Origin of the sequence: Lichenifustis flavocetrariae (assembly GCF_026130545.1) — a bacterium.
In the GTDB taxonomy this organism is placed as follows: domain Bacteria; phylum Pseudomonadota; class Alphaproteobacteria; order Rhizobiales; family Beijerinckiaceae; genus Lichenihabitans; species Lichenihabitans flavocetrariae.
On the sequence record NZ_JAMOIM010000015.1, the window covers coordinates 1 to 115,343 of the forward strand.

Annotated in this window: 103 protein-coding genes (1 of these 103 running past the window's edge); 58 read left to right on the forward strand and 45 right to left on the reverse strand. The window is 64.6% G+C overall.

Translation table 11 applies throughout. From position 1 onward, the window contains the following. Window positions 1–593: 593 nt before the first annotated feature. From M8523_RS20220 to M8523_RS20235, 4 genes are all read left to right on the forward strand, one after another. On the forward strand, window positions 594–992 hold the full coding sequence (locus tag M8523_RS20220) for a hypothetical protein (protein ID WP_345894272.1): 399 nt from the start codon (window positions 594–596) through the stop codon (window positions 990–992). Window positions 993–1,141: 149 nt separating this feature from the next. Then, the gene (locus tag M8523_RS20225; protein WP_282586715.1) at window positions 1,142–1,702 is read left to right on the forward strand and encodes a TadE/TadG family type IV pilus assembly protein; all 561 of its coding nucleotides are present in this window, start codon (window positions 1,142–1,144) and stop codon (window positions 1,700–1,702) included. Window positions 1,703–1,748: 46 nt separating this feature from the next. Next, window positions 1,749–2,372, forward strand: coding sequence for a TadE/TadG family type IV pilus assembly protein (locus M8523_RS20230; protein WP_282586716.1), 624 nt, complete (start codon window positions 1,749–1,751; stop codon window positions 2,370–2,372). Window positions 2,373–2,449: 77 nt separating this feature from the next. Then, window positions 2,450–3,850 (forward strand): pilus assembly protein TadG-related protein, encoded by a 1,401-nt coding sequence (locus tag M8523_RS20235; RefSeq protein ID WP_282586717.1) that lies wholly within the window; start codon window positions 2,450–2,452, stop codon window positions 3,848–3,850. A 13-nt stretch (window positions 3,851–3,863) separates the two neighbouring features. On the opposite strand, the gene hrpB is transcribed toward M8523_RS20235, so the two are convergent. Continuing rightward, window positions 3,864–6,341, reverse strand: a complete 2,478-nt coding sequence (gene hrpB, locus M8523_RS20240) for an ATP-dependent helicase HrpB (protein ID WP_282586718.1) — start codon at window positions 6,339–6,341, stop codon at window positions 3,864–3,866. A 203-nt stretch (window positions 6,342–6,544) separates the two neighbouring features. Here hrpB and M8523_RS20245 point away from each other — a divergent pair, with 203 nt between their 5' ends. Continuing rightward, window positions 6,545–8,473: a potassium transporter Kup gene (locus M8523_RS20245; protein ID WP_282586719.1), complete on the forward strand. Its 1,929-nt coding sequence runs from the start codon at window positions 6,545–6,547 to the stop codon at window positions 8,471–8,473. 4 nt (window positions 8,474–8,477) lie between these two features. Further along, window positions 8,478–9,035 (forward strand): NADPH-dependent FMN reductase, encoded by a 558-nt coding sequence (locus M8523_RS20250; protein ID WP_282586720.1) that lies wholly within the window; start codon window positions 8,478–8,480, stop codon window positions 9,033–9,035. A 67-nt stretch (window positions 9,036–9,102) separates the two neighbouring features. Here the strand turns inward: M8523_RS20250 and M8523_RS20255 are convergent, their stop codons facing one another. The 3 genes from M8523_RS20255 to M8523_RS20265 all read right to left on the reverse strand — a co-directional run bounded on the left by M8523_RS20255 (window position 9,103) and on the right by M8523_RS20265 (window position 13,571). Next, window positions 9,103–10,413, reverse strand: a complete 1,311-nt coding sequence (locus M8523_RS20255) for a UDP-glucose dehydrogenase family protein (protein ID WP_282586721.1) — start codon at window positions 10,411–10,413, stop codon at window positions 9,103–9,105. A 59-nt stretch (window positions 10,414–10,472) separates the two neighbouring features. Next, window positions 10,473–12,761, reverse strand: coding sequence for an NADP-dependent malic enzyme (locus M8523_RS20260; protein WP_282586722.1), 2,289 nt, complete (start codon window positions 12,759–12,761; stop codon window positions 10,473–10,475). Between the two features lie 234 nt (window positions 12,762–12,995). Next, window positions 12,996–13,571 carry a hypothetical protein gene (locus tag M8523_RS20265; RefSeq protein WP_282586723.1) on the reverse strand — a complete coding sequence of 192 codons (576 nt, stop codon included), beginning with the start codon at window positions 13,569–13,571 and terminating at the stop codon, window positions 12,996–12,998. Window positions 13,572–13,890: 319 nt separating this feature from the next. Between M8523_RS20265 and M8523_RS20270 the strand changes: the two genes are divergently transcribed. Then, the gene (locus M8523_RS20270) at window positions 13,891–14,529 is read left to right on the forward strand and encodes a response regulator (RefSeq protein WP_282586724.1); all 639 of its coding nucleotides are present in this window, start codon (window positions 13,891–13,893) and stop codon (window positions 14,527–14,529) included. Here M8523_RS20270 and M8523_RS20275 read toward each other — a convergent pair. Continuing rightward, window positions 14,526–16,337 (reverse strand): ATP-binding response regulator, encoded by a 1,812-nt coding sequence (locus M8523_RS20275; RefSeq protein ID WP_282586725.1) that lies wholly within the window; start codon window positions 16,335–16,337, stop codon window positions 14,526–14,528. The two genes, M8523_RS20270 and M8523_RS20275, sit on opposite strands and share 4 nt — an antisense overlap. Window positions 16,338–16,647: 310 nt before the next feature. Between M8523_RS20275 and mutS the strand changes: the two genes are divergently transcribed. Next, window positions 16,648–19,401, forward strand: a complete 2,754-nt coding sequence (mutS, locus tag M8523_RS20280) for a DNA mismatch repair protein MutS (RefSeq protein ID WP_282586726.1) — start codon at window positions 16,648–16,650, stop codon at window positions 19,399–19,401. A gap of 12 nt (window positions 19,402–19,413) precedes the next feature. Here mutS and M8523_RS20285 read toward each other — a convergent pair whose 3' ends face one another. The 6 genes from M8523_RS20285 to M8523_RS20310 form a co-directional block, all read right to left on the reverse strand. Then, the gene (locus M8523_RS20285) at window positions 19,414–19,878 is read right to left on the reverse strand and encodes a molybdenum cofactor biosynthesis protein MoaE (protein ID WP_282586727.1); all 465 of its coding nucleotides are present in this window, start codon (window positions 19,876–19,878) and stop codon (window positions 19,414–19,416) included. A 1-nt stretch (window position 19,879) separates the two neighbouring features. Then, window positions 19,880–20,131: a molybdopterin converting factor subunit 1 gene (moaD, locus tag M8523_RS20290; RefSeq protein ID WP_282586728.1), complete on the reverse strand. Its 252-nt coding sequence runs from the start codon at window positions 20,129–20,131 to the stop codon at window positions 19,880–19,882. 4 nt (window positions 20,132–20,135) lie between these two features. Then, window positions 20,136–20,741: a CDP-diacylglycerol--glycerol-3-phosphate 3-phosphatidyltransferase gene (pgsA, locus tag M8523_RS20295; protein WP_428350950.1), complete on the reverse strand. Its 606-nt coding sequence runs from the start codon at window positions 20,739–20,741 to the stop codon at window positions 20,136–20,138. Window positions 20,742–20,780: 39 nt separating this feature from the next. Continuing rightward, window positions 20,781–22,868, reverse strand: coding sequence for an excinuclease ABC subunit UvrC (gene uvrC / locus M8523_RS20300; protein WP_282586729.1), 2,088 nt, complete (start codon window positions 22,866–22,868; stop codon window positions 20,781–20,783). A gap of 87 nt (window positions 22,869–22,955) precedes the next feature. Continuing rightward, window positions 22,956–25,346 (reverse strand): methyl-accepting chemotaxis protein, encoded by a 2,391-nt coding sequence (locus M8523_RS20305; RefSeq protein WP_282586730.1) that lies wholly within the window; start codon window positions 25,344–25,346, stop codon window positions 22,956–22,958. Window positions 25,347–25,436: 90 nt separating this feature from the next. Continuing rightward, the gene (locus tag M8523_RS20310) at window positions 25,437–26,207 is read right to left on the reverse strand and encodes a class I SAM-dependent methyltransferase (protein WP_282586731.1); all 771 of its coding nucleotides are present in this window, start codon (window positions 26,205–26,207) and stop codon (window positions 25,437–25,439) included. A gap of 86 nt (window positions 26,208–26,293) precedes the next feature. On the opposite strand from M8523_RS20310, the gene M8523_RS20315 reads away from it, so the two are divergent. Then, window positions 26,294–27,082: a helix-turn-helix transcriptional regulator gene (locus tag M8523_RS20315; RefSeq protein ID WP_282586732.1), complete on the forward strand. Its 789-nt coding sequence runs from the start codon at window positions 26,294–26,296 to the stop codon at window positions 27,080–27,082. A 15-nt stretch (window positions 27,083–27,097) separates the two neighbouring features. Here M8523_RS20315 and M8523_RS20320 read toward each other — a convergent pair whose 3' ends face one another. The 4 genes from M8523_RS20320 to M8523_RS20335 all read right to left on the reverse strand — a co-directional run bounded on the left by M8523_RS20320 (window position 27,098) and on the right by M8523_RS20335 (window position 31,720). After that, entirely contained in the window at window positions 27,098–28,006 is a 909-nt protein-coding gene (locus tag M8523_RS20320; RefSeq protein ID WP_282586733.1) for a metallophosphoesterase family protein, read from the reverse strand. 164 nt (window positions 28,007–28,170) lie between these two features. Then, window positions 28,171–28,806, reverse strand: coding sequence for a glutathione S-transferase family protein (locus M8523_RS20325; RefSeq protein ID WP_282586734.1), 636 nt, complete (start codon window positions 28,804–28,806; stop codon window positions 28,171–28,173). Window positions 28,807–29,015: 209 nt separating this feature from the next. Further along, a complete protein-coding gene (locus M8523_RS20330) occupies window positions 29,016–31,238 on the reverse strand; it encodes a xanthine dehydrogenase family protein molybdopterin-binding subunit (RefSeq protein ID WP_282586857.1) in 2,223 nt (740 codons plus the stop codon). Window positions 31,239–31,264: 26 nt separating this feature from the next. Then, on the reverse strand, window positions 31,265–31,720 hold the full coding sequence (locus M8523_RS20335; protein ID WP_282586735.1) for a (2Fe-2S)-binding protein: 456 nt from the start codon (window positions 31,718–31,720) through the stop codon (window positions 31,265–31,267). Between the two features lie 278 nt (window positions 31,721–31,998). Here M8523_RS20335 and gmd point away from each other — a divergent pair, with 278 nt between their 5' ends. The 5 genes from gmd to aqpZ all read left to right on the forward strand — a co-directional run bounded on the left by gmd (window position 31,999) and on the right by aqpZ (window position 35,792). Then, window positions 31,999–33,060, forward strand: a complete 1,062-nt coding sequence (gene gmd, locus M8523_RS20340; RefSeq protein ID WP_282586736.1) for a GDP-mannose 4,6-dehydratase — start codon at window positions 31,999–32,001, stop codon at window positions 33,058–33,060. A gap of 1 nt (window position 33,061) precedes the next feature. Next, window positions 33,062–34,000 carry a GDP-L-fucose synthase gene (gene fcl / locus M8523_RS20345; protein ID WP_282586737.1) on the forward strand — a complete coding sequence of 313 codons (939 nt, stop codon included), beginning with the start codon at window positions 33,062–33,064 and terminating at the stop codon, window positions 33,998–34,000. Between the two features lie 69 nt (window positions 34,001–34,069). Next, window positions 34,070–34,222 (forward strand): hypothetical protein, encoded by a 153-nt coding sequence (locus M8523_RS20350; protein WP_282586738.1) that lies wholly within the window; start codon window positions 34,070–34,072, stop codon window positions 34,220–34,222. Window positions 34,223–34,312: 90 nt separating this feature from the next. After that, on the forward strand, window positions 34,313–34,705 hold the full coding sequence (locus M8523_RS20355; RefSeq protein ID WP_282586739.1) for a hypothetical protein: 393 nt from the start codon (window positions 34,313–34,315) through the stop codon (window positions 34,703–34,705). Between the two features lie 346 nt (window positions 34,706–35,051). Next, window positions 35,052–35,792, forward strand: coding sequence for an aquaporin Z (aqpZ, locus tag M8523_RS20360; RefSeq protein ID WP_282586740.1), 741 nt, complete (start codon window positions 35,052–35,054; stop codon window positions 35,790–35,792). 76 nt (window positions 35,793–35,868) lie between these two features. Here aqpZ and M8523_RS20365 read toward each other — a convergent pair whose 3' ends face one another. The 3 genes from M8523_RS20365 to M8523_RS20375 all read right to left on the reverse strand — a co-directional run bounded on the left by M8523_RS20365 (window position 35,869) and on the right by M8523_RS20375 (window position 38,696). Further along, complete coding sequence (locus M8523_RS20365; RefSeq protein ID WP_282586741.1) at window positions 35,869–36,252, reverse strand: hypothetical protein; 384 nt, start codon at window positions 36,250–36,252, stop codon at window positions 35,869–35,871. Window positions 36,253–36,317: 65 nt separating this feature from the next. Continuing rightward, entirely contained in the window at window positions 36,318–37,850 is a 1,533-nt protein-coding gene (locus M8523_RS20370; RefSeq protein WP_282586742.1) for a helicase HerA domain-containing protein, read from the reverse strand. A gap of 156 nt (window positions 37,851–38,006) precedes the next feature. Next, entirely contained in the window at window positions 38,007–38,696 is a 690-nt protein-coding gene (locus M8523_RS20375) for a hypothetical protein (protein ID WP_282586743.1), read from the reverse strand. 304 nt (window positions 38,697–39,000) lie between these two features. On the opposite strand from M8523_RS20375, the gene M8523_RS20380 reads away from it, so the two are divergent. The 7 genes from M8523_RS20380 (at window position 39,001) to M8523_RS20410 (ending at window position 46,223) form a co-directional block, all read left to right on the forward strand. Continuing rightward, on the forward strand, window positions 39,001–39,309 hold the full coding sequence (locus tag M8523_RS20380; RefSeq protein ID WP_282586744.1) for a HigA family addiction module antitoxin: 309 nt from the start codon (window positions 39,001–39,003) through the stop codon (window positions 39,307–39,309). Window positions 39,310–39,469: 160 nt separating this feature from the next. Next, entirely contained in the window at window positions 39,470–40,639 is a 1,170-nt protein-coding gene (locus M8523_RS20385) for a glycoside hydrolase family 183 protein (RefSeq protein ID WP_282586745.1), read from the forward strand. Window positions 40,640–40,844: 205 nt separating this feature from the next. Continuing rightward, window positions 40,845–42,089: an MFS transporter gene (locus M8523_RS20390; RefSeq protein WP_282586746.1), complete on the forward strand. Its 1,245-nt coding sequence runs from the start codon at window positions 40,845–40,847 to the stop codon at window positions 42,087–42,089. 216 nt (window positions 42,090–42,305) lie between these two features. Beyond that, on the forward strand, window positions 42,306–42,467 hold the full coding sequence (locus M8523_RS20395) for a hypothetical protein (protein ID WP_282586747.1): 162 nt from the start codon (window positions 42,306–42,308) through the stop codon (window positions 42,465–42,467). Between the two features lie 107 nt (window positions 42,468–42,574). Further along, a complete protein-coding gene (asnB, locus tag M8523_RS20400; RefSeq protein WP_282586748.1) occupies window positions 42,575–44,350 on the forward strand; it encodes an asparagine synthase (glutamine-hydrolyzing) in 1,776 nt (591 codons plus the stop codon). Between the two features lie 541 nt (window positions 44,351–44,891). Further along, window positions 44,892–45,467, forward strand: a complete 576-nt coding sequence (locus M8523_RS20405) for a hypothetical protein (RefSeq protein ID WP_282586749.1) — start codon at window positions 44,892–44,894, stop codon at window positions 45,465–45,467. 69 nt (window positions 45,468–45,536) lie between these two features. Further along, window positions 45,537–46,223, forward strand: coding sequence for a S1 family serine peptidase (locus M8523_RS20410; RefSeq protein ID WP_282586750.1), 687 nt, complete (start codon window positions 45,537–45,539; stop codon window positions 46,221–46,223). Between the two features lie 193 nt (window positions 46,224–46,416). On the opposite strand, the gene M8523_RS20415 is transcribed toward M8523_RS20410, so the two are convergent. Then, a complete protein-coding gene (locus M8523_RS20415; RefSeq protein WP_282586858.1) occupies window positions 46,417–47,532 on the reverse strand; it encodes an NADH:flavin oxidoreductase in 1,116 nt (371 codons plus the stop codon). 97 nt (window positions 47,533–47,629) lie between these two features. Between M8523_RS20415 and M8523_RS20420 the strand changes: the two genes are divergently transcribed. Further along, window positions 47,630–47,995, forward strand: a complete 366-nt coding sequence (locus tag M8523_RS20420) for a winged helix-turn-helix transcriptional regulator (RefSeq protein WP_282586751.1) — start codon at window positions 47,630–47,632, stop codon at window positions 47,993–47,995. Window positions 47,996–48,383: 388 nt separating this feature from the next. On the opposite strand, the gene M8523_RS20425 is transcribed toward M8523_RS20420, so the two are convergent. Further along, window positions 48,384–49,223 (reverse strand): oxidoreductase, encoded by an 840-nt coding sequence (locus M8523_RS20425; RefSeq protein ID WP_282586752.1) that lies wholly within the window; start codon window positions 49,221–49,223, stop codon window positions 48,384–48,386. Window positions 49,224–49,269: 46 nt separating this feature from the next. On the opposite strand from M8523_RS20425, the gene M8523_RS20430 reads away from it, so the two are divergent. Next, entirely contained in the window at window positions 49,270–49,917 is a 648-nt protein-coding gene (locus tag M8523_RS20430; RefSeq protein ID WP_282586753.1) for a TetR/AcrR family transcriptional regulator, read from the forward strand. Between the two features lie 286 nt (window positions 49,918–50,203). Then, a complete protein-coding gene (locus tag M8523_RS20435; RefSeq protein ID WP_282586754.1) occupies window positions 50,204–51,220 on the forward strand; it encodes a phosphotransferase in 1,017 nt (338 codons plus the stop codon). A 55-nt stretch (window positions 51,221–51,275) separates the two neighbouring features. Here M8523_RS20435 and M8523_RS20440 read toward each other — a convergent pair whose 3' ends face one another. From M8523_RS20440 to M8523_RS20455, 4 genes are read right to left on the reverse strand one after another with little or no spacing between them, the layout of a single operon-like run. Beyond that, window positions 51,276–52,694 carry a DHA2 family efflux MFS transporter permease subunit gene (locus M8523_RS20440; protein ID WP_282586755.1) on the reverse strand — a complete coding sequence of 473 codons (1,419 nt, stop codon included), beginning with the start codon at window positions 52,692–52,694 and terminating at the stop codon, window positions 51,276–51,278. Next, window positions 52,691–53,008 carry a hypothetical protein gene (locus M8523_RS20445; RefSeq protein WP_282586756.1) on the reverse strand — a complete coding sequence of 106 codons (318 nt, stop codon included), beginning with the start codon at window positions 53,006–53,008 and terminating at the stop codon, window positions 52,691–52,693. Before M8523_RS20445 ends, M8523_RS20440 begins: the two co-directional genes overlap by 4 nt. 2 nt (window positions 53,009–53,010) lie before the next feature. After that, window positions 53,011–53,574, reverse strand: coding sequence for a cysteine hydrolase family protein (locus tag M8523_RS20450; protein WP_282586757.1), 564 nt, complete (start codon window positions 53,572–53,574; stop codon window positions 53,011–53,013). Window positions 53,575–53,587: 13 nt separating this feature from the next. Beyond that, window positions 53,588–54,037, reverse strand: a complete 450-nt coding sequence (locus M8523_RS20455) for a MarR family winged helix-turn-helix transcriptional regulator (RefSeq protein ID WP_282586758.1) — start codon at window positions 54,035–54,037, stop codon at window positions 53,588–53,590. 543 nt (window positions 54,038–54,580) lie between these two features. On the opposite strand from M8523_RS20455, the gene M8523_RS20460 reads away from it, so the two are divergent. The 17 genes from M8523_RS20460 (at window position 54,581) to M8523_RS20540 (ending at window position 75,360) form a co-directional block, all read left to right on the forward strand. Then, complete coding sequence (locus M8523_RS20460; RefSeq protein WP_282586759.1) at window positions 54,581–55,618, forward strand: 30S ribosomal protein S2; 1,038 nt, start codon at window positions 54,581–54,583, stop codon at window positions 55,616–55,618. Window positions 55,619–55,806: 188 nt separating this feature from the next. Beyond that, window positions 55,807–56,718, forward strand: coding sequence for a translation elongation factor Ts (tsf, locus tag M8523_RS20465; protein WP_282586760.1), 912 nt, complete (start codon window positions 55,807–55,809; stop codon window positions 56,716–56,718). Window positions 56,719–57,067: 349 nt separating this feature from the next. Then, window positions 57,068–58,639 carry an OpgD/OpgG family glucan biosynthesis protein gene (locus M8523_RS20470; protein ID WP_282586761.1) on the forward strand — a complete coding sequence of 524 codons (1,572 nt, stop codon included), beginning with the start codon at window positions 57,068–57,070 and terminating at the stop codon, window positions 58,637–58,639. A 28-nt stretch (window positions 58,640–58,667) separates the two neighbouring features. Next, window positions 58,668–59,183 (forward strand): GNAT family N-acetyltransferase, encoded by a 516-nt coding sequence (locus tag M8523_RS20475; protein ID WP_282586762.1) that lies wholly within the window; start codon window positions 58,668–58,670, stop codon window positions 59,181–59,183. Continuing rightward, complete coding sequence (locus tag M8523_RS20480; RefSeq protein WP_282586763.1) at window positions 59,180–60,646, forward strand: RimK family ATP-grasp domain-containing protein; 1,467 nt, start codon at window positions 59,180–59,182, stop codon at window positions 60,644–60,646. Before M8523_RS20475 ends, M8523_RS20480 begins: the two co-directional genes overlap by 4 nt. A gap of 240 nt (window positions 60,647–60,886) precedes the next feature. Next, complete coding sequence (gene pyrH, locus M8523_RS20485) at window positions 60,887–61,615, forward strand: UMP kinase (protein ID WP_282586764.1); 729 nt, start codon at window positions 60,887–60,889, stop codon at window positions 61,613–61,615. A gap of 145 nt (window positions 61,616–61,760) precedes the next feature. Next, the gene (gene frr / locus M8523_RS20490; RefSeq protein WP_282586765.1) at window positions 61,761–62,321 is read left to right on the forward strand and encodes a ribosome recycling factor; all 561 of its coding nucleotides are present in this window, start codon (window positions 61,761–61,763) and stop codon (window positions 62,319–62,321) included. 34 nt (window positions 62,322–62,355) lie between these two features. Further along, complete coding sequence (locus tag M8523_RS20495) at window positions 62,356–63,126, forward strand: isoprenyl transferase (protein WP_282586766.1); 771 nt, start codon at window positions 62,356–62,358, stop codon at window positions 63,124–63,126. Further along, on the forward strand, window positions 63,123–63,995 hold the full coding sequence (locus tag M8523_RS20500; protein WP_282586767.1) for a phosphatidate cytidylyltransferase: 873 nt from the start codon (window positions 63,123–63,125) through the stop codon (window positions 63,993–63,995). The genes M8523_RS20495 and M8523_RS20500 overlap by 4 nt, the downstream gene beginning before the upstream one ends. 24 nt (window positions 63,996–64,019) lie before the next feature. After that, window positions 64,020–65,231 (forward strand): 1-deoxy-D-xylulose-5-phosphate reductoisomerase, encoded by a 1,212-nt coding sequence (gene dxr, locus M8523_RS20505; RefSeq protein WP_282586768.1) that lies wholly within the window; start codon window positions 64,020–64,022, stop codon window positions 65,229–65,231. A 140-nt stretch (window positions 65,232–65,371) separates the two neighbouring features. Further along, window positions 65,372–66,499: an RIP metalloprotease RseP gene (rseP, locus tag M8523_RS20510; protein WP_282586769.1), complete on the forward strand. Its 1,128-nt coding sequence runs from the start codon at window positions 65,372–65,374 to the stop codon at window positions 66,497–66,499. A gap of 292 nt (window positions 66,500–66,791) precedes the next feature. Further along, window positions 66,792–69,164, forward strand: coding sequence for an outer membrane protein assembly factor BamA (bamA, locus tag M8523_RS20515; protein WP_282586770.1), 2,373 nt, complete (start codon window positions 66,792–66,794; stop codon window positions 69,162–69,164). 97 nt (window positions 69,165–69,261) lie between these two features. Beyond that, window positions 69,262–70,314, forward strand: a complete 1,053-nt coding sequence (gene lpxD, locus M8523_RS20520; protein ID WP_282586771.1) for a UDP-3-O-(3-hydroxymyristoyl)glucosamine N-acyltransferase — start codon at window positions 69,262–69,264, stop codon at window positions 70,312–70,314. 70 nt (window positions 70,315–70,384) lie between these two features. Further along, window positions 70,385–70,882 (forward strand): 3-hydroxyacyl-ACP dehydratase FabZ, encoded by a 498-nt coding sequence (gene fabZ, locus M8523_RS20525; RefSeq protein ID WP_282586859.1) that lies wholly within the window; start codon window positions 70,385–70,387, stop codon window positions 70,880–70,882. 61 nt (window positions 70,883–70,943) lie between these two features. Then, window positions 70,944–71,759: an acyl-ACP--UDP-N-acetylglucosamine O-acyltransferase gene (lpxA, locus tag M8523_RS20530; protein WP_282586860.1), complete on the forward strand. Its 816-nt coding sequence runs from the start codon at window positions 70,944–70,946 to the stop codon at window positions 71,757–71,759. Further along, on the forward strand, window positions 71,756–72,964 hold the full coding sequence (gene lpxB / locus M8523_RS20535) for a lipid-A-disaccharide synthase (protein ID WP_282586772.1): 1,209 nt from the start codon (window positions 71,756–71,758) through the stop codon (window positions 72,962–72,964). The genes lpxA and lpxB overlap by 4 nt, the downstream gene beginning before the upstream one ends. Window positions 72,965–73,155: 191 nt before the next feature. Beyond that, window positions 73,156–75,360: a GumC family protein gene (locus M8523_RS20540; RefSeq protein ID WP_282586773.1), complete on the forward strand. Its 2,205-nt coding sequence runs from the start codon at window positions 73,156–73,158 to the stop codon at window positions 75,358–75,360. Between the two features lie 9 nt (window positions 75,361–75,369). Here the strand turns inward: M8523_RS20540 and M8523_RS20545 are convergent, their stop codons facing one another. Continuing rightward, window positions 75,370–76,542 carry a GNAT family N-acetyltransferase gene (locus M8523_RS20545; protein WP_282586774.1) on the reverse strand — a complete coding sequence of 391 codons (1,173 nt, stop codon included), beginning with the start codon at window positions 76,540–76,542 and terminating at the stop codon, window positions 75,370–75,372. 99 nt (window positions 76,543–76,641) lie between these two features. Here M8523_RS20545 and M8523_RS20550 point away from each other — a divergent pair, with 99 nt between their 5' ends. Next, window positions 76,642–77,694, forward strand: a complete 1,053-nt coding sequence (locus M8523_RS20550; RefSeq protein WP_282586775.1) for a polysaccharide deacetylase family protein — start codon at window positions 76,642–76,644, stop codon at window positions 77,692–77,694. Here M8523_RS20550 and M8523_RS20555 read toward each other — a convergent pair whose 3' ends face one another. Continuing rightward, complete coding sequence (locus M8523_RS20555) at window positions 77,695–77,931, reverse strand: DUF2842 domain-containing protein (protein WP_282586776.1); 237 nt, start codon at window positions 77,929–77,931, stop codon at window positions 77,695–77,697. A 109-nt stretch (window positions 77,932–78,040) separates the two neighbouring features. On the opposite strand from M8523_RS20555, the gene M8523_RS20560 reads away from it, so the two are divergent. Then, window positions 78,041–79,111 (forward strand): COX15/CtaA family protein, encoded by a 1,071-nt coding sequence (locus M8523_RS20560; RefSeq protein WP_282586777.1) that lies wholly within the window; start codon window positions 78,041–78,043, stop codon window positions 79,109–79,111. 35 nt (window positions 79,112–79,146) lie between these two features. Here M8523_RS20560 and M8523_RS20565 read toward each other — a convergent pair whose 3' ends face one another. The 4 genes from M8523_RS20565 to M8523_RS20580 all read right to left on the reverse strand — a co-directional run bounded on the left by M8523_RS20565 (window position 79,147) and on the right by M8523_RS20580 (window position 81,940). Further along, the gene (locus tag M8523_RS20565) at window positions 79,147–79,551 is read right to left on the reverse strand and encodes a GFA family protein (RefSeq protein ID WP_282586778.1); all 405 of its coding nucleotides are present in this window, start codon (window positions 79,549–79,551) and stop codon (window positions 79,147–79,149) included. 59 nt (window positions 79,552–79,610) lie between these two features. Beyond that, entirely contained in the window at window positions 79,611–80,912 is a 1,302-nt protein-coding gene (locus M8523_RS20570) for an O-acetylhomoserine aminocarboxypropyltransferase (protein WP_282586779.1), read from the reverse strand. 151 nt (window positions 80,913–81,063) lie between these two features. Next, window positions 81,064–81,471: a hypothetical protein gene (locus tag M8523_RS20575; protein ID WP_282586780.1), complete on the reverse strand. Its 408-nt coding sequence runs from the start codon at window positions 81,469–81,471 to the stop codon at window positions 81,064–81,066. Between the two features lie 43 nt (window positions 81,472–81,514). Next, window positions 81,515–81,940 carry a CoA-binding protein gene (locus tag M8523_RS20580; protein WP_282586781.1) on the reverse strand — a complete coding sequence of 142 codons (426 nt, stop codon included), beginning with the start codon at window positions 81,938–81,940 and terminating at the stop codon, window positions 81,515–81,517. Between the two features lie 298 nt (window positions 81,941–82,238). On the opposite strand from M8523_RS20580, the gene rplM reads away from it, so the two are divergent. Then, window positions 82,239–82,709 carry a 50S ribosomal protein L13 gene (gene rplM, locus M8523_RS20585; protein WP_282586782.1) on the forward strand — a complete coding sequence of 157 codons (471 nt, stop codon included), beginning with the start codon at window positions 82,239–82,241 and terminating at the stop codon, window positions 82,707–82,709. A gap of 1 nt (window position 82,710) precedes the next feature. Next, window positions 82,711–83,190, forward strand: a complete 480-nt coding sequence (gene rpsI, locus M8523_RS20590; RefSeq protein ID WP_282586783.1) for a 30S ribosomal protein S9 — start codon at window positions 82,711–82,713, stop codon at window positions 83,188–83,190. 117 nt (window positions 83,191–83,307) lie between these two features. On the opposite strand, the gene M8523_RS20595 is transcribed toward rpsI, so the two are convergent. The 3 genes from M8523_RS20595 to M8523_RS20605 all read right to left on the reverse strand — a co-directional run bounded on the left by M8523_RS20595 (window position 83,308) and on the right by M8523_RS20605 (window position 87,128). Further along, entirely contained in the window at window positions 83,308–84,144 is an 837-nt protein-coding gene (locus M8523_RS20595) for a universal stress protein (RefSeq protein WP_282586784.1), read from the reverse strand. Between the two features lie 172 nt (window positions 84,145–84,316). Beyond that, a complete protein-coding gene (locus M8523_RS20600) occupies window positions 84,317–85,957 on the reverse strand; it encodes an ABC1 kinase family protein (protein WP_282586785.1) in 1,641 nt (546 codons plus the stop codon). Between the two features lie 61 nt (window positions 85,958–86,018). After that, complete coding sequence (locus tag M8523_RS20605; RefSeq protein ID WP_282586786.1) at window positions 86,019–87,128, reverse strand: calcium:cation antiporter; 1,110 nt, start codon at window positions 87,126–87,128, stop codon at window positions 86,019–86,021. Between the two features lie 150 nt (window positions 87,129–87,278). On the opposite strand from M8523_RS20605, the gene betC reads away from it, so the two are divergent. Further along, entirely contained in the window at window positions 87,279–88,799 is a 1,521-nt protein-coding gene (gene betC, locus M8523_RS20610; RefSeq protein WP_282586787.1) for a choline-sulfatase, read from the forward strand. A 76-nt stretch (window positions 88,800–88,875) separates the two neighbouring features. After that, window positions 88,876–89,091, forward strand: coding sequence for a porin (locus M8523_RS20615; RefSeq protein ID WP_282586788.1), 216 nt, complete (start codon window positions 88,876–88,878; stop codon window positions 89,089–89,091). Window positions 89,092–89,681: 590 nt separating this feature from the next. Here M8523_RS20615 and M8523_RS20620 read toward each other — a convergent pair. Both M8523_RS20620 and M8523_RS20625 read right to left on the reverse strand, forming a co-directional pair. Further along, window positions 89,682–90,569: an MBL fold metallo-hydrolase gene (locus M8523_RS20620; RefSeq protein ID WP_282586789.1), complete on the reverse strand. Its 888-nt coding sequence runs from the start codon at window positions 90,567–90,569 to the stop codon at window positions 89,682–89,684. A 27-nt stretch (window positions 90,570–90,596) separates the two neighbouring features. Continuing rightward, window positions 90,597–91,307: a DUF1194 domain-containing protein gene (locus M8523_RS20625; protein ID WP_282586790.1), complete on the reverse strand. Its 711-nt coding sequence runs from the start codon at window positions 91,305–91,307 to the stop codon at window positions 90,597–90,599. Between the two features lie 237 nt (window positions 91,308–91,544). On the opposite strand from M8523_RS20625, the gene M8523_RS20630 reads away from it, so the two are divergent. From M8523_RS20630 to M8523_RS20650, 5 genes are all read left to right on the forward strand, one after another. Further along, window positions 91,545–92,459 carry a hypothetical protein gene (locus M8523_RS20630; protein WP_282586791.1) on the forward strand — a complete coding sequence of 305 codons (915 nt, stop codon included), beginning with the start codon at window positions 91,545–91,547 and terminating at the stop codon, window positions 92,457–92,459. A 76-nt stretch (window positions 92,460–92,535) separates the two neighbouring features. Beyond that, complete coding sequence (locus tag M8523_RS20635; protein ID WP_282586792.1) at window positions 92,536–92,880, forward strand: hypothetical protein; 345 nt, start codon at window positions 92,536–92,538, stop codon at window positions 92,878–92,880. Between the two features lie 12 nt (window positions 92,881–92,892). Further along, window positions 92,893–93,933 carry an alpha/beta fold hydrolase gene (locus M8523_RS20640; RefSeq protein WP_282586793.1) on the forward strand — a complete coding sequence of 347 codons (1,041 nt, stop codon included), beginning with the start codon at window positions 92,893–92,895 and terminating at the stop codon, window positions 93,931–93,933. A gap of 158 nt (window positions 93,934–94,091) precedes the next feature. Beyond that, window positions 94,092–94,445: a CidA/LrgA family protein gene (locus tag M8523_RS20645; RefSeq protein WP_282586794.1), complete on the forward strand. Its 354-nt coding sequence runs from the start codon at window positions 94,092–94,094 to the stop codon at window positions 94,443–94,445. Next, complete coding sequence (locus M8523_RS20650) at window positions 94,442–95,161, forward strand: LrgB family protein (protein WP_282586795.1); 720 nt, start codon at window positions 94,442–94,444, stop codon at window positions 95,159–95,161. Before M8523_RS20645 ends, M8523_RS20650 begins: the two co-directional genes overlap by 4 nt. Before the next feature lie 145 nt (window positions 95,162–95,306). On the opposite strand, the gene M8523_RS20655 is transcribed toward M8523_RS20650, so the two are convergent. Continuing rightward, on the reverse strand, window positions 95,307–97,727 hold the full coding sequence (locus M8523_RS20655) for a response regulator (protein WP_282586796.1): 2,421 nt from the start codon (window positions 97,725–97,727) through the stop codon (window positions 95,307–95,309). A gap of 541 nt (window positions 97,728–98,268) precedes the next feature. Next, on the reverse strand, window positions 98,269–98,709 hold the full coding sequence (mntR, locus tag M8523_RS20660; protein ID WP_282586797.1) for a manganese-binding transcriptional regulator MntR: 441 nt from the start codon (window positions 98,707–98,709) through the stop codon (window positions 98,269–98,271). 203 nt (window positions 98,710–98,912) lie between these two features. On the opposite strand from mntR, the gene M8523_RS20665 reads away from it, so the two are divergent. Beyond that, complete coding sequence (locus tag M8523_RS20665; protein WP_282586798.1) at window positions 98,913–100,277, forward strand: Nramp family divalent metal transporter; 1,365 nt, start codon at window positions 98,913–98,915, stop codon at window positions 100,275–100,277. A 185-nt stretch (window positions 100,278–100,462) separates the two neighbouring features. On the opposite strand, the gene M8523_RS20670 is transcribed toward M8523_RS20665, so the two are convergent. The 3 genes from M8523_RS20670 to M8523_RS20680 form a co-directional block, all read right to left on the reverse strand. Beyond that, window positions 100,463–101,023: a fasciclin domain-containing protein gene (locus M8523_RS20670; RefSeq protein ID WP_282586799.1), complete on the reverse strand. Its 561-nt coding sequence runs from the start codon at window positions 101,021–101,023 to the stop codon at window positions 100,463–100,465. Between the two features lie 249 nt (window positions 101,024–101,272). Next, entirely contained in the window at window positions 101,273–102,022 is a 750-nt protein-coding gene (locus tag M8523_RS20675; RefSeq protein ID WP_282586800.1) for a S1 family peptidase, read from the reverse strand. A gap of 186 nt (window positions 102,023–102,208) precedes the next feature. Beyond that, window positions 102,209–104,488, reverse strand: coding sequence for an NADP-dependent malic enzyme (locus M8523_RS20680; RefSeq protein WP_282586801.1), 2,280 nt, complete (start codon window positions 104,486–104,488; stop codon window positions 102,209–102,211). 414 nt (window positions 104,489–104,902) lie between these two features. On the opposite strand from M8523_RS20680, the gene M8523_RS20685 reads away from it, so the two are divergent. Next, entirely contained in the window at window positions 104,903–105,328 is a 426-nt protein-coding gene (locus M8523_RS20685; RefSeq protein ID WP_282586802.1) for a Fur family transcriptional regulator, read from the forward strand. Between the two features lie 32 nt (window positions 105,329–105,360). Here the strand turns inward: M8523_RS20685 and M8523_RS20690 are convergent, their stop codons facing one another. Beyond that, window positions 105,361–105,999, reverse strand: a complete 639-nt coding sequence (locus M8523_RS20690; protein ID WP_282586803.1) for a hypothetical protein — start codon at window positions 105,997–105,999, stop codon at window positions 105,361–105,363. Window positions 106,000–106,118: 119 nt separating this feature from the next. Here M8523_RS20690 and M8523_RS20695 point away from each other — a divergent pair, with 119 nt between their 5' ends. Both M8523_RS20695 and M8523_RS20700 read left to right on the forward strand, forming a co-directional pair. Next, window positions 106,119–106,643, forward strand: a complete 525-nt coding sequence (locus tag M8523_RS20695) for a phospholipase A2 family protein (RefSeq protein WP_282586804.1) — start codon at window positions 106,119–106,121, stop codon at window positions 106,641–106,643. A gap of 220 nt (window positions 106,644–106,863) precedes the next feature. Beyond that, a complete protein-coding gene (locus M8523_RS20700; RefSeq protein ID WP_282586805.1) occupies window positions 106,864–108,393 on the forward strand; it encodes a sulfatase-like hydrolase/transferase in 1,530 nt (509 codons plus the stop codon). 17 nt (window positions 108,394–108,410) lie between these two features. On the opposite strand, the gene M8523_RS20705 is transcribed toward M8523_RS20700, so the two are convergent. The 3 genes from M8523_RS20705 to M8523_RS20715 form a co-directional block, all read right to left on the reverse strand. Continuing rightward, window positions 108,411–110,504 (reverse strand): protein-disulfide reductase DsbD family protein, encoded by a 2,094-nt coding sequence (locus M8523_RS20705; RefSeq protein WP_282586806.1) that lies wholly within the window; start codon window positions 110,502–110,504, stop codon window positions 108,411–108,413. A gap of 13 nt (window positions 110,505–110,517) precedes the next feature. Continuing rightward, a complete protein-coding gene (locus tag M8523_RS20710; protein WP_282586807.1) occupies window positions 110,518–111,210 on the reverse strand; it encodes a DUF1223 domain-containing protein in 693 nt (230 codons plus the stop codon). Between the two features lie 88 nt (window positions 111,211–111,298). After that, window positions 111,299–112,003, reverse strand: coding sequence for a glutathione S-transferase family protein (locus tag M8523_RS20715; RefSeq protein ID WP_282586808.1), 705 nt, complete (start codon window positions 112,001–112,003; stop codon window positions 111,299–111,301). Window positions 112,004–112,204: 201 nt separating this feature from the next. On the opposite strand from M8523_RS20715, the gene M8523_RS20720 reads away from it, so the two are divergent. Then, a complete protein-coding gene (locus tag M8523_RS20720; protein WP_282586809.1) occupies window positions 112,205–112,960 on the forward strand; it encodes an SDR family oxidoreductase in 756 nt (251 codons plus the stop codon). A 110-nt stretch (window positions 112,961–113,070) separates the two neighbouring features. On the opposite strand, the gene M8523_RS20725 is transcribed toward M8523_RS20720, so the two are convergent. Further along, window positions 113,071–114,006, reverse strand: coding sequence for a sensor domain-containing diguanylate cyclase (locus tag M8523_RS20725; RefSeq protein ID WP_282586810.1), 936 nt, complete (start codon window positions 114,004–114,006; stop codon window positions 113,071–113,073). Window positions 114,007–114,131: 125 nt separating this feature from the next. On the opposite strand from M8523_RS20725, the gene alr reads away from it, so the two are divergent. Then, window positions 114,132–115,343, forward strand: partial view of an alanine racemase gene (gene alr, locus M8523_RS20730; protein WP_282586811.1) — the 5' portion only. The gene runs 3 nt beyond the window's last position; 1,212 of the gene's 1,215 nt are visible here — the first part of the coding sequence; its start codon is at window positions 114,132–114,134; its stop codon lies beyond the right edge, outside the window.

Genomic DNA, 115,343 nt, shown 5'->3' on the forward strand with positions numbered 1-115,343 from the left:
CCCTTCCATGGCGACTGGAATTACACCATCCACCCCTCCTCAAACAGCAATCAGAGCAGTTAAATTCGGGCGAGCCCTTAGCGGCTGCACGGATCGGAACTCGACCGGGTCGATCCGACGAAAGCGACCGTCTCGAAGTGGCGTGGCGATGAGTCGCTCGACGGTGGAGGGAGCTGGCGTCGGACTGGCGTCCGACGCGGGCAGTGTTCGGGACTCGGGCTCGCCGTTCCCCGTCTCGGACGTTAGAACTCTCGCAAATATTCGGATCTGCGATCGTGAGGGTGGCGGCAATCCAGGCGGAGGTTAACCTTGCTTGAGGCACCGGCCCAGGATGTTCGGCCGAGGTCGTCATTTTCGTAGGCATCTACCGCCAATAAGCGCCGCGCCGGATCCGCACCTTCAAACTCGTGAACGATCCTCAGTTCGCAGCCAAGGTTCGCGACATCGTAGGGTCGGATGTCGATCCGCCGCCCATGCCCGGTGCTTGCGATTGACGACAGAAGCCAGATCCAAGCGCTCGGACTCATGCCGCGGGGTCGCCCAAGGAGGTGGCGCGCCGGCACCCTGACGCTGACTACAAGCACCACGGCACAATGACGCTGTTCGCGGCTCTCGACATGGTGGAAAGGGCTGTCGGCGCTTGCAGGCAGGCCATTGCCATCAGGAGTTTATCCTTCCTCAAGGCCGTCGAAAAAACCGTCCTGGCCGCCAGGGCCATGCACGTCAACCGCGATAATCACGCCGCACATAAGCACCCGAGCGTGATCGCTTGGCTCGCCCTCCACCCCTGCATCACCTTCCACTTCACCCTGACCAGCGCCTCCCGGCTCAACGCCGTCGAGGGCTTTTTCGCCATCCTAACGAAGCGGCGACCGCGACCCGGAAGCTACCTCGGAGTTGTCGAGCTGCAGGCCGCGTTTCACGCAAGTTTCTCCGCTGCGAACGGTCGGTCTTGCAAGCGTCACCGACCAACCTTGGGTCGGGTCTTCTAATTCTTCAAATGCTGCACTGATGGAACGCGTTGCAGGACTGACAAGCGGGACTAAAGCGGCTTCGGGAGATCAAACCGTTAGCCAGCAATATAAGCGTATTTTAACAGATATGCTTCAGTATGTCGCAGGTAAAAACTACCGAGAGCATCTTGTTCAAGAGATTTCATCAGGATCGGCATGGGGCGGCAGCGGTGGAGTTTGCGCTGCTTGGACTCGTCGCCCTGACCTTGATCCTAGAGACGATGCAGGTCGGCTTTTTCTTCTGCTGCTCAGTCTTCCTTGAGCGTGCCACCGACAAGGCGATGCGCGCGATCCAAATTGGCACGGTGTCCGCGCAAGGCATGAGCGCCGATCAGTTCCGCTTGAACGTGTTCTGCGCCGCCCTTCCGCTCGGGATGTCCTGCTCAAGGGTCATCTTGGACATCCGGACGGCCAATGTCGGAACGAGCCCCGCCGGGTACTATGCTTTCGTCAAATCCGATCGGTCCGGTCTCCAGCCGTTGCCGATGGACAACTCGAAGACAAGCTTCTGTCCAGGAGCGCCGAGCGTGCACGTCTTCCTTCAATCTTTCTACGCCATGCCTACGATCAGTCCGTTCTGGACGGCGCTCTCGTCTGTGTCATGGAACGGCGAGAACGTCCATTTCGTCGCGCAAACGTCCGTCTTCAAGAATGAACCATTCGAGCACAGCTATGCGGCGACCTGCTGAAGGCGCGCCTCCTCGGAGAGCAGGTTTTATAGTTGATCGAAGAGGCTTGTCCGCCGTCGAATTTGCATGCTTCGCCCCGGTGTTCATCCTGCTTCTTCTCGGAGGCGCCGATATGCTGCGGTATGTCATTGCCTGTGACCGCGTGGAGTCCATTGCAAATTCCATAAGCCTCATGTTGGCGCAGAATAGCTTGGGGACGATAAACTATCAGGATGTGCAATTCTATCACGATTCCGCCATGTTGACCTATCCTTCGCTCCTGTCCGAAGGCAATAGACGCAACGTCGATTGGGCTTCCACAATCTCTATCTCGATGGCAGCCGTCACCTTCACAACGGACCCGTCTTGCTCGAGCAATTGCACCTATTCGGCCAGCGCGGTCTGGTCTGGAGGCGATGCGCCGCGATCGTGCTCGATTGCGATGATGTCGGCGCCCGACAATGCTGCTCCATCTCCAACGACCCTGCCGGTCCATGTCTTCGCACCCGGAACGATTATTGTCGCCGACGTGGTCTACCAGATGAGACCACTGTTCCAGTCTCGATTTTTTGACGGCATCACGATCCGGCGATCCGCCTATGCGACGGCGCGGCTGACGCCAATGATCAAATATCAGATTGTTTCGGGTGACAACGGGATTGCTCAACCTTGCCTGGGATATACAACGTGACAGGCCGGCATTTGGTTAGATTTTACTGTGCCAGGTTCGGGGGGATAGACCGTAAGCCGCGTCCTGCCGGATCCGTCATGCTCGCCTCGCTCAAGCCGCTCATCAAAGGGTTCCTTGCCTTTCGCAATGATCTGAGCGGCAATATCGGCATGATTTTCGCTTTTGCGCTGCTGCCGGCGATCGGTTTGATCGGGCTCGCAGACGACTTTGCCACGGGCATCATGGCGAAGCGGAGGCTTGACGCGGCCGCCGACGCCGCTGTGCTCCACGCAGTTTCCAAATCCTCCAACCCGAACCTCGACCAAACGACCCAGGACGCCGGCCGAGCCAGCTTCGACGCGCAACTCGGCAACGCCTCCAACATTACCGTCGTCAGCGTCTCCCTCACCTCCGGCTACGTTGATGGGAACCTGCAGGTAACCCTGAAATACCGGGCCACCGTACCGACGAATTTCGGCTCGCTGTTTCAAGTCCCGACGCTTTTCCTATCGGGATCGGCCGTGGCTGTGGCGCCCATCCCGGCTTACGCCAACTTCTACTTGCTGCTCGACAATTCTCCCTCGATGGGGATCGGTGCCACGGTAGATGACATCACACAACTGCAATCGTTGACCGGCGGTTGCGCCTTCGCGTGTCACGAACACACGTCTAGCAGCGGACGGATCACCGGCGACAACACGAGCGACAACTACCATATCGCCAAGAACAACAACGTCGTGACGCGCATCGACGTTGAACGAATCGCGGCTCAACACCTGTTTGATTCCGCGACGGCAAATCAGCAGTACCCCAATCAATACAACGCGGCGATTTACACGTTCAGCGATGTCTTGCAAACGATCGCGACGCTTTCTTCCAATCTGAGCGATGTCGCCTCGCAGGCACAGAACATCGACCTCGCCTATTCGTACTTTGACCACCGGGACACCCAGACGTCCTACGACACCGCCTTCAGCTACATGTCGAACATCATCACGCAGAGCGGGAATGGGCTCACGAGCTCAAGCCCGATTTCCTACCTCTTCGTCGTCACGGATGGTGTGCAGGACGAGCCTGTGGGAACCGGCTCCGGCTCCAACAACAAGCCCGACAAGTGGGTTTCGCCGTCGACGCAAACTTCCCCTCCCGGTACTGCTTCGCCGAACCTTTCGAACACTCTGACTGGGAATTTCAATAGCAACAGCCACAGGCTGATCTCGACGTTTTCTTCGGGCTCATCTATTGCGCTGTCACAGTGCCAATCAATGAAAGCTCAAGGCATCAAGATTGCCATCTTGTATACGACATATCTTCCCATCAATAATGATAACACCTACAAATCTTACGTTGCTCCAATTTCCAGTAAAATTCCTACGGATCTCCAAGGCTGCGCTTCCCCTAACTTGTTCTTCACCGTCACCCCTTCGCAGGGCATCGATGATGCCATGAAGGCGATGTTCAAGGCCGCAACATCTGGCTTGCCTCGGCTGACACAGTAGATCTGAGGAGACGTTAAGTACCGCGCGGCTTCGTCCGTGTCGTGGGCAGCGCGGCGGCCGGGTCGTCCGGCCAGGGATGGCGGGGATAGCGGCCCTTCATGTCGGCCTTGACCGCTGCCCAGGAGCCCCGCCAGAAGCCCGGCAGGTCGCGCGTGATCTGGATTGGCCGACTGGCGGGCGAGAGAAGGTGCAGCACGAGGGGCACGCGGCCGCCCGCGAGAGCCGGATGGGTCGACAGCCCGAATAATTCCTGCACCCGCACAGCGATGCCCGGGCCGCCTTCGCCCCTGTAGTCCACGGCAAGGCGCGATCCGGTCGGGGCTTCGAAATGCGTCGGGGCCTCTTGGGCAAGGCGGCGACCCATATCGTAGGGCAGGAGGGATTTGATGGCCTGATCGAGCACCGAAGCATCGATCTCGGCGACCCTTGTCCTGCCAGCGAGATAGGGGGCCAGCCAGGTTTCGATCGATACGGCGAGGGTTGCATCGGACAAGTCCGGCCAGGGATCACCCTCGGCGCCACGCAGGAACGAGACCCGGTCCCGCCATTGCTGCAGGTCCTTGGTCCAGGGGAGGCGATCGAGACCGAGATCGGCCACGCCGCGCGCAAGCAGGCCCGTTGTCTCCGGACCCGCTTCGAGCGGGAGGATGCGCTCAGTCAGCACCAACGCCCTGAGCCGACGTTGTTCGCGGCGGGTGAGGCCAGCTCGCTCCTTGTCGAATCGCGTTTCGTCAATCCGTTCGATCGCGTCGCCCGCGACCGCCTCGATCTCTTCGAGCGTCAAAGGTGCAGCCAGCAGAATGCGGGTCGCCGCGGCGCGTCCGACGAGTTCCCCTACGGCCAGAAAGGGTTCCCGGGCGAGCCGGTCCGCCGCTTCGACCGACGCCGCACGACCGTTCACAAGAAGAAATGTGCCTGGCGCACCACGGGCCTTCGCGATCCGCTCGGGGAACGCGAGAGCCAGGAGGTGGCCGGCGCTCAGATCTTCGTGATCCCCACCGGTGCCATCCCCAAACCTTGCGGCGGCACGCGCCAGCGAGCGGGCGAGGATGCGCGCCGAATCGGCGCGGCCCGAGCGGTCTTGACGCCATCGCGTGAGCCGATCCTCCGCATCCGTGCCGGTGCCCCCGAGAGCGCGTTCGATCAGCAGTACGGCAACCTCGGCCCCGCGCTGCGCTACGCCGCGTCCGGCCGCGACCGTCACCATGCGGGCCAGCCGTGGCGGCAGGGCAAGGCTCGCAATGTCGCGCCCCATCGCGGTGGGGGCGCCCTCGACCGTGAGGGCGCCAAGATCCTGGAGCATGGTCCGGGCCGCCGTGACGGCGGGCGCGGGGGGTGGGTCCAGCCATCGCAGCTGCGCGGGCTCGCGAACGCCCCATACCACAAGATCGAGGAGAAGGCCGGACAGGTCGGCATCGAGGATTTCGGGGCGCGCGAAAGCCTGGAGGGCTCCGTTCCCGGCTTCCTCCCACAGCCGGTAACAGACGCCCGGCTCCGTGCGTCCCGCGCGACCGCGCCGCTGGTCGGCCGCGGCGCGCGACACGCGCACGGTTTCCAACCGCGTCAGGCCCATATCGGGTTCGAAGCGCGGCGCGCGCGTCAGTCCGCTGTCGACCACCACCCGGACGCCCTCGATCGTGAGCGACGTTTCGGCGATGGAGGTGGCCAGCACCACCTTGCGCCGGCCTGGGGACGCCGGTTGCACGGCGCGGTCCTGTGCGGCGCGATCCATGGCGCCGAACAGCGGTGCGATATCGATCGTGGATGCGACGCGCTCGGCCAGCAATCCTGCCGCCCTGGTGATTTCCCGCTGGCCCGGCAGAAAGGCGATGACCGAGCCTTCCTCCTCACGCAGGGCCCGCAGGACCGCGGCCACGACATCATTCATGATGTCGCGCGAGGGGTCGCGGCCAAGATAGCGCGTCGCCACCGGAAAGGCGCGCCCCTCGCTGACGAGAAGCGGCGCGTCGTCCAGGATGGCTGACACCCGGGCCCCATCGAGCGTTGCCGACATGACGAGGAGGCGCAGGTCGTCGCGCAAGGCCCCCTGCACGTCGAGCGCGAGCGCGAGGCCGAGGTCGGCGTCGAGCGAGCGCTCGTGATATTCGTCGAAGATGACTGCGGCGATGCCGTCGAGCGCGGGGTCGTCGAGGATCATGCGGGTGAAGACACCCTCGGTGACCACTTCAATGCGCGTTCGGGCCGATACCCGCGTGTCGAAACGCGCCCGCAAGCCGACGGTCTCGCCCACCTTTTCCCCAAGCGACGCGGCCATGCGCTCTGCCGCCGCCCTGGCGGCGAGGCGACGAGGCTCCAGAATGATCAGCCGGCCGCCGGCGGTCCAAGGCTCGCCCAGCAGCATGAGGGGGACCCGCGTCGTCTTGCCTGCGCCAGGGGGAGCCACCAGCACGACGCGTGATCCGTCGCGCAGGAGCTGGACGAGATCGTCGCGAACGGCCTCGATGGGCAAGGACACCGGGGTCTTGGTCATGCGCCTGGGTTTGGCGGCACGACCCCGCTTTGTCCAGCCGACGAGGTACGGAGATCGAGGGCGCAGAGCCGAGACACAGTGTCACGACGAAATTTTGGCGTCGCAGCATGATTTAATGCTGGGGCCTTCTCGTGCGGTGTCGGAACGGATATATCCCTTGCGCCCTGAGGACCCTTTCGCAAAGTGGGTCCGAGACGATTGGAATGACGCAGAACACCATGCGCGATACATCGGTCTCGCCCGCGACTGCTGAGGCGGGTCAGGAACAAGGCCATGGCGCCAAGACCGGCTTTTGGCCGATGGTCCTCGGCTCGATCGGTGTCGTGTATGGCGACATCGGCACAAGTCCTCTTTATGCGCTGAAAACAGCGTTGCATCACACGAGCGAGACCGCCGCCACGCCCCGCGAGGTGATCGGGGTCGTGTCGCTTCTGATCTACGCGCTCGTGTTCACGGTGACGGTCAAATATGTGATCTTCCTGATGCGGGCCGACAACAAGGGTGAGGGCGGCACGCTCTCCCTCATGGCGCTCGCGCAAGGGGTGCTGAAGCGGCGCGGCCGCGTCGTGTTCCTGCTTGGCGTCACTGGAGCCGCGCTGTTTTCCGGTGATGCGATCATCACGCCGGCGATCTCGGTCCTGTCCGCCGTCGAAGGGCTCGGCGTCGCCGAACAGGGGCTTATTCCCTACGTGCTCCCCATCACGGTGGTGATCCTGATCACGCTCTTCGCCGTGCAGCGGTCCGGCACCGCCAAGGTCGCCACGTTCTTCGGCCCTATCATGCTGGTCTTCTTCGCGCTGATCGGCGTCTTGGGGATCTGGCACATCGCCGATTCGCCGCAGGTGCTGTTGGCTTTCAACCCGCTGCGCGGCCTCGCCTTCCTGTTCGGCAGCGGTGGCTCCGGCTTCGTCACCCTCGGCCTGGTATTCCTGGCCGTCACGGGCGCCGAGGCGCTCTATGCCGACATGGGCCATTTCGGCCGCCGTCCGATCCAATTGGCTTGGCTGGTCTTCGTCCTGCCCGCACTCCTCCTGAACTATCTCGGGCAGGGAGCCCTGGTGCTGAAGGATCAGGCCGCCATCAAGGACCCCTTCTTCCTGATGGTGCCGGGCTGGGCTTTGATCCCCTTCGTGATCCTGTCCACCGCGGCGACCGTCATCGCGAGCCAGGCCGTGATCACCGGAGCCTTTTCGCTGATCCGGCAAGCGATTCAGCTTGGGCTACTGCCCCGCATGGAAATCCAGCACACGTCGGAGACGACGGAAGGGCAGATCTTCGTGCCACGGGCGAACCGATTGATGTTGATCGGCGTGTTGCTGCTCGTGTTCCTGTTCAAGTCGTCCGACGCGCTCGCCAATGCCTATGGCATCGCAGTGACCGGGACGATGGTCGTGACCACGCTGCTCGCCTTCTTCGTGGTGCGTTATCTCTGGCGTTGGCCGCTCATCACTTCGGTGCTGGTCATCGGCTTCTTCCTGGTCATCGACCTCGCGTTCCTGATCGCCAATCTCGTGAAGGTGCTCGATGGCGGTTGGGTGCCGCTCATTCTCGCGGTCGGCTCGATGTTGATCATGTGGACCTGGGTGCGCGGCACGGCGCTTCTGTCGCAGAAGACGCACCGGGACTCGATCTCGACGCGCGACCTCATCCGTATGCTGGGCAAAAGCAAGCCGACACGGGTTCCTGGCACGGCCATCTTCCTGACGAGCGACCCCGATGTCGCCCCCTCGGCCCTCATGCACAACCTGAAGCATAATAAAGTGCTGCATGAGCGCGTGCTGATCGTGTCCGTGCGCACCGAAGATCAGCCGCGCGTGGCCGCCGCGAACCGATTCCAGATCGAGAAGATCTCGGACGACTTCACGACCGTGATCCTCCACTACGGCTATATGGAACTGCCCCGCATGCCGGCGGCGCTGGCCAATCTGCGCAAGGCCGGGCTGAAGTTCGACATCATGACGACGTCTTTCTTCCTCGGTCGGCGTTCGCTGAAGCCCTCACCCAATTCCGGCATGCCACGCTGGCAGGATCTCCTGTTCATCGCTCTGTCGAAACAGGCCGCGACCGCGACGGACTTCTTCTCGATTCCGTCCGATCGGGTGGTGGAATTGGGTGCGCAGGTGTCCGTGTGAGGGGATGCCGGCGCGTCCCCTAAGTTTTCTCGGTCTGTCGGGCAGCCTACGCGGCGCCTCGACCAACACGGCGCTTCTCGAAGCGGCGCGGCTCCTCGCGCCGCCGGATCTTCGGGTCGACGTCTACAATGGCTTGGGCGATCTGCCGTTGTTCAATCCGGATCTGGATGAGCCCGGGCGACCCCCACCTGCGGCTGTCGCGGCTTTCCGTTCGGCCGTGGACACCTGCGATGGCCTGCTCGTCGCTTGCCCCGAATACGCCCATGGCGTGCCCGGCGCCTTCAAGAATGCGCTCGACTGGCTTGTCGGGGGGCCTGAATTTCCCGGCAAACCCATCGCCCTCTTCCATGCCACGACGCGCGGCACGCATGTCCGCGCCGCGTTGACCGAAATTCTAAGCACGATGTCGGGCCTTATCGTCCAAGGTGCGACGCTCGCGCTGCCGCTGCTCGGGCGACATGAGAGCCCTCAAACCATCGCAACCAACGCCGACCACGCGCGGGAGATTGGATCGGCGTTGCGGTTTTTCGCCTCGTGCGTGCGCTCAATCCCCGCACGCTAGCCAACGCAACATTCGCTTACCAGCGCTGTTATCGAGACGCTGGGATTGGTGTCTGCAATGCTGTCGCTCAGATCGTCCCTCGGCCGATGCCCGTATACGCGAAATCACGCCGCAGCAGGTCCTCGGGCCGATAGACGTTGCGCAGGTCAACTAGGACTTTCGCGCTCATGATCTCGCCGAGCCTGATGAAATCGAGGGCGCGGAACTCGTCCCATTCGGTCACCAGAACCAGGGCCGCGGCGCCCTCGGCGCAATCATAGGCGTCCTTGCAATAGATCACGGTTGGCATGAGGGGCTTGGCCATCGCCATGCTTTCGGGATCATAGGCCCGCACCGTCGCGCCCGCCTCTTCGAGCGCCGCCACGATGGCGAGCGAAGGCGCCTCCCGCATGTCGTCCGTATTGGGCTTGAAGGCGAGACCAAGCAGACCGATCGTCTTCCCCACTACCGAACCGCCGCAGGCCGTGATCACCCGCTCCGCCATCGCACTCTTGCGACGTTCGTTCACCGCCGCCACTGCCTCGACGATGCGCAGGGGTGACCCGGCATCCTGCGCAGTCTTCACCAGGGCGAGCGTGTCCTTCGGAAAGCAGGAGCCGCCATAGCCGGGGCCGGCATGAAGGAACTTGGTGCCGATGCGATTGTCGAGGCCGATGCCCCGGGCGACATCCTGCACATCGCCGCCCACCTTCTCGCAGAGATCGGCGATTTCGTTGATGAAGGTGATCTTGGTCGCCAGGAACGCATTCGCGGCGTATTTCGTCAGCTCCGACGTGCGACGGCTCGTGAACAAGATCGGCGATCTATTAAGGAAGAGTGGCCGATAGAGTTCCGACATGACGTCGCGGGCGCGTGCATTGTCGGTGCCGACAACGATGCGGTCGGGCCGCTTGAAATCCGTGATGGCCGCGCCCTCACGCAGGAATTCGGGGTTCGATACGACCGCGAAATCGGCGTCCGGGCGCTCCTCGCGGATAATCCGCTCGACCTCGTCACCGGTGCCGACCGGCACGGTCGACTTGGTGACCACCACCGTGAACCCTTGCATGGCCGCCGCGATGGAACGGGCCGCCGCATAGACGTAGGAGAGGTCCGCATGACCGTCGCCGCGCCGCGACGGCGTGCCGACCGCGATGAAGACGGCTTCGGCCTTGCCGACCGCAGCCGTGAGATCGGTCGTGAAAGCGAGACGACCGTCCTTGGCATTGTTGACGACGAGCTCTTCGAGGCCAGGCTCGAAGATCGGGATCTTGCCTTTCTGAAGCGCCTCGACCTTTGCCAGGTCGAGATCCACGCAGGTGACCACATGGCCGAAATCGGCGAAACAGGCCCCTGACACCAGGCCCACATAGCCCGAGCCGATCATTGCAACCCGCATGATACCCCGCAGTGCAGCATTACCGTAGCGTTACCTGTACCGCGAGGCAGGTCATCTTCTCAACCGCCAATGTTGAATGCCGCCAATGCCGCCATATTGACGATGTCCGAATCCTTCGCCCCCAGGGGGACGATCTGGACGGGGCGGTCGAGCCCTACGATGAGCGGCCCGATCAGCGTCGCGCCACCGAGCTCCTTCAACATATGGGTGGAAATCGACGCCGAATGGAAAGCCGGCATGACGAGCACGTTGGCCGTATCGGACAGCCGACAGAACGGATAGGCGGCCATGCGCTCCCGGCTCAGCGCGACATCGGCCGCCATCTCACCGTCGTACTCGAAATCGACGTGCATGCCGTCAAGGATTTCGACCGCCTCCTGCACGTGCCGGGTGCGTTCGCCGGCGGGATAGCCGAAGGTTGAAAAGGCGAGGAGCGCCAGGCGCGGCTCATAGCCGAGCCGGCGCGCGACTCCGGCGGCCTCGACCGCGATCGCGGCCAGTTCCGTCGCATTCGGCAGTTCCGTGATGGCCGTGTCGGCCACCAGCACCGTGCGGTCGCGCGCGATGAGCATGGACAGACCCATGAGCCGATGGCCCGGCCGATGGCCGACGACGCGCTGCACCTCTTCGAGTGCGATCGAGAAGTTGCGCGTGACGCCCGTCACCATGGCGTCGGCATCCCCGTTCGCCGTCATGGCGGCGGCGAAATGGTTGCGATCCTGGTTGATCAGGCGCTGGCAGTCGCGCAGCAGGAAGCCCTTACGCTGCAGGCGCTCGTAGAGGAACTGCGCGTAAACGCTGTTGCGGCGTGACAGAGCCGCATTGTGGATCTCGATTCCCTTGACCTCGGCGAGATCGAGACCGGCCAGGCTGGCGTTGGCCTTGATGCGGTCTTCACGGCCGACCAGGATCGCGGTGCCGAGCCCCTGGCTGACGAAAGAGAGCGCCGCGCGCAGCACCTGTTCTTCCTCGCCCTCGGCGAAGACCACGCGCTTGGGGTAGCGCCGGACCTTCTCCATGATGCTTTGCAGGGCGCCCGCGACCGGATCACGCCGCGCCGAAAGCTGCGCCTTGTAGCCGTCCATATCGACGATGGGCCGTCGTGCGACGCCGCTGTCCATGGCGGCGCGGGCGACGGCGGGCGGGATCGTATGGATCAGCCGCGGGTCGAACGGCACCGGGATGATGTAGTCGCGCCCGAAGCGCGGCCGCGACCCCTGATAGGCGACCGCCACCTCGTCCGGCACATCCTCGCGAGCGAGATCGGCCAGCGCATGCACGGCCGCGATCTTCATTTCCATGTTGATGGTGGTCGCCCGTGCATCGAGGGCGCCGCGGAAGATGTAAGGGAAGCCGAGGACATTGTTGACCTGGTTCGGATAGTCCGAGCGGCCGGTCGCCACGATCGCGTCGTCCCGCACCGCATGGGCCTCTTCCGGCGTGATCTCCGGGTCGGGGTTCGCCATGGCGAAGATGATCGGGTTGGGCGCCATGCTCTTCACCATGGCGGGCGTCAGCGCCCCTTTGGCCGAGAGGCCGAAGAAGATGTCGGCCCCTTCCATGGCGTCTTCGAGCGTGCGTTTGCCCGTCTCGACCGCGTGGGCCGACTTCCACTGGTTCATGCCGCTCGTTCGGCCGCGATACACGACGCCCTTGGTGTCGCAGAGCATCACGTTCTCGGGCGCGAACCCCATGGCTTTGATGAGGTCGAGACAGGCGATGCCGGCCGCGCCCGCCCCGTTGCAGACGAGCCGGGTCTCGCGGATGTCGCGGCCGGTCAGCTTCATGGCATTGATCATGCCGGCGGCGGCGATGATGGCCGTGCCGTGCTGGTCGTCATGGAACACCGGAATGTCCATGAGTTCGCGCAACCGCTCCTCGATGACGAAGCACTCGGGCGCCTTGATGTCTTCGAGGTTGATGCCGCCGAACGAGGGGCCGAGATAGCGAACCGCGTTGATGAACTGGTCGGCATCCTCCGTATCGACCTCGAGATCGATCGAATCGATGTCGGCGAAACGCTTGAACAGCACCGCCTTGCCCTCCATCACGGGCTTCGAGGCGAGTGCGCCGAGGTTGCCGAGGCCGAGAATGGCGGTGCCGTTCGAGATCACCGCCACCATGTTGCCACGCGACGTGTAGTCGAAGGCTTTCGAGGGATCCTCGTGGATCGCCTTGACCGGCACCGCGACGCCCGGCGAATAGGCCAGCGAAAGGTCGCGCTGCGTTGCCATGGGCTTCGTCGGCACCACTTCGAGCTTGCCGGGCTTCCCTTGCGAATGAAAGTGCAGCGCCTCTTGATCGGTGATGGTCGGCCGTTTCGGGCGACGGCTTCCTGTGTCGGTCATGATGTTTGTTTCCGCTCCCTTTGGAACGGTGTTAAGCACGCAGCCCCTCGCATCACAAGCCTCGGTCGAGGCTCGTTCTCGTCTCGAACCAAGCCAGCGCGGAGGGAGCATCTCGGCGTAGCAAAAAGCGCCAACGGCGATGAGCCGATGGCGCTTTCGCGTTGTGCTGGAGAATGTCGGGCGGGAGGCAACTCCCCGGTGAGCCGCCGCTGTTTCAGTTCGGTGGCTGGGGCGTCAGGCCGTTGCGGCTTTTCCTCTGCGCCGCATCCCGTATCGAACGGCACCAAAGCCCAGGAGAGCCGTCCCGAAGAGCGGAAGAGAGGCCGGGAGCGGGACGGCGGAGAGCGTGACGGGGCTGAATTCAAGCGCTTGTTCGTAGCCGTTCACCGCATTGGGATCGATCCCTGCGCTGCTGAGGTAAGAGCCCCAAGGGTTTATGAAAGCACCGAGGCCACCGAGTGGACCTGAGCCGAGCGGCGCCACAAAGCCACCGACCCCGAGACCCATGCCGGTCCCTCCCGGGACTGGATCGGCCTCGACCGAATAACCGCCGAAGAAGCTGTAACTTGGCGTCTGAGCCGTGCCGTTGACGGAGAATTTCGAGAAGGCCGCAATGAAATTGACGGGAACCGCAGCGTCGAGGCCGACCTGGTTGATGGTCCAGTTTGCATTGTAGCTCGCCAACGGACCACCATTCGCAGTCGTATAGTCGAAAACGAGCCACTCGCTGCCTCCGCCTGCCGGGACGATCGACAGGGTCAGATTCACGGCCCCACCATCGAGAGCCGTGGTGCCAGGCGTCAGGGTCACAGTATCGGTGAAGTTATCCGGTGAATTTCCGGCCTGGACCTGAAAGGTGCTGCCAAGAACAAATAATGAGCTTGCGCGGGCCGCACTGGGAGTGGAAAGAATAAGCAGGCTGGCCATTAGAGCGTATTTCGGATTCATCTTCAGAACTTTCTTCGATGTGCCGCATCACCCCGGATTTGGGCTCCTGAACATGAGATTTAATTAATCTGAAAGGGCGCGCAATTGGACGAAAGTCCCGCGACGGTCGTAGGACCAGAGGCGTTGCAGCAGACCTTGGTCCGCTTGTCTGCAGCCGTGTTCGCGTTCCATAGTCTGATGCATGAAGATGCTGATCGTGGACGATCATCCCATCATCCGAGAAGGCCTTGTCGCGCTGTTCCGGCAGATCGGTGCGGAGACGGTCATTCTGCAGGCCGGCACTGCCGCGGAGGGCCTTCGGCTGCTCACGCAGCATGCCGATCTCGATGTTGTGGTTCTCGATCTCGTCATGCCCGGCATGGACGGCTGGCAGGCGATCTCGGCCTTCGGACAAGCCCGGCCGGAGGTGCCTGTCGTCGTCCTGTCCTCCTCTGAAAACCCGCAGGATGCCCGCAAGGCGTTGGCGCAGGGGGCGCTCGGCTATGTTCCGAAATCCGCCGGCCAGCAGACCCTTCTTTCGGCGATACGACTCGTTTTGAGCGGCGACATCTACCTGCCGCCGCTGCTTCTGACCGAGGTGAGCGCCGCGCCGAACACCGCTTTGCGGACAGTTACGGACCAAGGCCGGTCGGTCCTGACCGATCGTCAGATCGACGTGCTACGAAAATTGAGCGAGGGGCGATCCAATAAAGCGATCGCGTTCGAACTGGATATCGCGGAGAAAACCGTCAAGGCGCATGTCACGGCGATCTTCAGGGCCCTGAATGTGGTCAATCGTACCCAGGCGGTGGCGGCGGGCCGGGAAGCCGGCGTCATTTAACTGTCGACCGAGAGTTCCTCCCGCGCGGCTTCACTTGCGTCCGCGGACGCCATCAAATTGATGATTGCCGCACGGAGCTTGCTGTTCGACACCGGCTTGTGCAGCAGCAAAAGGCCGCTCGCCTGGGCTTCGGAAAGCCGGTCCGGTGCCGTGTCTCCCGTGATCAGCAATGCGGGCAGCGGTTCGTTGTATTCGGAACGCAGCCGCTCGATGACATCGATGCCGTTTTCGCCCTCGCGCAGCCGATAATCCGAGACGAGGAGGCCCGGCTGGACAGGGCAGGTCGAGAGCCTCCGGATCGCCTCGTCACCGGAAGCGGCCGCCACTACGTCATATCCCCACCCCGTCAGCAGGCTTTGCATGGCGGCGCGGATCGCCTCTTCGTCGTCGATGACGACGATCAGCCCATGCGCCGGAGCACCGGACACGTCTCCGCCAGCGGGTTCGATCTCCCATCCCGGACCTGAGGCCATAGGAATGGACACCTCAAAGCAGGAGCCGTGGCCGGGGCGCGACTGGAGCTTGAGCCGACATCCCAACAGATCGGTCAGACGCCGGACAATGGCGAGTCCAAGGCCAAGGCCCTTGGCACGGTCGCGCTCCGAATTGCCCAGTTGATAGTATTCCTGGAAGATCTTGTCGTGCTGTTCGGGCGGGATCCCCGGCCCTGTGTCCCAGACCTGGACCAAGACCTCGCCTTGGCGTCGACGGCAGCCGACCAGGATCCGTCCCCGTTCGGTGTAGCGCACCGCATTCGAGACGAGATTGCGCACGACGCGTTCCAGGAGGACGGGATCGCAATCGACCACGGCCGCGCATCCTCTCGCTTTCAGCGAGACGCCCTTGAGCTTTGCGTCTTCGGCGTGATCACGGCAGATGCGATCCAGCAACGATCCGATGACGAAGGGCTGCCGCTGCACCTCGACGGCGCCTGCGTCGAGCCGGGAAATGTCGAGGAGCGCGGTAAACAGGCTGTCCATCGCGTTGGTGGAGACCTCGATCTGTTCGACGAGCCGGCGTCCTTCGAGCGGCAAGGCGACGCCACGCAAGGCGCCGACGAACAGGCCGAGGGCGTGAACGGGCTGGCGGAGATCGTGGCTGGCGGCGGCCAGGAAGGTCGATTTGGCTTTGTTCGCCTGTTCGGCAATGTCCTTCTGCCGCTGCAGATCCCCCGCCATCTCCTCGGTCCTGATGCGCAGGCCGACAAGCTGTTTGAAGGACAGGTTGGCTTTGACTCCGAGACCCCCGATGAAAAGGATAAAAAGGAGGACGAGTGTAAAGCTTGCGTGTTGCACCGGATCGGCGGAGAGCAAGGCCGCGATCAAGGCGGGGATGGTTGCCGGCAGAAACAGAGCAAAGAAAGCCGGCAGGTAGGGACTGAAAGCCGGGATCGAGCCGGCGGCGACGCCGGCCATGATCAAGACCGTGAGATGTTTCACGTCGGAATTGCCGCCAACTGTCAATCCGATCGGGGCCCAGCCCCAACCAATCCCCTCGGCAAGGCATATCGCCGTGAAAAGATGAGCCCAGAGGCGCCAACGATCGCCAACAGGTCGCGACCGCCGATAGGCCCGGCAAAGCAGGATATGGCCCACCGCGCAGATCGCGATATAGGACGTCCAGGTTATTCCGGTGCGCCATCCCAAGACGCCGAGATGACACAGCACAGCCGCCAGGTTTCCCGCCGCGAAGGCCGCGCCGCACACGCCGACCGTGACGGTGCCGAACACGGCCTCGATCTGCTCGACGCCGGTACGTTCGGTCGGAAGCGCTTCGGGCCGGGGCAATGACGGTATTTCGGGTGCCAATGTCGATGTGGCTCCGTGCCTCGTGACGCCGCCGATGCCTGTGGAACCCCGATAGCCCCAACCGGCCTCTTTGGCTGCACCGGGATCGCTTTGTGGATAATCTTCGGACATTGCGGCGGAAGTGAATAGTCGAACGACTCGATCTCTGGCGAAAGCCTTAAGCCCCATCTGCCGCATGATTTCTCTGCGTACGGGTCGCGAGGCGGTTCCGCGACGAGCGACATCGATCGTTCTCGGCATGCTTCACAGGACAGTGGACGGTGGCACGCGGAGGCGTGCGCCGCGGAGCCACATTTGCTAGCATCGGCCGATGTCCAATTCCGCCGCCCGACCCGTGGACCTGCGCGAGACGCCTCAACCGTCCGTCGGCACGATCGACGACGCGCGCGTCACACCCATGATGCAGCAATATCTCGGCATCAAAGTGCAGTACCCCGATTGCCTGCTGTTCTATCGCATGGGCGATTTTTACGAGCTGTTCCTTGACGACGCGGAGATCGCCGCCAAGGCGCTCAATATCGTCCTCACCAAGCGGGGGAAGCATCAGGGGGAGGACATCGCCATGTGCGGTGTGCCTGTCGATCGCTCCGACGACTACCTTCACCGCCTGATCGCCCTCGGCCACCGCGTCGCCGTCTGCGAGCAGATCGAAGATCCGGCCGAAGCCCGGAAACGCGGTGGCAAGTCGGTGGTCAAACGGGCTGTCGTGCGCCTCGTGACGCCGGGGACGCTGACGGAAGACCGGCTGCTCGAACCGTCGCGCGCCAACCATCTCGTCGCCTTATCGCGCCTCGCCGAAAGCGATGTCTTCGGCGTCGCGGCCGTCGATATCTCGACCGGGAGCTTCACGGTCGCCGAGACGCCGTCCGGAAGCCTGCCGGCCCTTTTGGCCCGGCTCGCGCCGAGCGAGATCGTGCTGGCCGATGCGCTCCATGCCGACGGCGTCGTCGCCGACATGGTGGCGGAATCCAAGGCGGCCGTGACGCCTGTCGCACGGGAATTCGCCGAGGCGGGCCTCGCCGAGCGACGGCTGCGCGACTGGTACGGCGTCGAGACGCTCGACGGTTTCGGCCGCTTCTCCCGCGTCGAGATCGCGGCGGCCGCCACAGCCGTGGCCTATGTGACCCGCACCCAGGTTGGCGCGCGCCCGCAACTGCAGGCGCCGAGCCGCATCGAGCAAAGTGGCGCGATGGAGATCGACCCGGCGACGCGGGCCAATCTCGAACTCACGCGCACGCTCGGGGGTGAGCGCGCCGGCTCGCTGATCGACGCGATCGACCAGACCGTGACCTCGGCCGGCGGCCGGCTCCTCGCCGAGCGTCTCGCCGCCCCCCTGACCGATCCAGCCGCGATCGCCGAACGCTTGGATGCCGTCACCTGGACGCTCGTGGACGGCGCCACCCGCACCCGGCTGCGCGCGCTTCTCAAGGCTGCGCCCGACATGGCCCGCGCCCTCTCGCGGCTGGCGCTCGATCGGGGCGGTCCGCGCGACCTCGCGGCCCTGCGGGACGGCCTTTCGGCCGCCCGCGCCGTGGCCGGGCTGCTGAACTCGGCCTCGAACCTGCCCGCCGAACTCCTTGCCGCCGCCGCCGCGGCGCAAGCGGTCGGTCAAGAGCTCGTGGAGGGTCTCGCGGCCGCCTTGGCCGACGATCTGCCGCTGCAGAAACGCGACGGCGGCTTCGTACGGCGGGGCTACGACCCGCGGCTCGAAGAGACCCGTGCCTTACGGGACGAGACCCGGAGCGTCATCGCGGCCCTGCAAGGGCGCTATGCCGAGGAGACCGGCATCCGGACGCTCAAGGTCAAGCATAATTCCGTCCTGGGTTTCTTCATCGAGGTCAGCCAGGCGACCGGCGAAAGCTGGCTGAAGCCGCCCCAGAACGCGCTGTTCATCCATCGGCAGACCATGGCGGGCGCGATGCGCTTCGCGACGGTGGAACTCAGCGAACTCGATCAGCGCATCGCCGCCGCGGCCGGTCAGGCGGTGGCGCTCGAACTCGCCGTCTTCGACCGGCTCGCCGCCGCCGTCTTGGCTTCGGCTCCGGCGATCCGGGCTGCCGCCGACGGGCTCGCCGCGATCGACGTCGCCTGTAGCTTGGGCGAGATCGCCGCGAGCCGAAGCTGGGTGCGGCCGAGCGTCGACACGAGCCTGGCCTTCGCGATTCAAGGCGGGCGGCATCCGGTGGTCGAGGCGGCGCTGCGCACGCGCGGCAAGGGCTTCGTGGCGAACGACTGCGATCTCAGCGGAACCCCGCCACGCGGCCAAGCCAAGGGCGGTGGCCGGATCGCCGTGGTCACGGGCCCCAACATGGCCGGCAAATCGACCTTCCTGCGCCAGAACGCCGTCATCGCGCTGTTGGCGCAGACCGGATCCTTCGTGCCGGCCACGAGCGCCCACATCGGGATCGTCGACCGTCTCTTCTCGCGCGTCGGCGCGGCCGACGATCTGGCGCGCGGCCGCTCGACATTCATGGTCGAGATGGTCGAGACCGCCGCGATTCTCAATCAGGCAGGCCCGCGGGCGCTGGTGATCCTCGACGAGATCGGACGCGGCACCGCGACCTTCGACGGACTGTCGATCGCCTGGGCGGCGGTCGAGCATCTGCACGAAGTCAATCGCTCAAGGGGGCTCTTCGCGACCCACTACCACGAGCTCACGGGCCTCGCCAAATCCCTGAAGCGCCTGCAGAACCTCACCATGCGGGTCACCGAGTGGCAGGGCGATGTCGTGTTCCTGCACGAGGTTCTGCCGGGTGCCGCCGACCGGTCCTACGGCATCCAGGTCGCCAAGCTCGCCGGACTGCCGCGTGCCGCCATTGAGCGGGCCCGCAGCGTGCTGGCGCAGCTCGAAGCCACGTCACGCGCCGCGCCGGTCGCCCGTCTCGTGAACGATCTCCCTCTCTTCGCCGTGACCGCGCCCCCGGCGCCGGTGGCGGGCTTCGCCGAACCGCGCGCCGATCCGTTACGCGACGCGCTCGACGCCATCAACCCGGATGAGTTGACCCCGAAGGCCGCCTTGGACGCGCTTTACGCGCTCAAGCGTGTCCGGGCGGGAGCCGTGTAATATATCGCCGGCCTACCATCGGGCTTTGGCGGCGTCATCCGTGGGCTTGGCCTCGACCCAGGCCTCGGCGGAGCGTGGGTCGGCCGCGCTGCCGTCCCGATGCTCGCGTTTCCAGAACGGGGCGTCGGTCTTCATGAAGTCCATCAGGAATTCGGCCGCCGCGAAGGCGGCGGCACGATGGCGCGAGGCGGTCGCGACGAGCACGATCGGCTCGCCCGGACGAATCAGTCCATGGCGATGGATCATGCTGAGACCAAGCAGCGGCCAGCGCCGCTCGGCCTCGATGGCGATGCGTTCGAGTTCGGCCTCCGCCATGCCGGGAAAATGTTCGAGCTCCAGCGCCGTGAGTGTTCCCGCCTCGTCGCGGCAATAGCCCACGAAGGTCACGACGGCACCGACATCGGTCCGGCCGCCCTGCAGGGCCTGCGTTTCGTGCGCCGCGTCGAAGACGTCCGCCGTGACCGCGATGCGCCGCATCTCAGCCGCCCGTCATCGGCGGGAAGAACGCCACCTCCCGCACCCCGGCGATCGGCGCGTCGTGCCGCGCATGGGTGCGGTCGAGCGCCGCCCGGATGGTCGACGCATTCTCGAACGCATAGGCGTAATTGTCGCCACGCCCGCTCAGCCAGCCGATGAGTTCGCCAACGGTGCCCACATGAGACGGGGGCGACAACTGTTCCTCGCCCTTGCCGATCCGTTCGCGGACCCAGGCGAAATAGAGGGCTTTCATGGCGTCACTCCACCACGTGCTTGATCCCGGCCTTCATGTAGTCCCAGCCCGTATAGAGGGTCAGGAGGGCCGAGATCCAAAGCAGCGTGAGACCGATGATAGTGGTGCCGGGCAGCACCACATCGCCGGCCGGGCCGGCGATCAGGAAGCCGACCGCGATGAGCTGCAGCGTGGTCTTGTATTTCGCCACTTTGGTGACCGGAACCGACACGTTGAGTTCGGCCAGGAATTCCCGCAGGCCGGACACGAGGATTTCGCGGCACAGGATCACGATGGCGGCCCACAGGGACCAGGCCGCGATGGTGCGGTCGGCGACGAGCACCATCAGGGTCGCAGCGACGAGAAGCTTGTCGGCGATCGGGTCGAGCATGCGGCCGAGCGAGGATTGCTGGTGCCAGGCGCGCGCCAGATAGCCGTCGAAGAAATCCGAGATGCCGGCCGCGACGAAGATGCCGAGCGCGAGCCAGCGCATCCAGAACGCATCGGTCGACAGCAGGCAGCCGGCCAGAACCGGCACGGCGAGGACGCGCCCGTAGGTGAGGATGTTCGGCAGGTTCCAGGCTGGGCTGGTCCGCTGGACGGTCGAAAAGGCCATATGGGGAGGGAGCATGGGGAGGCGCGTCGCGTCAAGGTCGGATCGACCGGGGTGTCACCCCGCCCGCTCATGAAAGAAGTCGTAGATCCGCTTGGCGGTTGCGGCATTGACGCCCGGCACGCGGGCGAGATCGTCGAGGCTTGCGCGGCCGATCGCCTTGGCGGTGCCGAAAGCGTGCAGCAAGGCCCGCTTCCGGGCGGGACCGATGCCGCCGATCTCGTCGAGCGGACTTCGGGTCAAGTCCTTCTTGCGCCGCGCCCGATGCGTCCCGATGGCGAAGCGATGCGCCTCGTCCCGCAGGCGTTGGACGAAATAGAGCGCCGGATCGCGTTCCCCGAGCTTGAACGGATCGCGGCCCGCCGCGAAGAAGGTCTCGCGGCCGGCGTTGCGGTCCGGCCCCTTGGCGATGCCCACCACGGCGACGCCGTCAGGGCTCCCGTCCGGCCCGAACAGCACCGGCACGCCGAGTTCGGCCAGAATCGCGCGGACCGCTTCGAGTTGGCCTTTGCCGCCGTCGATCAGGATGAGATCGGGCCAGAGCGGCGCGTCATCCGGTTCGGGGGGCGGTGGGGCCTCGCCATCGACGGCCGGATCGGAGCGTGGGCGGCTTTCCTTGATCAGGCGCGAGAAGCGGCGGCCGAGCACTTCGCGCATCATGCCGAAATCGTCGCCGGGCGTGAGGCTCTGATCCTTGATGTTGAAGGTGCGGTACTGCTGCTTCATGAAGCCCGAAGGCCCCGCCACCACCATCGCCCCGATCGCATTGGTGCCCTGGATGTGGGAATTGTCGTAGACCTCGACGCGCCGCAACGTTTTGGGGATGGCAAAGGCCGCCGCGAGCGCGCCAAGCAGCTTCTCCTGGCTGGCCGTGTCGGACAGTTTGCGGGCGAGGGCTTCGCGACCGTTCTGGGCGGCGCGGTCGACGAGCTCCCGCTTCTCGCCCCGCTGCGGCGCGGCGATCTCGACCCGGTAGCCCGCGCGTTCGCTCAACAGGGTTTCGAGCACCTCGCGGTCCTCGATCTCGTGCGACAGCAGGATCAGCCGGGGCGGCGGCTTGTCGAGATAGAACTGGACCAGGAACGAATCGAGCACCTCGGCCGGCCCGAAGCTCTTGTCGGCACGGGGGAAGAAGGCACGGTTGCCCCAGTTCTGGAAGGTGCGGAAGAAGAACACCTCCACCACGAATTGGCCGGCCTCCTGGCCCACCGCGAAGACATCCGCCTCCTCGACGCTCTTCGGGTTGATGCCCTGCGACCCCACGATGGCCGACAGCGCCGCGATACGGTCGCGCAGCCGTCCGGCGCGCTCGAATTCGAGGAGTTCGGCCGCCTGGACCATTTCCTCGGCGAGCCGGTTGCGCACGAGGCCGCTCTTGCCTGACAGGAAACCGCGCGCCTCGCCCACGAGATCGCGGTATTCGTCGTCGTTGACCTCCTGGGTGCATGGCCCCGAGCACCGCTTGATCTGGTAGAGCAGGCACGGCCGGGTGCGGTTCTCGAAATAGCTGTCGGTGCAGGAGCGCAGCAGAAAGGCGCGCTGCAGGGCGTTCAGGGTGCGGTTAACGGCCGTGACGCTCGCGAAGGGACCGAAATAGTCCCCCTTGCGGTTGCGGGCGCCGCGGTGCTTGACGAGCTGCGGCGCGCGGTGATCGCCGGTGATCAGGATATACGGGAAGCTCTTGTCATCCCGCATCAGCACGTTGAAGCGGGGGCGCATCTGTTTGATATAATTGGCTTCGAGAAGCAGCGCCTCGGTCTCGGTCTCGGTCGTGACGAAGACCATGCTGGCGGTGGCGGCGATCATGCGGGCGATGCGGTTGGTGTGACCGGCCGCGCGCGTGTAGCTCGCCACTCGCTTCTTCAGGCTTTTGGCCTTGCCGACATAGAGCACCTCACCGTCGGCGCCGAGCATCCGGTAGACGCCCGGGCCGAGCGGCAGATGTCGCCAATGGTGCCGAATGATGGCGGCACCGCTGCGCACCGAGGCCGGCGCGGCTTCGTCATCGAGCCCAAGGTCGACGCCGGAGGCCGCCTCCTCGAAATCATCCTCCGTGCCGTCGCCGTCGAACAGCGCGGCCTCGGCCTCGTCAGGCAGGTCGGCGTCGAGCGGATCGGGCAGCAGTTTTTGTTGCGGGCGACTCATAGGGGAGATGTAAGCGCCCGCGACGATGGGGGGAAGGGCGTGTCATCAGGAGCGATGCCACGCCGTCCCGAGATCGCCGATTGGGCCTCAGAACTCTTCCCAATCCTGCGTCTGGGATTCGGGCGCCGGCTTCGGTGCGGCTCCGCCGCGCCCTGTCGGCTTGAGAGCCGCCACGGGACCCGGGCGCCGCGCCGGTCGGGTTCCCGCCTTCGCCGGACCCGACCCGGTCTGGAACCTGCTCACCAGTGCGACCAGGCGTTCGGTCTCGCCCGCCAAGTTGCGGCTCGCCGCGGTCGTTTCCTCCACCATGGCGGCATTCTGTTGCGTGACCTGGTCCATCTGGCTCACGGCACGATTCACCTCGTCGAGGCCCGTGGTCTGCTCCTTGGCGGCCGCGGCGATTTCGCCGATGATCGTATTCATCTCGTTGACTTGCTTCGCGATCCTGCCGAGTGAGTCGCCGGTGCGTTCGACAAGCTCGACACCTTGGCTGACCTGGGAGGATGACGCCGAAATCAAGGCCTTTATCTCCTTGGCGGCTTCGGCGGACCGTTGCGCCAGAGCCCGGACTTCCGAGGCCACCACCGCGAAGCCGCGCCCCGCGTCGCCGGCCCGCGCCGCCTCGACGCCGGCATTCAGGGCCAGGAGATTGGTCTGGAACGCGATCTCGTCGATGACGCCGATGATCTGGACGATTTGTCCGGCCGAGCGTTCGATGCCCCGCATGGCGCCCACTGCCTCGCCGACGATGCGGCTTGACTCCTCCGCGTCCCGCTTGGCCCCGGTCACGACGTCGCGGGCATGGTTGGCGCCTTCGCTGGTCGTGCGGACCGTGGCGGTGATCTCATCGAGCGCGGCGGCGGTCTCTTCGAGCGTCGCGGCTTGCTGCTCGGTGCGTCGTGAGAGGTCGTCGGTGGCGGTCGAGATCTCGCCTGTCCCTGAACGCAGTGTATCGGCGTCGCTGACAATGGCGCTGACGACCGTCCGGAGCTGATCGAGCGCGGCGTTGAAATCGCGGCGTAGGCCGTCGTAGCCGTCGGGAAACGGCTGCGTGATCAGGCCCGTGAGATCGCCCTGCGCCAGTCGCGTGAGACCGGCCGCGAGTCCATCCACCACCTCGCTTTGGCAGCGCGCCGCTTCGGCGCGCTCACGGTCGGCGTGTTCCCGCACCCGCTCCTGTTCGGCGGCGAGGCGCGCCGTCTCGGCCGCCAGAGCATCCCCCTTGATGAGGTTGCTGCGGAAGATCTCGACGGCCGCCGCCATGGCGGCAACCTCGTCCTGGCCCGCCGTGTCCACCGTGACGGTCCTGGAGCCCGCCGCCAAATGGTCCATCGCGCTCGACAACCGCGTCAGGCGCTGGATTACAACGCGTCCCACATAGAGCCAGCCCACCAGGAGCGAGGCGAGGAGAACCAGCACGCTGATCGTGCCGTTGACGATCAGGCTGAAGCGGGTGACTTGGTCTGAATGAGCGAGGGCCGATGTGGCGGCCTCCTGCTCGGTCTTGACGAGCTTGTCGACTTCGGTCGCGAGATCGGCCGAAAATTTGGCCAGAACGGACCCCGTCAGTTCAGCGTCGGACTCGATCTGGGTTTCCTGATCGCGCAGCGAAAAGATGCTGTCGAGGCCGGTGCCGCCGCCCAGGATGGTGCGCGTCAAGGCTTGCGCCTTGTCGTGATCGGCTCCCTCGGTCAGCATCACCATGGCATTCGTCAGGTCGATTTCCGATCCTTGATAGAAGGTCTTGATGTCGTTGGCGGCGTCGCCCTGTGCGATGTTTTGCGCCGCGGCAAGCATGCCCGCGGCGAGATTCGCGTTCGATTGCAGGCTGAGCGCGTTGCGCAGCCTCGGGAGTTCGACCTCGGCCAGCCGCTTGGCGACGGCTCCATCGGACCCGGAAGCCTGCAGGCTCTTCAAGGACGCGCCCACGCTGGTCTCGAAGCCCTGCGAGATCGGCTGCATGAGGTTTGTCAGATCACGATAGCTGGTGCGCAGCGTCGCGCTGCGGCCATCGAGCTTCGTGGCCACCGCGATGCGATTGGCCGTCAAGGCCCTCAGTTCCTCGATTTTACCACCCAGGGCCGCGCTGGCCTTGGTGGCGGCATCGAGCGTGCTCGGATCAGGCAGAAGGGTGCGCAGGGTCTCGAGGCGTTTGTTCTGCTCTGCCAGCAGCCCCGCGACCTTCTTGGCCTCCTGGTCGAGTGACGCCTGATCGGTTTGGCGTGCAAGCGCCGGCGCCTCAGCCGCGAGAACCGCGCTGCCCTGCGCCAGGGCCATGGAGGCCGTGACGGTCGGCAACGTGTTGGTGCCGAGGGTCTTCACAATCCCCATGGTCTGAAGCGCGAAGAATGAACTGGACACGCCGGCGACGGCAGTCAGGCCCGCAAGGCCGGCGAATGCGAGGCCGAGACGCGCTCCGATCCCGAAGCAGTGGCGTTTGCCGGATCGCCTCGGTGCGCCGCCGTTTGTCCTGCCCATTAAAAGCCTCCTTGAACAGCAGAGGCTTAGATCACCGGCCTTAAGGGCGGGTTGAGGGCTTGGGTTAGCGACCGGTTGACGGCGCCCGACCTAAAGAAGCGAGGGCGTCACCTCGAACAGCATCGAATCGAGGTCGAACCCGCCCTCCGCATCGATCGCGAAATAGCGGCGCACCGGGGCGCTTGCATGGGCCTGCAGGTGACGCAGCGCGGCTTTGCAGATGTCGGGCGTGCGGGTGCGCGCCGTCCAAGAGTCGAATTCCATCCGCATCTTGCGGCCCGATAGCGCCGTCGCGCTCCATCCGGCATCCTCTAAAGCGGTGACCAGTTCCGCCGCCGTGGCGTTGCGCACATGCGAGGCGTCACGCAACAGCTCGATCGCCTGCAGATGGGTGTCGAGGAGCGGATGGGCCGGCGAAACCACGTCGATGAAGACGCCGAACCCCCCGGGCTTCACCACCCGCCGCGCTTCCCGAAGGCCGGCCTGTCGATCGTGCCAGTGGTGAACGGTGAAGCGGCACAGCACGGCGTCGAACGAAGCATCGGCGAAGGGCAGGCGTTCGGCGGCCGCTTGCTGCACCGTGATGTTGCTCAAGCCGCGCGCCGCGGCCGTGCGGGCCACCTCGTCGAGCATGTCGGGTGTCAGATCGCAGGCCACCACCTCGCCGACGTGCGGGGCCGCGTGATAGCTCACATGGCCGCCGCCGCAGCCGAGGTCCAGCACGCGGGCCGGTGCTGTCGCGCGCAGAATCTCGGCGATGCGGTCGAGGTCGGGGCCACCGCTATGCACCGCGCTCGCCACATAGGCGGAGGCGCGGGGGGCGTAGTGGTCGGCGACAAAACTATGTTGGGTCTCGTTCATCGGTCTTCTCCATCTGCGCCGTGACGGTGAAGCGAATCGAATGCGCTAACAAGCCGAGTACTTATGCTGGTATAAAGAGTTCCAGCATGCCGCCCGACACGCCTCACGATCTCGGCACTTTCTTGCGAAGCCACCGCGAGCGGCTGCGTGCGGTTGATGTAGGGCTCCGCGACAGCCGGGAGGGACGCCGCCGGACCCCTGGCCTGCGGCGGGAAGAGGTCGCCCAGCTCTGCGGAATGAGCCCAACATGGTATACGTGGATCGAGCAGGGTCGCGACATTTCCGTCTCGCCGGCCGCCCTGGCGCGCCTCGCGGAAGCCTTGCGGATGAGCCGCGCCGAACGTGCCTATTTGTTCGAACTCACCCGCAAGCAGGATCCGGCGATCGCGGCTCCGGTCGGGCCGATGGCGATACCGCCGGTGCTGCAGCAGATCCTGGCGTCCACGCCTCACCCGGCCTATTGTCTCGACGGCCTGTGGCAGGCCTGCGCTTGGAACGCGCCGGCGCTCCATCTCTTTGCCGGCTGGCTCGGCGGCGCAGACTTGTCCTTGCTGCGCTACGTGTTCCTCGACCCGACGGCCCGCGGCTTCATCGTGGACTGGGACGAGCGGGCGCGCCGGCTCGTCGCCGAATTCCGCGCCGATACGAGCCGACGGGCGGCCGATCCAGCCGTCGCGGCTCTCGCCACACAGATGCAGCGGGACAGCGCCGCGTTCGCGGGTTTCTGGAAGGCCAATGACGTGCTTGGCCGCGAGGGTGGGCTCAGGCGCTTCAATCACCCCGAAGCGGGTCCCGTCCACTATGAGCAGATGACCCTGCACCCGGCGGGCTATGACGACCTCAAGCTCGTCATGCTGGTGCCTGCGAAAGGCTAGCGCCGCGAGGCGGCCTCAATGCCCGCGTGCGAGATCGAGCGTCCGCGTCATCGCGAACTCGCCGGTGGCGGGATCGAACCCGCGCTTGAGGCCCGTGATGGTCCAGGCCGCGTCGGCGCGTTCGAAGCGGAACAGGTGATAGGCGGCCCGATGACCCGGCGTGCCGGGCACGGCCGAGCAGGATTCCACCCCGACCACAGGCACGGGGCCGCGCGGACCTTCGAGGAGGGCGACACTCGACCTGTGGTTGTGGCCATGGATGACGAGATCCGCGCCGTGGCGCGCGATGATGTCCTCGAATTTCCGAGCGTCGCGCAGACCGCGGCCCGTCGAGGCGCCGGCCTCGTTCGGTGGATGATGCACCATCACGACCGTCGCGAGCTTTTCTCGGGACGCCTGGGCCAGCAGGGTGTCGAAGATATCGCGCTGCTCATGGCCGAGGGCGCCCGAGGCCAGGAACGGAGCCGTCGGGATCGCCGAGGACAGGCCGATCAGGGCGATGTCGCCGCGTCGGCGCAGATAGGGAAACTCGACCTCATGCGCTCCACCGGAGGCCGGCTGGTCGGAGACCCAGGGCGCGAAGGTGGCCGAAACGTGCTTGGCCGACGAGCGCGTATAGGCGTCATGGTTGCCCGGGACAAAGCTCACGTCGTGGGTGGGACCGAGGCTGGCCAGCCAATCCCGCGCAAAGGGGAATTCAGCGGTCAGGCCGATGTTCAGGATATCGCCCGTCATGGCGATGTGGTCGGGCGCTTGCGCCTGCATGTCGGCGACGAGCCGCGCCAGCATGGCCATGTCGTGCAGGCGACCGCGCCGGTTCCAGTTGATGTAGCCGGTCAGACGCTTCCCCAGCAGCTCGCGCGCGCGGGGCTTCGGCAGCGGCCCGATATGGGCATCGGACAAATGGGCGAGAAGAAAAGTCACGCGTTCCTGTCGCCTGACATGGCCGAGGGGTCAAGTCGCACGCCGCCGACCGAACGAGCGCCAAGAGGCTAACCCTCCAACCTGGACGTCAAGTCGCAGCCCGGAGGAACGCCCTTTGCCGGCGATGCCTCGTCCCCCGGCCTCCGTGTAGGACCTTGAAAATGTCAGTCGAATTTTGGCTCGGTGCCCTTGTAGCTCGGCAGCGCCTCGATCCGGGCCCAATAATCGCCAAAACCCGCAATGTCGAAGACCGCATCCTTATCCGGAGTCAAGCCGACGTAGAACAGGATCGGCGCCAGATACAGGTCCGCCAGGCTCAGATCGCCGGCGATGAAGGGGGAATCTCTTCTGACCTTCATTGCGAGATCCAGCACTTTGCGGCCGTTCTCGATACCGCTGCGTCGCATCTCCTCGTTTTTGCCACCGACGAAATCGGGGAACAGCGAATAGGCCGCGACGCCGCCGGTGAGAGCGCCATAGCCGTAGGAATCGACAAGTCCGATGATCATGTCCATGCGGGCGCGATCCTTCGGTGTCGCGGGCACCAGGGATTTGCCGGGCAGCACGTCGTTCAGATAGCGGACGATCGCGCTGGTTTCGAGAATGCGCAGGCCGTCGTGATCGAGAACCGGCACTTTGCCGAACGGATGCCGTTCCAGATGCTCAGGTTGTTTCGGATCGCCGGCCAGCACGTTGAGCGGGACCTGCTTGAAGTCGGTCACGCCTTTTTCGGCGAGCAGCATCTTGACCGTCCGCACATAGGTCGAACCGTCGAAGCCCCATAGTGTCATGTCGCTCATGATGCGCTGTCCTTGTTCGGATCCGAGAACCTGATTCTAGGGCCGCAGGCGGCAAAATCGATCTCTGCGTGCGAAGCGGAGGCTGAAGAACGCCGCCGGAGCCACGAATGATCGCTCAGGCGGCGCTGTGCCAAGATCCCGATCAGTTCCCGACATAGGCAGGACCGATCGGAGGGTCGAGCGGTCCCTCGCGGAGCGAGGGAACCGGTTCAGGCGCCTTTCAGGCTGTCGAAGTCGAAGGGAAGCGAGCGAAGACGCTTGCCCGTCGCGGCGAAGACCGCGTTCGAGACCGCGGGCGCCACCGGCGGCACCCCGGGTTCGCCGACGCCCGTGGGAGCTTCGGCCGAGGGAACGATATGCACGTCGATCACCGGCATATCGCTCATGCGCAAGGGCTCGTAGGTGTCGAAATTCGCCTGATCGACAATCCCCTTGTCGAAGGTGATCTGGTTGCGCAGCGCCGCCCCCAGGCCGTATCCGGCCCCGCCTTCCATCTGTGCCCTGATCACATCCGGGTTGATCGGAATGCCACAATCCACCGCGATCGTGATGCGGTCGACCTTGACGTTCGAGTCCTTCACCGTGACGTCCGCCACCATGGCCACGTAGGTGTTGAAGCTTTCGTGCACCGCCACGCCCTGGCCCTGTCCGGCCGGCATGGTCTTGCCGAAGCCCGCCTTTTCGGCCGCGAGTTTCAGAACGCCCACGTGTCGCGGGTGATCCTTCAGGAGCGCGAGCCTGAAATCGACCGGATTCTTGGCCGCCGCATGCGCGAGATCGTCCATCATCACCTCGACGGCCTGCGCGGTGTGGCTGTGGCCGACCGACCGCCACCAGAGCGTCGAAACCGGCGATGGCGCATCGTGCCATTCGACGAGGAGATTCGGGATCGCGTAGGGCATGTCCGCCACGCCCTCGACCGCCGTCGCGTCCACGCCCTCCTTGAACATCACGGGCTCGAAGGCGGTGCCCTTCATGAAGGATTGACCTACGAGTCTGTGATGCCAGGCCGCGATGCCGCCGTTCGTGTCGAGCGCCGCCTCCATCGCGTGGTAGAACATCGGCCGGTAGCGTCCACCCTTGATGTCGTCCTCACGCGTGTAGACGAGATGGATCGGCCGTTTCTGGTCGGTCTTGGCCATGATGGCGGCAAGCTCGCCGAAATAGTCGCCATTCGGCGTTGCGCGGCGGCCGAACGAGCCGCCGGCCCAAACCGTCTTGATGCGCACCTTGTCGGGCGTGACCCCGAGCGTCGCCGCCGCGACCGCTTGTTCGATTGTGGGGAACTGCGACCCGGCATAGAAGTCGTAAGAGCCGTCGGCGGCCCTCTCGACCGTGGCATTGAGCGGTTCCATCGGGGCATGCGCGAGATACGGGAAGGTAAATTCCGCCTTCACGACCTTGCCCGAGCTGCCGAGCGCCTGTTCGGCGTCGCCGGCCTTCGCGGCGATCGAACCCCGCGTGGCCGCGAGCTTCTTGTAATCGGCCAGCATCTCGGCGGAGGAGCGCATCTCCGCTTTCGAATCGTCCCACTCGATCTTCAGCGCGTCGCGGCCCTGGCGCGCCGCCCAGGTGTTCTCGGCCAGCACGGCGACGCCCTGCGGCACCGTCACGACGTCGACGACGCCCTTGATGGCACGCGCGGCTTTGTCATCGACACTTTTGACTGTGCCGCCGAAGCGGGTCGGCCGCTGCAGCACTGCGGTCAGCATGTTGGGCCGGCGGATGTCGAGCGCGTAGATCGCCGTGCCATTGGTCTTGACGATGTGGTCGATCCGATGGAGCTTCGTGCCGATCAGCGTGAAGTCCTTCGGGTCCTTGAGATGGACCTCCGGCGGCACGGGCTGCTGCGCCGCTTTCGCGGCAAGCTCACCGAATGTCGCCTGCTTGCCGGATTTGTGCCGGAGCACGCCCTTTTCGACCGTGACTTCGGTCGCCGGGACCTTCCATTCGTCGACCGCGGCCGCGATCAGCATGGCGCGGGCCGCGGCACCGGCCTTGCGGAGCTGGGTCCAGCTATTGTGAACCGAGGAGGATCCGCCTGTGCCCTGGATGGGTCCGAAATCGGTGTTGTTGTAGAGTTGGGCATTTGCAGGCGCGAATTCGGCCCGCATCTGTCCCCAATCGGCATCGAGTTCCTCGGCCACGATCGTCGGCAGGCCGGTGGTGACGCCCTGGCCCTTGTCCAGATGTTTGACGATCACGGTCACGGTGTTGTCGGGCGCGATGCGCACGAAGGCGTTGGGGCGCGGCGGGTCGCCCGCCACCGGCGCGATGGCCTTGCCGCCGCCCGCTGCCTCTTCGGCATAGGCGCGGCCGCCGCGGATCAGCACCCCGATCACGAGGGCGCCGGCGCCGCCGGCCTTCAGGATATCACGCCGATTGAGAGCCGTCGGCACGGGCAAGCGATCAGCCTCGGGCCGTCGAAGCATGGTCTTGGCATACATGGCGGCTGTCCTCAGGCGAGACGGTTGGCGGCGTCGTGGATGGCGGCACGGATGCGGCCGTAGGTCGCGCAACGGCAGACGTTGCCGTCCATCGCGCTCTCGATGTCGTTGTCGCTCGGCTTCGGCGTCTGGGACAACAGGCCGATCGCCGACATGATCTGGCCGGACTGGCAGTAGCCGCATTGCACGACGTCGAGCTCCTGCCAGGCGGCTTGGACGGCTTGTGCCACCTTGCCGTTCACGCCCTCGATCGTGGTGATCTCATGACCGGCGGCATCGCTGATCGCGGTCTGACACGACCGGACAGGCTGCCCGTCGAGATGCACCGTGCAGGCCCCGCATTGCGCGATGCCGCAGCCGAATTTGGTGCCCGTCATGTTGAGGAGATCCCGGATGGCCCACAGGAGCGGCATATCGGGATCGGCGTCGAGCGCGTGCGTCGACCCGTTGATTTTGAGGCTGATCATCGTTCGTTCCCAATGAGGAATGTGCCGGCCCATCTGGCCAAACACAGTCCGGTGAGATGTTGGGAGCTTCGGTCAGGCGCGCTGCGCGTGACGGCGCAAAGGGCGACCCGACCAAAGCGGGCATAGACGTGGGGACACAGGTCCAATTGAACACGTACCTGAACATCTACCTCGTGGAGGCCGGCGTCAACCAGTTTCGAGGCGTTCTAAGAAGCCTAAACAAGGCTTTGACGCCATGCCCGTGCGGGCCGATGATTGAACCCTCATGGAACTTGATGATGACCAAGACCGCATTGATCACCGGGGTCACGGGGCAGGATGGCGCCTATCTGGCACGCTTGCTGCTCGACAAAGGCTATGTGGTGCACGGCGTGAAGCGACGGTCCTCGTCCTTCAACACCGGGCGGATCGAGGACATCTACCAGGATCGGCATGTCGAGAACCCGCGCTTCATCCTCCACTACGGCGACCTGACCGACGCCACCAACCTGATCCGCATCGTGCAGGAAACCCAGCCCGACGAGATCTACAATCTCGCGGCGCAGAGCCATGTGCAGGTGTCGTTCGAGACCCCGGAATATACCGCCAACGCCGACGGGCTAGGCACCTTACGGCTGCTCGAAGCGATCCGCATCCTGAAGCTCGAAGGCCGCACACGCTTCTACCAGGCCTCGACCTCCGAACTCTATGGCCTGGTCCGGGAAGTCCCGCAGTCGGAGACGACGCCCTTCTATCCGCGCTCGCCCTATGGCGTCGCCAAGCTCTATGCCTATTGGATCGTGGTGAACTACCGCGAGGCCTATGGCCTGCACGGCTCGAACGGCATCCTGTTCAACCACGAGAGCCCGCTGCGCGGCGAGACTTTCGTGACCCGCAAGATCTCCCGGGCCGCGGCTGCGATTCATCTGGGACGGCAAGGCAAGCTTTACCTCGGTAATCTCGACGCGCGTCGCGACTGGGGCCATGCCAAGGACTACGTGCACGGCATGTGGCTGATGCTGCAGCAGGAGATGCCCGACGACTATGTGCTGGCGACCGGGGTCACGACACCGGTCCGACAATTCGTCGAATGGGCCTTCGCCGAGGTCGATATCACCATCGTCTGGGAGGGGGTGGGCGTGGAGGAAAAAGGCTATGATGCGGCGAGCGGCCGCTGCCTCGTCGAGATCGATCCGCGGTATTTTAGGCCGACCGAGGTGGATCTGCTGCTCGGGGATCCAAGCAAGGCGCGGAGGAAGCTCGGCTGGGCGCATACGACGACGGTGCGCGACATGGTCTCCGAAATGGTGCGGGAGGACCTCAAGGTCATGCTGACCGCGCCGATCATGAGGGACGGCTGACGTGTACGATCTCGCTGGAAAGCGGGTGTGGGTCGCGGGTCATCGCGGTCTTGTCGGCAGCGCCTTGGTGCGCCGCCTGGCGTCGGAGCCATGCCAGATCCTGACCGTCGGGCGGGAGGAGGTCGACCTGAAGCGGCAGGACGCCGTCGAACGCTTCCTGGCGGCCGAGCGTCCGGACGCGATCGTCATGGCCGCCGCCAAGGTGGGCGGCATATTGGCGAATGACGCATTCCCGGCCGATTTTCTCTACGACAACCTGATGATCGCCGCCAATCTCGTGGAGGCCGCGCATCGCAACGGCGTCGCGCGATTCCTGTTTCTCGGCTCGTCCTGCATCTACCCCAAACAGGCGGAGCAGCCGATCGCCGAGGACGCTCTTCTGACCGGGCCCCTTGAGCCGACCAACGAGGCTTATGCGGTGGCCAAGATCGCCGGCATCAAGCTCGTCCAGGCCTATCGCAGGCAGCATGACCGCGACTATATCGCGGCCATGCCGACGAATCTCTATGGACCCGGTGACAATTTCGATCCCCAGTCCAGCCATGTCCTGCCGGCGTTGATCCGCAAGGCGCATGAGGCCAAGGAGGCCGGGCAGCGGAGCCTGACGATCTGGGGCACGGGCACCCCACGGCGCGAGTTCCTGCATGCCGACGATTGCGCGGACGCGCTGGTTTTTCTCCTCAAAGCTTATTCCGCGATGGAGCACATCAACGTCGGTTCGGGTCAGGATCTCGCCATCTTGGATCTGGCGCGCCTCGTCTGCGAGGTCGTTGGTTTCCAGGGCGAGATCGTGCACGATCTGTCGAAGCCCGACGGCACGCCGCGCAAGCTGATGCGGGCCGACAAGCTGCGGGCTCTCGGCTGGTCACCCACGATCGCACTGCGGGACGGCATCGCAGGCGCCTACGGCTGGTTTCTGGCCAACCGCGCCCGCGGGTGAAGCGGTCGACCGCAGCTTACGGTACGGAAGTTGCGACGCCGCCCGAAACGCCATCGGGAGGCAACCATCATGAGCCACATCGTTTCGGATCGAGACAGTCGTCCGGTCCTGAAAACCCTGATCGGGACAGGACTGCTGCTGATGGGACTTGTCGGCAGCCTTATGGCTGTTCTGACGCTGCCCTGGCTGGTGTTGCGCCTCGTTTTATGGGCGACGCGCTAACCACTCCTGCCAAGGGCCCTTCACACAGGCGCCGCCGCATTTTAGAACATCAGCGTCCCTGACTGGGCCAGGGCATTTCGCGAGGGGACAATGAGACTTGCCGCCGGTTTGATCATGCTTGCGTGGAGCGGCACGTCGGCATTCGCGGTCGTGGATGTCGCGCACCTGCCCGACACCTGCAAGACCACGATCGCGGCGATCAAGAGCGACAATGCGAAGATCGCGGAATTCGGTCGCGTCATGGCCAAGGCCAAGAAGGCGCAGGACAATGCGAACTTCTGTTCGGCCGCCAAACAGACACTGGCGCTCGTGGCCGACGACGGCGCGCAGATCGAACGTTGTCTCGGGGAGCTGGCCGTCGACAAGACCGTGTCGCAGGATACGGTCGGCCAGTTCACGGAAATCAAGAACTACTATCGCAAGATGCTGGACGCCGCGAAGGAACCAGCGAACGACCACATGCACTGCGGCCTCGCTGACTGAGGGCACCTCGAGAGTCGCCCCGCATCCCTGAGTTATGCTCCCCCCGTGGCTCCCACCTTCGGGAAAAGCCACGCGGTGGATGTCTAGGCTCGCTTATGCCACGCGTGTGGTTCGGGCTTCGGCTGAACTTACCCTGGGTGGAACAACCGAGTCCTATGATCCAGCGTTCGCGGAGCGTAAGGGGCGGGCGATCTCGTGTTGCCCCGTACCCTTAGTTAAGCTACAATCTACACGCATCGGTCATTCTGCATCAGCGCTGCGAACTGCTTGATTTTGTGACACGTTTTGGGTTCTGGCGATCGACTGGCCCCGACCTGTTCCAAGAAACTATCGGAGCGATCGATCCATGCATAACGATATGCAGCGGCGACTGACCGCGGAATTCATCGGAACGTTCTGGCTGGTTTTTGGCGGCTGTGGTGCCGCAGTCGTCTCGGCGGCTTTCCCCCAACTCGGCATCGGCTTTACGGGTGTCGCCTTTGCGTTCGGGTTGACCGTGTTGAGCATGGCCTATGCGGTCGGGCATATTTCCGGCGGTCATTTCAATCCCGCCGTGACCCTCGGCCTCTGGGCGGCCGGGCGCTGCGCCAACAAGCACGTCGTGCCCTACATCGTCGTTCAGGTGGTGGGCGCCATCCTGGCGTCGGGCGTGCTCTATATCATCGCTTCGGGAAAACCCGACTGGGTGCCGGGCGGGTTCGCGTCGAACGGCTACGGCGATCTGAGCCCGAACCATTATTCGATGCTGTCGTGCTTTCTCGCCGAGCTCTTGCTCACGTTCTTCTTCCTGATGATCATCATCGGCACGACGTCCAAGGGCGCTGCAACCGGCTTTGCCGGGATTCCCATCGGCTTGGCCCTGACCCTCATTCACCTGATTTCCATCCCGATCACCAACACGTCGGTGAACCCGGCCCGCAGCATTGCGCCCGCCCTCTTCGCGGGTGGCTCGTATATCGCGCAGCTGTGGCTGTTCATCATCGCCCCCATCGCGGGCGCGATGATCGCAGGCGTCGTGGCGCGCAACCTCTACGATGACTCGTCGATGGTCGAGACCGTGGTGGTGGAGGAACGACGCACCAACTGATCGCTTATGACCCGACCGGGCGGGTGTCTTCTTCGGAGATGACCCGGTCAGGCCAACACGCCTCAGCCGGACGGTCTCAGCGCTGCTCGACGCCCTGAGGTCTCCGGCGCGGCACGGGACCCACGTCATCCGTCACGCTCGGCGCGGCGGGTTGGCACGTCAGGCCGAGGGAGGGACAGGAGCGCATCACGACAGCCGCGAGGGCGCGCCGTGAGGCGCCGTCGGCCGAGCGGCTGAGGCCGTCGAGGCTTTTGGCGAGCGTGCGCAGGTCCGGCACGTCGGGTCCCAGATCGGAAGGGCCGAACACCATATCGCCAAGCGTTCGGACACCGTCCGCCAGGGCGCCAGTCAGGTGGTCGGCCAACGTCGCTGCGCGGGCGTTGGCACCGCCGGTGCGTTCCCCATGGGCGAGCGAAAGCACGAACAGCACCACGACCACCAAACCGATCAATCGCAACATCTGGTCATTCCGTCCCGATCAGGAGATGAATCCTGCACCCGGCGGGCGGCGCTTTCGTCGCCGGTTCATTCCGCCGCGAAACGCTCCAGTCCGGGCGAGCGGGCGGCCGCATCGGCCGCAGGGTCGTTCCAGCCGGTCTCCCAACCGAGATCGGGCACCACGATGGCGCGCGAGCCGGACAGGCCGGACCGGGCCACGAGCCGGTCGCTCTTTTCGAGGTGACGCAGGCGGCTGCGCGCCCGGCCTGGCGCGTGCTGGCCGCAGAGCGCCGCAATGGCGGCATCGCTGGGGCAGGGCGCTCCTGTCATAGCGGCCGCGGCGACAATCAGGAACACGGCTTGGAGATCGTCGGGAATCTCCCGCGCGATGTCGATCGCCCGAAGCCAGTCCGGGTGCCCGGCCCGCTCCGGATCGAGACCGGCGCGCCCCGCGTTGATCAGGAGCTTGAATTCGGTCAACGGCAGCGGCGCCCCGCCGACGCGTTTGATGCGGCAGCGGACGCAAAAATCTTGGTACAGCAGGGTCTCGGGCCGGAAATGCGCATCCGTTTCCTGCAGGATATCGTGAACGATAATGCGATAGGCCGCCTCGCGTTCGGGCTGCGGTAGCGCCTCGACATCCTCATCGACGGCTGTGACGGCCGGTCGGTCGCGCACGATCTGCTCCAGAATTTCCTTCATGGAGGGGGTAGCCGGCGTCGGAGCGCGGCGCTCCACGGGTGCGCGGATCTCCAGCGGCACGGGGGCCAGGATGAGGTCGCGCGCCTCGGCCGCCGGTTGGTCGGGTAGCGGCATCAGGCTGGGCGTTCCGGCGCGCGGCGCCGTCTCGACTGTGCCTACCCTGACAGGCAACGGGCGCCGCGCGAGGGCCGGGCCGAGCGCCACGAAATGGCCGCGCTGCAACTCGCGGAACATCTCGGCCTGACGTCGTTCCAGGCCAAGCAGATCGGCCGCCCGCGCCATGTCGATGTCGAGGAAGGTGCGGCCCATCAGGAAATTGGTAGCTTCCGCCGCCACGTTCTTGGCGAGCTTGGCCAGGCGCTGCGTGGCGATGACGCCGGCGAGGCCCCGCTTGCGGCCACGGCACATCAGATTGGTCATGGCCCCGAGCGACAGTTTGCGCACGTCCTCGGCCACGTCGCCCGACACGGCGGGCGCGAACAATTGCGCCTCGTCGACCACCACGAGAGCCGGGAACCAATAGGCCCGATCGGCCTCGAAGAGCGCATTGAGGAACAAGGCCGCGGCCCGCATCTGGGCTTCCGCGTCGAGCGTGTCGAGGCTGAGCACGGCCGAGACGCGATGCTGGCGCACCCGCCCGGCGATACATTCGAGATCGGCGGCGCTGCGGTCGCCATCCACCACGACGTGGCCGAACCGCTCCGCCAGGGTCACGAAATCCCCCTCCGGGTCGATCACCACCTGCTGCACGTGCGGCGCGCTCTGTTCGAGCAGGCGGCGCAGCAGGTGCGACTTGCCCGAGCCGGAATTTCCCTGCACCAGAAGCCGCGTTGCCAGCAGCTCTTCGAGATCGAGCATCACCGGCGCGGCTGTTCCGCCTGGAGCCGCAGCCGTACCCATGTCGATGTCGATCCTCATTGGCCTCCCTCGCCGGTCAGCGCGGATCAAGTGCATGCGGTCGAAAAGCGGGTCAACCGTGGGTGGCAGGTTATCCCCTGTGGCGCGGCAGGTTTCGGTCGAGGGAGACATTCTATACGTGTGGAGGTTTGACGGTCCAACGGGATCGCGCGGGCATTATTCCAGGATCGTCCCGCCGCCGCGCTCCCAGACCATCGCCCAAAACTGCCGACCCCAATTGGTCTGATGTCCGTCGAGATAGCGTGACTTGCCGAGCGCCTCGCCCAGCCGTGCCATCAGTTTGGCGAATTCCGCGTCATTCGGGTTCGCTGCCAACCAAATCCGGCCGAGCACATAGGAAAGCAGAGCATGGAAGAGCGTGATGCGTGTCGCCTTCTGTGCATCATAAGCGCGTGGAGACATCTCGACGATCGCGCGCGAATCCGTAGCCGGTTCGTTGGCGTCGTTAAGGCGATTCAGGCGAAGCTGCCATTGCGCGATGCCGCGACCGTAGTGCGCATAGGGTTGAATCGCGCTCGCGAACTCACGCATGAACGTAGACCAGGGCTCGTCCCAAAGGCCTGATCCGTAATGTGACCAAAGGTTTGCTTGTAGCCATGCGCGGAGTTTGCCGGGCGTCAGCTCATCCGCATCCCATTTCAGCAATTCCGCTTCGGCATCTGCATGGCCGCATACGCCCAATTCGATGACGCCGATCGCCTCGATGCATTGTCGTGTCAATGCGAGAGCGTTGGCATGCATTCCGTCGCGGTTCGCTCGGTTTGCCAGCAACAGCGTGTCGAGAACGAACCAATGTGCCAACATCGATGCCGACTTCACTTGTAGCACCATGTCGTTGGCCGTCACGGCAGCGGAAATGCGTGCCATGACTTGGCAGGTGGAATGTTCGCTGATTGCGAACCAGTCCGGTTTAGAGCGTGTCATGATGCTGATTTACCGGGTAGCGGCGATTCAAGCCGTCGCTGTAATGTTCAAACAGAGAGAATCGATGCGAGTACAACCCCAAACTCGACCCAAAAATCACGTGCTGTCCAGCGACGGCCTTACGCACTATGACGAACGCATCACATCACGTCTCTGCGCTTGCTTGGCGCCGACAGACTGCGTCATTCACCATCTCGACGACCACGGCTATCGATGAGGTGACGCCATGTTGATGACCACACGCAAGCCGGCCACCGTCGGCGAAATTCTGACGGAAGAGTTCATGCAGCCGCTCGGCCTGACGCAGGCGGTGCTGGCCGAGGCGATGGGCGTGCAGCGCAAGCACGTGAACGAACTCTGCAACGACCGCCGCAACGTGACGGCGGCGACGGCTCTCATTCTAGCGCGGGTGTTTGGCAATAGCCCAGATTTCTGGCTGAACACTCAGCGTCGCAGCGACTTGTGGCGCGTCATGAATTCACCCGACGAGCGGGCGCGGGTCGACCGCGCCAAACCCTTGGCCACGGCCGCTTAGCAAGGCGCGATCCGGCCGCATCGTCCTCAACCCCGGCGGCGAGCGCGGGGCCCGATTCGGACACCGCCACGTCTCCATCGCCAGCTTCAGTCAAAACGAGGGGGCCCCGTGTGGGGGTGTTAAAGTGTCACGCGCATGCTGGATGCCACGGGAGGGCTCGATGGCGAGATGGCGGTGGCACTGGATCGTATGTGGGATGCTGGCGCTTGCATCCCCGCGCCTTGCGGCGGCGGCCGGCCTTCCGAGCCCGGAGGTCCACCTCGCCGGACCCGCGCAGGCGGTGTTCGTGCCGGCCCGCGATGGCTGCGACGGCAGCGACGTGCCGGATACGCCGGCCCGCGCCTTTCGCCGCGCCGACGGGCAGGTCGTGCTGTTCGGACTGCATTATACGAACCATCCACTGGTCGGCCCTCGTCTCGATCAACTCAAGTTATCCTGCCGCTCGGCCCTGCTGGCCCATGAAAATCCCGACCCGGCCGCCTATGACGACCGCAGCTGGATCGCCGCCACCTGGACGCGGGACGGACGCTCAGTCGATGCACTCGTGCACCACGAGTATCAGGCCAACCAACACCCCGGCCGCTGCCGCTTTTCCGAATACATGAAGTGCTGGTTCAACACGGTGCTGGCGGTGCGGTCGACCGACGGCGGTGCCACCTTCGCGAAGACCGCCGCGCCCGTCGTGGCCTCGGCGCCGTTCCCGCAGACCGAGCAACAAGGCCGGCATCGCGGCTTCTTCAATCCGTCGAACATCGTGTCGGACGGCACGTTTTTCTACATGATGAGCTCGACGACCGGCTGGGACGGCCAGGAGGGCGGCGTGTGCCTGTTCCGCACGCGCGATCCCGACGATCCGGCCGCGTGGCGGGCCTATGACGGCACCAGTTTTACCGTGCGCTTCGGCGATCCTTATCGCACGCCGCCGCATGTGCCGCCGCACTGCCAGACCATCGCTCCGTTTCCGGCGCCGGTCGGCAGCCTTTCGCGGCAGCGCGGCAGCGGGATCTGGTTTGCCGTGTTCCAGGCCGCCAAGGACGCGGGTGTGTTCCCGGTCTCAGGCCTCTATGCCGCGACGTCGCACGATCTCCTGCATTGGAGCCTACCCCGGCTGATCCTGGCGGGTGCCACCAATTACGATGACCCCTGCCACGCCGGAGCCCGGATGATCGCCTATCCGTCGCTGATCGATCCAGCCGCCCAAGGTCGCAATTTCGATGACGTGGGCGCGACCGCCGACCTCTACTTCGCCAGCATGGCGGTCGCGGGCTGCAGCATTACGGGCGACCGCGTGCTCATGCGCCAGCCCGTGATGCTGAAGGTGGGGCCCTGAAGTCTTGCTCGGCTGGCTTGGCCTCCCGGGCCGCCAAGGCAACTGCCCGCTTCAAGACGGTGCTCGGTTTTGACCTGGTCTCTGTGCATTGCTCGGACAGAGATCCATAGGAGCGTGCCGGCAGCCGATCCTTTGGCGGGATTCGGCCCGTTGCAGACCTGGCTGCGTGGGCTATCCTCCGCCTTCATCAGACTGGAGATGAGGGATGGCGCAGTTGCTTGGCGGCATCGGCAACGCCTTCTCGGATCGCAACTTTCGGATCTACTCGATCGGTTCGATCACGTCCTGGATCACATATTTCGTCCAGAACATCACCTTCTCCTGGGTCGCATGGGACGCCACCCATTCCACGACGTGGCTTGCGCTCGTCTCCGCCGCAACGACAGTCACGACGATCGTGTTCCTGCCACTCGGTGGCGTGTTGGCCGACCGGCACGACCGACTCCGCATCCTGATGGGGGCCTATGCGCTCGACTGGATCAAGTCGGCCGCGTTGGCGGCCCTGGCGCTGACTGGGCATCTCACCCTGCCGGTCATCTGCATCAGCGCGGTCGCGCACGGTCTCATTCACAGCTTCAGTATTCCCGCCTCCTACGGGCTGCTTCCCCGCTTCGTCGCGAAGGAAAAGCTCGCGGCGGCGATCGGTGTCAGTGCGGCCTACACCCAGTTCGCCATCTTCGCCGGGCCCGTTATGGCAGGCTGGATTCTTGTTCATTGGGGCGCGGGGCTCGCCTTCATCGTGAACGTCGTAGGCTACGCGGTCTTCTTCGGCACGACGGCGCTGCTGAGGACTCCTCCGGCCTATGCGCAGGGTCGGTCGGCGCGGGCTTCGATGAAGACCGACTTCCTCGAGGGGATCAACTACATCATCACCCACCGGGGCTTGTCGGCCTTGCTGGTCTTGGTTCTTGTGGGTGATGCCATCGCGGCGTCGATTAATTCGATGATGCCCGCCTATACGAACATGGTGCTCGAACTTGGTGTGGGCACGATGGCGACCATGTTCAGCGCGGCGGGGATCGGAGCGACCGTCGCGGCGCTGTGGTTGGCCTATGGGGGGCTTGGATCAGCCACCGCGTCTCGGGTGCTGTGGGCCGTGCTCGGCTTCGCGGTCGCGGTCTACGTGCTGGCCGGCGCGACCGCGTTGGCCATCGCGTTGTTCGGAATGCTGCTGTTCGGCTTCTTCGGCGAGACGAGGCGGACCGGAACCGTTTCGCTGATGCAGTCGCACGTCGACGACGCCCGGCGCGGCCGGGTCATGTCCACGCTGTTCCTGTTCACACAGATTGCGGGTGCGGCGGGCACGTTGACCGTGGGAATGGGTGCAAACTGGACCGGTCTACGGATCCCCCTGGCGATTTCGGCGATCACGCTGACGATCGTCTGGCTCGGCGTGTTTCGCAGACGACATGAGATTACTCACGCTTTCTCTGCTGACGCGCCAGCATGAGTGTTTATCGGACTATGCTTGGCCCGCATTTCACCCTCAACAGTCATTGGAGAAGGGCGCAACCGCTTTCGATCGCGCTGCATCGTGGCATTTGATCATCGCGCTCCCTTATTCCGTCGGCACGCCATCTGGGGACCACATCGAACACGCCATCCCTTGACGTGAGCGTCAAACCGATCATCTTGACATTAAGGTTAACGGTGGAAGACGGCGACGATGCAGATCTCTGGGTCCCCGATCCCACGCGCGACGCCTGTCCGCCGTGTCGGCCTGGCCGACCATATTCTCGGTGGTGTGGGTGCAGCTGTGATCGCCGTGACCTTGTTCGCGGCCCGGGCGTGGGCTCGTGTGACCCGGTCCCCCTACTACGACGATTGAGGCCTGATCCAGGCCCTGGTGCTTTGTCCTTGCTCGAAAGCCGCCCTGCGTGACACCACGTGCCGCGCCCCCCATCTCGATTTTCGGGGTCCATGGAGAACAGGCAGATGTGCGGGATTGCCGGGCTGAGCATGAAGGCCGACCGGCCGGTCGATAGGGACGCGCTGGCGATCCTTGGCGGGGCTTTGAGCCATCGCGGCCCGGATGGGTCGGGCGAATATCTCAGCGGCGGCGTCGGCTTCCGGCACGAACGGTTGGCCATCATCGATCTCGACACCGGCGACCAGCCTTTGTTCGACGATGGCGACCGCGCCCTTGTGGCGAATGGTGAAATCTACAATTATCTCGAGCTCAAAGCCGCAATGCCGGGCACGAATTGGCGCACCCGGTCCGACTGCGAGCCGCTCCTTGCCCTCTACGCTCGGCATGGCCTCGACTTTCTGAACGACGTGCGGGGCATGTTCGCCCTGGCGCTGCACGATCCGGCGAGCGACCGCGTCGTGCTGGCCCGCGACCCCTTCGGCATCAAGCCGCTCTACTACGCCGAAGAGCCCGATTGTCTGCTGTTCGCCTCGGAACCGCAGGCCATCGTGGCGGCGCGGAAGGCCGCGACACCGGCGGCCCCGGAGCCGACCATCCGGTCACAGGCCGTCTACCAGTCGTTGCAGCTTCAGTTCACCACCGGGTCCGAGACGATCTTCGAGGGGATCCGGCGTGTTTTGCCGGGCGAGATCCTTGTCGTCGAGCAGGGCACGATCGTGGAGCGCCGCATGGGACCCGCCGTGCTGCCCGCGCAGGTTCGCCGCGTCAGCGAAAGGGAGGCCTGCGACGCGATCGACAAGGTGATCGACGACACGGTATCGATGCACCAGCGCAGCGACGTGCCCTATGGCCTGTTCCTGTCGAGCGGGATCGATTCGTCGGCCATCCTGACCGCCATGGCACGCTTGAACACGGCGCCGGTGCGCACCTATACGGCTGCCTTTCCCGAGACAGGCGTCCACGACGAGCGCGAGACCGCCCGGGCCATGGCGGTAGCGGCAGGCGCCCGGCACACGGAAGTTCCCATCACGGCCGATCTGTTCTGGCAGCGGCTCCCCGAGATCTGCGCGGCGCTCGACGATCCGGTCTCGGATTATGCCATCGTGCCGATGTTTCTCCTCGCTGAGCGGGCCGCCGAGGACGTCAAGGTCGTGCTGAGCGGCATTGGTGGCGACGAACTCTTCGCGGGCTACCGCCGTTACCGCCGCCAGATGCTGCCGCGCTGGCTTGGAGGGCGGAGCCGCCGTCCCAACGGCCCCTGCGACGGCCTCGACCTGTTTCGCGAGCGACTGACAGGCTGGCGTGACGGCATCGCGGCCGCGGAAGCCGCCATGGCGGTCATGCCCTACAACGCCCTGCAACGCGCCCAGGCCGTCGATTTCGTCGACTGGCTTCCCCATTCCGTCCTGGTGGCGCTCGACCGATGTCTCATGCACTTCGGTCTCGAGGGCCGGACGCCGCTGCTTGACCGGGCGGTGGCGGATTTCGCCTTTCCGCTGCCGAACACGTTGAAGCTCAGACACGGGCAGGGCAAGTATCTGCTGCGTCGCTGGCTCGCGGATGCCAATAACGGAGCGCGGCCTTTCGCCAAGAAACTCGGCTTCACGGTGCCGGTGGCGGAATGGATCTCGACCCGGGCCGGCGTGCTCGGTCCGCTCGTGGCGCAGGCGCCGGGCGTCGCCGAACTCTGCCGACCGCAAACCGTGCTGGATGTCTTCGCCAGTCGCGACAAGGCCCATGGCCTCTTGGCGTGGCGCCTGCTGTTCTTCGCGCTTTGGCATCGACGCCATGTCCGGGGCCTTATGCCGGAGGCAGATACACTCGCGTGCCTTCAGTCCTAACCGCCTCGCGGCAGGGGGTGCTCGACTGTTTGTGCAGCAGCCCGACAATTTAACCGTTTCTTATCGAAGGGCGCGCGCCGCTTCAAATCTATGGCATTCTCAAACGGCCCACATGTTGACTTGCCATGGCGGGCAGAGCCGGCGTCCTAAACGGGGCGCCGGCTTCTGGCGTCTTTCGATATCCGGACGGGCAGGGGTTTTTACCATGCCCAGTACTTATGGTTTACAATCTCTGAACGCCTGATTGTTGCGACGACCTTAGCAAAATTTGCTGGTTGCTGAATTCACACATAACGAATCCTTTTCCGTGCTTCCTCATATGTGCGGGGCATTTTCGACAAACTATACGGGCTCTCAACGTTCATGCGGCAAACATGCACCGAGACGAGAAAGGTGCAAGATGACCGCAGCGCTCAGCGAGTTTCTTGAGTCATATGAGACGCTTGACGTTGGTCAGGACGGCTTCGTGTCGACATCGAGCACCTCCGGCCCCGTTTGGGGTCGTTCGAGCCGCCTTTCCGTTTCGAATTTTGGAGGCGCTATGGACGAGAGGCGTGACGACGACATCTTGAACTCAGGCCTGCGCTCGGCTCAGAGGTTGCCGCATCCAGCTATCGCGGGTTTGCTGGCCGTGTCCCTTGTGATTCTGCTGGCGATCGCCATACGGTCGATGATGGTCGGAGGTCATCACGATGCTGCCTGGGAGCGTTGGGGCCTTGCCGGGGTGGTGTTGGTCTTGGCCCTCCTGACCGTGGCGTCCGTTTTCGGTCGCCGGTCGGTCGCCTTCGTGCCTGAGCCCGCGTCGCGTGGCGTACCAAGTCTGGTGCCGCCGCTCGATGCCAGGGGACAAGGCGCGCGGCGGCACCGCCGCTTGGTTCCCGGTCAGAGGGTCACGACACTTCATATGCAGGACGGCCAAGAGGTTCCGGCCCGTATTGTGGACGTGTCGATGAGCGGCGTCGCGGTCGAGGCCGCGATCACGGATCTACAATTCGCGACGGTCCTGCGCGTCGGTTCGCGCTCTGTCGGACCGATCCGCCGTACCCTGGATGGCGCCGTGTTCCGCTTCGCGACGCTGCTCGACCCGCTGGATGTCGACCACACGCTCATCCTGTAGGTGTTTGTCGATTGACAGATCCGTCATGGCGGACGCTCATGGCGGTCGAGGGTGCGAGAGGGGGTCCACATGCTCGCTCGTGTCGCAAGATCGATCCGCGTGGCGATGCTTGGCGTGGCCGTCACGGCGCCCGCGGCGGCGGAGACATCGCCTGCGATCGACGTCAAGGCGCTCGCGGTCAACGTGCAGCGCACGCCCGCGCAAACCTGGCCGGGCTACGGAATCTATCTCGGGAATGGGTTCGTGGTCACGGCGGCCCATGTGGCCGGGCACGGCATCCTGACGCAGCCACAGGTGGTTGTCGCCGGTCGCGCCCTGCCGACGTCGATCGTCAAGGAGGGGAGCTACCCCGACAATGACCTGACGGTCCTGAAGATCGCCGATCCGGTCCCGCCGGAACTTGCCGGCTTGCATGCCGCCATCTGCGCCGGAGCGCCGCAACCGGGTGAGGCCGTCGTGGTCGCGACGCCTGAAAAGGTGACGACATCCGCCATCATCGCGCCCGAGGTCCTGCCGCCCGACATGCGCGTGAAGTTCGCCGCTTCGATCAGGGACGTCTATTCGACCGGCAACTCGGGTTCCGGCGTCTTCGATGCCGACCGGCACTGTCTTCTCGGCATCATGTCAAGCAAGATCGAGCAGCATCTCCGGCTGATCGTCAACGGCGAGCATGTGGTCCGCACGGTCGGGCTCGCCAAACACTTCGTGCCCTCGCAGGCCATCCAGACCTTTCTCGGCGACTTGCAGATTCAATGACGGCGCGTGGTGGTGGCGATTCTCGTGGCGGGATCGTTTCGATTTCTTCTATAGGTGCCGCCGGCTCTGTGAGAGCGCCGTCGAAAGTGGGCGCAGGAACGCCGTAGGCCAGGTCCGGTTTCGCTATATCCATAGCGAACCGACCTCAGGCGTCAGGCTTGGGTCAGTCCGCCACCACAAAAACAATCGCCACTTACACCAGTTCGGCTAGCGCGGCGGCGTCGAAGCCCTTCAAGGCGCTGCTATTGCCGGTCCGTACCTTCTCCACCCATGCCGGATCAGCGATCAGGGCGCGGCCGACGGCGATCAGGTCGAATTCATCGCGTTCCATCCGCTCTACGAGTTTGTCGAGTTTGGCCGTAGACGAGCCCTCGCCGCCGAATGCGCCCATGAAGTCTTCCGCAAGGCCGACCGAGCCGACGCTGATCGTAGTCGCGCCGGTCAGCTTCTTGGCCCAGCCGGCGAAGTTCAGGCCCTGTTCGCCATCAATGTCCGGGAACTCCGGCTCCCAAAATCGGCGCTGCGAGCAGTGCAGCACGTCAACGCCGGCGCCTACCAGGGGCATCAGCCAGTCGGCCATGAGATCGGGCGTCTCCGCGAGCCGCACGGTAAAGTCCTGCACTTTCCACTGGCTGAGACGCAGAATGATCGGGAAGTCGGGGCCGACGCTCGCCCGGACCTCCGCGACGACCCCTGCGGCAAATCGCGAGCGCTCGCCGATCGTGGCACCGCCGTAGCGATCGGTCCGCCGGTTGGTGGCAGCCCAGAAGAACTGGTCAAACAGGTAGCCGTGCGCCCCGTGCAGTTCGATAGTGTCAAAGCCAAGGCGCTTTGCGTCGCTGGCGGCGCGGGCAAAGGCGGCGATCGTGTCGGCAATGTCGCCATCGCCCATGGCGACGCCGCGCTCGACGCCCGGTGCCTCCAACCCAGACGGGCCTTCGACGGGCGAGTCCGGCACCCACTCCGTCAGGAAGCTCTTGAGCGCTCCGGTGTGCCAAAGCTGCGGGCCCATCTTGGCACCGCCCTCATGAACCGCATCGATCACGCCCTTCCAACCCGCCAGTGCCGCGTCACCGTGGAAGAACGGGACGCCCGGGTTGTTCCGCGACGCCGGCCGGTCGATCACCGTGCCCTCCGAAATGATCAGGCCGACGCCGCCTTCGGCCCGCCGCCGGTAATAGGCGGCATGCGCCGGGCCGGGGATGCCGGCGGGTGCGAAGCTGCGCGTCATCGGGGCCATGACGATGCGGTTCGCCAGCTCCATGGAGCCGATGCGGAAGGGTCGGAACAGAACGTCGGTCGAAGTCATGGGGTAGCCTTTCTCGTGGGTTGTCGCGAAAGGTATACATGTGCTACTAGGGCGCAAGAACGCACTTGCAATCGCCTAGGTATCGCCGAGGAAACCCATGCCCGCCTGCCAGAAATTTGACGTGAACTGTCCCACTCGCCTGCTGTTCGACCAGATCGCCGACAAGTGGTCGATGATGGTGCTCAGCGTGTTGGACGCAGGACCCATGCGCTTCAACGGTATCAAGCGGCACTTGGAGGGAGTGACGCAGAAGGCGCTGACACAATGCCTGCGGCGGCTGGAACGCAACGGCCTCATTTCCCGCCGGGTCATCATGGCCTCGCCGATCGGGGTCGAATACGCCATCACGCCGCTCGGCTTCTCGCTGCTTGGTCCTTTTCAGGCGCTCTATGCCTGGACCATGGAGCATCTGGATGAGGTGGAGCGGGCACGCCAAGCGTTCGAAGGCCGCGCCGCAGCGTGACCTGACGCGCCGTCGATCTCACCTTCACGGCCGCACGTCCCGCCCACCAAAGATGGCGGGACGCGCCAGGTCGAAGATGAAACAGGGATTGAGCCGGGGCAGCGTCCCCGCGGCGTCCAAGCGTACCTGCTGGTCGGGGGACAACACGATGTCGAGCGCGGCCAAATTCTCGCGCAGCTGCTCCGTCCGGCTGGCGCCGATCAGCAGGGAGGCGACACCCGGACCCCCAAACGACCCAGGCCAGCGCGAAGGGTTCGCATTCCACCCACCATGAACCGTACGATCCGGATCTGACTGGAGTGGCCTGGTTCATTTTGGGTGTGCTTATAACAAATGACCGAGACTCAGACGCACCACGCCGCGCAAACACTCTGACGGCTCCCATTTCCTACGCACCAAAGCTGGTCGAGCGGGAAAGCGCATCCCACGCCGTGATCTCCGCCTTCATCTGATCGAGCTTCTGATCCACGAGCCCCAGCGCATCCTCGCCGAGGAACAGCCGGGTCGTTGGGTTTTCAGATTCGACCAAACGGAGCAGAGCTTGCGCCGCTTTGTCAGGGTCGCCGGGCTGGTTGCCGCTCTTGGCCTGCCGGGCGGCCCGGATCGGGTCCATGACCGCATTGTAGTCGGCGATGCTGCGTGGTGTCCGATCCATCGAGCGGCCCGCCCAATCCGTGCGGAACTGGCCGGGTGCCAAGGCCGTGACCTGGATGCCGAATGGTCTGACCTCTTTGCCGAGCGCTTCCGAGATGCCTTCCAGCGCGAACTTGCTCCCGCAATAGAAACTGATGCCCGGCATGGTGATAAAGCCACCCATGGAGGTGACATTGACGATATGACCGCGCCGCCTCGCACGCATGCTCGGCAGCACCGCCTTGATCATGGCCACCGGTCCGAACACATTGGCCGCGAACTGGCGTTGCAGTTCATCCATGGAGGCTTCCTCCAGCACTCCCTCGTGGCCGTAGCCCGCATTGTTGACCAGCACATCCACGGAACCGGCAGACTCCTCCGCCTTGCGCACAGCCCCTGGGACAGCGTCGTAATCGGTCACGTCGAGACGGAGCGGAAAGGCGTGCCCGGAGGCGTGGCGCGAGAAACTTTCGGCGTCCTCTGGTCGCCGCACGGTGCCGATGACGCGGTGGCCGACCGCCAGAGCGCCGGCCGCAAAGGCGCGCCCTAAGCCGGAGCTGACGCCAGTGATGAGAAAGGTCTTGGGTTGGGCCATGATGAGATCCTGAGTCCTAAACTTATATCATGATATAGATACTGCCATGGCGATCAGCAAGTCCGCTTCTCAACCGCCCACCTTGCGGGCCGACGCCATGCGCCGTCGCGTGATCGAGGCGGCCGAACGGCTGCTGCGGAAGGGGAGCGCTGAATTCTCGATGCGGGAACTTGCGGCCGAGGCAGGGGTCAGCTTCGCCACGCCGTTCAATCAGTTCGGCAGCAAGGTCGCGATCATGCATGCCTTATCGGCTCAGCGCATCGCCGCCATGGCCGAGCGCTTCGACGAAGCGAAGCCCGAAGGGGACGCCGCTGATCGTGTCCTTGTGGCCGTTGAGTTCGCGGCCGCTGTGATGCTGGCCGAGCCCCAGGTCAATCGCGCCATCATTGGTACGCTTGGAGCACCGGGCGGAGAGCCGGGGCAGGTCTACGCACGCTCGCGCGCCCTGTGGACGCAGGCACTGGGAGACGGCAATGGTCTCAATCCGGAACTCATCGACCTTGCTCGGTCTGTGCTGCCGGATCAACTCGCGGTGGCATTTCGGGGCGTGCTGTCATTCTGGACGGCGGGCGAGGTCAGCGACGCAGAATTAGCGGCCCGCACCCGTACGGCCGCGGCGGCCTCGCTGCTCGGTTTCGTGGATGGGAAACGGCGCGTTGCGATGTTGGCCCTTCTCTCCGAAATCGGTGATTGAACCGAAGCCGCAGGACGCGGCTCGCTAGGGCCATACCCTCAAGGACCAACCCTCACGGGAACCACGGCGTCGATCTCCGGGTCAGTGAAGCCGAAGCTCCGCATCATGGACCGGATCGACCGATCGGCGCTCGTTCTTCAAGTCAGTAAAAGAATGATTCTGATGTCGATCTGAACCGCATTGTTGATTCGAGAGCCGTCGAGCCTGCCAATTTATGACGCGAATACACGTCACAGACTGACGCGTCGAAGATTCGGGGGCTCGTATTGGAAAGAACCGGCCCGCCATGACACAATATGCCATGGCACACGATCTGCTCGACGACTTGAGCGCTCAGACGCGCGACGCCGTGCGTCTGGCCCTGAAAATCGCATTCGGCTCAAAGAAGGCGGATTTCATCGCGCCGCTCGGCGGCGGCGCATCAGGGGCGTTCCCGTTCCGGGTCGAAATCGAGGGCCGATCCTACCTTGTCCGAGTGGAGGGCCCTGCAAGCCCGCTTCGCAACCCGCACCAATATCGGTCGATGCGAATAGCCGCTGAAGCCGGGATCGCGCCGAAAATCTACCATATCGATGAGAGCGCTCGGGTTGCGGTCATGGATTTCGTCGAGGAGCGACCGCTCAGGTTGTTTCCGGGTGGTCCGCATGCTCTTGCGCAAGCGGTTGGCAGGCTGCTGGCTTCGTTGCAGGGCACACGGCCCTTCCCGCATTTCATCGAATATCCTGAGATGGTGGGTCGCCTTTGGTGGTGGGTGTGCCAGTCAGGGCTTTTCGCCTCCGGCGTCCTCGATCCCTGTACGGAGCGGTTGGCGCAACTGCGGGCCAGCTACGTCTGGGACACAGCATCGTCCGTTTCCAGCCACAACGACCCAGTCCCGCGCAACATCCTCTTCGACGGAGAGCGACTGTGGCTGATCGATTGGGAGTCGGCCTATCGCAACGATCCTTTGGTCGACGTGGCGATCGCTCTGGACGGTTTCGCCCGTACGCAGGAGTTGGAGCAGGCACTGCTCACGTCGTTTCTAGGGCGCAGGCCGGAGGCATTGACGCTTGAGCGACTGACACATGCGCGTGCACTGACCCGCCTGTATTACGCAGGCGTTCTCTTGAGCGCCTCGGCAGCCATGTCCGGGCCTCTGGGGGATGAGGATCGTTCGGCGTTGAGCTCTTCTGAATTTCAACGTGCTGTTCAGTCCGGGCAGATCATACCTGGCTCGGCCTTGGCGAAACACACGTTGGGGAAAATGTATCTCGCCTCTTTCATGACCGGAGACGTGCCGCCGGGTCTTGATCTCGCTACCTGAGAAGCGCAGGCGAAACCGCCTTCGACCATCGTGCTCCTGTTCCGGTGAGGCGCGGTCAGGGCTTTGCCTGTATGGGCTGGCGGTCGATGTTGACGGGAAGCCGCAGCGCGGCGAGAAATAACAGGATATGCAGCCCGCACAGCAGGACGAAGCTGGCCGCGAAGGCGCTCGAAAGCGGGCTCGGCGATGAGGCAAGCCCGGTTCGCCACCCCAGAAAGGTCGCCACCACGGTCGTCAGCGTGGGACCGCCAAGACGCTGCACGATGTTCATCGCGCCCGTCGCCATCGGCAGGTCCTGCTTTGCAACGGCGGCGTAGGCGGACGAGATCGACGGCACGCCGATCGTGCTCATGCCGACACCACGAACGAAAAGCGCGGCGACGAACAGCATGAAGTTCATGCCGTGGGCGGCCATGTAGACGAGCGGCGCCACGCCAACCAGAGCCAGGACAGCGCCGCAAGCGACGAGGTGCCGGATGCCGAAGCGATCCGTGAGAGCACCAATGAAGGGGTATGTACACATCATGCCGAGGCCGAGGGGCGCCATCAGCCAGCCAGTCTCGCTCGGTGACAGACCGCATTGGCGGATCAGGTAGATGGGGACGAGCATCTGGCCCGCGAACGCCACGCCGTTCGTCAGGAACATGGTGGTCAACGATGTCGAAAATGCCTTGCGTGTGAGAAGCCGCAGATCGATCAGCGCGGCGTCACCCTTCTTCCAGGCCGATATGGCGAACAGCGCCAACAGGACCAGGGCGGCTGCGATCGAGGCCCATCCGAACCGGTTGTCCAGGTGGTCGGAGCTGTACAGGAAGAGAACGAGGCCCGGCGACAGGAGCGCCAGCCCAATAAAATCGAGACTGCGCGGTCGCGTCTCGCCTGCGTCGCTCGGCAGAAACGCAGAGGCCAGTGCGAGCGCAAGAGCCCCCACCGGCAGGTTGATGAGGAAGAGCCAACGCCAAGAGGCGAACTGCAGGATTGCGCCCGCGATCACAGGGCCGAGGAGCGGCGCCAGCAAAACCGGAACGGCCACGAAGCCGACAACCCGCGCGAAGCGCTTGCCGGCCGCGCGGGCGATCATCATCTGCGCCATGGGCGCGAGAAGGCCGCCACTGATGCCCTGGAGGATACGAAACCCGATCAGCGATCCGGCCGACCAAGCGAGACCGCAAAGGGTCGAGGACAGCGTGAAGGCGACGAAACAGCCCAGATAGAGCTTCTTGGCGCCAATACGGTCGACCAGCCAGCCATTGAGCGGCAGCATGAGCGCCAGCGTCAGCAGATAGCCGCTCGTCACCCACTGAACGGTGGTGATGTTCGCATGCAGCTCTGCCGCAAGACTTGACAGGGAGACGTTGACGACGGTGGCGTCGAGTTGGGCCATGAAGGAGCCGATCGCCGCCACGGCGGCGATGCGCCATATCGCGGGATCGAGCCGCGTATCGTCCGCGACACTCGGACCGGCGTCACTCACCGAGCACCGCCGTGGAGCGGCCCGAAGGCCTTCGCGGCGAACAGGCTCATGACGAGCAGGCCCGCGCCACAGGCGCCCGCATCCACCGGCGAATGCGGATCGAACCTGCCCACCTGGACAAGGAGAAGATAAGCGACGAGCAGATTGCAGGCGCCCCAAAGGACGTTGACGGTCGCGGAGGACAACCCCTTGCCGGGCGGCTTCGCAAACGGGCTCTGGAAAGCCTCGCCCCTGACACCGCTGACGAGATGCGGGATGGCGTTGGACAGGAAAGCACCGCCGAAAAAGTAGGCGATGAGGGGGAGCCAGCCCATGATCACGCGCTCCGCTGGTTCAGGAGGTCGAGAATGTCGGCCGTTGTGCCGGTCTCGCCGATGCGAGGAAACACCTTGGCGATCGTGACGTCGTGTAAGCCTGAGTCCATGTCCGTCATGGCATCGACGACGAGCGTGACGTTGAATCCAAGTTCATGGGCCTGCCGGGCCGTCGACTCGACCCCCATGCTGGTGGCGACACCGACGATCACGACCTGCGTGGCGCCCTTCGATGTCAGGTAGGCTTCGAGATCTGTCTTGGTGAAGGCTCCCGCGGTCTTTTTCGAGACCACATGGTCTCCGGCTTGTGGGGGCAGTTCGGGCACGAACTCCGCAAATCCGATGGGAAATGCGCCGCGGAACCGCGATTGCTCCGTGCGGCCGGGCGGAACGCCGATGACGTTCACCAGGACGACGGGCAGCGCGTGATGCCGAAAGGCTTTCGCGAGCTCCGCTGCGCGACGAACGATGTCTTCGACCGGGTGGGCGACGGGAAGCGACACGATCCCGTTCTGGAGATCGATGACGATGAGTGCTGTGGTCGGATCGAGTGCGGTGACGGCCATGGGAAACCTTCTCTCAGAGCTCGGCCATTCGTTTCAGAAGGGCGATGCCGGTCGCGAGCTGTGCTTGCTCGGCGGCCGTGAATTCGGATTGGATGGTGCGGAACAGCCAGTCCTCGCGCGCGGCACGGGCCTCGGCGACCCGGTCGATGCAGTCCTGGGTCAGCGAGAGAAGGACCTTGCGGCCATCTGTCGGGTCGGGAGTCCCCTGCACGAGCCCCGCCGCTTCCAACACCGTGACGATGGCCCCCATGGATTGTGGGCGCATGCCTTCCGCACGTGCGAGCTGGGAGATGGTCGCGGGACCGTCGCGTTCGAGATGCGACAGTACCGAGACCTGGGAGGCCGTCAGCTCATTGAAGCTCCCCTGTGCGCGGAACTTACGTTTGAGCTTGCCGAGGACGACACGAAGGTCACCCGCGAGGGTGAAGGCAGCCGCATCTTGGGCGGCAGTAGGTTTCGTCATAGGCGCTAGATATTTATATGAAGCTAAACTGTCAAGATTGGCTTCATACCTGGGACGTTCGACGCATGGCCGATGTCCTGCCACCGGGCTGATTCACGTGTGGTGCGTTAGCGCGGCTGCTTGAGGCGGCCACATGCTCAGCGGGGCGGGTCTGGTTCAGACGGCCCGAGAGCACCGGGCTCAGTCGTGTGTCGGCAAAGACCATCCGAGGCGGATTTGTCGGAGACGATGTTCAAACCGAACCAGGCCTCGTCATGGAAGCCCGAATCCAACCCGTGTTACTCTCCCATTGCGCTTGCGCCCGGCGGGTCCGCCCGCTATAAGCCGCGCCATTCCACACGCGAAGGAATAGCGACCCTGTTCAAGGGTTCGCTCCGGTGGCTGTGGACGCAAGGTAGACCGCGTTTCAAAACTCTGGTCCGCCGCTCATGCTGAGCCTGACGCTCGCTCCCGGCATCCTGCCATCGCAGGGGCGCCGAGACGGGCTTTTGTTTGCGTTCGCGGCCCAAGCTTTCGCGGAGGTCAGAACCGGAGAAACTGTTTATGGCACTTCCTGATTACACGATGCGCGGACTTCTCGAGTCCGGCGCTCATTTCGGCCACCAGGCCCACCGCTGGAACCCGAAGATGGCGCCGTTCATCTTCGGCACCCGCAACAACATTCACATCATCGATCTCGCCCAGACGGTGCCGCTGCTGCATAAGGCCTTGCAGGCCGTGTCCGACACGGTCGCGCGCGGCGGCCGTGTGCTGTTCGTCGGCACCAAGCGCCAGGCGTCCGAGCAGATCGCCGATGCGGCGAAGCGCTCGGCCCAATATTACATCAACTCCCGCTGGCTCGGCGGCATGCTGACCAACTGGAAGACGATCTCGGCGTCGATCAACCGCCTCCGCAAGGTCGAGGAAACGCTCGAATCGGGCGCTCAGGGTCTCACCAAGAAAGAGCGCCTGATGCTGACCCGCGAGCAGGAGAAGCTCGAAAAGGCGCTCGGCGGCATCAAGGACATGGGCGGCGTGCCCGACCTGATCTTCGTCATCGACACCAACAAGGAGCAACTCGCCATCAAGGAGGCGGGACGCTTGAACATTCCAGTGGCGGCCATCGTGGATACGAACTCGGATCCCGACGGTGTGCTCTATCCGATTCCGGGCAATGACGACGCCAGCCGCGCCATCAGCATGTATTGCGACCTGATCGCCCGCGCCGCGATCGACGGTATTTCGCGCAGCCAGGGCTCGGTCGGCGTCGACGTCGGATCGTTCGAAGAGCCGACCCCTGAACTTCTGCCCGAGGTCGAGACGGCGGCGGTTGGCGATGCGGCGAATGGTGACGAGGGAACGGGCGAGCTGTTCGAGCTTCTTTCCGCGCCGCGCGGTGCACCCGACGACCTGTCCCGTCTGCACGGCGTCGGCCCGCAGATCATCCAGAAGCTGAACGATGCGGGCGTCTATCATTGGTGGCAGCTCGCGGCCATGACCCCGGCGGACGCGCAGAAGCTCGACCACGACCTCAAGCTCAGTGGCCGCATCGAGCGTGAAGGCTGGACCCTGCAGGCGCGTGAAGCGCTGGCCGCCGTCTGATCGTTTTACGATTGGAGACGAGATCCGACGGGGCCTTCGCGGGCCCCGTTGCTTTAGAAAAGGCGCGATCCTAGATCACGCAGGAGAACAAAAGCCCGTGTCGGGCTCCGTCCCTGGCGTTGTTTTGCGCGTCCGCACCTGATTGAGCCGCTGAAGCCGGCTCCTGTCCGAACCTACGAGGAACTCCAATGGCCCAGATCACCGCCGCGATGGTGAAGGATCTTCGTGAGAAGACCGGCGTCGGCATGATGGATTGCAAGACGGCTCTCAACGAGACCGAAGGAAATATCGAATCCGCGATCGACTGGCTCCGGAAGAAGGGCCTGTCGAAGGCTGCCAAGAAAGCCGATCGTGTCGCCGCCGAAGGCCTCGTCGCGATTGCGGTCCGGAATGGCAAAGGCGTGGTGGTCGAGGTCAATTCCGAGACCGACTTCGTGGCGCGCAACGACGATTTCCAGAAGCTCGTCCGAAATATCGCGACGGTCGCGGCCGAACAGGGGAGCGACGTCGAACACGTGAAGGCGGCGGCTTATCCTGGCGGCGGCAAGGTCGCGGAGGCGATCTCCAACGCCATCGCCACGATCGGTGAGAACATGACCCTGCGTCGCGCGGCCTCTGTCGCGGTTCAACAGGGCGTCATCGGGCAATATATGCACAATGCGGTCAGCGAAGGTCTCGGCAAGATCGGCGTGATCGTGGGTCTCGAATCGAGCGGCGGCACGGAGGCCCTTACGGCACTCGGCCGGCAGATCGCCATGCATATCGCCGCCGCGAGCCCGCTCGCTCTCGACCACGCCAGCATCGACCCCGCCGTCATCGAACGCGAGAAGAACGTTCTGGCCGAAAAGAACGCCGGAAAGCCGGCTCACGTGCTGGAAAAGATCGTCGACAGTGGTCTGAAGACCTTCTTCAAGGAGGTGAGCCTGCTCGATCAGGCCTACATCCACGACACGGGTAAATCCGTGACGCAAGCCCTGAAGGAAGCCGAAAAGACCGTCGGGGCACCGATCGCCCTGACGGGCTTCGCCCGCTTCGCGCTCGGCGAAGGGGTCGAAAAAGAGGCGACGGACTTCGCGGCTGAAGTCGCCAGCATGGTCTGAGCAGGCCGGAGAGGTCAGTCGTGGCGGGGCGTCCGGACTTTGCTCCGGCGCCACGTCTACCATCCTGCAGCGTGGCGGTATTCTTGAACTCCGCCGCCGAGACGATCCCGGATTTGACATTCGCGAACGTCCGCGAGGCGAGCCTCTCAGCGGTCTAGGCAGGATCGAAGGCCTTCAACGCGTTCCGTATTACGTATCGCGTGTCTTTACCTCGCATGGGCGGGCGGAACCGGAATGCGATCAGCATCATCGGTCTTGCCGGTCCGCCCGCTTGCCCGGAACCGGCCAACCGCTTAGGTGAACGCGTCGGCGGCCCTGAGCCCGCCCAGATGCTTGAACGGGATCGTGAATGGCCAATGTCGACCGCCGGACCTTGTGTGCGGGCCTTGCCGCGGGAGCGGCATCCATGGTGATCCCGGTGGGGGGCCACGCGCAGCAAGTCTCCGGGCAGCCTGTCGCCCATTTCGGCTTCGACGATGTGGTGAAACGCGCCCGCGACCTCGCCAGCGCGCCTTTCGAGGCGAGCCCGCCGCCGCTGCCCGACGTGCTGGCGAAACTCAGTTTCGATGCTTGGCGGGACATTCGATTCCGCCGCGACAAGGCCTTTCTGGGCAGCGGCGGTGGACCGTTCCGGCTGGAGATGTTCCATCTTGGCCATCTCTACCCGCAGCCCGTCACGGTCAATATCGTGCGCGAGGGTCTCGCGACGCCTGTCCCGTATTCTTCGGCGCTGTTCGATTACGGTCGCACCAAGGTCGAGCAGCCGCTTCCGGTCAACCTGGGATTTGCGGGATTCCGGCTCCTCTATCCGCTGAACCGTCCTGACGTGCTCGACGAGGTCGTGGCCTTCCTGGGCGCCAGCTACTTCCGCTTTCTCGGTAGAGACCAACGCTATGGCATCTCGGCGCGTGGCCTCGCGGTCGGGACCGGATTGCCCGACGAGGAATTTCCGCTCTATCGCGAGGTCTGGATCGAGACTCCGGACGCCAATGCCGACCGCGTGACCATCTATGCGCTGCTCGACGGCGCCGCCGCCACAGGGGCCTATCGCTTCGACCTTTATCCAGGCGTCGACAGCGTCATGGAAGTGAGCTTGACCCTGTACCCACGGCGCTCCGGCTCGAAGCTCGGCTTCGCACCTCTCACTTCGATGTTCTTCACCAGCCAGAACGACAGGCGCATCAAGGGCGACTTCCGCCCCGAACTGCATGATTCGGACGGGCTGCTGCTTCATTCGAGCACCGGCGAGTGGATTTGGCGCCCCTTGCGCAATCCGGAGGCCATGGAGACCTCCGTGTTCCTCGACAAGGCGGTGCAGGGCTTCGGCCTGCTGCAACGTGACCGGACCTTCGAGGATTACCAGGATCTCGATCTCGCCTATGAGCTGCGGCCAAGCTACTGGGTCGAGGCCAAGACGGGCTGGGGCGAGGGTCGGGTCGAACTCGTCGAATTGCCGACCCCGGACGAAACAAACGACAATATCGTGGCCTTCTGGGTGCCGAACGAAACGGTCGAGGCGGGTCGCCCCATCACGCTCTCCTATACGATCACGGCGAGCCTCAATCTGTCGCGCCTCTCGCCCGGCGGACGCGTGGCCCGAACCTTCCAGACCTTGGCCCGCTCGCTCGGCTCAGATGAGGTTGTGGCCCCCGGGTCGCGCCGGTTCCTGATCGATTTCACGGGCGGCGATCTCGCTTATTTCGTGCCGGACCCGTCGCTGGTCAGCGTGGTCCCGACATCGACCAACGGCACCATCACCCGCTCGTTCCTGGTGCCCAATCCGCATATCGATGGGTTTAGGGCCGCCATCGACATCGAATTGCCACCCGGCCAGTCCACGGATCTGCGGGCCTTCCTGAAATCAGGCAATCGCGCGTTGACCGAAACTTGGACCTTCCCGTGGAAAGCGCCAACCGCCTGATTTTCGTGCCCGAGCCCGCGCTCTGAACGTGGTGTCTCCGGCCGCTCCACGATCGATGGCCGGCGCGGCCCGCATCCGCGCCGCGACCCTGGCCGACCTCGATGCGGTCGAGGCGCTGGAAACGACCGTGTTCCACAGCGACCAATTGTCCCGCCGCAGCCTGCGCTACTACATCGGGACGCCGACGGCGCGATTTCTGGTGCTCGAAGCGACCGGCGCCATCGTGGGTGATGCAATCCTGGCCTTCCGCCGCGGGTCCAGGTTGGCGCGCCTCTATTCGATTGCCATCCACCCGGATCAGGCCGGTCGCGGCCATGGCGGGCGCCTTCTCGCCGCCTGCGAGGCCGCCGCGGCCGAGCATAGCCGCACGATAATGCGCCTCGAAGTGCGCGCCGACAATCAACCTGCGATCCAGCTCTATCGCAAGGCGGGCTACCACGAGTTCGGGCACTACCCGGATTATTACGAAGACGGCACGGCAGCCTTGCGGTTCGAGAAAGAGATCGCACCTCCGGGCGGCCGTAGCAGCGAGCGGACGCCATGACGGATTGGGTGATCCTGGTCGACCAGGAACGGGATTTCCCCAATGCCGATACCCCTCACAAGGTGATTACCACTCGGGACTATCTGGCTCGCCCAAAGCTCTTTTCGGGCGCGAGCCGTGCCAAGGTCGTCAACCTGTCCCGGTCCTATGATTATCAGAGCAGCGGCTACTACGCTTCTCTGCTTGCCGAGGCGCGGGGTCACCGGATCATCCCGACCGTCGAGACCATGCTGGAGCTGCGCGAGCGCAAGCTCTACGAGCACGCGCTGCCCGAATTGGAGCATGCGCTCGCGCGCTGCGCCCAGAAGGCCAAAGCGCATGACGACAAGGATTTCGAACTCCTTTGCTGCTTCGGCGCCGCCCAGGACACACGCTTCGAAGCGTTTGGCCGCCTGCTGTTCGACTGGTTTCGTTGCCCGGCTCTCCGCATTTCGGTGACGGTGGGCGAGCGCTGGCGGATCGAGCGCATCCGCCCGTGCCCGTTGCAAAAGCTTCAGCCGCGCGAACTCCGGTTTTTCAGAGACGCATTGGAACAGCACACGCAGCGGAGTTGGCGAGGCCCGAAGGCACGCCCGGTCGCCAAATATTCGATCGCGGTGCTGCACGACCCCCACGAGAAGATGCCGCCCTCCTCGCCCGAGACTTTGCGCCATCTCGCCCGGATCGGCGAGAAGATGGCGGTGGCCATCGAGCCGATCACCAAGAAGCAGCTCGCCGAACTGGCGGAGTTCGACGCCTTGTTCATCCGGGCCACGACCTCGATCGACGATTACACCTACCGGTTTGCACGCCGGGCGCTGCAGGAAGGCATGCCGGTGATCGACGACCCCGTCTCGATGATCCGCTGCACCAACAAGGTCTACCTGCACGAGTTGCTGCAGGGAAAAGGCATTCCGGTGCCGCCCACCGTGATGCTCGCCGACGACGAAGACCTCGACCGCGCCGAAGCGATGCTTGGCTGGCCCATGGTGGTCAAGGACCCGGACGGCTCCTTCTCGAGAGGTGTGCACAAGGTCGCGGATCGCGCCGCCCTGAGAGCGCTGACCGGCAGGCTCTTCGAGGATACCGATCTGCTGCTCGCGCAAAAATACATGCCGACGGCTTTCGACTGGCGCCTCGGCGTGCTCGACGGCGAACCCCTGTTTCTCTGCCAGTACCACATGGCCAAGGGGCATTGGCAGATCATCAAGCATGGCGAGAACGGGGCCGCCCGGGAGGGAAGCCACACGACGGTGGCGATCGCCGATGCCCCGCCGGCCGTGCTGCAGACCGGGCTCGCGGCCGCCCGCGCGATCGGCAGTGGCCTTTATGGCGTCGACCTCAAGGAGACCCCCGAGGGCGGTGTCGTGGTGATCGAAATCAACGACAACCCGAACCTCGACCATGGCGTGGAGGATCAAGTCGGCAAGGATGAGATCTGGACCAAGCTCCTCGGCTGGTTCATCACGCGGATCGATCGCTGAAGGACCGGGATCTCAGTCCTGGAGTGAAGGAACTCAAGCGACCGGTGACGATAACGGCATAGGCCGGAGAGACCTCTCCGCGGCGGTGTTCCCGATTCCTTCGACGTGGATCGCGGTCGGAGCCCGTTGATCCAACCACCAACCTCGTCTTGCCCGCCCGCGATCGAGCTCGCTTTCTTTTTGTGCCCATCCTGTGCAAAGAACCGTGCCGACGCGTGTCGCACTCGCCCAAGAGGGTCCATGACCGAAGCATCGCAAGCCGGAATGTACAAGCGTGTCATGGTCAAGCTGTCCGGGGAGGCGCTGACCGGGCCCGACGACCATGGATTGCACGCGCCGACGCTGAGCAGAATCGCCGCAGACCTCGTCGACGCGGCGAAGCTCGGAACCGAGATCGCCGTCGCGGTGGGGGGCGGTAATTTCTTTCGCGGCATGCAGGGCGCCGATAAGGGGATCGAGCGGGCGCGGGCCGACTCGATCGGCATGTTGGCCACGGTCATGAACGCGCTTGCGATCGAGGCGGCGGTGGAGGCCGAAGGTCATGCGGCCCGGGCGCTCTCGGCGATCCCGATGCCGTCGCTCTGCCAACCCTATTCACGGCAGGCGGCGCTGCATCATCTTGCCAAGGGGCGGATCTGCATCCTGGCCGGGGGCACCGGCAATCCGTTCTTCACCACGGATACCGGCGCCGTGCTTCGCGGCGCGGAACTGTCGGCCGACGTGGTCATGAAGGCGACGCAGGTGGATGGCGTCTACACGGCCGATCCCAAGCGCGATCCGCAAGCCCAATGGCTGGCTCGACTGACCCACGACGAGGCGATCGAGCGGCGCATTGCCGTGATGGATACGGCGGCGTTCGCTCTCGCTCGAGAGAACAGCATTCCCATCATGGTGTTCTCCATCGGCGAGACGGGTGCGATCACCCGAGCGTTGACCGGACAGGGCCGTTACACGCTCGTGACCCCCTGATGAGCCGCTTTTCATCGACAGACGGACCCGATTCGTGCGTAATGGATCGGGCCAAGCAGTCGCGGGCGTTGTCGTCGCACGATCGGCCCCTGTCTGAGGGCGGTGCGGCAGGATTTCATGTCAAGCAATCGACGAGTCAACAACTTTGAGCGCGCAATTCGACACCAATGACCTCAAGCGCCGCATGCAGGGCGCTATTCTGTCGCTCCGGCATGAACTGGCCGGGCTACGGACCGGGCGTGCCAGCGCCAATCTGGTCGAACCCGTTCAGGTGCATGCCTACGGCCAGTCCATGCCACTGAACCAGGTGGCCACCATCAGCGTGCCCGAGGCCCGGACCTTAGCGGTTCAGGTGTGGGACAAGAGCATGGTCAACGCCGTCGACAAGGCGATTCGTGACTCGAACCTCGGGCTCAGTCCCGTTGTCGAGGGGCAGATCCTGCGCATTCGCATCCCCGAGCTCAACGAGCAGCGCCGCAAGGAGATGGTGAAGGTCGCCCACAAATACGGGGAGGAGGCACGCGTGGCGGTGCGTCACGTCCGTCGCGACGGTATCGACCAGCTGAAGAAATCGCTCAAGGACAAGCTCCTTGCCGAAGATGAAGAGAAGCGACTTCAGACCGAGGTGCAGAAGGCAACCGACGCTGCCGTCGGCGAGGTCGATCAGCTGATCGCGTCGAAGGAAAAAGAAATCATGCAGGTTTAGAGCTGTCGCGACTGGCATGACGGATGTGGGACAGATGACCGATCTCGATCACGCGACGCCGAATGATCGGCCGGCCGTACCGGCGCACGTTGGCATCATCATGGATGGCAACGGGCGTTGGGCCGCGGCGCGCGGGCTCCCACGCATCGAAGGGCATCGGCGCGGCGTCGAGGCCCTGCGGCGGACCATACGGGCGGCGATCGAGCTCAACATCCGCTACCTGACCGTCTACAGCTTCTCGACCGAAAACTGGAGCAGGCCGGCCGCAGAGGTCGCGGACCTCATGTTCCTCATCAAACGCTTCATCCGCAACGATTTGGCGGAACTCCATCAACACGACGTGCGCGTGAAGATCATCGGGACCCGCGACGGTCTGAAGCCCGACATCGTCGGGATGCTCGACGAGGCCCAGGACCTGACACACCGCAACCGGGGTCTGACCCTCGTGGTGGCCTTCAACTACGGCGGCCGGCAGGAACTTGCCGCAGCGGTCCGCCGGATCGCCGAGCGGGTTTTGGCGGGTGAACTCGCCCCTCACTCCATCTCGACAGAGACGGTTGCGGACCACCTCGACACTGCCGGTATTCCCGACCCGGACCTGATCATCCGAACCTCCGGGGAGCAGCGCCTGTCGAATTTCCTCATGTGGCAGACCGCCTATGCGGAATTCGTCTTCCAGCCGGGTCACTGGCCGGATTTCGACCGCTGTGCGCTCGAATCGGCCTTGGCCGCCTATATGGGACGCGAACGCCGCTTTGGCGGAACGACGGCCGAGGGACCCCTGAAGGTGAAAACGGCCCTATGACCGGGCCCACGGGTCCAATAGAGGCACCTGCGGCGAGTTTTAAGGGTGAGCGACGTCGGCGGGTCGATCTGTCCGATCTCGTACCGCGGGTTCTGTCCGGCATTGTCCTCGTCGGTGTCGCGGCCGGAACGGCTCTGGCCGGTGGCCCGTCCTTTGCCCTCCTGTGGTGGCTCGCCGCCCTTGCGATCCACTGGGAGTGGCAGCGTCTGCTTTGTGCGGGCCGTGACGCGGGCCGGCTGATCGCTGGTGCGGCAGCCATCACGATCGCGGTTCTTGCCAATCTTTCCGGACACGACGTCTGGACCTTGCCGGTGCTGATTGCCGGCGCCCTGGCGACGGGTCTTCTCGGGCGGAATCTGCCCCTTACAAGCGGCGCGGGCGTGGTCTACGCAGGTCTTCTCCCGCTTGCGCTGTTGAACCTGCGCAATTCGGACAGTCGGGGACTTGAGGCCGTGCTGTGGCTCTTCGCTGTGGTGTGGGGCACCGACATCATGGCCTATTTCGGCGGTCGCCTGATCGGTGGCCCCAAGCTTTGGCGCCGCGTCTCGCCGTCGAAGACGTGGTCGGGATTCCTGGTCGGCATCGGATCTGGATCGCTGGCGGGCCTCGCGGTCTCGACCGGATGGGGGGCGCATTGGCCTCTCCTTCCGCTTGGTCTTCTCGCCGGGATCGTGGCCCAAGCCGGCGATCTCTTCGAATCCTCGCTCAAGCGGCGCTTCGGGGTGAAGGATTCGAGTTGGTTGATTCCGGGGCACGGTGGCGTCATGGACAGGCTTGACGGATTTCTGGCGGCGGCGGTGTTTGGTGCTGGCTTTGGCCTGCTGCGAGAGGGTGTGCACGCGTCGGCGGCCGGTCTGATGACCTGGTAGAACAAGAAAAGAGGAGGACTTCCGATGAGCATGGTGCAAGGGGCAAACGCAACGGGCGTGCGGGGCGGGGAGGCGCCGCGGCGGTCCGTCTCGATCTTGGGTGCCACGGGGTCGATCGGCCGGTCGACCGCCCAGGTTCTCGGACTGCAGCGCGCCCGTTTCACGGTCGCGGCGGTGGCTGGGGGGCGCGATGGAGACGGGCTCGGCCGTGTCGCCATCGAATTGGGCGCCCGGTTTGCTGCCGTGGCCGATCCCGCCGGTTATGAAAGCCTGAAGACGCGACTGGCCGGCACCGGTATCGAGGCTGCCGCAGGACCGCAGGCCGTGGTCGAGGCGGCGCTCCGGCCCGCTGACGTCGTCATCGCGGCCATCGCTGGCACTGCCGGTGTGGCTCCGACCATTGCGGCCATCGAGGCCGGCCGCACGGTGGCTTTGGCCAACAAGGAGACCCTGGTTTGCGCCGGCGGACCCGCAATGCGGGCGGCGGCGGCTTCGGGCGCGCGCCTGCTCCCCCTCGACAGCGAACACAATGCGATCTTTCAGGCGCTCGGCGATGCCGATTGGACGACGATCGAGACCATGACGCTCACCGCGTCGGGCGGCCCGTTCCGCACCTGGACGGCCGAGCGGATCGCCTCAGCCACCAAGGCGGAAGCGCTCGCGCATCCCAATTGGGCAATGGGCCCCAAGGTCACGATCGACTCGGCGGGCCTCATGAACAAGGGATTGGAGCTCGTCGAGGCCTATCACCTGTTCGGCGTCGCGGCGGAACGGCTCAAGGTGGTGGTTCATCCGCAATCCGTCGTGCACGGCCTCGTGTCGTTTGCCGACGGATCGGTCACGGCGGGCTTGGCTCTGCCCGACATGCGTGTGCCGATCGCCCATTGTCTCAGCTACCCTGAGCGGATCGAAAGCGGCGCCAGGAAGCTCGACCTCGCCGCCGTCGGTTCGTTGACCTTCGAGGCCCCCGATCTCGTGCGATTCCCGGCCCTGCGCCTCGCCATGGAGGCTCTCGCGGCCGGCCAAGGTCTGCCGACCGTCCTGAATGCGGCGAACGAGATCGCCGTGCAGGCCTTTGTCGATGGCCGCATCACCTTCGGACAAATCGCTGTCGTGGTTGAAAGAGCCTGCGAGGCGGCGCTGGCAGCCGGCGTTGCGCGCGAACCGGCCGACGTGAGCGAGGCGCTCGCCATTGACCATAGAACGAGACAATTGGCGGCCGGGCTCTTGGATTGAGGGCGAGTAGACAGCATTGTTAAGGGATCGGAAACCATGCGTAGGGGATCGGCGACGGGATCCCGGGGCTTCGGCTCCATGGTGCCGCCTTTCAGGCTTGTCGCTGCCATTGTGAACTGTGTCGCTTCCGGGAGCCAACGATGATCCTCGGCCACCTTACTTCGCTGTTCGGCTATGTGGTGCCGTTCCTCTTCGTCCTGACCATCGTGGTGTTCTTCCACGAGATGGGCCACTTCCTGGTTGGCCGTTGGTGCGGCGTGAAGGTGGACGTCTTCTCCTTAGGTTTCGGCAAGGAACTGGCGGGTTTCAACGATCGTCATGGGACGCGCTGGCGCCTCGCGATGATCCCGCTCGGCGGCTATGTCAAATTCCACGGCGACTTGAATGCGGCGAGTGCCCAATCCCCCAAGAAGCTTGAGGGAATGGAACCGGCCGACCGGGCGGTGACCTTCGCGGCGCAGCCGGTTTGGAAGCGTGCCGCAATCGTGGCTGCCGGCCCCATCGCGAACTTCATTCTGGCGATCGCGATCTTCTCGACCAGCTTCTATGTATCCGGCCGGCCGATCCTGATCCCCCGGATCGAGACCGTGATCCCCGACAGTCCGGCCGCGAGGGCCGGGTTCAAATCGGGGGACGTGATCCTGGCCATCGACGGCACTGCGATCAACAGCTTCACAGAGATGCAGAAAGTCGTGAGCGCCTCGAGCGACGTTCCTCTCGCATTCGAGGTTCAGCGCGATAAAGCCGACCTGACCCTGACCGCGACCCCCGAACGCAAGGACGTGAGCGGGCCGTTCGGCTCCTCCCGGATCGGGGTTCTCGGGCTGACGGCTTCCAGCAAGCCCGAAGACTGGAAGACCGAAACCTTCACGGCCGGTGGCTCCGTCAAAGCGGCCGCGAGCGAGACGTGGTTCGTCGTCGACCGGACCCTCAGCTACATCGGGGGGCTTTTTGTCGGCCGGGAAACCGCGTCGCAGATCTCCGGCCCGATCCGGATCGCCGAGGTATCCGGCGAGGTCGCGAAGCTCGGGCTAGGGGCACTGCTCAATCTCGCGGCGTTCCTGTCGGTGTCGATCGGCTTCGTCAATCTCCTGCCGGTGCCGCTGCTCGATGGCGGCCACCTCATGTATTACCTCGTTGAAGCCGCGCGTGGACGCCCCCTCAGTGAGCGCGCCCAAGAGATCGGCTTTCGCTTCGGCCTTGCAATTGTGTCGATGCTGATGATTTTCGCCACATTCAACGACCTATTGCGGCTGGTTCATGGCTAATGCCACGATTCAGTGTCGTGGCGGTCACGCTGAAAAACTTTGCCTTTGCTAATGGGAGAATGTTGGTTTGCCGGATTTTGTAAACCGGCTAGAAGCCTTCTTGCCTCAAGAGTGATGGTGGGCTGCCGAAGAGTGCCTCGGCGCCACTGGCAATCACCACGACAGGCCAGTGAAGGGGAGCGGATCAAAACCGCGCCCAGAAGGACGGGACCGGTCTTACATGCAACTTCCTCGCGGCGTATTGCATCGAGTTGCGCTTATTCTTCTCTGCGCTTTCGCTTGGTTCGGGTGCTTGGCGCCTGCCTCGGCTGAACCGATCACGGTTGAGGGAAACCATCGGGTCGATACCGACACGATCCGGTCCTACTTCACGAGCGGCACCGCCGAAGGCGTGAAGTCCCTGAAGGATACCGGGTTGTTCTCCAGCGTGAGAACCCGGCAGGGGCCGAGCGGTTTGATCGTGACGGTGACGGAAAACAGCGTCATCAATCGCGTCGCCTTTGAGGGCAACAGCAAGATCAAGAGCGAGCAACTCGCGGTCGAAGTGTCGTCCAAGTCACGCGGGGCTTTCGATCCGGCCGTCGCGCAGGCCGATATCGGCCGAATCCAAGAGATCTACCGCCGTGCCGGCCGTGCTGACGCGACCGCGAGCTACCGGACCGTCGATCTGCCAAACGGCAAGCTCGATCTCGTGTTCACCGTGGACGAAGGCAGCAAGACCGGCGTTAAGTCGATCGAGTTCACGGGCAATCAAGCCTTTTCGGCCCGTAAGCTGCGTGGTCTGATGCAGACGACGGAGATGAACCTCATCTCGTTCTTCAAGACCTCGGATGTCTATGATCCGGACAAGATCGCGACCGATGAGGAGCTGATCCGCCGCTTCTACCTGCGCAACGGCTATGCCGATTTCCGCATCGTGAACACGGATGTGAAATTCAACGCCGAAGAAAAAGGGTACGACATCTCGATCGCGGTCGAGGAAGGCCAGCAATACAAGGTTGCGGCCGTCTCCGTGGATTCCCGTCTGAGGGGCGTCACGTCCGAGCAGCTGACACCGTTCCTCCGGACGGAAGCCGGCGACGTCTACAATGGCGACGACGTGGAAAAGACCGTCGATGTCCTCACCCGGGAGACCGGCCGACTCGGCTATGCGTTCGCCCAGGTGCGTCCGCGCGGCGACCGCAATGCCGCAGCCCACAGCGTCTCGATACAGTATGTCGTCGACGAGGGTCCGCGCGTCTACATCGAGCGGATCAATGTCCGCGGCAACACCCGGACCCGCGACTATGTGATCCGCCGCGAGTTCGATATCGGCGAAGGCGACCCCTACAACAAGGTCTTGATCGATCGTGCGGAGCGACGCCTGAACGGGCTCGGCTTCTTCAAGAAGGTGCGCATCACCAACGAACCCGGTTCGTCCGCCGATCGTGTGATCATCGACGTCGATGTGGAAGATCAGCCCACGGGGTCCTTCTCGATCTCTGGCGGCTATTCGACGACGGATGGGTTCATCGCAGAGGTCGCCGTGACGGAAACCAACTTCCTCGGGCGCGGCGACTATGTTCGTGTAGCGGCGCAGGAAGGACAGAATGCCCGCGGCATCGACCTGTCCTTCACGGAGCCCTACCTGTTCGACACCCGGATCGCCGGCGGCATCGATCTCTTCGCGAAGGAGAACGACAACACGCAATATGCCGAATACTCGACCTTCGTCACCGGTGGGACCGTCAGGTTCGGTATCCCGGTCACCGACGAGTTCTCGGTGTCGCCGCACTACTCGATCTACAACACGAAAATCTCGATCCCGAACAAGAGCGGCTCTCCCTACAACGACTGTACCTATCCGATTAATGGAACAACTCCGGGCTACGGCGCCTTGGCCGGGACATTGTCGGTCAACAACAACTGCTTGACCAACGGCGAAGCCTCGCTTGCCATCAAACAGTCGGTCGGCGACACGCTGACGTCGCTTGCTGGTGTGAACCTCAATTACAATACGCTTGACAACCTCAGCAACCCGTCGCGCGGTTTGACAGTCGAGCTGCGGAACGATGTCGCCGGCCTTGGTGGTGACTCGCAGTTCTTCCGAACCGCCGGCGACCTCCGCTACTTCCACCCGATCTATGACGATATCGTCGGGATTGTTCACGTGCAGGGCGGCAACATCACGGGTTTCGGCAGCGAGAAGCAGATCAGGATCGCCGACGAATTCCAGTTGGGACCGCAACTCGTCCGCGGCTTCGCCCCCGGCGGTATCGGTCCGCGCGACATCAGCGACCCGGCCAACTACAAGTACAACCCGCTTGGCGGCTCCCACTACTACGGGGCCTCGCTTGAAGCGCAGTTCCCATTGTATGGCCTGCCACGCGATTTGGGCCTCAAGGGAGCTGTCTTCGCCGATGCAGGGTCGCTGTTCGGCTACAATGGGAAGACGAACTTCACGGCGAATGGCGGGGCTTGCGTGCCGTCGAACACCTCACCGCTCTACACGCAGGGAACCTGCGTGACCGTGCGGGACTCGGACGCGATCCGCTCGTCGGTCGGCGCCAGCATCATCTGGAACTCGCCGCTCGGGCCGCTGCGCTTCGACTACGCCTATGCGTTGAGCAAGGACAAATATGACGTGACGCAGGCGTTCCGCTTCTCGGGCGGCACGAAGTTCTGAACTCCTGATCCGCGTCAGCGCAAAGGTCTCCCCAACCGGGAGGCCTTTTGCACGGCAGGTGGGTGGCGCTCGCGGGCGGGCTTTCCTATAAGGCCCCATGAGCAGCACGACTTTCTTCTTTCGGCAACCGGACCCCGTTCCACTCGCCGACATCGCGGTTTGGACGGGAGCCCAGACGCCGCCGGACGCTGACCTCGCGCGTACCGTAGACGGCGTCGGTCCGCTGTCCGACGCCGGACCGCGCTCCCTGGCGTTCCTGGACAATGCGCGCTACGCAGATACGCTTGCCACGACGGTGGCGGCCGCATGCCTCGTCACCCAGCGTTTCGCCTCCCGGTTGCCCGCGACGACCGTGCCCCTCGTGTGCGCCGAACCCTACCGCGCCTTCGCGATTGTTCTGGCCCGAATGTATCCCGCCGCACTACGGCCGGCTTCCGTCTTCGGCACCGTTGGGCGATCGCCCAGCGCGCTTGTGCATGCCGAGGCGCGGCTGGAGGCAGACGTGACGGTCGATCCGGGTGCGGTCATCGGACCGGGCGCGGAAATCGGAAGCGGTTCGGTGATCGGCGCCAATGCCGTGATTGGCCCCAATGTCAAAATCGGCCGAGACTGCTCAATCGGGCCACATGCGACCCTTGTCCACGCGCTTGTCGGCAATCGGGTGATCTTGCATGCGGGCGTCCGCATCGGCCAGGACGGGTTTGGCTTCGCGCTGGGCGGCCGTGGGCATGCGAAGGTCGCGCAGATTGGCCGGGTGGTGATTCAGGATGACGTCGAGGTCGGCGCGAACACGACGATCGATCGCGGTTCCGTGCGCGACACGGTGATCGGCGAGGGTACCAAGATCGACAATCTGGTGCAGATCGCTCACAACGTCGTGATCGGTCGTCACTGCGTGATCGTTTCGCAGACTGGTATCTCGGGTTCGACGACGCTCGGCGATTTTGCGATGACGGGCGGCCAAGCGGGATTGACTGGACATCTGACCATCGGCACGGGCGCTCAGGTGGGTGCCAAGGCGGGGTTGATGAGCGATGTGCCGGCCGGCGAGCGCTGGGCCGGCAGTCCGGCCCAGCCGGTTCGCGACCTGTTCCGCCAGGAAGCCTACATCCGTCGGCTGGTGCGCCGAGACAGCAAGCGTGAATCCTGATCGCTTTCCTTCCGGAGCCGGGTGTGCCATGCCGGCTGCAAACGAAACGCTGTTCGATCAAGAGGATGAGATGAACGCCCCGACCCCGTCACCCCTGGCCAGCGAGGATGGCGGGACCCTTGCGACCATGGACATTCTTGAACTGCTCGAGCGTCTGCCGCACCGCTATCCGTTCCTGCTGGTCGATAAGATCGTCGCCATCAAGGCGGACGAGTCCTGCATCGGCATCAAGAATGTCACGTTCAACGAGCCGCAGTTTCAGGGGCATTTCCCCGGCCGCCCTGTGATGCCGGGCGTGATGATCATCGAGGGGATGGCACAGACGGCCGGCGCGATCTGCGTCAGGGCGCAAGGCTTGGATACGCCCAAGCTCGTCTATTTCATGACCATCGATAAGGCCAAATTCCGCAAACCGGTCGGCCCGGGCGACACGCTCGAATACCATCTCGTGCGGATCAACAAGCGGCGCAACATGTGGTGGTACAAGGGCGAGGCCAAGGTCGACGGCGCGATCGTGTGCGAGGCCGAAATCAGCGCCATGCTGGTGATGGACGATGCCAAGAGGTGAGGGACCGCTGAACGTGTCGCGGATCGGGGAGCGGGCAGAGGTCATGACGGGCGAGCAATCGATGGAGCCTGCTTCCGCGCGGGATACGATCATTCACCCGATGGCCGTGGTGGCTCCCGAAGCGAGGCTCGGTCGCGGCGTCACGATCGGCCCGTTTTGCGCGGTCGGGCCGGAGGTCACGCTCGAAGACGGCGTCGCGCTCCTGTCTCACGTCGCGGTCGCGGGGCGGACGCGCATCGGCGCGAGGACCCGCGTCTTTCCGTTCGCCTCGCTTGGACATGAGCCGCAGGATCTCAAGTTTCGCGGCGAGGACTCGACGCTCGAGATCGGTCCGGATTGCGTGATCCGCGAGGGCGTCACCATGAACCCGGGGACCGCCCAGGGCGGGCTCGCGACGCGGGTCGGCCACAACAGCGTCTTCCTGGCCAATGCCCATGTGGCGCATGATTGTGACGTCGGCAATCACGTCGTGTTCTCCAACAATGTCATGCTGGCCGGCCACTGCCGTGTCGGTGACCATGTGATCATGGGGGGCGGCGCGGCGGTGCATCAGTTCGTTCGCATCGGCCGCAACGCCTTTGTGGGCGGCATGGCCGGGGTGGAGCATGACGTCATTCCCTATGGCATGGCCCTCGGCAATCGGGCCTATCTGGCCGGTCTCAACGTGGTCGGGCTCAAGCGGCACGGTTTCTCGCGCGAACGGATCCATGAGCTGCGACGCGCCTACCGGTTGTTGTTTGCGCCCGATGGCACCCTCAAGGAGCGGGTCGAGGATGTCGCGGCGGAATTCGCGACACAAGCCGAAGTGCAAGAGATCATCGTCTTCATTCGAGAAGGCGGCGACCGTGCGATTTGCGTCCCCCGGGATGCCGGTTGAGCCGCAATCCTGAGGTGGGAGGCGCAGGTGGCGTCCCGCCCGAGACGCTGCGCATCGCTGTCATCGCCGGTGAGCATTCGGGAGACCAGCTCGGCTTCAAGCTGATGCGCGCGCTGCGGGCTCGATCCCCACGCCCCATCGTCTTTTCCGGCATAGGCGGCGACCGGATGGAGGCCGAGGGGCTGCGGTCGCTGTTTCCCCTCGCCGACATCGCCGTCATGGGTTTCGTCCCGGTGATCCGCCGCCTGCCGACATTGCTGCGTCGGATCCGCGAAGCCGCCGCCGCCGTTGTGGCCGACAGCCCGGACGCCCTTGTCATCATCGACAGCCCGGATTTCACGCATCGGGTCGCCAAGCTCGTCCGGCGACAAAGGCCCGATATTCCGATCGTCGATTATGTCAGCCCTTCCGTATGGGCTTGGCGCTCCGGGCGCGCCAAGGCCATGCGGGCCTCGATGGACCATGTTCTGGCGCTGCTGCCCTTCGAGCCTGAGGCGCATCGCCGCCTCGGGGGACCGCTCTGCTCCTATGTGGGCCATCCCCTGATCGAGCGTCTGGACGAACTGCGTCCCAATGCGGCTGAAGCCGAACGACGGCGAGCGAGCCCCCCGGTTCTCCTGGTATTGCCCGGATCGCGCCGCTCCGAAATCCGTCGCCTGACCCAGGATTTCGGCGACGCGGTCGCGCTCGTGGCCGCCCGTGTGGGTCCTGTTGAATTGGTCTTGCCGGCCGTCGACCACCTCGCCGATGAGATCCGCGCCCGCACCGCGCGCTGGACGCTGAAACCCCGCATCGTGCTCGGTGAGGCCGCCAAGCTCGCCGCGTTCCGGTCGGCTCGGGCGGCACTTGCCGCGTCCGGCACGGTGACGGTGGAACTGGCTCTCGCGGCCGTGCCGACCGTGGTGGCCTACAAGGTCGCGCCGTTCGAGACTTGGTTAAAATACGTAATCAAGGTGCCGTCGATCGTGCTGCCCAACCTGATCCTCGATGCGCTCGTGGTGCCCGAATTCATCCAGCACGATTGCACCCCTGCACGCTTGGCCGACGCGCTCGCGCCTCTCTTGTTGGATGGCGAGGCTCGGACCCGGCAGCTCGACGCCTTTGCGCGACTCGAAGGCCTGATGCGGCTCGCGGACGGCGAGACCCCGAGCGATCGCGCCGCCGCCATCGTGCTCGACACCCTGACCCGGCCGCGTCAACCCTGACGACTTAGCGCCGCGCGGGCTAGGCCGCGGCGATCATGACCATCGCTTAATGAATTTCCGCTGGGTCTTAACCGGTTCTCAACCCTGACCATCGTTAACTCGTCGCGTTGCATCCGTCGGCACCGGCGTGTCGTCTCTGATTCGCGGCCCTTTTGGGTGAGCCGTCAGGGTGTGGTGCGGGGATGGCAGGCATGGTCAGTGACCTCCACGATGACGAACTTCCTGGTGACGGCTTGCCGCGCCGGGACCTGGACGTCTCGTATCTGGGTCGACGGCTGAAAGCGCAGAAGCGCTGGCTGATCGGACCGGCTCTCGTGTGCTTCGTGGTCAGTGCGGTTGCAGTCAACCTCATCGCGCCGCGCTACACGGCCGAGACCAAGGTTCTGATCCAGAGCCAGGAAGCCTATTTTACTCGTCTGGGCAACGCCGATACCCAGGCGCAGCCCCTGCCGGATGACGAGGCCGTGCAGAGCCAGGTTCAGCTCGTGTCATCGCGCGATCTGGCCCGCCAGGCCATCAAGGCCCTCGACCTCAAGGGCAATCCGGAATTCGATCCCCTCGCCAATGGCGTCGGGCCGGTCAGCCGATTGCTCATCTTGCTCGGGCTGCAACGAGATCCGCTCGGCACACCCTCGGAAGAGCGAATCCTTCCCAATTATTTCGACCGGTTGACCGTATTCCCGGTCACGAAATCCCGCGTGCTGACGATCGAGTTTGAATCTCGGGATGCGGATCTCGCGGCCCGTGCCGCCAATACCGTCGCGAGCCTCTATCTCGACGTGCAATCCTCCGCCAAGCGTGAGGCCGCCCACACGGCGGCCGAGTCGCTCCGCGGCCTCGTGGCCGACCTGCGCACCCGCTCGGCCGAAGCGGAAGCCAAAGCACAGGCGTTCCGCAGCGAGTCGGGTCTCCTGCTCGGCGCCAACAACAATTCGTTGTCGTCCCAGCAACTGACCGACATGACCACGCAACTGGCCCAGGCCCGCTCGACCGAGGCGGAAGCACAGGCCAGAGCCAAGCTCATCCGCGACATGGTGCGGGCCGGCCGCATCACGGAAGTGCCGGATGTGGCCAACAACGACCTGATCCGCCGCCTGTCCGAACAGCGTGCCGCACTTCAAGCCGAGGCGGCTCTACAGGGCCGTACTCTGCTGCCGGGCCATCCCCGCATGCAGGAATTGACCGCTCAACTCGCCAATATCGACGCTCAGTTGCGGACGGTCGCCGAGAAGGTAGTGCGAGGGCTCGATAGCGATGCCCGCATCGCGCAGGGCCGTGTCGACAACCTGACGACCGCCATCAACACCCAGAAGGACGCGGTCGGGGCCGCGGGCCCCGATCAGGTCAAGCTCGGCGAACTCGATCTCAACGCGCGGCTGCTGAAAGACCAGTTGGAGTTCAACACCTCCAAATATCAGGAGGCATTGGCGCGCGAGAATGCGGGATCGAACCCGGCCGACGCCCGGATCATCTCGCGTGCCGTCGCACCGCAACTGCCGAGCTTTCCCAAAAAACTCCCGATCATCACCATCATGACGATCGCGGGCGCCTTGCTGTCGCTCGGCATCCTGATCGCCCGCGAACTTCTGTCCGGCCGCGCCTTTGCGCGAAGCGACAGAGGCGTGAGCCTGCCGATCAGCCTGCCGGAGGAATTTCCGGCACGGTTTGCGGAAGAGCCGGCGCTGAAGCCGACCTTCGACCCGCGTGCCGAACCCGATGCGGTCGTGGCCGCCACCGATTCCGCCATGATGCGTCCCGCGCGGAGTTCAGATCCGATCGGGGTGCTCGTCGACGAGCTCGCCGCGCTGAAGCAGCCCGAACAGGCGCTTCGGGTCCTGGTTCTCGACGTCGGGCTCTCCGCGCGGTCGAACACGGTCGCTGTCCGACTGGGACGTGCCCTCTCCCGCTCGTCACGCACCATCGCGGTCGATCTGGCAAGCGCCGCCGGGCGGATCGCGACGCCCCATGGCGAGATGACCGGGACCGCGAAAGGCGACGGTCTGGCCGAATTGCTCGACGGACGTGCTTCTTTCGCGGAAGTCATCCATCGGGATTCACAGTCCAGGCTGCACTTGATCCAGGCCGGCGTCCTGCCGGCGTCCGGAGCCGACTTGGAGACCGACCAGGAGGGGATCGCCAACGTGCTCGATGCCCTGGCCGAAACCTACGACCATGTGCTGATGAGCGGAATCGGAGCATCGGGTGTCTTCGCCGGCCTTCTGGCGCAGGAACATACGGACGTGCTGGTACTGGCGTCGGACGAGTCGGTCGGGGCCACGCGCCGCGACGCCTGCCGGGCCATCCTCGGACTGGACGAATTCGACGACCTTCCGGTCTTGACGGTGGAACTCGCCGGCGACGCCGTGGAGCTCGTGTCGCACGGCGAAGCGGCCTGACGGACGCGCTTACCTCCGTGCGAACCTTGTCACGCTCCGCAGCCAGCTGAGCCGCGACCACAGCCACGGGGTCCGCTTGATCGCGCGTTTTCCCGCGAGATGAACTCGCCACGCGGGAGCCGCCAAGCGTCCGCGCCATGATGCGCCCCGGATCGTGTCGAACAGCGGCTCCACGACGGGGCAGAAAACATCCTTGTAGCGCGCCTCGCCGATGCCGAGATCGAAGATCTTGAAGCCGGCGTCGCATTTCGAGGCGATCACCCGCGCGAGGAGGAGTTCGCCCGGGCTGAGTTTCGCCCAGCGCGGATCGGGATCGAACGATATCATCATTCCCGAGAATCGGCCCTGGTGCCCGGTACCCGCGAAGACGGCCACGATGTCGCCGCCACAGGTCAGCGCGTGAAGTTCGACGGCGGGTGCCCCATTGCCCTCCGGCAGGCCACTGCGCTCGAGGAAGCGCCGGACCAACGCCTCATGGCCGCGCCGGCCGCCAAAGCGCGTCGCCCTGTACCGAACAAGGGCCTCGGCGAAGGCTGCGACCTGTTCGGCCGTCGTGGCCACTTCATACGCGACAGGGCCGAGTGCGGCGAGTTTCGTTTCCTTTTGTCGGATGTGCTTCCGGGTCCGCTTGGACAAGGTCTGTGCGAGGAAAGCCTCTGCGGGCCGTCGGAGCTCGGTTAGATGCTGAAAGCTCGGGCTCGCGGCCTGGGGCAGGATTGCAAGGGGATTGGGGGTTCCCGCCCACTCGTGAGGTTGGTGGCGCAAGACGAAAAGATCGATCCTTGCTTCCGCCGCGGCCGCCTGGAGAAAATTCTCGATCGCGGCGCGGTCGAGGAGTGCCGCGGGGTCGAACAAGCCGAGGCCGGTGTTCGCATCGTGCCCGCCCGGGAAGCCGGCCAGGGTGAAACCCGGCAATCGCCGGAGGCAAAGCGGCAGCAACGCGATGGCACGACCTTCGGCGTCGTAGCCGACCACGAAGACCGCCGCCGCTCCACCGCCAAGCGTATCCAGCCAGGGTACGAGCCACGCGGGTCGCTGATAGGGCGAACAGGGGACGCGCTCGGCGAGATCCTCCCACGTGCGGCGCGCGGTCGCGATTCCCTGCAGCACCGCGACGCGCGCAAGCCGAGGCCGACGGGTCGGGCTCATGTCGTGGGCGGCAGCGGCGGCAAGAACCTGCATAGGTGAAACGCAAACCGATCGGTTACCCTCCCGTTCTAACAAGGAAGTCTCAACGGGCTCTTGTCGCAGGGTCGTGGACTGAGGGGTACCGCCGAACCCATGGCCGCATTCAAACACAGGCTGATCGGTGCCGGGTTCAAGGCCTTCTCGCTGACGGGCCTGCACCGCATGATGGCACCGCTGACGCGCGGGCAAGGCGCGATTCTTACGTTCCACCGCGTGCAGCCCTGGCAGGAGCGCGGCTTCGCGCCGAACCGTCTGCTGGAGATCACGCCCGACCACCTCGACGCGGTGCTGGGGCACGTGAAGGCGCAGGGTTACCGCATCGTGCCCCTTGATGAAATCGTGCCGCATCTTGCGGCCCGCACACGCGATCCCGTCGTGGCTCTCACCTTCGACGACGGCTTTCGCGACAATGTCGTTCATGCTCTGCCGGTGCTCGAACGTCACGCGGCACCGTTCACGGTCTTCGTGACAAGCGGTTTTGCCGACCGCACGGCGCGGCTCTGGTGGGTGGAACTGGAGGCGATCGTGCGGCGCTTGCCCCGGCTGAGGTTCACGCTCGATGGCGTCCCACGCACGCTGCCGGCCGAGACGCCCGCGGACAAGGATCGCAGTTTCGCGAAGCTGGCGGGGCTGATGGCACGACGGCGGCCGGGCGAGGTGGACGACCTGATGGCCTACCTGACCGATGGCATCCACCCGTCACCGAGTGCGGTGGTCGACGATCTCTGCCTGTCTTGGGACGAAATCGAGAGGCTCGCCTCGCATCCGCTCGCGGCGATCGGCTGTCATACGGCGACCCACGCCAATCTGGCGCTGCTCGATCTGGACGCCCTTGATCGGGAACTCGGCGATGCCAGACAGGCCCTCGAAGAGCGGCTCGGGCGGCCCGTGCGGCACCTCGCCTATCCGTTCGGCGGCCCTCACGCGGCTGGCGCCCGGGAATTTGCGGCCGCTGCGGCGCATGGTTTCGCGGCGGCCGTGACGACCCGCCCGGGCGTTCTGTTCCCGGGCCACGCCGCGCGGGCGATGGCGCTGCCGCGGATCTCGATCAACGGCCTTTGGCAGGACCTTGGAGCGCTGGATGTTCTGCTCTCGGGCGCGGCTTTCGCGCTGTGGAATCCTGGACGCCGTCTCTCGCCCGACTGATCAGCGGCCCATCCGTGCTTCGGGTTCGTCGGCGTCGGGTCGCTCCATCCACCGGATCAGCGGCATCAACGGCAGGATCCAGGCAAGGCCGACGACGATGAAGAAAAGCGCTTGCGGCACGCTGCTGGCGTTGCGGATGTGGTCGTTCTGCGCCACGACCATGGCCACGAACGCATAGAGGCAGACGAAGGCCAGCATGACGCAGGCCCCGAGGAACTTGCGTGATCTTCGACGCATGGGCACCCGAGAGTTGCGGCCCGGCCTGCGGCAGGGCACCAATGGCTTTTCGCCTCGTCCCCCATTAAACCACCAACGACACGGCGGGAACGCTTTTCGGACGAGGATCATGTCGGTCGACCATTCTGTCACGCCCATCGGCTTCGGGGCCGCGTCGATCGCTCGGCCGCGGGCCCGCCGAGGGGCTGGTGCGGTCCAGATGTGGTTGTGGGGCGTGGCCGCCTGCATCTTTCTCATGGTGCTGGTCGGCGGCGCGACGCGGCTGACAGAATCCGGCCTCTCGATCACCGAATGGGAGCCGTTGTTCGGTGCCATCCCGCCGCTCACGGCGGCGGCCTGGGACGCCAAATTCGACGCCTACAAGCAGATCCCGCAATTCGCGCTGCATCCCGACATGACGCTGTCGGCCTTCAAGGCGATCTTCTTCTGGGAATGGGCCCATCGCCTGATCGGCCGCGCGCTCGGCCTCGTGATCGCACTGCCCCTGGCAGCGTTCTGGATCACCGGGCGGCTGCCGCGCGGCCTAAAGCCGCGCCTCGTCGGGCTCCTGTGCCTCGTCGGCCTGCAGGGGGCCGTGGGTTGGTGGATGGTCAAGTCCGGTCTCACGGCACGCACCGAAGTCTCGCAGTACCGGCTCGCCACCCACCTGCTGCTTGCCACCTTCACGCTCGGCTACGTGGTGTGGATGGCGCAGGGGCTCAGAGCCCGTCGTGAAGCGGTGCCGGCCGGCCTGCGCGGCGTTGCGACGGCGCTCATGATCCTGGTGTTCTGCCAGATCGGCCTCGGCGCCCTCGTGGCCGGCCTGCGGGCCGGTCTCGTCTACAACACCTGGCCCGCCATGGAGGGCCACCTCATCCCCCCGCTGGCCTCGCTGTTCTTCCAGGCACCGCTATGGAGCAACCTGTTCGAGAACGTCACGACCGTGCAGTTCGATCATCGCATGCTGGCCTATCTGGTCCTCGGAGTGGCACTCCTCCACGCGATCCAGGTCGCTCGCTCAGTCCCCGGGACCGCAGCCGCGCGTCGGGCCGTCGCATTGGCGGGACTCGTGGCATGCCAAGCCGCCATCGGCATCGCGACGCTTTTGTGGGTCGTGCCGCTCGGTGCGGCGCTGGCTCATCAGGCCTTTGCCATGGTGGTGTTCAGCATGGCGGTGGTGCATCGGCGTGGGTTGTCATAGCCGCGAAGCTTGGTTGAAGCGTTGATAGCCGTCACTCAATCCGCCGGCTCCGATCTGCTCTCGGCGTAGGCCGGCAGGCCTTCCGCTACGGCGTCCCAGGCGACTTTATGACTGACCCAGACGCTAAATGTCGGCGGGAGCGTGTTCGGATCGTCGAGGCTGCATGTCATGATGTCGATCGAGGTGGCGTGTCGGTCATTCTGGTAGGTGAGCGGCGATCCGCATCGGCCGCAGAAGGTCCGAACGACGTGGGGAGAAGATCGGAAGGCGGCGGGCTCTCCCCGTGTGAAAGAGAAATCCGAGACAGCGAATTGCGCAAAAGGCAGGGCCGGTGCTGAGGCCGCGCGCCGGCATGTGACGCAGTGGCAGATCCCGCTCGACACGGGGTCTCCGTCAACCCTGTAACGGACTGACCCGCACAGACACCCGCCCTCTCTCATCGTCGTGATCCCTCAAAACGCCCAGGCTGCCGGCACCCGACGTGCCTGGCCAACTCGCCTCAACCTGACTTGCCTAACGCCTGATCCAGATCCGCGATCAGGTCCCGCACGTCCTCGATCCCGATGGACACACGCACGATCTCGGGCCCGGCGCCGGCGACGATGCGCTGGTCGTCGGTGAGCTGCCGGTGGGTGGTCGAGGCGGGGTGGATGACGAGGGATCGCGTGTCGCCCACATTGGCGAGATGCGAGAAGAGTTTGAGCGAGGTCGCGAGCTGGCGTCCCGCTTCATAGCCGCCCTTGAGCCCGAAGGTGAACACCGCGCCGGCCCCGTTGGGGCAATAGCGCTGCGCCAGCGCATGGTAGCGGTCGCCCGCGAGCCCCGCATAGTTCACCGTCGCGACAGCCGGGTGCTGGGCCAGATATTCCGCCACCGCCAAGGCATTGTCGCAATGGCGCTGCATGCGCAGCGGCAAGGTCTCGATGCCGGTCAGCACCAGAAAGGCGTTGAACGGCGACAAAGCCGGCCCGAGATCGCGCAGGCCCAGCACGCGGGCCGCGATCGCGAAGGCGAAATTACCGAAGCGCTGGCCGAGCGTCACGCCCGCATAATCGGGCCGGGGCTGCGAGAGCTTCGGATATTTGTCGTCGGCCAGCCAGTCGAACGTGCCGCCATCGACGATCAGGCCGGCAATCGAATTGCCGTGGCCGCCGAGGAATTTCGTCGCCGAATGGACCACGATATCGGCGCCATGCTCGAAGGGGCGCACCAGGTAGGGGGTCGCAAGCGTGTTGTCGACGACCAGTGGCACATGCGCCTTGGCCGCGATGGCCGCGATGGCGGCAAGATCGGTCACCGCCCCACCCGGATTGGCGATCGATTCAACGAAGATCGCGCGGGTGCGCTCCGACAGCGCCGCCTCGAAGGTCGAGAGGTCGTCCGGGTCGGCCCATTTCACCTGCCAGCCGAAGTTCTTGAAAGCATGGTTGAACTGGTTGATCGACCCCCCGTAGAGCTTCTTCGAGGCGATGAACTCGTCGCCGGGTGCCAGCAGCGTGTGGAACACGAGTTGCTGCGCCGCATGGCCCGACGCGACCGCGAGCGCTGCGGTGCCGCCTTCGAGCGCCGCGATCCGCTCTTCCAAGACCGCGCAGGTCGGATTGCCGATGCGGGTATAGATGTTGCCGAAGGCCTCCAGGCCGAACAGCGCCGCCGCGTGGTCGGCGTCCTCGAACACAAAGGACGTGGTCTGGTAGATCGGCGTCGCGCGTGCGCCGGTGGTCTTGTCCGGTGCGGCGCCCGCATGGATCGCGAGCGTCGCGAAGCCCGGATGGTCGTGGCCGTTGGTGCTGTTCGTCATGAGCGTTCCCCCTGCGACGGATGCTCTCGATCACGGCGAAGGAAGTTCGCGGCCTTATGGCGTCGGGCGGCCATGAGGTCGGCCGAGAACTCCGTTCGAGGCGTCTGAGCTCCGTCTTGGCGCCACACTAGGGCCGCGGAGGCGGGATCGGCTAGCCCATTTTCTTCTTCAACTGCTCGTAGAGCCCCCGATAATCATAGGTCGGGTAGAACTCCGTCCGGTAGCCGCCCCAGGCTTCGCCTTCGATCAGCCGGTTCACGTCGCGCAGCTTCTCGGCTGGAAACCGGAGGGTGACGACTTGCCCTATTCCCATCATGACGTACCAGGAGACCACCGTGACGCCCTCGGGCGGAAAGTCGCGGAACCAGCCGGTCTGTTTCAGGTGCTGGTTGATCTCGTCGACCGTCTTGGTCTCGTCGTGACGAAGGAAGACGGTCAACATTGTCTCGCCCGGACCGCCGGTGGGGGAGGGTGGAGCCTCGGCTTTGGCGGCTCTCCGGCCCAGGGCCAAAAGCGGCAGGGCCGCCAAGGCGGCCCAAACGCGTCGTCTCGTGTTCATCGCCGGCGGTCCTTCTCTGATGCGGGGGGCTTCGGCCCGCAAGTCACAATCCCAGCCGGGCCGCTTCGATCACCGGGCAACGGTCCATCACGACCGTCAGGCCGGCCGCTTCCGCCTTCGCGGCTGCGGCTTCGTTCACGACCCCGAGCTGCATCCAGATCACGCGCGGCCTCACAGGAAGCGCAAGCGTCTCGTCCACCAACGCCGCCACGGCCGCGCTGTTGCGAAAAACGTCCACCATGTCGATGGGCCCCTCGATGTCGGCCAGCCGCGCTGCCACGGGGACGCCAAAAAGCGTGCCGCTCAGGCCAGGGTTCACAGCCGTCACGACATAGCCGCGCGCGAGAAGCCAGCGCAGCACACCCGTCGCCGGGCGCGCCGGATTGGCTGACGCGCCCACGAGGGCGATGGTCCGGGTTTCGGTCAAAAGCGTGCGGATGGCCTCATCGGAGGGATTGCGCCACGTCATATCTCGTCTCGCTCAATTCCAGCGTTCCGTCCGTAACGCGCCCGCGCTGACCCGCAAAGGCCGTTCCACAGCGTTAATCGGTTTGACTTCTTCGCAAAGCTTCCGGAGCCTTCAAGTGGATTGAAAAACATTGAGGTATCCAAATACCTTATCGTCTATGATGCTGTTTTCATTCAGTTTTGTTTTTGACGTGCCGACGCGTCGCGATTGACTGCGTGTCACGGCTCCGTTATGTACCCCAGCAAGACAGGCGCCCCTCCGGGCGCTTGCTTGTTTATACAACGGACTTTTGTCGCTCATGTTTGGTAAAACCTATTCGGCCAAGGCAGCCGACATTGAAAAGAAGTGGGTGCTGATCGACGCCAAAGGGTTGGTGGTCGGTCGGTTGGCTTCGGTCATCGCCATGCACCTGCGTGGCAAGAACAAGCCCACCTTCACGCCGCATATGGATGACGGCGACAATGTGGTGGTGATCAACGCCGACCAGGTGGTGTTCACGGGCCGCAAGAAAGACCAGAAGGTCTATTATCACCACACGGGCTTTCCGGGCGGCATCAAGGAGCGCTCGGCGAAGTTCATCCTCGAAGGCCGCTTCCCGGAGCGTGTGCTTGAGAAGGCCGTGGAGCGCATGCTTCCGCGCGGGCCCCTGGGTCGCAAGCAGCTCGGCAACCTGCGCGTCTACAAGGGTACCGAGCATCCGCACGAGGCGCAGCAGCCGAAGCCGCTCGATGTCGGCGCCATGAATTCCAAGAACCTGAGGGCCGCCTGATATGGCCGAGACACTTTCCTCCTTCGAAGACCTGAAGTCGGCCACCGCGGACACGCAGCCCGAGGCGCCGGTCTATACCCAGAAGCTCGACAAGGAAGGCCGGGCCTACGCGACCGGCAAGCGCAAGAATGCCATCGCCCGCGTGTGGATCAAGCCCGGCTCGGGCAAGATCATCATCAACGAGCGGTCTTTCGAGACCTATTTCGCGCGCCCCGTGCTGCGCATGATCGTGAACCAGCCCTTCGAGATCGCGGGCCGGGTGTCGCAATACGACATCATGGTCAACGTGGCGGGCGGCGGATTGTCGGGACAGGCCGGCGCGGTGCGCCATGGTGTGTCCAAGGCGCTGACAAATTACGAGCCGGAACTGCGTGCTGTGTTGAAGCGCGAAGGCTTCCTGACCCGCGATTCGCGTGTGGTCGAACGTAAGAAGCCGGGCCGGGCGAAGGCGCGTCGCTCCTTCCAGTTCTCGAAGCGCTAACGCGTTTCACGTTATACGAAGTGGAGAAAGCGGCTTCGGCCGCTTTTTCTTTTGGGACGGGGACCTCTCCGCAAGGCGAGGCTGCCGGCTCAAAAGCGACAGCGAGGCCGTCCGGCCTCAATGCGCCATGAACACCGGCAGTTCGGAATGAGCCAGGACGTGGCTCGTCGCCCCGCCGAATATCATCTGTCGCAGGCGGCTCTGTGTGTAGCCGCCCTTGATCACCAGATCGGCGCCGATCTCGGCGGCCTTCGCAAGAATGGATGGTCCTTCGTTGTCGGTCTTGCCCGTGATCGTCACGGTTTCGGCCATGATGCCGTCGCGGGCGAGCGCCTGAGCCAGTTGATCGCCTGAGGGGCCCGGCACCGAATAGATGTCCATCGTCTGGATGACGATCCGTTTGGCCCGGCGCAGCAGCGGGAGGGCGAAATGCAGCGTGCGGGCTGTCTCAGACGAGCGGTTCCAGGCGATCAGGATCGTGTCCCCCAGTGTCGGCGGGACTTTGTCGGGTGCGATCAAAACCGGCCGGCCGCTTTCGAACAGCACCGATTCGAACGTCGCCTGCCGAGGATCGAGATTGTTCGAGCCAGGCTTTCCCACCACGATCATGTCGAAGATGCGCGCGTAGGGGCCGAGCGCGCTGTCGCTCATCATCGTCGGGAGCCACATATGCGAGAAATCGTGGCTGCCAGGAACGTAGTGCGGCACGTCATGGAGCGCCATGGCGCCCTGGAACTGTTTGAGGGCCCGGTCCGACAGAACCTCGCGCGCGCGGGCATCGAACACAGTGGCGCCGATCGAGATGTCGGCGATCACGATATCCGAGATGTCAGGGGCCAGCGGCACGCCTTGCAGATAGGACTCGAAAACGCGGCCGATCAGAACCGCCGTTGCGAGAACTGAGGCGATGCGGGAATGCTCCTCGACCGGGACCAGAACATTGCGATACGGCACGGCACCCTCCTGTTCTGCGCCGTAACAAACATCCGGCGCCCCCGGAGCGCGACATTAGAGCCTGTCAGACGAGGTTGGAAGCGCCGCGGCACCGTGCCTGGAAGCGAACCCGCATCCTTGTGCGTCTTCCGGGTTCAAAACGAGGGGTTGTTCTCTCCCGGCAGTTCCGACCTCAATGCATCTTGTTCCGGCTGAGGAGGGTGATCCAGCCGATGCCGATCAGGCACACCACCACGGTGACGCCCACGAAGACGGATTGTCCGAGATTGAGGAGGCGTGGCGCGAGCGTGAACGTGAAGGCAGCGACCACCAGCGCGATGGCGACGCGGGCGGCGGCGCGTTCGAGAGCACGGGTCATCTTGTCGAGGCCCTTGATCTCGATCTCCACCGTGATCTTGCCCTGCTTCATGCGAACCAGCAGCAGATGGATCAGGGTCGGCAGTTCCGAAGCGGCGCCGAAGAGACCCGCGCCGACCGCTTCGAGTTTGGCCTTCAGCCCCGCCATCGAGAACTTGGCCTGCATCGTCTGCTGCACGGTCGGGCCGGCCGCCGTGAAGAGATCGAAATTGGGATCGAGCTGACGCATGACGCCGTCGGCCAGCACCAGGCTTTTGAACAGGATCGCCAGATCTGTGGGCATGGCGAGGTCGTTCTCGCGCGCCATGGTCATGAAGTCGGTCAGCACGAGACCCAGATTGAGCACCTTGCCGGTGTGCTGGTGCACGAAGGCCTGCGACGAGGCCTCAAGCCGTGTCAGGTCGGGCGAACTCGCGCCGCTCCAGTCGAGCAGCACCGCCATCAGGCCGTCCGCATCCTGGTTCAGCATGGCGCCAATCAGCATCAGGAGCTGATTGCGGCGCTTCTGCGTGAGGCGGCCGATGGCCCCGAAATCAATGAGCGCGATGCGGTTGCCGGGCAGCGCCAGGATGTTGCCCGGATGCGGATCGGCATGAAACGTCCCTTCGACGAGCGCCATCTGCAAAAACGCGTCCGTACCGCGCTGGGCGAGTACGACGCGGTCGAGCCCAGCCGCCTCAAGGCTTTCCTGATGGGTGAGGAAGATGCCGTGGATGAATTCCTGGACCAGCACCTTCTCGGTGGTCCATTCCCAATAGATCTTGGGAAACACGATATCGTCGCGGCCTTCGAAAAGCGCGGCCAGCAATTCGCAATTGCGGCCCTCGTTGGCGAGGTCGAGTTCGCCGGCGAGCGCCTGGGCGAGATGGCGCATCTGCTCCTGCGGCCGGTAGCGCGCGAGTTCCTTCCACTCCTGCTCGACGATGCGAGTGCCGTGGCTCATCAGCCGCAAGTCGGCCTCGATGACCTTCTGCAGGCCGGGGCGGAGCACCTTGACCACTACCTCCTCGCCGGTATCGAGCTTGGCCCGGTAGACCTGGGCCATGGACGCCGACGCAATGGGGGTCGTGTCGAATTCGGCGAAGATGTCGTGAGGCGAGCCACCGAGCTCGGCTTCAAGCAGCGGCCGCATCGTCTCCCAGGGCAGGGGAGCGACCCCGGCATGGAGCTTGGTCAGTTCCTCGGTCCATTGCGGGGTCAGCATGTCGGGGCGAGCCGCGAGGATCTGACCAAGCTTGACGAAGGTTGGACCGAGCGCCTCGATGGCACGGCGCACCCGCTGGGGCCGGGTCAGCCGCGTGACATCCACGTGCGGCGTGCGCCAAGCCACGATGCGGGCGATGGCTCGGAGCCCCATGCGGTCGACAACCTTGTCGAACCCATAGGCCAGCAACACGCCCACGATGGTGGCAAGCCGCCGTCGGTCCCGGGCCGCGACGAAGGCGGTTTTCAGCATCAAGAGCGTGTCTCGCCAGAACTGGAGCCAAGAGGAATGATTCGGCTGATAGTTCTGCCCATTAGGGGTTGAAGATCAAGGTGACATACACACAGAAGACGACAAGGTGCATGGCGCCATGCAGCGCCGTCGTTCGCTTCGACGTGAATGTGAGTAGGTTGAGGACGAGCGTCAGTACCAGCAGCACCATTTCGGCTGGATCAAGGCCGAGCACGATATTCTGACCTGTCACGAGGCTGATCGCAATGATCGCCGGTACGGTCAGCCCGATCGTGGAGGCGGCGGCCCCTAGACAGAGATTGACGGTCCGCTGCAGCTTGTTGAGCGAGATCGCCCGCATGGCCGCGATCGCCTCGGGCGTGAAGACGATCATGGCGATGAGCACGCCGCCAAGTGCAGGCGGGGCGTGCAGGGCCTTGATGCCGCCGTCGAGAACCTTGGCGAGCTGCTTGGCGAGAAGCACCACGGGCAGCACGGAGACGAGCAGCAGGGCGGTATGCGAGAGCACGGATGCCTTGGTCGGGCGTGCGTGCGTCGCAGGCGGCGTCGCGGCCGTTTCCACCTCGCCTTCATCCGGCAGCACGAAGAAATCGCGATGGCTTCCCGTCTGCAGCGCCAGAAATGTGCCGTAGAGCGCGAGCGTGAACAGCGAGAAGGCGATCTCCTGGCCGTGGCTCAGCGTGCCGCCCGCCGTCGAGCGGGTGAAGTTCGGCAGGATCAGCGCGATCACGGTGAGCGGCAGGATGACGGCCAGGAACGAGGTGGCGCCCTGGAAATTGTAGCTCTGCACCCGGTAGGGCCAGCCCCCGAGCAGCAGCGCCAGTCCCACCACACCGTTCAGCACGATCATCAGCACCGCGAACATCGTGTCGCGGCCGAGCGTCGGCTCCGCGGCGCCCAGCATGACGGCACTGATGAGCGCGACCTCGATCAACACGATCGACAGGGTGAGGATGAGCGTACCGAGCGGCTCGCCGAGCATCTCGGCCAGTTCATCGGCCTCGTGCACCACGCCGAAGGCCGACCACATGATGGCGCCGAGCAGCCACAGGAACACCGCGAGGCTGCCAAGCCCCGGACCGGCGGCCGCAAAGATCGCCGGCCCGGCGAGAAGGAACAGCGCGACCGTCCCCCAGCCGAAAGCCAACCGTAATGCCGTGACGCGCGTCATATCCGAATCATCTCCTGTCGAGGCCGCGCAGAGTGGCTGACGCAGACCCGACGGCATAGTCGTGCGCAGGCAAGAACGGATCGCCGGGCGGGCAGCGCCGCGCAATCGAATTCGCCCAGAGTGCCGGCGTCATCCTACGAGAGAGCCGCCGTGACGCACGCCAAGCCCAACATCCTGATCGTGATGGTGGACCAGCTCAATCCCGCCTTCCTGCCGATCCATGGCCACCCGCTCGTGAAGACGCCTCATCTCGACCGTCTCGCGGCGCGCGGCACCGTCTTCGACAAGGCCTATTGCAATTCGCCGCTCTGCTCGCCCTCGCGCACGGCCTTCATGACAGGCGCGCTGCCCTCGCGCACCGGCGGCTACGACAATGCGGCCGAGTTTCGCGCGGACCTGCCCACTTTCGCGCATTATCTGCGCCGGCTCGGTTACCGGACGATCCTGTCCGGCAAGATGCATTTCTGCGGGCCGGACCAGATGCACGGCTTCGAGGAGCGGCTGACCACCGACATCTATCCCGCCGACTATGGCTGGACGCCCGACTGGGACCATCCTGAGGAGCGGCCGAGCTGGTATCACAACATGAGTTCGGTCACCGAGGCGGGCCTGTGCGTTCGCACCAACCAGATCGATTTCGACGAGGAAGTGGCCTTCGCGTCTGAGCGCGCGATCTTCGACCATGTGCGGAGCCCCATGGACCGCCCGTTCCTCATGGTCGCCTCGCTCACCCATCCGCATGATCCGTTCGCGGTCACGCGCGACTATTGGGACCTCTACCCGCACGAGGCGATCGACATGCCTCGCGTCCGCAAAGGCGACGTCGCTCTGGACCCGCACACGGCCCGGGTCCGGCATGTCTGCGCCATGGATGCCGAGCCGATCACGGACGAGCAGATCCGCAATGCCCGCCACGCCTATTACGGCGCCATCTCGTTCTGCGACGACCATCTCGGGCGTCTGATGCGCGCGCTCGACAGCACGGGCCTCACGGACAACACCGTGGTGCTGTTCCTGGGCGACCATGGCGAGATGCTGGGTGAGCGCGGCCTCTGGTACAAGATGAACTTCTTCGAGGGGGGCGCCCGCGTGCCGCTGATCGCGGCCGGCCCCGGCATCGCGGTCGGCCGGCGTCCCGAGGCCGTCTCGCTCATCGATGTGCTGCCGACCCTGGTGGAACTGGCGGGCGGAGATCTGGCCGCCGACCTCGCGAGCCCCGTCGACGGGCGGTCGCTCCTGCCGCATCTCGGGGGCCGCGCCGGTCACGACGAGGTTCTGGGTGAGTATCTCGCCGAAGGCGCGGTGGCGCCCATGGTGATGATCCGGCGCGGCGCCCTCAAATTCATCCATGCGCCTGGCGACCCCGACCAGCTCTACGACCTCGACGCCGATCCGGACGAGAGGCTCAATCGGGCCGAGGAGACCGACATGGCGTCGGTCGTGGCGGCCTTTGGCAGCGAGGTGGCGTCGCGCTGGAATCTCAAGGCCCTCGACGCGGCGGTGCGTCAATCGCAGCGCCGCCGCCGTCTCGTCGATGCCGCGCTCATGACGGGACGCACCAAGCCGTGGGATTTCCAGCCGTTCACGGACGCGTCCCGGCAATATATGCGCAACACGATCGACCTCGACGATCTCGAGGCGATGGCGCGCTTTCCGCGTGTGAAGCCCTGAGATCCGGGCGAGGCGTCGCGGGATTGCCGGATTTGCCTGCGATCGAAGGTACGCTCGAAGGGCCAACGGGGGAACGATGAGACGCAGGATACTGGTGGCCGCGATCTGTCTGTCCGCCGGAGCGGCCGTTGCGAAGGACCCGCCGCGCCCACAAAGGGAGGATGCGCCGCGAAAGTCGGATGCCGCCTGCGCCTATCTGGGCGAGGGCTACGTCAAGATGCCCGGCACCGACACCTGCGTGAAGATGGGCGGCAGTGTGCGGGCGGAAGGGCAGGCGGTTTTCAGCCGCTAGACGTTAGACCGGATGTCCCCGCTCCGCGTCTCACTTCGCGACCGGACCTTTTCCCCGCAGGTGGCCATCGGCCCCGCCCAACGACGGAGAGCCACGTCTTCTCCTCTTGCACAAGGCAGACAAGAAATCTGGGCATCATTTCGAGACATGTGAGCGCGACAGCCTTGAGTGGGAAGAAGGGCGACTGCAACACACGCACGAGCAGACGGTAACGCGTGTTCATCCACCCCGGTCATTTCTGCTGCTTAGCCCAGACGCTCGTTGGTGCGTCTGTCACTCTCCACGACCAAAGTCAGTGGATAAATAGCTTACCAAAGATGAGAACTTGGAATGCAAGCACAAAGCCGAGCATCCATTTCAGCACAAGCAAGTCTGCTTTGATGTTGCTCACGTCGTCGTCCCGCTTGCTGAGTGCTGTGGCAGCTTTTATGGCTTTGTCTTCTGGGATATCTATGGCGCGAAAAGCTTCGTAAACCTCGCTTTGCAGGACAGTTATTTGCGCAGCTCCTCCTTTCGATGTTGTGGCCCTTCATTCAAACCTGACAACTCCGCAATACTAGCTCTCACGCGGGCTTCGCGCCAAACCGGCGTCATGGAATCCCGTCGCCATCGCCCCGCGGCGCGTTGAACATCAGCACCTGCCCCTCGCGCGCCGCGAAAGCCCCCGGCAGCCTTGCCGCCGCCTCCCGCTCGATGTGATCGAGGGCCTCGTCGTCGCGGGCGGGATCGTGGTGGAACAGAGCCAGCCTTTTGGCGCCCGCCCGCTCCGCCAGCGCGATCCCCGCTTCCCAGGTCGAATGGCCCCAGCCGACGCGATTGAGGTATTCGGCCGGTGTGAAGGTGGAATCGTAGATCACGAGGTCGGCGTCCCGGACCAGGGCCACGAGGGCCGGATCGGGGCCACCGGGCAGGTGCTCGTGATCGGTCACATAGGCGACAGCGCAACCGTGATACTCGATCCGGTACCCGGTGGCGCCCCCGGGATGGTTCAACGCGGCGGTCTGCACCAGGACGCCGCCGCCGAGATCGAGTTGATCGCCGGCCGGGAAATCGCGGTAGGTGATGTCCGCCCGGAAGGTCTTCGGCGTGATCGGCAGCAGCGGCGGCACCATGAGCTGCGACAGCATCCCCTCGAGATGATCCCGGGGGGACAGGTGACCGGCCCAAAGCCGCATCGATGTCGTCTTGTTGAAAGCCGGCTGAAAGAACGGCAGGCCGATGAGATGGTCGACGTGACAATGACTGAGCAACAGATCGAGGTCGAGCGGCTCGCTCGCCTTGGACAACAGGCGTCCGAAAGGGCGCAGGCCGCTACCGGCGTCGAGCACGATCAGGCGGTCGCCGCAGCGGACCTCGACACAGGCCGTGTTGCCGCCATAGACCGTTGTGTCCGGCCCCGGACAGGCGATGGAGCCCCGCGTCCCCCAGAACCGAACCAGCATGTCGGGAGGGCGTTGGTCGGCTGCGGCATCCGGCATGAACCCACCCCCTCTAAAGCGTCAAAGTCAGGAAATCTCCTGCACGAGCTTTGCGACCAGTGAGCGACCGAAGCTCTCGAAGGATTTCGCCACAAGAACGAAAGACCCCGTGCCCCCGGCGACATTCTGCCGATAGTAACTTTGCAGACCGCCGGGCGGGTTCTCGTGATCCTTCAGGTAAGATGAACCTGTGTCGCTGCTGAGGATGACCAGACCGTTAATGGTCGAGACGCCCGCCGCGAGCGCGGCGTCCCTGGCGTCTCCGGCCGGCATGCCGTCGTTGTTGGTGCCGTCCCCTGACACGTCGATCACCTTTCGATCCCCGTCGTAAGGGCATTGCGCCAGAACCGTCCTGGCGAAGGTCAGAGCGGCCCCGAGGGCCGTTCGATTGGCAAAGGCGCGGGGCGCGGCCAGGGTCCGGCCCGCGAAGACCTCGGCGTCCCGCGCGCTCTCAATCAGGGTCCAATCGACCACGACGGCCTGCGACCCGGCGCCGGACCATTCGACCAATGCGACCGCGATGCGATGGTTGGGGCCCGAGGCGACGGCGTTGAGCACCTGCGGATCGCGGATGGCCGCGGCATATCCCTCGCGCTGCAGATCGAACTTTTCGGTGGTGATCGAACGTGACACATCGGCGGCCAGTACCAGCGCCACATCCACCCGGTCGGCGGGCCGCGCCGTCGCCGGGCCGACGAGGATTGCGCAGAAAGGGATCAGAGGCCTAAGAACCCACAAGACGCCGTCACCTGCTCCCGAGCCGTTGCGGAGAGCCTATGCGATCGGCGGAAGGGCGTCGAGCCTTCGTGGCTCGGACGCGGCCGTCCGACGCGCGCGGCAGGTCGATGTCGTCGCGGCCGGTAAGTCGGCATTGACTCTGGTTGTGCGTTGTCGCGTGCCGGTAAGGATCGCCTTACGGCCGCCGACGCAGGGTCGCCATGCCGTTTCCGCGAGAACGGTTCGCCGAGCCTGCCGATGACCCTTTCCGCAACCCCGCATGGCCCCGCCGATTTCGGCCGGCTGCGCGCGGGCCTCACCTTCACGACCGAGATGGGCGAGGCACCCAGTGTTCGTTTGCGGCGGCGAGGATCCTACCTCAGCGCAGCACTTGCCCTCTGCGGCGGTACCGTCGTCCTGGCTTTCGTCGCTCTCGTGCTTCTTCCGACGCTGGGGACGGAGCCGGCCGCAATGCCGGCCCTGTCGCCCACCCGGCCGACAGGTCCGCTTGCCCCGGTCTGGATCGAGGTCAACCGCCCGTTTCAAACCTACGATCTGGCCGGCGGCCCCTATGGCAAGCTGCCGCTCCGATATACAGCCCGGCGCGACCTTGAGGGCACGGCGCGGCAGGACACGCTGACCTATGGGGTGCCGCTGCCGGGCGAGGCTTTTCTCCGCTTGCTGTTTTACCGGAAAGGCGCCGAGATGACCGCGCAAACCACGGCCTTCCTGGATGCGGCACGCCTGGCGGCCGGGGCGGGGCTCGCCGTCGTACGGAGCGGCCTCACGTCCACGGTGCCGACGCGGTTCGGACCCTTCGAGGTCACCGGCGTTGCCATCAGTCGAGCCGGGGGATCGGCCAGCTGCCTTGCGTTCCGCCGCAGTGGTACAGCCAGTGTCCTCGACGTCAGCGGCCTGGCCTGCGGAACGGATGAGCATCCGGTCGACCCGGTGACGCTGGCCTGCACGCTCGACAGGATTGATCTTGTTTCAGCCGGCGACGACATTCCACTACGCGATGTCTTCGTGGCCGCGGAACAGCGACGCGGCCAAGGGTGTTCGATCGGCCGCGGCGCGGAGGCGCGCCTCGGTTCGCTCGACGCGCGGACCCAAGGCCACTCCGCCCCAACGGGCTCTTTTCCGCTCCGGCCGAATAAATCGGATTCGATGTAATTGTTGCGCTCAAGTTAGGAACTTCGAGGCGGATTTTTGGTTAACTCGTCAGATGATGCGAATCAGAGGCCCTCACATGAGTCGTTTCCTTCTTTCAGCCGCCGCATTGTCGGTTGTCGCCGCTCTCGCGCTGCCGGCCGCTGCCCAGGCCCAGCAGGGGCGACGCCATGTGGCTGTGGTTCATGCCGTGGCGGCGCCGCCGCTGACCGTCAACCGCCGCAGCTGGCTAGACATGGGCACAGCGGCCGAGGTCGGCACGCAGGACAGCTATCTGTCGGCCAACACGACATTGCACCAGCCGATCTATACAAGCTTCGCGCAGGATAAGTTCGGCCAGTCGACCCTGCCCGGTCAATTCAGCTTGCCGTTCAACGACAATCCTCGTGGGCCAGAGTCGGGCGGCATCTTCTTCGACGAGTAACCCGACGCCTGGATGCAAAGATCCAAGCTTCTGGCAGTCGCGGCTGTAGGGTTCGCGATTCTTGCGAGCGTTCGGCCAGGCATTGCGGCCGACCAACCCGCCTTCGGTCCAAGGCTCGAAGGTTTCGACTATGCGTTTCCGGTGCAGGATTTCGCCTTCGAGTCGCAGCGGCAAACCCTGCACATGGCTTATTTGGACGTGGCGCCAAAGGGCCCTGCCAACGGCCGCACGGTCGTCCTGCTGCACGGAAAGAATTTCTGTGCTGGCACCTGGGACGAGACGATCCGGCACCTCATCCAAGCGGGTTATCGCGTCGTAGCGCCCGACCAGATCGGCTTCTGCAAGTCGAGCAAGCCACCCGCCTATCAGTTCAGCTTTCGCCAACTCGCCCAGAACACACGCGATCTCCTGGTGCATCTCGGCATCGATCGCGCCGTCATGCTGGGCCACTCGACCGGCGGCATGCTGGCCATTCGCTATGCGTTGATGTTTCCAGATGCGACCGAGCAGCTCGTCCTGGTCGACCCGATCGGGTTGGAGGACTGGAGCGCCAAGGGGGTGCCTCCCATCGGCATCGACCAATGGTATGCGCGCGATCTGAAAACCACGGCCGACACGATTCGCGCCTATGAACAAGCCACCTACTACGCCGGGACATGGCAGCCCCGGTTCGAACCCTGGGTGCAGATGCTGGCGGGTCTCTACCGTGGACCGGGACGGGACGCGGTCGCATGGGATTCCGCGCTCCTTTACGACATGATCATGACCCAACCCGTGGTGTACGAATTCGCGCACCTTCGCGTCCCGACGGTTCTGATGATCGGCGACAAGGACATCACGGCCATCGGTAAGGATCTGGCGCCTCCGGAGGTGCGCGCCGCGCTGGGTCATTACCCAGCTCTCGGCCAAGCCGCCGCCGAAGCTATTCCGGGAGCGAAGCTTGTGGAATTCGCGACGCTCGGACATGCGCCGCAGATCCAAGACCCGGCCGCCTTCCACGCGGCGCTGCAGGACGCGCTCACCGGCACGCTGCCGGCGCGGTCGGTACGGTAAGCAAACCCGGGACCCGTGCTTCCGGGCGTGTTCCGCGTGGCATAGCCGTTCCGGGTCAGGATCGCTGTCATGCCGTAAAGCGGGATGCGTTGATCCGCGAAGCTTTCTATCCTGCTGTCGCAGTGCGGCCCAGCCGCGTTCCTCGCACGGATGGTTCCATGATCGGCGCGATCGCTCTGCTGCTGATGTGTCAATTGCTCGGCGAGGCCCTCCATCGCCTGACCGGCATTCCGCTGCCCGGCGCAGTCCTTGGCCTTCTTCTCCTACTTCTATGGTTCGTGATCCGACCCCGTGAGAGACCCGTGTTGAGCGCGGTGGCGACGTGGCTCATCGCGCATCTCTCGATCATGTTCGTTCCGGCCGCCGTCGGTTTGATGCAGCAAGGGGCGATCCTGTCGCGCTATGGCGCGGGAATCGTGATCGCAACGGCGATCTCGACCATCCTGACGCTGCTCGTGACCGTTTCGGTGTTCCGTGTCGTCGCCCGCCGTCAGGAGAGCCCGTCACGATGAACGACCTCATGGCATCGTTGAGAAGCCTCGCGTCGACACCACTGCTCTGGCTCGCCGTCACGCTCGTGGTCTTCGAGGGCGTCGACATGCTGTCGCGTCGCAGCGGACGGCACCCGCTTTGCCATCCCGTATTGTGGTCGACGCCGATCCTCATTGGCATCCTGCTTGCGACCGGCACGACATACGACACCTACGCGACCGGCACGCAGATGCTGACGTTCCTGCTCGGTCCGGCAACGGTGGCGCTAGGCGTTCCACTCTGGCGCAATCGCGTCCTGATCCGGAGTGTCGCGAAACCCCTTGTCGTCGCTCTCTTCGCTGGTTCGCTGACCGCCATCGGCAGCGCGGTGGCGGTCCTGGCCTTGTTCGGTGCGCCGCGCGAGCTTTTGGCCTCCATCGCGCCCCGCGCGGCCACCACCCCCGTCGCGATGGCGGTCGCGGCGCAATTGGGCGGCATTCCCACGCTCGCGGCCGTGATCGTGCTCAGCGGCGGCGTCATCGGCGCCATGGTGGTGACGCCGATGATGAACGTGCTCGGCATCACGGATTTCCGGGCACGTGGCTTCGCTGCGGGCGTCGCGGCGCATGGGTTCGGCACCGCGCGGGCCTTTCAGGTGGACGATGTCGCCGGGACCTTCGCGGGTGTGGGCATGGCGCTCAACGCGGTGACGACCGCCATCATCTTGTCGCTCGCGGCACTGCTCTTCGCACCGTGAGGTGGTGACGGCGGACGGTCAAGCAGAGCTGCCGCCTTAACGGCGGAGAAAGTGTCCTCGTTTTCGATGCAGTGACTCGGAGCTCTTCATCTTGAGTCGCCGGAGGGGCCTTATCGGGAAAAGCCCGTTCAGAAACTTGGATCGGCTAGGCCAACTGTCTCTTTTCCGCGTCCGCTGCCTGCGTCACGGCCTTCAACTCCCGCGATAGCGCAGCGAGGCTGGTGACGCCTTTGTTCAACACTTCAGTGGCGCCCTGTAAGCGTTTGCGGTCCTCGCGTGTCAGGTCCCGCGCCGTGAGGACGACCACCGGGACCTCGGCGCAGCCCGCTGCGGTCCGGAAGGCGCGCAGAAACGCGAAGCCATCCATCACCGGCATTTCCAGATCGAGAAGCACCACGCGCGGCACCGCCTCCGCGACCCGCTCGAGAGCGGCCCGGCCGTCTCCGGCCTCCACCACGCTCCAACCGTCACGCTCCAGCACAGATCGCATGTGGTGCCGCATGTCCTGGTCGTCCTCGACCACCAGCACAGAACCTTCGGAGTCGCGATAGCGCTCCATCACCTGCCGGAAGCTTTCCCATTTGACGGGCTTCATCACGTAGTCGGCGGCGCCGAGCGAGGCCGCGAGGCCGCGTTCGTCCACGAAGGTGACCATGATGACCGGAATGTCCGACACGTCCGGGTCGGCCTTCAAGGCACTCAGGACCGACCAGCCGTCGAGGCCCGGCATGGTAACGTCGAGGAGGATCGCCTTCGGATGAAGACTCCGGGCCAATTCGAGACCCGTCGCGCCATCGGCCGCCGTGCAGGCGCGAAAGCCCTCGCGGCCGAGAAATCGGATCATCAGGTCGCGCTGCCCGGGATCGTCGTCGATCACCAACACGATCGGAAGTGTGCTCCCGTCGGCAAGCAGCACATCGTCCGGACCGACCGCAGTCGAGGGTGCGGGATCGCCGGACGCCGCCGCATTCGGATCAATGAGCACGGCGGGCAGAAACACCGAGAACGTGCTTCCCTGGCCCTGCGCGCTATCGACCGAAAGATCGCCACCCAGCATGACGCCAAACGCCTTGCTGATGGACAGACCGAGGCCCGTCCCACCGAACTTGCGTGTGGTGGACGCATCAGCCTGGCTGAATCGCTGAAACAAGCGTCCGAGCTGCTCCTCGGTCATGCCGATGCCCGTATCCGCAACCCTGAAGACCAGCCAATCCCCGCCGCTGCCGCCGGGCAGCCGCATCACCGACAACGTGACCGTGCCACCTTCAGTAAACTTGGAGGCATTGCCCAACAAGTTCAGCAGAATCTGACGCAGCTTGGTAATGTCGGATTGCATCGACCCCAGGCGAGGCTCAAGCCGCACCACGAGCTCGTTGCCCTTTTTGGCCATGAGATTCTGGACGGTCGACGCGACATCGCGGGCCATCACGGCGACATCGAAGGTTTCCGCGAAGACCTCCATCTTGCCGCTCTCGATCTTCGACAGGTCGAGCACGTCATTGATCAGGCCAAGCAGATGGCGGGCATTGCCCTCGATCTTCTGCAGGTCGGGCGTCAGTTCGGCCCCATCGGCGCCATCGCCGATCTCTTCCTGCATCATCTCGCTATAGCCGATGATGGCCGACAGCGGCGTGCGAAGCTCGTGGCTCATGTTGGCGATGAATTCGCTCTTGGCCTTGTTGGCCTCCTCGGCGGCCTGCATGGCGGCGTTCAGCTGTTCTTCGGCTTCGCGCAGATCGTTGATGTCCGTGTTCGTCCCGAGCCAGCCGATCAGGCGGCCCTTTGTTTCTCCCGCCTCAGGAAGGCCGCGGATCGGAAGGGCCCGTGACAGGAACCAGCGGTACTGACCATCCTTTCCCCGCAAGGGAAACGTATCTTCCCACGGGGTTCCGGTGGCGAAAGATTCGCTGATATGAGCGACGACGCGCTCGATATGGTCCGGATGATGGACATTCTTCCACCCCCAGCCGGTCATCTCGTCGGGCGTGGTCCCGGTATATTCATACCACCGACGGTTGTACCAGTTGATAGCTCCGTCGGGGCCGGTCATCCAGGCGAGTTGCGCCATAGAGTCGGCCAGCGTACGGAACCGCGTTTCGCTTTCGCGGAGCGCTTCCTCGGCCCGTCGGCGTTCCACGCTGCCCCAGAGCGACTCGATCGGCTGCTGCGTCGCGCTTTGCCCCCCTGCCACCGATGTGCGGTCTTTGAACGTGATCACGCTGCCCGAAGGGGCCGGTCCGGCCTCGAAGAGGGGGAACGAAGAATATTCGGCGATGAACGATGTCCCGTCCTTGCGCCACAACACTTCATTGTCCAAACGCACCGGCCGGCCGCTCGTGAGCGTGTGCAACAATGGGCATGCGGCGGCCGGAAAAGGCGTGCCGTCCGGTCGGGTATGGTGGATCAAGTCGTGCATATTGCGACCGACGAGTTCATCGGCCGATCCGTAGCCGAGCAATCTGAGGGCCGCGGTATTGATGAAGCTGCACCGCCCCTGAGGATCGACCCCATAGATGCCATCACTCAAGGTGTCAGCGAAGGCCCACTGGTCTAGTCGGGTTGACATGCTTCTGGTTTGGCCCTGTCCGGCTGGGCGCCAACCCTCGCGGCATTGTGGTCAGCTAAACTCACAATGCCAACATCATGGGATTGTTCACAAGGGGCAAGCCGATGCTCGCGATAGCCGATGGTGTCCCGTGATGCCGAAGCTCTGATGGGCGGGATCAGCCGAGCAGTTCGAGAACGATCTGCTGCAATTCCTCGCGGGTCAGACTGGAGTTTTCGGGCCGCCACGTAGCCGTCGGTTTGCGCGACGCAGCGGCGAGGAAACGGGCCTTGTTGTACGGACGTGACGATGGTCTTTGTGTAGTCGTTGAGATGTGCATGAAGTCCTGGGCCGCTCAAGATCGAGCGGCGATGTTGAAGATGTCTTACAGAAGCGCAATCTGAGAGGCTGCCAATTTGGCCGTTGCCCCCTCGTCTCCAGATCCTTGCAGCTCTCCGCTAAAGAAGCGTCAAGAGCCGGGCCGAATAATGCGCTACAGGGGAGATAATGATGGATTGTGACCGTTTCAAGCCGTCACGGGTACCATCACAGCTTCGAGGCGTTACTCGCGGCAGAGGAACCGCTTGAACGCCTTGAGCGTCACCTCCGAAATATAGTGTTCGATGCCTTCCGCGTCTGTTTCCGCCGCATCCGTCGGAACGCCCAGGGCTTCCAGGACATCCACGACAAGGCGGTGTCGCGCTCGAACCCGCTCGGCCATCGCCATTCCGGCTTCGGTCAGGAACACTCCTCGATAGGGACGCGCGGTGACGAGGCCTTCCCGTTTCAGCCGCGCCAGTGATTTGTTCGCTGTGGGAAGGGTCACTCCGAGGCGTCGTGCAATGTCGGTCGTCCGGGCCTCCCCGTGCTCGCGGGTGAGATCGGCGATCAACTCGGCGTAATCCTCCAGAATGGCAGTCGAGCGGGCTGTCCGGGCCTGGCTGAAACGACGTGCCTGGGTCGGCTCGGCCTCTACGCAACGTCGATCCTCGGCTTTGTCCATATCGGCTGTCGCACAACTCGCGGCTTTTCGCACAGCGGGACCTAGCTTGAACCGGCCTTCGGCGCAATCGGCACGACATCTCGTTAGTTTCGCATCATCTAGTTAGATCCAAGCCACAGACTTATGCCATTGACATGAAGTTAGCTTAGGCTAACTTAAATGGAAATCGCTCTTATCCGGAGCTGCATGATCGCGAGTCCGAGATGTCACCTTTGCAAGAGGCTGCGCCCGTCCGCCCGGCTTGGCGGTTTTCCGGCCCGGAGACCGACGCACGACCGAGCCTGCCCGAGGTAAACGCCAGCATTCACGTCCCCACGGGAGGAAGCTGGGTCCATAAATTCCTGGCCTTCCTGGGGCCGGGCTACATGGTGTCGGTCGGCTACATGGACCCCGGCAATTGGGCCACCGATCTCGCCGGCGGCGCGCAATTCGGCTACACGCTGCTCTCCGTCATCATGATCTCCAACCTGATGGCAATCCTGCTGCAGGCGCTCTCGGCGCGCCTCGGCATCGCCACCGACCGCGACCTCGCGCAGGCATGCCGGGACCATTATCCCCGCTCGATCAACATCATGCTGTGGCTCGCCTGCGAGCTCGCGATCATCGCCTGCGATCTCGCCGAGGTGATCGGGACCGCGATCGCGTTGCAGCTCCTGTTCGGCATCCCGCTCGTCGGGGGTGCGCTTCTCTCGGCCCTCGATGCCTTTCTGCTGCTTCTCCTGATGAACAAGGGGTTCCGGTTTCTGGAAGCCTTCGTGATCGCGCTGCTTCTCGTGATCGCATCCTGCTTCGCGATCCAGATCGCCGCCGCGGCGCCGCCCGTCGCCGCGATGCTGGCCGGCTTTGTCCCGACCACCCGGATCCTCACCAATCCCGGGATGCTCTATGTCGCGATCGGCATCATCGGCGCCACCGTGATGCCGCATAACCTTTATCTTCACTCATCGATCGTGCAGACCCGCGCCTATGATCGGAACGACGCCGGTCGTCGCGAGGCGATCCGGTGGGCCACGACCGACAGCACCATCGCGTTGATGCTGGCGCTCTTCGTCAACGCCGCCATCCTGGTCGTGGCCGCCAAAGCATTCCATGATACGGGCCATGCCGATGTGGCCGAGATCGGGCAGGCGTTCCGGCTCCTGTCGCCGCTGCTGGGCCTCGGCGTCGCCTCGACCCTGTTCGCTGTGGCCCTGCTGGCCTCGGGCATCAACTCGACCGTCACGGCGACGCTCGCGGGCCAGATCATCATGGAAGGCTTTTTGCGGCTGCGCATTCCCGATTGGGCGCGGCGGCTTCTGACACGGGGCCTTGCCGTCATTCCGGTCGTGGCCGTCACGGCGCTCTATGGTGAGAGAGGTACGGCGCAGCTTCTCGTGCTCAGCCAGGTCGTGCTTTCGATGCAATTGCCCTTCGCGGTCGTGCCGCTCGTCCAGTTCGTGTCGGACAAGGGCAAGATGGGGCGCTTCGTCATCCCGACCTGGGTGGCCGTCCTGTCGTGGACCGTCGCCGGCGTCATCCTGCTGCTGAACTTCAAGCTTCTGTACGACACGCTGACAGGCGCCGGTTAGATACGACAGGGTGCGGCGTCGCAGTCGTGCGCCGCCGCAGATCATGCCTTTTCACAGGCCGCAACATCCATAGGATCCCGAATCGGAATCCTCGGCAAACGTAAGCGTGAAGCTGCGACCGAGGACGAATCACGCCTTTGAGACAGCGCCCTCGATTCACGGTTGCGGGTTGATTGGGTGAGGCGTTACTTCGGCAGCAGCACGCTGTCGATCACGTGCACGACGCCGTTCGATTGATAGACGTCGGGAATTTCCACAATGGCCCCGCCGCCCTTCGCATCGATGAGGGCGACCTTCTCCCCATCCATTTTGGCCGTGAGGGTCTCGCCCTCAACGGTCTTCATATTGTAGCTTCCGCCGCCTGCCTTGATCTCCTTAACGATTTCCTCCGCGTCGATCTTCCCTGGCACGACGTGATAGGTCAGGATTTTCGTGAGATCCGCCTTCATCTCGGGCTTCATCAGGGCCTCGACCGTCGCCTTGGGAAGCTTGGCGAAAGCCGCGTTGGTGGGGGCGAATACCGTGAAGGGGCCGGGCCCGGACAGGGTCTCGACGAGGCCGGCCTGCTTGACGGCCGCGACCAGCGTGGTGAGTGTGCTGGCTTGGGACGCGTTCTCGACGATGGTCTTGCTGGCCATCATGGGAGCGCCGCCAACCATGGGGTCGGCCGCGTAGGCGACAGACGCGGTGCCGGCCGCAACGGCCACCGCGAACGTCAGGGTGCGCAGGCCTTTGATCTTGAGCATTCAATCTCTCCAGTTCCACGCCGGGGTCGGTGTAATGCCGCCCATGGCGTGGGATCGGAGCTACGAAGGCGAAGGAACGGGGTTTCGTAGTGTGGGCAAATCGTAATGTTCGACATAGGTCTGCCGATGCGGCCGCAAGTCGATCCTGGTGCGCGACAATGTCGTGCGTGTTTCAACGCAATCTTGCCAGCACGAACAACAGGGGAGAGTGGTCCATCGCGCAATGGACACGCAAGGGCGCTCAGAAGTCTAAAATGCTGGCGCCACGCCCCATGAGATGAGGATCTGGTCGATCCAGGCTTTTTGAGGCCCAAGCCACAACGCCTGGGTCAGGTCCCCGCACTGTCGTCCCGCGCGGCCGGCTGACCAGAGCACGAGGGCGGTGACCGTGGTGCTGCCCTCCGCCATCACCGGCGCTCCGGAATCTCCTGTGCAGGCGCCGGACCCATGCCGAGCTGAGTCCTCGGCCCAGAGAAGCACGCCGGAGAGCGGCGCCCGCGCCTGCAGGGTCGTGCGTCGCGGGCGACCGGACGAGCTGCCGTCACCCTCGCGGGTCACGCCGTAACCCGTCATGGTGAAGGGAAGGCCTGGCTTTACGCCGTCCGTGGCGCTAAGGCGCATGGGCGTGAATCGGTCGGGCAGGGGGGCCGACAAGCGGATTATGGCAAGGTCGATCGAGCGTTCCCGCGTTCTGATCGCATCGGGGCGATAGTCCGGGTGGCGCGCCACGGCCTCGACCGGGAGCAGAACTGGGTTCTGGCCGGGGCCAGGATAATGCACCCGGAGGTCGGCTCCTTCGGGCACGCAATGCGCGGCTGTCATGATCACATCAGGGGCGATCACTACGCCCGTGCAGAAGCCAGCGGTTCGCCCTGAATGGTTCAAAACCATGACGATGCCGGCGGCTTCGCCTGATGCCTCGCTCGAGGGACCGACGATGGCCTCGGCGCGGCCGGTTCCCAGGACGACGAGCAGGGCTGCGGCTGCGGCTGCGATCATCTGCAGTCGGGCCGCGCTATCAACGCTGCGTGGAATCTGTTGTCTGTTGCGCAACAAATTCAGCCTCTTAACACTTCCAAGACGTCCGACGAGATGCGTCTTCGCTGGGATGACGTCACAGTTCCGGGCGTGCAAAAGATGTCTGACCCTTGTCTCATCGCATGGACGCAGCGGCTCCTACCGTGCTCACGAATGCGGCTGTGCTTCCACGGCCGCCAAAGCCGTGACATTGACGATGCCGCGGGCCGTCACCGAGGGTGTCAGGATATGGGCCGGCCGGCTTGGCCCGATCAGGATGGGCCCGACCGGGAGCGCGTCGGCCACCACCTTGACGAGCTGGAAGGCGATGTTGGCGGCGTCGAGATTGGGCATGATCAGCACATTGGCCTCGCCCTTCAGGGTCGAGGCGGGGTTCACCTTGTCGCGGATCATCTGCAGCAGCGCCGTATCGGCCTGCATCTCGCCATCGATCTCGAAATCGGGCGAGCGGGCGCGCACGAGCGCCAGGGCCTGCTGCATCTTGACGACCGATTTCGAATCCATGGCGCCGAAATCTGAATGGGACAGAAGCGCGATCCGGGGCTCGATTCCGAAGCGCCGCACATGGGTGGCGCAGGCCATGGCGATATCGGCGATCTCCTCCGCCGTGGGTTCCTCGATCACATGGGTGTCGGCTAGGAAATAGGCGCCCTTGGTGGTGATCAGCAGGCTGACCGCCGCCATCCGCTGCGCGCCCGGCGCGAGGCCCAGGATGCTTTCGATGTGCCGGAGGTTTGAACGAAACCGGCCTTCGAGGCCGCAGATCATCGCATCCGCATCGTCGCGCCGCACCGCCAGCGCGGCAATGACGGTGGCGTTGGTGCGCACGAGCGTGCGGGCGGCGTCCGGCGTGATGCCTTTGCGTCCGGCGGCCGCGAGATACTCGGCCACGTAATCCCGATAGCGCGGATCGTCCTCGGGGTTGATGAGCTCGAAGTCGCGGCCGGGTGCGATCGACAGTCCGAACCGCTTGATGCGGGTCTCAATCACCGAAGGCCGCCCGACCAGGATCGGATGGGCGAGCTTCTCCTCGATTACGGCCTGCACGGCACGCAACACGCGCTCGTCCTCGCCCTCGGCATAGATCACGCGCTTCGGATTGGCTTTGGCGGCTGTGAAGACGGGCTTCATGATGAAGCCCGAGCGGAACACGAAGCGGTCGAGCGATTCCGCGTAAGCCCGCAGATCCGCGACCGGCTTGCGGGCCACGCCGCTGTCGATGGCGGCCTTGGCGACCGCCGGGGCGATGCGCAGGATCAGGCGGGGATCGAAGGGGCTCGGGATCAGCGATTCAGGCCCGAAGGGCCGAGCCTCGCCACCATAGGCCCGCGCCACGACATCGGAAGGCGTTTCCCGCGCCAGCGCCGCGATGGCTTTCACCGCCGCCGCCTTCATCTCCTCGTTGATTGTCGAGGCTTGGACGTCGAGCGCGCCGCGGAAGATGTAGGGGAAGCACAGGACGTTGTTGACCTGGTTCGGAAAGTCCGACCGGCCGGTGCAGATGAGGGCGTCGGGCCGCGCCTTGCGGGCAAGGTCGGGCATGATCTCCGGCGTCGGGTTCGCGAGCGCCATGATCAGCGGGCTGGGCGCCATGCGGGCCAGCATCTCGGGCTTCAGCACGCCGCCGGCCGACAGCCCGATGAAGACGTCGGCGCCCTCGATCACCTCCGCGAGCGTGCGCTTGTCGGTGGGTTGCGCATAGGGCGCCTTCCAGCGGTCCATCAGGGCCGTCCGGCCCTCGTAGACCACGCCCTCGATGTCGGTGATCCAGATGTTTTCCCGCCTGACCCCGAGCGTCACGAGCAGGTTCAGCGTCGCCAGCGCCGCAGCGCCCGCCCCGGAGGTCACGACCTTGATGGCCTCGATGGTCTTGCCGGCGAATTCGAGCGCATTGACGACGGCGGCCGCCACGATGATGGCCGTACCGTGCTGGTCGTCGTGGAAGACCGGGATGCCCATACGGGCCTTCAGCCGATCCTCGACATCAAAACACTCGGGTGCCTTGATGTCTTCAAGGTTGATGCCGCCGAAGGTGGGCTCGAGGGCGGCCACGACATCGACCAGCCGGTCGACGTCGTTTTCGGCCACTTCGATGTCGAACACGTCGATGCCGGCGAATTTCTTGAACAGGACCGCCTTGCCCTCCATCACGGGTTTGGAGGCGAGGGGCCCGATATTGCCGAGCCCAAGCACTGCCGTACCGTTCGTCACGACCGCCACGAGGTTCTGACGCGACGTGAGCGTCGCGGCTTCGGCCGGGTCGTCGAAGATGGCCGTGCACGCGATCGCCACACCCGGCGTATAGGCGAGCGCGAGGTCGCGCTGGTTGCCGAGGGGCTTCGTCGGCTGGATCTCGATTTTTCCGGGACGCGGGTTGCGGTGATAGAACAGCGCACCCGTGCGCAGGTCGTCCGAGATATCCGCCATGCGCTTGTCTCCTGTGGATCGTCCGGCTGGCTTGTGGCCACTGGACCCTACGGAGAGCAAGCGTTTTTTCGCGTACCAGGCCATGAGACCAGCGGCCCTTTCAAGGTCGATGTCAGCGCTCCCGGCGATGGGCGAGGCGTTGACCGTCGCTGCCAGGCGAGAATTGCCACACCGTGCGAAGCACGAGCGCCTTGGGCGTGCTTCATAGTCTCGGTCGACGGATTGTCGTGACCGATGACACCGCGGGTTATGAGAGCGGGTTTGACGCCGCTCAGCGACCGCTCCATAGGGGATGAAGATCGCAGCCCTGAGGCTGACGCGATGCGGTTTTCTTTTTAGAATGACACTGATATTCACTTTGTGCCGTACAGCACGCTTGGACGGTGTTTCGTAAAGCTTGTTTTGAGTGACGTGATGGAGCCTGGCGCCGGGCGGCCGAAGCTGCCGAAGAATTACCGCTTGATCTACGGCGTCCTCTGCGCGCAGGCCGAAGGGCATCATGCTGCCGCGAGTGAAATCCACGCGGCGGCGCGGCAGTTGCAACCGGGGATCGGTTATTCCACTGTCTATCGCGCGCTTGACCGGCTGCGCGATCTCGGCCTCGTGCTTGAAGTGAGACTGCCGGGCAGTGCCTCGGCGCTCTACGAGCCGGCGCGACCCGGACACGCGCATTTCCATTGCGTGGAATGCGGCTGCGTCGAGGATGTGGATTATAGTCTGCCCGTAACCGATCTCTCGGCGTTGGCGCAGCGGTATCGGATCGAGATCGACAGCGTGGTCACGACCTTCAACGGCTTCTGCGACCGATGCCGCTCGGGGAGGACCGAGGGCAGCGCCTGAGCGGGCCCGTCACGTCCATAAGGCTTTGACCGCTATACTTCGACCGAATATCGCGATCGGGTGCCGATGCCCCGTCGGGCGGCGCCTCTTTGACGTGCGAGGACCCGTCGGCCGAAACCGGCGAGGCCCAGCATCGCGAGAGCGCTGCCGTACAGGGAGATGGCCGGGGGCAGTGGAACCGCAGACACGCCCGTGGGGTCGGAATCGGGGTCTACGAAGGGGGGCTCGCTCGGGGTGCCGACACTCGACGGTGCGGCGCTGGAATAGAAGCTGGTATTCGATCCACCGATACTCAAAGTGACGTTGTCGGACAGCATCGAAGTCGGGGCCGTATCGATGTTGAAATAGAGTGACGACCCGTCATCGGCAGTGCCCGAAAACACGATCCCGATCGAGGTCCAGAATGCGATGTCCGCGGGCGGCTCCTCGGGTGCCGTGTCGAGCGCCAGAGCAAAGCCGGAAAAGCTGTTGCTGTATCCGTCGATCTGAAACGACCCGGAGCCGCTCATCAGATCCGCATCGTAGAGCAACGACCCGGTCAATGTCGTGTGCGCACCGGAGGAATCGAAGAGCGGAGCGTCGAGTGTCAGGGTGATGGGAGCCGCTTCCGCCGACACGCCGAAATGGCACAGGAAAAGAAGAGCGAGAAGGCCGGTCGGCATTTTGGTCATAGGGGAGATCCTGGTGATATGCCGTAAGGAGACCAGGAAAATCCTATTCAAATGCCGATAAATACAGTTGACGAATTCTATTCCTCTATTTCGAGCGGCGGCAAAAAATATTTAGGTAAATGGAATTTACCTCGCGATCTCGGCCGCGTAAGCTTTGGATCTATTCCGCCAAAAAAGTCGCTGTGCCGGCGTGTGTCGACCGCTTAGGGTTCGGCAAGGAACCTGTTCCTGCACCGCAGCATTACTCCGCGAAATGCAGTGAGGCAGCCTTTGGGGAACTGGAAATGCTAAAATGGATCGGGATCTGGTGTGTGGCCGGGCTGATCGGAGTGTCTTCGGGCGCATCAGCTCAGGAGGATCCGGCGGACGCCGACGCGGCGCCCCGTGTCAATGGCGTTTTTCACGGAAACTACTGTGGTATCGGCGACAACGGCCCAGGCTTGCCGCCGACCGATGCGCTTGATGCGGCCTGTATGCACCACGATGCCTGCACGCCTTCGGGTGGACTACCGACCTGCGGGTGCAATGCCCGCTTTCAACGAGAAATCCATCAGGTCGCAACAAGCCCGCGTGAGCCGGAAGACCTGCGTCTCCTGGCTCGCACCATGGAGGCAAGCATTCCGCTCATCCTCTGTCGACATTGAGAGCGCAAGAGTCGGTGCAAATCTGGGTCCTTCATCAGAACTCTCGATTTGAGACACTCGGTTCGGCATAAGCCTTGATGGTCGGGTGCCGTGTCCCGTGTTGACTTGCCGCGGTGACACCAGGGGCCGGATGTGAACCCGTCCGGCCCCTGTCCTCGCGGAGATCTCGGAGCCCCGGGTGCAGCCGCGATATCGCGGATTTTTCTTCAGGAACGCCGCCTTGACACGCCGCCGTCCGAACATCCTCCTCATCACGGTCGATCAATGGCGGGGCGACCTGCTGGGTGCCGCCGGGCATCCGTTTGCCCGAACGCCGCATCTTGATGCCTTTGCGGCGGAGGCCACCCGCTTTGCGTCCCATTATTGTCAGGCCTACCCGTGTGGCCCGGCGCGTGCCGGACTCGTCACCGGCCTTTATGCCCACAAGCATCGCTCGATCGGCAATGGCGTGCCGCTCGATGCCCGACATCCGACGTTGTTCACGGAACTGCGCCGCGCCGGCTATCGGCCCACGCTCTTCGGTTACACCGACACGACGCTCGACCCGCGCGGCAAACCCGATCTCGACCCCGACAATGGCGATTACGAAAACGTCTGTCCCGGGATGGCGGTCGACACACTGTTGACAGAGCGCGCCACGCCCTGGCTGGCGCATCTGAAACGGAAGGGCCACGCGGTGGCGACGCCGGATCTCGGCAGGGCCGGCATCTTCGCGGAACGGGCATTCGGGGCGCCGGCCGCATTCGCCAAGCAGGACAGCGAAACGGCCTTTCTGACCGACCGGTTCCTTGACTGGCTCACCGTCGCCAGCACGACACCGTTCTGCGCGCATCTCTCGTTCATTGCGCCGCATCCGCCCTTCGCGGCGGCGGCCCCCTACCATGCGGCGATCGATCCCGCCGATGTCGCCATGCCGGTCCGGGGCGCGCGCCCTGAGGTCGAGGCCGCCCAGAACCCGCTCGTCGGGGCTCTCATGGACGGCATGGAAATGGCGGCCTTCGCGCCGGGCCTCAGAGGTTGCTCGCGCGATGCCGACGAGGACACGATCCGGCGTGTCCGGGCGATCTATGCGGGTCTGGCGTTGGAGGTCGATCATCACCTCGGCCGGGTGTTCCAGGGGCTGCGCGACAGCGGCCGATGGGACGAGACGATCGTGGTGTTCACGGCCGACCATGGCGAACAATTGTTCGATCATTGGATGCTCGGCAAGGCCGGCTATTTCGACCAATCCGCCCATATTCCCTTGCTGATCCGCGATCCGCGGCCCGAAGCAAACCTCGGTCGAGGCCGCACCGTCACGGCCTTCACGGAATCGATCGACCTGATGCCGACGCTGCTGGCCTGTGCGGGGCTGCATGCCCCGCGTAATTGCGATGGAGCGAGCCTTCTCCCTTTCCTGAACGGCGGCACGCCGACCGACTGGCGCGACGAGGTTCATTGGAGCTTCGATTTCCGGGATATCCGCAACAAGCGGATGGAGCGGTTGCTGGGCCTCCCGTCGGAATGGTGCAACCTTCAGGTCGTGCGGACCGAGCGGCTGAAATACGTCCATTTCGCCGGTCTTCCGCCTGTGCTGTTCGATCTGTCCGACGACCCTTTGGAGCTGCGCAACCGCGCCGCCGATTCGGCAGCAAGCCGCCTCCTGCTTGAAGGGCTGGACCGGCTGCAGACATGGCGGCAACGCCACGAGGAGCGCACGCTGACGGGGTTCCTGTCGCGCGACGGCATCCTGCACCGGGACCCTGACTGACCTCAGTCGCGATTGTCTTACGGCATCGTGTTCGCGAGGTCGGTCTGTCGGATAGCGGCTCCGTCGAGCGCCTGCACGACGATCCCGGCGGTGAGAAGTTCGGGCAGTGCTTCGCCGCCCGGTTGGTGCGGCCCGAAGACGGCATCGAGCGGAATGCCGAAGCGGCTGAAACGCTGGAGGAACGCCGAGATGACCGGGTCGGGTCGACTCCAATCGGCGCGCATGCGCACCGTTCCGGGCTGCGCAAGGCGGGCTTGGACGACGGCCGTATCCAGTGTGGTCAGTTCGTTGACCTTGCAGGTGAGGCACCAGCTTGCGGTGACGTCGACCAGCACCGTCTTGCCGTCTCGAACGAGCCTGTCGATCGCGGTCGGATCGAAGGCTTGCCAACTGTCCGAAGGTTCACTGCGCTGCGGAAGCGCGGCCGTTGGCAGGCTGGCGGCCGCGACCGTCATCATCGCGAGGCCGGCCGTTGCGAGTCCTGGCCAACCTGGCTCCCCGATCCGGCCGCGATAAGCCACCCAGGCCCGCAAGGCCAGTGTGATCGCAAGGAGGCTCGCGGCCCCTCCGGCGGCCACCGTGCCCGCGACGCTTCCGAGGACGACCAGCAGCCAGACCGTCGTGCCGAGCAGCAACAGGCCGAGACCCTGGCGCAGGCGCACCATCCAGGCTCCCGGCCGAGGCAGCCAAGCCACCAAACCAGGATGGATCGCAACCGCCAGAAACGGCAGCGACATGCCGAGACCGAGACTGAGGAAGATCACCAGGATCGCCCGCGGTCCGCCAGCAAGCGCGAAGCCGACCGCGGTGCCCACGAAAGGCGCCGAGCAGGGTGTCGCCAGAAGCGTCGAGACGGCGCCGCTGAGAAACGCCCCGACGAGAGGGCCTCGCGTGGGCGAACCGCCCAGTCGGGCGATCGCCTGAGGCAGACGGATCGGGAGCCATTCGAAGAAGCTCGCCGCAAACAACGTCGTGAGCACCGCCATCCCGGCCAAAAACCAGGGCTGCTGGAACTGAATGCCCCAGCCGAGCTCCGCGCCGGACCATTTGAGTACGATCAATGCGGTTGCGAGCAGCAGGAACGACGTCAGGATGCCGGCGGCCGTGGCCAGGGCGCCGCGCCGCGCCGCGGCCCGTCCGGCTCCCGCGTAGCCGGCCAGGGCGAATAGCTTGATCGAGAGGATCGGCAGCACGCAGGGCATGAGGTTGAGGATAAGGCCGCCCAGGAGCGCCGAGCCCAGAATGGCCCAACGGGTGAGGGGCGGACGTGCGGCTTGTGGCGCAACCGTTCCGGGGCCCGCGAAGGTGGCCGATCTCGGCCCGTCGACCACGGTGAGCGTGAGTGGGGCGGCGGGATCGGTGGCGAGGGAGGTGGTCAACACGGCAGTCTTGTCACCGTCCGCAAGCTGAACCGTGGGCGGCGGCGGGAGGCCCGCGCCCGCGCCTTCAACGAAGAGATCGGGCGCCATGAAAGGGGCTGCGGCGCTTCGCAGGACGACGATAAGGCGGCGGTCCGGTCCGGCGCCTTCGAGTGCCGTGCGCACCACGTCGATGCCGGCGGTTGCGGGCAACTGGGGCACGGACTGGCGTGCGGCCGCGAGACCCGCTGCTTCGGCCGACGCGGCCCCCGGGCCGGCAGCAAGGTTCAACGCGAGGTCGGCGTGTTTTGGGACGCAGACCTTGCCGCAGGCCGCATAGTCGACGCTCAGCGCGAGACGTGTCCCAGCCTGGTGATCGGTCAGGCCGATCGCGACCGGCAGGGTGAATTGCCCCGTATAGACGCTGTTCTGTAAGCCCGAGACGATCAACCGGGTCGGGGCGGGCCATGAGAGGGCGGCGGTCTTGAGGTTTGTCGAGGCCGACCAATCGAGGACCGGCGCGATGCCGGCATCTCCGGGCGTCCGCCAGTACCCATGCCACCCCGACCCGTAGCGGAACTCCAATCCGGCCGTGACCATGCCGTCCTTGGCGGTGTCGGAGGCCGTGACCAGCCGCACCGCAGCTTGTCCGTCGCCGATCCAGTCCGTAGCAGCGGCGCCGGCCGGGCCGATCGACACGCCCAACATGGTGCCGGCGAGGTAGGCTGCGCGAAGCAGGAGCGGGCGGGTCATTACGGTGTGCCGATCACGACGCATCGGCCCGGGCCGCACCGATGATGCTGCCGTCCGGCGCCTCGATCAGAACGGCGGCCTTCTCGCCGGCCGGCGCTGCCGCGTCGAGGGTGAGGGGCGCGCCCGTCCACTGCCCAATGGCGCGGATCGAACGCACGATATTTGATTCCGTCAATGTGCGGCCGCCGTTCTCGCCCCGCCCGACGGCCGTGTGATGCTGGGCGTCGTAGCCGACCAGGATAACGCGCCCGCTCCCACGGCCGCCGCCGACATTGATCGAAACCGCGCTACCTTGCCGGGTCGCCGTCACAGACGCGGCCGTGAGCCCCGCGTGCCGGGCGGTCGCGATGGCGGCTTCAGCCTCACCCCGCTCCGACCCGACCAGTCCCTTGCGGCCGTCGACCACCAATTCGGGCGTATAGGACCCGTCGCCGAAACGCGCCCCATACCGGCTCTGACGCTGCGTGGCGGCCGCCAGAGAAAACGGATCGGTCCAACCGAGACTATTCCAATAGGTGACATGGAAGGCGAGCGGCAGCACATCGCGCCGCTCGCGGGACAGTTCGGACAGATAGGCGTCGGCGGGCGGGCATGACGAACAGCCCTCCGAGGTGAAGAGTTCGACGACCACGGGCCGTTCGGCCGCCACGGCGGCAGCCGAAAGGGAGGCCAGGACCGTACAGGCTGCAAAAATCCGCGAGATCATGGGGGAGGCTCCGCTGCGGGTTGATCCTCCGTCTTCGCCGCTCCGTCGTGAAGGTTACAGGCGCGCGCCGCGCGACGAGCGGGGGCTCCTACGCGGCCGGAGGATAGTTCGACGGGAAGAGCGCGCGCTTGGTTTCCTCGTCGTTGATCTTCTTGAAAGCATGGTTCTTGCCGACGTCCCGGGCGCGGGCGGCGGCCGGCCTCTCTTCGACCGTCGCCATCAGGCGTTTGAGATTGGGGTAGGCGGCCAGCGGGTCGGCGTCGGTCTTCAGCACGCGCGAGGCGCGGTCGAGCCATCCCCAGGCCGACATGTCGGCGATGGTGTAGCTGTCACCCACGATGAAGGTCCGGTCGGCGAGATGATCGTCGAGGACGCGGTAGTGCCGCTCGATCTCGCGCCGATAGCGGTTCACCGCGTAGTCGAGGCCCGCCGGTGCCGCATGCTGGAAATGCACCGCTTGGCCCGAGAACGGCCCTAGCCCGGAGGCGATGAACAGAAGCCAAGACAGCAATTCCGGCCTGTCCTCGGCAGATCCTAGGAAAAGGCCGGTCTTTTCGGCGAGATAAAGCAGGATGGCCGTCGAATCGAACACCCGAACCTGCCGGCCACCCGGTCCCTCGGTGTCGATGATGGCCGGCACCTTTCCGTTGGGATTGACGGCCCGGAAGGCCGCCTCGTGCTGCTCGCCTTTGCTCGTGTCGACCGGGATCAACTCATAGGCGAGGCCGGACTCTTCCAGGAACAAAGCGATTTTCGCCGGGTTGGGTGTCGGGTGGAAGTACAAGCGGATCATGGGCGTCGTCCTTGGGTTGCGGCTGCATCTTTCGCAGATGCCCGGATGAACGTCTGCAAGCTGAGGTCGGGCAGGGAGCGTCGTCAACTCCGAAGGTTGCGACGCCTCGTGCCAAAGCTTATGGGCTCAGCCTTGATGGCGTCTCCAGGACGGTTCTCACAGCCCCTCCGAAGCGCTCAGACCTACGCCAGGAGCAAGACCATGATCGTTCTCGTCACAGGTGCAACCTCGGGTTTCGGCGCGGCCATCGCCCGCCGCTTCGCCGGAGCCGGCCACCGCATCATCGCGGCGGGGCGGCGCGAGGAGCGCTTGCACGCGCTCGCGGCGGACCTGGGCCATGACCGGGTTCATCCGGTTGTGCTCGACGTCCGCGACCGCGCCGCGGTGCTGGCGGCGATCGAAGCCCTCCCGGCCGAGTTCGCCGCGATCGATCTCCTGGTCAACAATGCGGGTCTCGCGGTCGGTCTCGAACCGGCTCAGTCCGCCGACCTCGATGGCTGGGACGCCATGGTCGACACCAACGTGAAGGGGCTGATGTACGTCACGCGCGCGGTGCTGCCCGGCATGGTGGCCCGCAACCGCGGACACATCGTCAATCTGGGTTCGATCGCCGCGACCTACCCGTATCCGGGCGGCAACGTTTATGGGGCCAGCAAGGCCTTCGTGCGGCAATTCTCGCTCAACCTTCGGGCCGATCTCCTGGGGACGCGTGTGCGGGTGACCGATGTGGAGCCGGGGCTCGTCGGCGGCACGGAGTTCTCGGCCGTGCGCTTCCGAGGCGACGCCGAGCGGGCCGCGAAGCTCTATGAGGGGGCCGATGCGCTGACCCCCGACGACATCGCCGAAACGGTCTTCTGGGTCGCGACCCTGCCGCCGCGTGTCAACATCAACACGATCGAAGTGATGCCTGTAACACAGGCGTCCGGGCCGCTTGCGATCCACAAGGCCGCGAAATGAAGCCCGTCTCCTGATCTATCGGGCCGCGCTGGGAGCGCCGTATCGGCTCCAAGTTTCAAGCGGCCAAGAAGCGGCTTTGTTGGCTCTTCGAGAGGACGGACGACATCGGCTTACTCGGCAGCCGGAGCCGGCATTTCTTCGGCCGCAAGGGTGACCTTGTTCTTGCCAGCGGACTTCGAGCAGTAGAGCGCCATGTCGGCGCGCCTGAAGACCTTTTCGGGATCGCCTGCGCCCTTGAACACCGCGACCCCGAAGGAGGCCGTGGCAACCGCGTATGGCAGGTTCCCGGCATGCTCGATCGTCGCCATCTGGACGCGGGTGCGCAACTCTTCGAAAAACGTCGTGATCGTGACGTGGCGCTCGCTTCTGACAAAGATCAAGAACTCCTCGCCACCGATGCGAAAGATGAGATCGCCAGGATTCGAGACCGCTTCCCGCAACAGTGCGCCCAGCTGCCGCAGAAGGGTGTCTCCGGCCGCATGGCCATAGATGTCATTGTATCTCTTGAAATTGTCGACATCCATGATGCCGACCGACCGGAACCAGCCATCGTCGTGGTGAGCCATGACGGCCCGCGCGTAATCGCGGACGTAAGCGTGCCGGTTCGGCAATCCGGTCAGATCGTCCACGGCTGCGCGGCGCGCCTCGGTCACGTCCTTGAAAATCCAGATGCGACCTTCGAGCCCCGTTCCCTTTTCGAAAGGTACGCTGCGCCGCGACACGATCCGCCCATCCTTGAACAGGAGTTCGTCTTCGGAGGTCTCCTGGGTGTTGCGGAGACGCTCGGGCTCGCTCATCAACTGGACGGGGTCGACAAGCAAGTGCATCGCTCTGGCAGCGAGGGCTGTTTCATCGCCGACACGAAGCAGTTCCTCCGAAACCGACCACGTCTTCCCGCAAGCCGCATTGGCATAGACCAGCGTCCCATCGTCCCGCATGATCAGCACACCATCCGGCAGACAGTCGAGAGCGCTTTCGAAAACCGAGGTTTCTTCCGTGGTGCGCAGCCTTTTGATCGAGCGAGGCACTTCTTCAAATGCTGCCATTCTGAAAACCGCGAAAGGAACAAATAGCAGCCTGTTTATAACATATGTGTATTAACGCCGGATTGAGGGATAATTTCGACCTTCTCGACGTCGGGCCGTCTGTGCCGTGGCAAAGGGAGATGTTCATGCGAAGGGCGGCAGAGGCCGAGATTTGGAGCTATGATGGACACTCGACCCCGCGTGAAGAGGTGAGTGTGTCCCCAAGCCGTACCGACCCTCAAGTGTTGGCGAGTGCCGGCGCCATCCTGACGGTCGATCTCGCAGCGCTGCGATCGAACTATCTTTGGCTGGCCGGACGTGCCGCCCCCGCCCGTTGCGCGGCGGTCGTCAAGGCGGATGCCTACGGGCTCGGGGCCTCCGTCGCTGCCCCGGCGTTCTACGAGGCGGGATGCCGCGCCTTCTTCGTCGCCCACCTGTCCGAAGGGCTCGACCTTCGTCCGATGCTCCCCGATGACGCGACCATCCACATCCTGAATGGGTTGCAACCCGGCGCCGAGCCCGCCTGTGCGGCGGCGGGGCTCGTGCCCGTCCTGAACGGTTTCGAACAGGTGGAGGCCTGGGCGCGCATCGGCCGACAGGACGGCCTTCGGCTTCCCGCCGTGCTCCAGATCGATTCCGGCATGTCGCGTCTCGGGCTTTCGCCCGAGGAGGTGGAGAGCCTGGCGACGCGGCCGGATCTCATCGAGGCGATCGACGTGCGATTGGTGATGAGCCATCTCGCCTGCGCCGATGAGCCGGACCACCCCGCCAATGCGGCGCAGTGGCAGAATTTCGAACGTTTGCGAGCCCTCGTGCCCCATGCCCCTCTTTCGCTGGCGAATTCGGGCGGCGTCTTGCTCGACGCGCGGTTCCGCTACGATTTGGCGCGCCCCGGCATCGCGCTTTATGGCGTGAGTCCGACTCCCGGCGTCGGCGAGGGGCTCATGCCGGTGCTGCGTCTCGACGCCCGCGTGATCCAGGTGCGCCAAGTGGCCGCCGGCACCGCGGTCGGGTACGGCGCAACCTTCCACGCGCCTTACCCGATGCGCGTCGCCACTATCGCGGTCGGCTATGCCGACGGCTGGCCGCGCCATTTGAGCAATAGAGGTGCCGCCTTCTTCGACGGCACGCGCCTGCCGATCGTCGGCCGCGTGTCGATGGACAGTATCACGCTCGACGTCACACCCTTGCCTGAAGGCACTTTGCAGCTCGGGAGCCTCGTCGAACTGATCGGGCCGCACCAGACGCTCGACGACGTGGCGGCCCAATGCGGCACGATTCCCTATGAAATCCTGACAGGGCTTGGGGGCCGCTATGCCCGGGTCTACCTCCACGCCGGGGATCGGCCGGTCGGCTCC

Coding starts and splice junctions, on each gene's coding strand:
- M8523_RS20220 (WP_345894272.1), top strand. CDS start 594: ATGACGCTGTTCGCGGCTCTCGACATGGTGGAAAGGGCTGTCGGCGCT.
- M8523_RS20235 (WP_282586717.1), top strand. CDS start 2,450: ATGCTCGCCTCGCTCAAGCCGCTCATCAAAGGGTTCCTTGCCTTTCGC.
- hrpB (WP_282586718.1), bottom strand. CDS start 6,341: ATGACCAAGACCCCGGTGTCCTTGCCCATCGAGGCCGTTCGCGACGAT.
- M8523_RS20245 (WP_282586719.1), top strand. CDS start 6,545: ATGACGCAGAACACCATGCGCGATACATCGGTCTCGCCCGCGACTGCT.
- M8523_RS20250 (WP_282586720.1), top strand. CDS start 8,478: ATGCCGGCGCGTCCCCTAAGTTTTCTCGGTCTGTCGGGCAGCCTACGC.
- M8523_RS20255 (WP_282586721.1), bottom strand. CDS start 10,413: ATGCGGGTTGCAATGATCGGCTCGGGCTATGTGGGCCTGGTGTCAGGG.
- M8523_RS20260 (WP_282586722.1), bottom strand. CDS start 12,761: ATGACCGACACAGGAAGCCGTCGCCCGAAACGGCCGACCATCACCGAT.
- M8523_RS20270 (WP_282586724.1), top strand. CDS start 13,891: ATGAAGATGCTGATCGTGGACGATCATCCCATCATCCGAGAAGGCCTT.
- mutS (WP_282586726.1), top strand. CDS start 16,648: ATGTCCAATTCCGCCGCCCGACCCGTGGACCTGCGCGAGACGCCTCAA.
- M8523_RS20285 (WP_282586727.1), bottom strand. CDS start 19,878: ATGCGGCGCATCGCGGTCACGGCGGACGTCTTCGACGCGGCGCACGAA.
- moaD (WP_282586728.1), bottom strand. CDS start 20,131: ATGAAAGCCCTCTATTTCGCCTGGGTCCGCGAACGGATCGGCAAGGGC.
- pgsA (WP_428350950.1), bottom strand. CDS start 20,741: ATGCTCCCTCCCCATATGGCCTTTTCGACCGTCCAGCGGACCAGCCCA.
- uvrC (WP_282586729.1), bottom strand. CDS start 22,868: ATGAGTCGCCCGCAACAAAAACTGCTGCCCGATCCGCTCGACGCCGAC.
- M8523_RS20305 (WP_282586730.1), bottom strand. CDS start 25,346: ATGGGCAGGACAAACGGCGGCGCACCGAGGCGATCCGGCAAACGCCAC.
- M8523_RS20310 (WP_282586731.1), bottom strand. CDS start 26,207: ATGAACGAGACCCAACATAGTTTTGTCGCCGACCACTACGCCCCCCGC.
- M8523_RS20315 (WP_282586732.1), top strand. CDS start 26,294: ATGCCGCCCGACACGCCTCACGATCTCGGCACTTTCTTGCGAAGCCAC.
- M8523_RS20325 (WP_282586734.1), bottom strand. CDS start 28,806: ATGAGCGACATGACACTATGGGGCTTCGACGGTTCGACCTATGTGCGG.
- M8523_RS20330 (WP_282586857.1), bottom strand. CDS start 31,238: ATGCTTCGACGGCCCGAGGCTGATCGCTTGCCCGTGCCGACGGCTCTC.
- M8523_RS20335 (WP_282586735.1), bottom strand. CDS start 31,720: ATGATCAGCCTCAAAATCAACGGGTCGACGCACGCGCTCGACGCCGAT.
- gmd (WP_282586736.1), top strand. CDS start 31,999: ATGACCAAGACCGCATTGATCACCGGGGTCACGGGGCAGGATGGCGCC.
- M8523_RS20350 (WP_282586738.1), top strand. CDS start 34,070: ATGAGCCACATCGTTTCGGATCGAGACAGTCGTCCGGTCCTGAAAACC.
- M8523_RS20355 (WP_282586739.1), top strand. CDS start 34,313: ATGAGACTTGCCGCCGGTTTGATCATGCTTGCGTGGAGCGGCACGTCG.
- aqpZ (WP_282586740.1), top strand. CDS start 35,052: ATGCATAACGATATGCAGCGGCGACTGACCGCGGAATTCATCGGAACG.
- M8523_RS20365 (WP_282586741.1), bottom strand. CDS start 36,252: ATGTTGCGATTGATCGGTTTGGTGGTCGTGGTGCTGTTCGTGCTTTCG.
- M8523_RS20370 (WP_282586742.1), bottom strand. CDS start 37,850: ATGAGGATCGACATCGACATGGGTACGGCTGCGGCTCCAGGCGGAACA.
- M8523_RS20380 (WP_282586744.1), top strand. CDS start 39,001: ATGTTGATGACCACACGCAAGCCGGCCACCGTCGGCGAAATTCTGACG.
- M8523_RS20385 (WP_282586745.1), top strand. CDS start 39,470: ATGGCGAGATGGCGGTGGCACTGGATCGTATGTGGGATGCTGGCGCTT.
- M8523_RS20390 (WP_282586746.1), top strand. CDS start 40,845: ATGGCGCAGTTGCTTGGCGGCATCGGCAACGCCTTCTCGGATCGCAAC.
- M8523_RS20395 (WP_282586747.1), top strand. CDS start 42,306: ATGCAGATCTCTGGGTCCCCGATCCCACGCGCGACGCCTGTCCGCCGT.
- asnB (WP_282586748.1), top strand. CDS start 42,575: ATGTGCGGGATTGCCGGGCTGAGCATGAAGGCCGACCGGCCGGTCGAT.
- M8523_RS20405 (WP_282586749.1), top strand. CDS start 44,892: ATGGACGAGAGGCGTGACGACGACATCTTGAACTCAGGCCTGCGCTCG.
- M8523_RS20410 (WP_282586750.1), top strand. CDS start 45,537: ATGCTCGCTCGTGTCGCAAGATCGATCCGCGTGGCGATGCTTGGCGTG.
- M8523_RS20415 (WP_282586858.1), bottom strand. CDS start 47,532: ATGACTTCGACCGACGTTCTGTTCCGACCCTTCCGCATCGGCTCCATG.
- M8523_RS20420 (WP_282586751.1), top strand. CDS start 47,630: ATGCCCGCCTGCCAGAAATTTGACGTGAACTGTCCCACTCGCCTGCTG.
- M8523_RS20425 (WP_282586752.1), bottom strand. CDS start 49,223: ATGGCCCAACCCAAGACCTTTCTCATCACTGGCGTCAGCTCCGGCTTA.
- M8523_RS20430 (WP_282586753.1), top strand. CDS start 49,270: ATGGCGATCAGCAAGTCCGCTTCTCAACCGCCCACCTTGCGGGCCGAC.
- M8523_RS20435 (WP_282586754.1), top strand. CDS start 50,204: ATGACACAATATGCCATGGCACACGATCTGCTCGACGACTTGAGCGCT.
- M8523_RS20445 (WP_282586756.1), bottom strand. CDS start 53,008: ATGGGCTGGCTCCCCCTCATCGCCTACTTTTTCGGCGGTGCTTTCCTG.
- M8523_RS20450 (WP_282586757.1), bottom strand. CDS start 53,574: ATGGCCGTCACCGCACTCGATCCGACCACAGCACTCATCGTCATCGAT.
- M8523_RS20455 (WP_282586758.1), bottom strand. CDS start 54,037: ATGACGAAACCTACTGCCGCCCAAGATGCGGCTGCCTTCACCCTCGCG.
- M8523_RS20460 (WP_282586759.1), top strand. CDS start 54,581: ATGGCACTTCCTGATTACACGATGCGCGGACTTCTCGAGTCCGGCGCT.
- tsf (WP_282586760.1), top strand. CDS start 55,807: ATGGCCCAGATCACCGCCGCGATGGTGAAGGATCTTCGTGAGAAGACC.
- M8523_RS20470 (WP_282586761.1), top strand. CDS start 57,068: ATGGCCAATGTCGACCGCCGGACCTTGTGTGCGGGCCTTGCCGCGGGA.
- M8523_RS20480 (WP_282586763.1), top strand. CDS start 59,180: ATGACGGATTGGGTGATCCTGGTCGACCAGGAACGGGATTTCCCCAAT.
- pyrH (WP_282586764.1), top strand. CDS start 60,887: ATGACCGAAGCATCGCAAGCCGGAATGTACAAGCGTGTCATGGTCAAG.
- M8523_RS20495 (WP_282586766.1), top strand. CDS start 62,356: ATGACCGATCTCGATCACGCGACGCCGAATGATCGGCCGGCCGTACCG.
- M8523_RS20500 (WP_282586767.1), top strand. CDS start 63,123: ATGACCGGGCCCACGGGTCCAATAGAGGCACCTGCGGCGAGTTTTAAG.
- dxr (WP_282586768.1), top strand. CDS start 64,020: ATGAGCATGGTGCAAGGGGCAAACGCAACGGGCGTGCGGGGCGGGGAG.
- rseP (WP_282586769.1), top strand. CDS start 65,372: ATGATCCTCGGCCACCTTACTTCGCTGTTCGGCTATGTGGTGCCGTTC.
- lpxD (WP_282586771.1), top strand. CDS start 69,262: ATGAGCAGCACGACTTTCTTCTTTCGGCAACCGGACCCCGTTCCACTC.
- fabZ (WP_282586859.1), top strand. CDS start 70,385: ATGAACGCCCCGACCCCGTCACCCCTGGCCAGCGAGGATGGCGGGACC.
- lpxA (WP_282586860.1), top strand. CDS start 70,944: ATGGAGCCTGCTTCCGCGCGGGATACGATCATTCACCCGATGGCCGTG.
- M8523_RS20540 (WP_282586773.1), top strand. CDS start 73,156: ATGGTCAGTGACCTCCACGATGACGAACTTCCTGGTGACGGCTTGCCG.
- M8523_RS20545 (WP_282586774.1), bottom strand. CDS start 76,542: ATGCAGGTTCTTGCCGCCGCTGCCGCCCACGACATGAGCCCGACCCGT.
- M8523_RS20550 (WP_282586775.1), top strand. CDS start 76,642: ATGGCCGCATTCAAACACAGGCTGATCGGTGCCGGGTTCAAGGCCTTC.
- M8523_RS20555 (WP_282586776.1), bottom strand. CDS start 77,931: ATGCGTCGAAGATCACGCAAGTTCCTCGGGGCCTGCGTCATGCTGGCC.
- M8523_RS20560 (WP_282586777.1), top strand. CDS start 78,041: ATGTCGGTCGACCATTCTGTCACGCCCATCGGCTTCGGGGCCGCGTCG.
- M8523_RS20565 (WP_282586778.1), bottom strand. CDS start 79,551: ATGAGAGAGGGCGGGTGTCTGTGCGGGTCAGTCCGTTACAGGGTTGAC.
- M8523_RS20570 (WP_282586779.1), bottom strand. CDS start 80,912: ATGACGAACAGCACCAACGGCCACGACCATCCGGGCTTCGCGACGCTC.
- M8523_RS20575 (WP_282586780.1), bottom strand. CDS start 81,471: ATGAACACGAGACGACGCGTTTGGGCCGCCTTGGCGGCCCTGCCGCTT.
- M8523_RS20580 (WP_282586781.1), bottom strand. CDS start 81,940: ATGACGTGGCGCAATCCCTCCGATGAGGCCATCCGCACGCTTTTGACC.
- rplM (WP_282586782.1), top strand. CDS start 82,239: ATGTTTGGTAAAACCTATTCGGCCAAGGCAGCCGACATTGAAAAGAAG.
- rpsI (WP_282586783.1), top strand. CDS start 82,711: ATGGCCGAGACACTTTCCTCCTTCGAAGACCTGAAGTCGGCCACCGCG.
- M8523_RS20600 (WP_282586785.1), bottom strand. CDS start 85,957: ATGCTGAAAACCGCCTTCGTCGCGGCCCGGGACCGACGGCGGCTTGCC.
- M8523_RS20605 (WP_282586786.1), bottom strand. CDS start 87,128: ATGACGCGCGTCACGGCATTACGGTTGGCTTTCGGCTGGGGGACGGTC.
- M8523_RS20615 (WP_282586788.1), top strand. CDS start 88,876: ATGAGACGCAGGATACTGGTGGCCGCGATCTGTCTGTCCGCCGGAGCG.
- M8523_RS20620 (WP_282586789.1), bottom strand. CDS start 90,569: ATGCCGGATGCCGCAGCCGACCAACGCCCTCCCGACATGCTGGTTCGG.
- M8523_RS20630 (WP_282586791.1), top strand. CDS start 91,545: ATGACCCTTTCCGCAACCCCGCATGGCCCCGCCGATTTCGGCCGGCTG.
- M8523_RS20635 (WP_282586792.1), top strand. CDS start 92,536: ATGAGTCGTTTCCTTCTTTCAGCCGCCGCATTGTCGGTTGTCGCCGCT.
- M8523_RS20640 (WP_282586793.1), top strand. CDS start 92,893: ATGCAAAGATCCAAGCTTCTGGCAGTCGCGGCTGTAGGGTTCGCGATT.
- M8523_RS20645 (WP_282586794.1), top strand. CDS start 94,092: ATGATCGGCGCGATCGCTCTGCTGCTGATGTGTCAATTGCTCGGCGAG.
- M8523_RS20650 (WP_282586795.1), top strand. CDS start 94,442: ATGAACGACCTCATGGCATCGTTGAGAAGCCTCGCGTCGACACCACTG.
- M8523_RS20655 (WP_282586796.1), bottom strand. CDS start 97,727: ATGTCAACCCGACTAGACCAGTGGGCCTTCGCTGACACCTTGAGTGAT.
- mntR (WP_282586797.1), bottom strand. CDS start 98,709: ATGGACAAAGCCGAGGATCGACGTTGCGTAGAGGCCGAGCCGACCCAG.
- M8523_RS20665 (WP_282586798.1), top strand. CDS start 98,913: ATGTCACCTTTGCAAGAGGCTGCGCCCGTCCGCCCGGCTTGGCGGTTT.
- M8523_RS20670 (WP_282586799.1), bottom strand. CDS start 101,023: ATGCTCAAGATCAAAGGCCTGCGCACCCTGACGTTCGCGGTGGCCGTT.
- M8523_RS20675 (WP_282586800.1), bottom strand. CDS start 102,022: ATGATCGCAGCCGCAGCCGCAGCCCTGCTCGTCGTCCTGGGAACCGGC.
- M8523_RS20680 (WP_282586801.1), bottom strand. CDS start 104,488: ATGGCGGATATCTCGGACGACCTGCGCACGGGTGCGCTGTTCTATCAC.
- M8523_RS20685 (WP_282586802.1), top strand. CDS start 104,903: ATGGAGCCTGGCGCCGGGCGGCCGAAGCTGCCGAAGAATTACCGCTTG.
- M8523_RS20690 (WP_282586803.1), bottom strand. CDS start 105,999: ATGACCAAAATGCCGACCGGCCTTCTCGCTCTTCTTTTCCTGTGCCAT.
- M8523_RS20695 (WP_282586804.1), top strand. CDS start 106,119: ATGGAATTTACCTCGCGATCTCGGCCGCGTAAGCTTTGGATCTATTCC.
- M8523_RS20705 (WP_282586806.1), bottom strand. CDS start 110,504: ATGACCCGCCCGCTCCTGCTTCGCGCAGCCTACCTCGCCGGCACCATG.
- M8523_RS20710 (WP_282586807.1), bottom strand. CDS start 111,210: ATGATCTCGCGGATTTTTGCAGCCTGTACGGTCCTGGCCTCCCTTTCG.
- M8523_RS20715 (WP_282586808.1), bottom strand. CDS start 112,003: ATGATCCGCTTGTACTTCCACCCGACACCCAACCCGGCGAAAATCGCT.
- M8523_RS20720 (WP_282586809.1), top strand. CDS start 112,205: ATGATCGTTCTCGTCACAGGTGCAACCTCGGGTTTCGGCGCGGCCATC.
- M8523_RS20725 (WP_282586810.1), bottom strand. CDS start 114,006: ATGGCAGCATTTGAAGAAGTGCCTCGCTCGATCAAAAGGCTGCGCACC.